Consider the following 115,343-nt stretch of genomic DNA (forward strand, 5'->3'; position numbering starts at 1 on the left):
TGTATTTCTGATGAACTTGTGCGCTGTTGCGGGTGCAAAACTACAACCTTTTTAGACTTAAACAATACTTTTTTAAAGTTATTTTTACCTTTTCTTAACTTTTAATCTCAATCAACTGAATTACACCGTATTGTAATCAATCTTTTTTTACCATATTATCGCAAATCGAACCAGTTTATCAACCTTTTCTGCTGCTAGCTCATTACAAAGGGTACTCTTATTGCAAATATCGATTGATTTTCCACTCTTGTTTTTACTTGAAATAGGCGATAACATCCCCTTTTGAGGGCTTCAGGTATTTTTAAAATAGAATTGGAAAGGATTTATAGGTTGTTTTACTGCTTCAGTAGACTATACTCTATTTCTTTTTTGATTTTAAACTCCTATATATAGTATCATTTCGATTCATTTTAATTACTCTACTATATTATAGAGTAGAATCTGCGTGAGGGATCGAAGTGAAAAGCCCGTAAACGGAGTGCGGACTTGAAACAGAGAGCCCGACTCTTTAGGTTATTCCCAAAATAACCTAAAGAGTCACGCCCTACTATATAGTATAAAAGATAAAGCTCGAATCTGAAAAATCAAATCCGAGCTTTATCTATATATTAGGTATAGTCTAACATGTTCTATTCAAATCGAATTGCTTTGACTGGTGATATCTTCGTTATAATATAGGACGGGATTAATAACACTACTAAGCAAATTATGATTGTTCCTATATTAAGGGCAACTATATATCCCCAACTTAAATAGACTGGGGCTTGATGTACATAATAGTTTGCCGGATCTAATTGTATGATCCCAAAGGTCTGTTGAATCAATATCATTCCAACACCAATTAGGTTACCCCAAAATAGTCCTCGTATTATTAGGTAGAATGCATTGTATAAAAAAATCTTTCTCACGGTCCAATTTGGAGCTCCTAATGCTTTTAGGATTCCTATCATTTGTGTGCGTTCTAAAATCAGTACTAATAATGCTACTACCATATTAATAGTCGCCACAATAATCATGATTACTAGTATAACTATTATATTAAAATCGAATAGGTGTAACCAATCAAAGATGTAGTAGAATTTTGCTTCAATGGTTTCTGTATCCATTGTAGAGGGTATTGCTTCATATACTTCTTTATTCTTCTCTTCCATCTTACTAAAATCATCGACAAAAACTTCAAAAGACCCCACTTCGTCTGACCTCCATTTATTGATGCGTTGAATGTGTCGAATATCTCCTAATATATAGGTAGCGTCAAATTCCTGGAATCCTGAATCGTAAATACCGGTTATCAAGAAGTTTCTCAAATTTGGCATTTGATTCCCATCTTCTTTCATAAAGAAGGTATTGAACTTGTCTCCTAATTTAAAATCTAACCGGTTGGCTAAATACCTTGAAATTAAGATTTCGTTATTCAGCTTATTTGATAAATCTGGTTTTCTTCCTTCTATAATGTATTCTTCTATCTTCTCCCACTGAAAGTCCTTTCCTATTCCTTTAAAGATTATTCCTTCAAATGATTTCTCTGTTCGTATAATACCTGCTTTTGTCGCTACAGCTCTTATACTACTAATTCCCTTCACTGTATTGAACTTGGGATAAAAATCTTGTTTGGTTGAAATAGGTACCTGGCTTACTTCAGATTTGTTATTATCAAAGTTCGAAATTATAATTTGTCCGTTGAAAGCGGAGACTTTTTCTCTAATCTTTTTCTGCAGTCCTATTCCAGTAGCTACCGAAATAATCATCATCACCATTCCAATAGCAATTGCAGCAATAGCAATTTTTATAATTGGTGCAGAAATACTACTTTTATTGTTTTTAGTAGTAACAAGTCTTTTAGCTATAAAGTATTCTAAATTCAATTTTATATGGTCTCAATTAGTGTGTTCAAAAATACATTTTTATTCTCTGTTTTGTTTGCTATTTCCTGTGGAAATGCGCAGAAGGTAAAAAATACAGCAATTCAATCTAATCCTGAAACTTCTAATACGGCAACAATCTCTGCTGAAAAGATTTTAACTGGTGCAGATAATGCTTCCCAATATCTTCCTTTATTAAAGGGTAAGAAAGTGGGCGTTGTAACAAACCCAACTAGCATTGTTGAATATAGTGCTAATGGCAAGGCTACACAAATGCATCTTGTTGATTATTTATTAGAGAATAAAGTTAATGTTACTTCTATATATGCTCCTGAGCATGGCTTTCGCGGAATTGCAGATGCAGGTGAACTTATTAAAAATGGCAAGGATACCAAAACGGGTTTGCCTATTATTTCTATGTATGGTAATAACAAAAAACCAAAGGCAGATCAATTAACCGGGATTGATATTATGGTTTTTGATTTACAAGATGTAGGGGCACGTTTTTACACTTATATTTCTTCTTTGCATTATGTAATGGAAGCTTGTGCTGAAAATAACATTCCTGTTCTTGTTCTTGATCGCCCAAATCCTAATGGAAATATTATTGACGGTCCAGTTCTTGAAAAAGAAAATACAAGTTTTGTAGGTATGCACCCTATTCCAATGTTACATGGAATGACTATTGGTGAATATGCTCAAATGATTAATGGTGAAAAATGGTTGAAAAATGGTATTCAATGTAAACTTCAGGTAATTCCTTGTTCTAATTACAAAAGGGATATGCCTTATAGCTTACCTGTAAAGCCTTCTCCTAATTTACCGAATGATCAATCCATCAATTTATATGCTAGCTTATGTTTATTTGAAGGAACAAATGTAAGTATGGGACGTGGTACTGATTTACAATTCCAGATTTATGGTTCTCCTTATTTACCTAAATCTGATTTTAGTTTTACTCCTAAACCAAACGTTGGCGCTAAGGATCCTACTTATAATGGTAAGGTTTGTTATGGCGAAGATTTATCTCAATCAAAAAGATTGCATCAATTGGAATTAAAATGGTTACTTCATGCTTACAAAACTACTAGTGATCCATCAAAATTCTTTAATAATTACTTCCTTAAACTGGCAGGTACTTCTAAACTACAGCAACAGATCGTAAGCGGAATGAGTGAAGATGATATTAGAGCTACTTGGAAAACAGGTTTAACTGATTTCAAAAAAATGAGAAAGCCTTATTTATTGTATGCAGAATAGGGCTTATAGTCAATCGTAGATCTAAGAAGAATTTATTTACAAATCGTTAGATTTATCTTAAAGGGTATTTTTATCCGATTAAAGTTTTTTATATTTGAGTAGTGCATATGTTCCCTAAATTATATTAACCAAACAACATACTTGAACTATGAATTACAATAAAAAAATAATGGAATATGTTGATGCTATTATGGATTTCATTGATCAAATCATATTTTTCATTCAGCGTCTAAAAACTGGTATTGAAAATGCTGTAAATTACATACAAGATGTCATCGAATATATTTCTGATTTTATCAGTGATTTAAAACAGGATCTTATCGAAGTTTAATAAAAAAAAGCCCTTCTTATACAGAGGGCTTTTTTTGTGACATCTTTGTCGTTGCTTTCTTAAAGGTTATATGAAGTATATTCTTTATGATGTAAAGTATCGTTAATATGATAAACCATATCACTACCGTAAATAGGATTTCGAAAATCTTAGCTGATGTACTGGATACAATTAAATCACTACTCAAGAAAAAAACGATTACTGATAATACTATTGAAAGTAATAGTATAATAAACAGATTTCTTTTATGTTTCATAACTTCTCAATTTGATATGGCTCTAACGGTTTACTTTTTACTAAATTGTATTGTCTCTTAAACTCCTCTTTTAATTTATTCTTCCTTAAAGCGGCATTCTCTTTTTCATTTCTTCGACAATATTGAATGCAGCTGGACAAATCTCTACATTCTTTAGTGTTAAATTTGAAATTTGCTGGAACTTCTTGCGGTCTGTATGTGGAAATTCTCGACATGCTTTCGGCCTTACTTCATAAATCATACAGTAATTTTCTGAATCTAAAAATGTACAGGGTACTTCTTTTAATACATAATCTTTATCTTCATCTATACGTAAATATTGATCAATGAATTGTTGTGGCTTTTGTCTAAAAGATTTAGCGATACGTTCAATATCTGCACTTGTAAATAATGGCCCTGTCGTCTTACAGCAATTTGCACATTTTAGGCAGTCTGTTTTTTTAAATTCTGAATCATGTATGTCCTGCATGATATAATCAATATTTTTTGGAGCTTTCTTTTTTAGCTTATCAAAATACTTCTTATTTTCATTATGCTTATCTTTGGCCTGTTTAGGCAACTGCTGTATTATTCTATCCATCATTAATGCGTTAATCGCAACGGCAAAATTACAACAAAAGAATATAAAATAATTTTTCAGCCTAATTTCTTATCACTTATTATATTTAAAATCATGAAAGACCTTTTTGGAAAAGCTATATTGGATTATCAAACTGGAAATAATCCTGAGGATTTAATTACCGAAACATCTATTTCTGAAGCTGATGAAATGTCTGTAGCCTATTTATTTCGCTCTTATGCTGAAATGCCAAAGATTGAGCAAAAGGCTTTACAATTAGCCAAAGGAAAAGTACTCGATGTAGGTTGTGGTGCTGGAAGTCATAGTTTGTATTTACAAAATGAGCGTCATCTGGATGTTACTGCTATTGATATTTCTGAAAATGCAATCCAAGCTTGTACGCTTCGTGGTTTAAAGGATGCCAAAGTTCAAGATGTTATGCAACTTAAGGGTCAGCAATATGATACTATTTTATTAATGATGAATGGCGCTGGAATGTGTGGTCGACTAAAAAACATCAGCCCTTTTTTACTACAGCTCAAATCACTATTAAATCCTGGCGGTCAAATTCTAGTTGATTCTTCTGATTTAATATATATGTTTGACGAGGATGAAGATGGTGGTAAATGGATTCCAACAGAAAATGAATATTATGGTGAGTTGGTTTTTAATGTTTCTTATAAAAATGAAGCGGAAGAGCCTTTCGACTGGTTATATGTTGATTATAATACTTTACAGAATGCTGCGCATACGAATGGGTTTAAATCAAAATTAATTCTGGAAGGAGAGCATTATGATTATCTTGCTCAATTATCTATATAGTGTGATTGTGACAAATAAAAAAACGGGTATTGAAATTATAATTTCAATGCCCGTTTTTTATTCTTTATATGTACTACTGTTATTTCAAGTATTTACTGATAACCGCTTGGAAAGTTGGTCCCCAAGCTTCACCTACTTTTTGTCCTTTTTCAGCCAAAACTTCTGTTTTACTAGATAATTTTTTCCCTACTGGAGATTCATAGAATTTTAAGATTGCTTTTACATCATCGTGTGTAAACTCTGTCATATACATATCAGCCGTTTTACTCATCAATTCTTTTATTGCTCCATCAAGATCTTTCACAAATTCACCTTGTTTATCGGCAGGTACATTTTTCACATATTGTTTTGTGATCATACTAATATTTGAACTAGCTCCACTCACATCTAGGTATTTTAATACATCTGCTTTGAATGCCGCATCTTGAGCAAAGCTCACTTGGGCAACACATATAACCACTAAAGACAACAATAATTTTTTCATAGTTTGGATTTGTTTGATTAGACTGCTAAATTAAAATAATTTAAGGGATATTCAAATATTTATGTGTTTGTAACGACACTCTCCATTTTGGATTATTCATCACGTATTCTACAATAAGGGGAGTCATCTCTTCTCGCTTACTCCATTCGGGTTGTAAAAACAGTATTGCTTTATCATTGACTTTACTTGCTTGTTCTTCAGCAAAAATAAAATCATGTTTATTATACACTATTACCTTTAGTTCGTTAGCATTATCATACACAATCTGTGTTGGTAATTTATTCTTTTTAGGGGATAGACAAATCCAATCCCATGTTCCAGAAAGTGTATAGGCTCCAGAAGTTTCGATATGTACTCTAAGGTTTCGCTCTTTCAATTTTTGTGTTAGGATAGTCATGTCCCACATTAAAGGTTCACCCCCAGTTACAACGACAGTATCAGCATATTTTTTTGCATGATCTACAATAGTATCTGTAAGTGTTGGCGGGTGAAGTTCTGCATTCCAGCTTTCTTTTACGTCACACCAATGACATCCAACATCGCACCCTCCGATTCTAATAAAATAAGCAGCAGTTCCTGTATGGAATCCTTCTCCTTGAATGGTATAGAATTCTTCCATCAAAGGTAACATATCTCCTTTTTGAACTAATGCTGCAACATCTTCCTTCATAATCTTCTCTAAATTTTAAGTGGGCAAAGATACTTCATAAAATCATTTTAGATTCAAAAAATAGAAATTGATTTTTATAATTTCTTTAATTCCTTTTTATTCCAAAAAAAAAAGAGACTGTTCGTTTCGAACAGCCTCTTAATATTATCTATTGTTTCGTAAATTATTTACGTAAACTTTTAATAGCTTTAACTGATGCCTCATCTGCAGGGTTAATCAATAATGCTTTTTCAAAATTCTGAATAGCTTTTGCTTTGTCTTTACTTACGTAAAATGCTCCAATTGTAGAATATGCTTCCACTAAGTTTGCTTTAATAGCAGCTTTAGAAGTTTCTGCTTCTCCTTTTTCAGTCACAAGCTTAATATATTCTTCGTAATGTGTAACCATTAATAATTGTGCTGCTTCAGCTTCTAACAATCTGTTTACACGTGCTCTATATAAATGAGCATCTTGTGTTGTTGGAGATGCAGTAATTACGTTTCCAAAAGCAATATCTGCTTTGTGTAATAATGCTTCTTCTGGTTTATCTTGGCTAGCATATTCGAAATAAAGTGCATATCCTAAGTAGAAATTATCGTATAAGAAGTTTTGAGACTTAGTATTCAATACCGCAACTTGATACATTTCGGCAGCTGGTCCGTATAATTTTTGTTTGAATAATTTCAAAGCTATTGGGCTAATTTCCTCTGACATTGCAGGATCAACTTCTACCCCTTTTTTCATATCTGCAATTGCACTTGCAAATATTTCTTTATTTGAAACAATTGTATCTGAATCTTTAACTGCTTGTTTTAATTTAGCTAGCCCTAAGTATAAATAATCTCTTCCGATTACACGATCTGCTGGAGATTTAGTAATAAAATCTTGTAAAGCTTTTACACTTCCATCAGCATTATTGTTTTCGTATGCAGCATAACCTAAATAACGTAAAATTCTAGGGTTTACATTATCGATTTGTTTCATTTTGTTTGCTTCATCTTCTAATGCTTTATATTCTTTTGTCAAGATTAAGAAATCTGCATGACGCATACGAGAATCTAAAGAGTAATCTGTAAGTGTCATATATTTCTCATAATATCCTAAAGCTTTTTTGATATTTGCATTATAGCTCGCTTCATCTTTAGCATTGTTTGCCCAGAAATAATAGGTCTCAGCTAATTCTCTATAAGCTGGTCCGTAATTAGGGTTTGTTGCCAATACATCTTCGAAAGCTTTTACTGCCTCAGGAAAGGCTTTTGCTCTTTTTGTAATTACACCCATTTGAATTTTAGCTCTTAGAATAGAACTATCAGCTGTTAATGCACTACGGTAATTGCTATAAGCTTCATTGTTATTGTTATCTCCATAATATGCATCTCCTAATGCTAAAAGCACTTGTGCATCTTGTGGTTGAACACTTTTTGCTTTATTCAAACTTACTAAAGCGTTTTTGTAATCTGGTTTTTTAGAATTCATGTAAGCACGACCTACATATAAGTATTCTTCAAAATCTTTTTTTCTAAGATCTTTTGTTGCTGTAGCAAAATTTGTTTGGGCTCCAGTTTTATTATCCTTATCAAGATCTAGTTGACCTAAACCAATATAATTAAAATTTGCATTATTTTTTACTGCAATACCTTTTTGGAAAACTGCATTTGCAGAATCAGCTTGATTCAAAGTCAAATAAACATTTCCTAAAAAGAAATAATTTTTACCTTCGTCAGCTTTAGAAGCGACTAACGATTTTAAAATTGTTTTAGCCTTTTCATATTGTTCTCCATCGATTGCTTTTTTAGCTTGTTCTAAATCTTGTCCGTATGTTACGGTTCCAAGAGCTAAAAAAGTAAGACTCAAAATCATAATTTTTTTCATCTTCATTATTTAAGTTTAAAATTTAGTACTAATTTATTTTTGGATCTTAATTTGTCTACTCGGTAAACGTACAGGTAATAGTCCTGATTTCAAAATGATACGTTGTCCTATTTCCCCAGCTACAAAAGAGGCAAATCCCATGCCTAAACCAGACCCTCCTTGATAATTTAACACATACAATTGACGTGTTAATGGGTATAATCCCCCACCAATGCTAGACTGAGTTGGCTTATTGTATTCATTATCTCCTACTTGTCCTTTAACATTTTTCACACCCATAATTTTCACCTTTTCTACATATTGTTGCATTGTTGTGGAAGGCTGCAACACCCAATTCACTCCAATTACCCCAATTGCACCAGGGTTTTCTGCTACATATTTAATCACTTCGTCATTTGACTTTAATGAATAAACTTCTTTTGTTGGCAAATTATCAACTTTCGCTAATTCTTTCATATAACGAACGGTGCTTGAACCTGGGTTATCAAAAACTAAGCGTTTTACTTTTGAAGGTTTCCCTTGTATAAAGTTGATTACTTCTTGTAAGTCAACCAAAGTATCTTTTGATGTAGTATCCGTAATTAATGCAATTGCATCTGTAGCAAAAGGAGTAATTTTTGGTACAATATTTCTATGTGCTAATGCTTTTGTTTCATCTGCATTAAGTTCTCTAGATAGAATTGCAATATTTATAGAATCACTTAATAATAGTTTAATCGCTTCACTTTCTGGTTTATTTACCAAAGTGATTTTAGCAGTATATTGATTTTGGAAAACTTCCAATTGAGCTTGCATAACAGGCTCAAAACTTTCATCTACCAAAATGCTTGCTTGGCCTTGTGTAAGAGTTTGTAATTTTTTATCTTCTTTTGAATTACAAGAAAAGATGAACAAGGTACAAATACCTAATGTTACTTTTAAAATTGTTGCATTTAATTTTACGGTCATAATAGTCATTTTATTTATTTTGTAATAATCTTATGAATCGAAGAAAAGCATAAACTATTAATACGATTCCAAACAATATTCTATAATTCTGGGGCATATCTAATGGAAACTTTTTCCAGAAAATTACAATAAGCCCTAACACGAAATAAATTAAAAAAAACAGGATTCCTATAACGAGCAGAAATCGCTCTTTAGGCGATTTCTGTATTCTTTTATGAGGGTCATTCTCATGTGTCATGTGTATATCTATTGAGTTGTATTATGATTTGACATTTACAACGATTGGTAAAGAGTATAATACTCTTACCGGCCTTCCATTTTGAATTCCAGGATTCCACTTTGGAGAGGCTTTTAATATACGAATGGCTTCTTTACCTGTACCAAAACCTAAATCTCTTATAACATTAATATCTGATAAACTTCCATCTTTTTCAACTACAAAGTTTACGATAACACGTCCCTTAAGATCTGAAGACACTTCTGGTGTTTTAAAGTTCTTAGCAACATACGCATAGAATTTTGCCATACCTCCAGGGAAATCAGGTTTTACTTCCAAACCACTCATATTATAAACATCACCCTCAGTAGATGGACCATCAGTCCCATTTGTTTCATTTCCTGTAGGCAAATCAATTATTACAGTACCTACATCACTGCCTTTACTGTTTTTCAGACCAATGTCAGAATCTTTAAAATCTTTATTTTCAGCTACTTCATCTGTTGCATCTTCAGCATTCACAACAACTGGTTTCACAAATCTTTTAACATCCTTAACAGATGCTACTTTTTCTGATTTTGATGGTAAAAGGGGAGTTGATTTTTCTTCTTTTCTCTCCACAGGTGGTAAATTAACCACAGTTGGCATTTCGAGAGGTATATTCTCTACTATTATAACTTCAGGAGTTTCATTAATAAAATTAGAAATAAGCGGTAAGCTTAATACTCCTGTAAAAACTAATGCTCCAATAATTAAAGCCTTTACTGTAGTTTTAGGGTTTTCAGTACGTAATTCATAAGCACCATAGCTTTTATTACGTCCTTCAAAAACTAGGTCAATCCATTGTTTTTTGTTAATATCAAATTTCATAATTTCTATTTTTTTGAGTTTTAGAGTAAAGTGATAGAACAAATAAATTGTCCCTAGTGTACCTTCAACAATTGTATTTCTTATAATCCAATGCAATAAATAAGAAGAAACTTTTGCGATTACCATCTCCTATAATTAGCAAACCAAGTTAGGATTTGACTCTTTACTTGGTTTGATAATCATTACAATCCATTATCTGGATTTATCTCATATAATAGCTATTATGCAAATATTATGATTTTACATCCACAACAATTGGTAAAGAGTACAATACTCTTACCGGACGTCCATTTTGAATTCCAGGGCTCCATTTTGGAGAAGCTTTTAATAAGCGTATTGCTTCTTTACCTGTACCAAAACCTAAATCTCTTACTACTTTGATATCTGATAAACTTCCGTCTTTTTCAACTACGAAGTTTACGATAACACGTCCTTTAAGATCTGAAGACACTTCTGGTGTTCTAAAGTTTTTAGCAACATACGCATAGAATTTTGCCATTCCTCCAGGGAAGTCAGGTTTTACTTCTAATCCGCTACCCATACTATGGATTTCGTTATCATCTGTAACTCCTTTACCTTTATCTGCAAGACCAATAGGTTCATCAATTTTGATTTCACCTAATAACTTATCTCCTTTGATATCTTTTTTACCAACATCAGCAGTTTTAAGGTCTTCAATCTTTGCAATTTCTTCCGTCACCTGCTCTTTTTTCACTACTACTGGTTTCACAAATTTCTTAACATCGTTAATCGATTTTGTTGCCTCAGCTGGTGGCGGTGGTGGTGGCGGTGGAAGTGGTTTATCATCTACCGGTGGTGGTGGTAATTCAATTAAAGTACTCATTACTGGTGCTTCAACATTTTTTACCATATCCCCTGAAGTAGATATATATTTTGAGATAAGAGGTGCACTTAAAGCTCCAGAGAAAATTAAAGCTCCAATAATCAAAGCTTTCACTGTAGTTTTAGGATTTTCTGTACGTAATTCATAAGCTCCGTAGCTTTTATTACGACCCTCAAAAACCAAATCTATCCACTGTTTTTTAAATATGTCTAATTTCATAATTTCTTTTTTTTGAGTTATCTAGTAAGAAAAAGCAAATTAATTTGCTCCTGTTGAACCTTCTAACAATTGTAACTCTTCTGGGCTAATATCAACTATCGCATAAGAAGGTACTTTTGTGATCGCCATCTCATCAAGTATATCTACCAAGTTTCTGTAATTTGATTCTTTACTTGGTTTGATAATTACTATCAATCCTTTCTCAGGATTTCTCGTTTCTGCTACTACAGATGTCACACGTGCCAATAATTCTTTACGAATCCCGTCCTTCCCATAAGATGTATCCGTAGGTCCTGCAAGCGGAGTTGCAAATTGCCCCATGTACCATTTTACTTGATTGTCTGCTCCTAGAAGAATTGTCAGAGTACGGTTGTCCGCAACATTCATTTCTTCTATTTTAGTCTTATCTTTCTCTTTGGCAGGCATAGCCAAATCCATCGATTGTGGTTTCGACAAAGAAGTCGTAAGCATAAAGAAAGTAATCAATAAGAATGCCAAATCCACCATTGCCGTTAAATCGACGCTTGTAGATTGTTTTTTACTTCTTACTTTACCGCCTTTGCCTTTATCTCCTCCGCCAGTATCTAATTGTGCCATTTATTACACTTTTTGTATTTTGTTAAAAATCTTCTGTTCTTAAACCTGTAACCAAATTAAATTTATTGATACCTTGATCTTGCAATACATCAATAATTTCTTTAATCTGAGGATACTGTTCTTGAGCATCACCTTTAATAGCGACATTCAATGGTTTATCAGCAATTTCTTTTGTTGCAAAACGGGCAGCCATAATCCATTCTTTCAATTGATTATCAGTAGAGTCTTTTGGAATTCCAGACTGTACACCTGCTACATTTCTATCTGCATTTTTCATTGCGATTAAGCCTTTCAATTGGTTCAATGGAACCCCAAAACCTTCAATCAATGAAAATCTTTCATATTCTTCTGGAGTAAACTCGACTTTATATTTTTCTGCAATACGCTCAAGCGTACGCTTTCTAACTTCTTGTCCCGTTACGCCAAAAAACACTTTACCTTGATCTCCTATTGTTACTGTTGCTAAATCACTATCTGGCAATTTAACTTTAACTGTAGAAGCTGGTGTATCAACCGGCAATGGTTCTGGCTGTCTAGCCGTAGCCGTTAAGATAAAGAATGTCAACAAAAGAAATGATACATCGCACATTGCGGTCATGTCAATTGCCGTACTCTTTTTTGCCATTTTTACTTTAGCCATTAATTTTTTATATTAAATTTTTAAAGGCGACTGCAGTCTCTATAAATTATAGAGACTTACAAGTCACTACAAAAATTATTATTATACTGTTTTCTCACTACTTTTTACTGCACCTCTGAAACGTCTGTACGTTTGAGCGATAGTAAAACCTGCTTCATCAATTGAGTAAGTTAATTTATCAATTTTAGATGTGAAGAAGTTGTAAGAAATAATAGCAAGTGTAGATGTTGAGATACCTGTAGCCGTGTTAATTAACGCCTCAGAGATACCATTTGCTAATTGAGCTTGATCTGGAGTACCTGCTGTTGCTAATGCACCAAACGCAGTAATCATCCCCATAACCGTTCCTAACAAACCTGCTAATGTACCGATAGATACTAAAGTAGAAATGATTGTTAAGTTTTTCTCTAACATTGGCATTTCTAATGAAGTAGCCTCTTCGATTTCTTTTTGGATTGTTTCAGTAGCTTTTTCGCTATCTAATCCTTCTAATTTAACTTCTTGGTATTTAATCAATGCTGATTTAATTACGTTTGCAACAGAACCTTTTTGGTTGTCACATTCTCCAATAGCTGCATCGATATTTCCTTTAGCAATATCAACTTGTACTTTTTTAACAAAAGCGTCAACATTTCCTTTTCCTGAAGCTTTAGTGATTACAAAAAAACGTTCGATTGAAAACACTACTACCATTAAAAATAATCCCATTAATACTGGTACGATTACTCCTCCTTTGTAAACCATTCCTAAATAGTTTCCAGGTAGTGGGTGTAAAGTATTGTCTCCATTTTCAAAATTAGAACCATGACCCATAATAAATTTCCAGATCAAAATTCCAAGGATGATACAAATTGCGATAGCAAAACCTGCAAATACACTATTCCCTCCAGTACTCTCTTTCTTCGCTATTGATGCGTTTGATGCGTTTGTCATTTTTTTTTTAATTTTAGTTTTTTAAATTTTTAAAAGTTGCATTACTTAATAGATCTCTCTTATATCTATAAGAACGACAAATTTATATTTTTAGTGGATATAAAAAAATAAAAAAATACATTTTATTGTTTATTAACAATATATTACAATTATGTTAACCCAAAAACAATTAAAAACATAATAGGAATCAGACATAACACACTATTATTTTTTTAATAATCAAAAAGTTAGCCTATTTTAAACCTTTAAAAAATTGCGACTCTTCTAATTTTAGCAAAATTTATCTAAATATCCTGTTATTAAATAAATGTACGATTTTTATTCTAAAAAATATTAATCACACAAGACTTTAACGATATAATTTCGGAATTTTAAGTACTATTTATATCAATCCTAAATAATTCTGCGCTATTTTTGTTTAGCTTTATTTCATCTGAAAGCGAACTAATTAACTTTTCGTAAACTATGCAAAACAAGGATATTTTTTTAGATCATATAACAAAAGGATATGAAACCAAGGGGGATTCTATCATATTAGGAGCAGCAATGCTAAATGGTGAAACAATCGCTGATGCTCATGTCAAAATCCCATTAAAAACATTAAATCGTCATGGATTAATTGCTGGAGCAACAGGTACTGGCAAAACAAAAACCTTACAGGTACTAGCAGAGAATCTTTCTGAAAATGGAATTCCTGTATTAATGATGGATATTAAAGGTGATTTAAGTGGTATTGCTCAACCTGGCGTGGAACTTCCTTTTATTACGGAACGTCAGCAAAAAATAAACCTACCTTACTCTATCAAAGGGTTTCCTGTAGAATTACTTTCACTTTCTCAACAAGATGGTGTACGACTTAGAGCTACTGTTTCTGAGTTTGGTCCTGTCTTATTTTCTAGAATACTTGATTTAAATGATACTCAATCGGGTGTTATTGCTGTGATCTTCAAGTATTGTGATGATAAAAAGATGGCTTTATTGGATTTAAAAGATATCAAAAAGGTTATCCAATATATTACAGAGGAAGGAAAAGAGGAAATAGAAAGAGAATATGGCCGGATTTCTACTGCTTCAACGGGTTCAATTCTTCGAAAAATCATTGAATTGGAACAACAAGGTGCTGAATTATTCTTTGGAGAGATGTCATTTGACATTGATGATTTGATGCGTATCGACCGAAATGGTAACGGTTATATTAATATTGTTCGTTTAACTGATATTCAAGATAAACCAAAGCTCTTCTCAACTTTCATGTTGAGTTTATTAGCTGAAATATATAGTATACTTCCTGAAAAAGGGGATGCTGATCGTCCAGAATTAGTGATTTTCATAGATGAAGCGCACTTAATATTCAATCAGGCTAGTAAAACCTTGTTGGATCAGATTGAAACTATTGTAAAATTAATTCGTTCTAAAGGTGTGGGTATTTTCTTTGTAACTCAAAATCCTACTGATGTACCGAATGGGGTATTGAGTCAATTGGGATTAAAAATCCAACATGCTTTAAGAGCTTTCACGGCTAACGATAGAAAGGCAATTAAGATGACTGCTGAGAATTATCCTATTTCGGAATTTTATAAAACTGATGAAGTCTTAACTCAGCTTGGTACTGGGGAAGCTTTTGTCACGGCCTTAAATGAAAAAGGAATTCCAACACCTCTTGCTGCTACTATGATGAGAGCACCAATGAGTCGAATGGACATTTTGAATGATTCAGAAATTGATGCTATAAATGCCAATTCAAAATTGGTGAAAAAATATAGTGAAGTTATTGATCGCGAAAGTGCTTATGAGCTTCTGAATAAAAAGATTGAAGAAATACAACAAAATAAAACAATAGAGGAAACTAAAAAAGCAGAAGAAAAAGCTTCAAAATCAACCTCGAGAAGCGGTGGTGGTGATACTGTTCAGAAAGCAGTTATAAAAGTTTTCACTAGCGCTACATTTATTAGAGGTGCAATGGGAATACTAACTAAGTTATTTAAAAAATAAATAGATTCGATGAAAGGTTTTATCACCATTGGATTACTCATACTTTCCAATATATTCATGACGTTGGCTTGGTATGGACATTTAAAATTTAAGGATTTAAAGTGGTTTGAAAATCTGGGATTAATTTCGATTATCCTGATTAGTTGGGGCTTGGCTTTATTTGAGTATTTCTTTCAAGTTCCTGCCAATAAAATTGGGTTTAAAGAAAATGGAGGCCCTTTTACGTTGATGCAACTTAAGGTTATTCAGGAAGTTATAACATTGGTCATATTTACCATATTTTCATTGCTATTTTTTAAGAATGAAACTTTTCGATGGAATCATGCCGTTGGTTTTATGTTTTTAATTCTTGCTGTTTATTTCATATTCAAAAAATAATAATTTGATATACTCATGAAAAAATATATTGTACAGAAAAACCCATTTATCGTCCCTACGACTGATGGTAAAATCATTAAAGAATATCATGGATTAGCCACTACTCATGACCCAGAGGTTAGTGTTGCTCATATGATTGCTCCTCCGCATTGGAGTGAACCTTTTCAGACTCCAGAATTTGATGAATATACTTTTATAATCAAAGGTAAGAAGCAATTTATTATTGAAGAAAATACCGTTATATTGGAAGCAGGGCAATCCATTAAAATAGAAAAAAATACGCGTGTACAATATTCTAATCCTTTTGATGAGGCTTGTGAATATCTTTCAGTATGCAGACCTGCTTTTTCTATTGATAAAGTAAACCGAGAAGAATAACATTCTTTTCAATCACCCAATATTTTAATTAAAATCACCACTATGAACACCCAAAAACGAATCGTAATAATCGGCGCTGGATTTGCCGGATTACGATTAGCGCAAGAGCTAAAAGACTCTGCCTATGAAGTGCTTCTAATAGACAAACACAATTATCATCAATTTCAACCTTTGATGTATCAAGTTGCCACTGCGCGACTAGAGCCTACAAGTATATCTTTTCCTTTACGAAAGGTTTTTCAATACTCTAAAAATGTTCGTATTCGAATTGCGGATGTACTGAATGTTGATACACAAAATAAAATTGTAAAAACTTCAATTGCTGATTTCAACTATGACTACCTCGTAGTCGCATTAGGTTGTACTAGTAATTATTTTGGGAATAAGGCGTTAGAAAAGTATGCTTTCCCAATGAAATCAGTTCCTGAAGCGATCCAACTTCGCAATAGAATATTACAAAGTTTTGAGGATGCATTAATGGCTTCTCCTGAAAAACTAGAATCAATCATGAATTTCGTCGTTGTAGGTGGTGGCCCAACTGGTGTTGAATTATCAGGTGCATTAGCCGAAATGAAGAAAAATGTATTACCAAAAGATTATCCTGACAAGGACTTCTCAAAGCTTACCATCTATTTACTAGAAGGCTCACCAAATACGTTGAGTGTAATGAGTGATACAGCAAAAAAGATGTCTCAAAAATATCTTGAGGACTTAGGTGTTGTTGTAATGACCAATACGATTGTTGAAGATTATGATGGACAAACTGTTCTTTTAAAGGGTGGTGGGAAAATCGTTTCTAAAAATTTAATTTGGGCTGCAGGTGTTACTGGAAATTCATTATCTGGAATCCCAAAAGAATCAATCACGAGAGGAAATAGAATGATTGTAAATCGTTTTAGTGAGGTGGAAGGCTTACCTGATGTTTATGCTTTAGGAGATATTGCTTATATGGTTACACCAAAATACCCAAATGGTCATCCACAATTAGCAAATGTAGCCTTAAATCAAGCAAAGTTACTGGGCAAAAACTTTAAGTTATTGCTTAAGAATAAAGACCTAATCCCATTTGAATATCACAACAAAGGTTCTATGGCTACTGTTGGAAAACGAAAAGCTATTGTTGATTTACCTAAGTTTAGTTTCCAAGGTAGAATTGCATGGTTTTTCTGGATGTTTATTCACCTCATGCTTATTTTAAGTGTAAAAAATAAACTTTCAATTTTCATCAATTGGATGATGAGCTATTTCAATAACGATTCAACTTTACGGGTATTAATAGTACCCGAATCGAAAGAAAAAGAAAAGAAAGAGTAATAAAAAAAGGGTGTTTAAAACACCCTTTTTTTATTTCAATCGATCTAATATCATCTTTTCTACTTTCTCGCTTTCCCAAATGTTTTCAATATCTGGCAGGCTCATTACTTCATCCATAATTTCTTTTTGAAGATCTCCTATAGCTAATGCTTCTGAATAGGGTCTGTGTGAAAAAGTTACTCTACTGTATAGTGGTAACCATTTATCTGGATATTTATCTGTAAATGTTTTTTCTATTTTTTTACGAAGTAAGAATTTATCATCTGCTGTTTTAGAACTCATTTCCATAAAATTACGGTATGATAATTCTGCTATAGCGTCTGCATTTGGCTTTCTTGAAGTTTGATATTCAGAAAAAATCATTTTCCAATCATCTCCGTATTCTTCCATTAATTCATGTAACACCGTAATATCCTCAAAACCAGCATTCATTCCTTGTCCATAGAATGGAACAATGGCATGGGCTGCATCTCCTATTATTGCTACTTTATCTTCAAAGGTCCACGGGTAGCATTTCATTGTTACCAATGTGCTGGTTGGATTTCTAAAAAACTCTTCTACAAGCAATGGCATAATTTCCATTGTATCAGGGAAATTTTTATTAAAAAACGCAGCTACTTCTTCGTTGGTTTGCAATGAATCAAAAGAGTTCTCTCCTTCAAAAGGCATGAATAAAGAGCAGGTAAAACTACCATCTAAATTAGGCAAGGCAATCAACATATAATCTCCTCTTGGCCATATATGAAAGGAATACTTATCTAATTTATGTGTTCCATCTGCATTGGCTGGAATATTTAATTCTTTATATCCAGTATTTAAAAATTCTTGACAATAATTAAACATGCTTTGGCGCTGCATTCTATGTCGTACTCTTGAGAATGCTCCATCTGCTCCAAAAACCATATCATATTTTAGTGGTTCCCATGCTCCTTTTTCTGTTTCGCCAATATGAATTATCGCTTCTGCTAAACTTACATCCCAGATTTTTTGTTCAAAGAAAAATTCTACTCCAACTTCTTCTGCCAGCGTAATCATCTTTCTGTTTAATGTTCCTCTAGAAATAGAATATATGCTTTCCCCATCTTGTCCATAATATTGGAAATTCAAAGGTTTATCGACCAAGTGAATGGCTCTTTTTTCCATAGGGATTGAGATTTCCCTAACTCGTTCTCCAATTCCAGCTCCATCTAATGCTTTCCATCCTCGATCTGACATTGCCAAATTAATGGAACGCCCCGAAAATTCAATATTTCTTATATCTGGACTTCTATCGTATACATGAACGTTGTGTCCTGCTTTTTTTAAATATATGGCCAATAATGACCCTACTAATCCTGAACCAACTACGGCAATCTTAAGCTGCTTTTGCATGAAATGTTTCTTATTGTACGAAGCGTAAATTTAAATAATAATTAGGAGATAGCCTTTTATATTAAGATTTATTTAAAGCTTTTAAGGCATGCACTTAATTTCATTGAAAATATTTTAACAAAACCCTAAATGTGCTCTTTTTTTGACAAAAAAAATCCCCTAACCGGGGATTCTTATTATTTACATTCGTTTTTACAGAATTGTATCTTTTTTCCAACTTCCATCTTATTGTTTTTAGCTAGCATTCCACACATGTGAAAAAGCATTCTTGCCCCTACATTCCCATCCCAATCATCGTCTCCTGGTGCTACTTCAACTAAATCAAATCCAATGATTTCTTTCCCGCTATCGGCTAATTTACTTAGTAAATAGGCTGCTTGCTCGAATGAAAATCCTCCTGGAACTGGTGTTCCTGTATTGGGACAGTACCATGAATACATTCCATCTATATCAAAACTTACGGCTACTTTTTGCGGTAACGCAGAGATGATTGCTTCACATTGTTGCGCCCAAGTAAATCCATGGAACGTTTGTGCTTTTAAATCGATATCTGTATGTACATGAACTCTATTTCCTTCTGCTAATGCTGTATCTACTTCTTGCTCACAGAAATCACGAATTCCAACTTGAACTAATTTACTAATTTGTGGAATTTTCAAAGCATTGTACATAATCGAAGCATGTGAATACGTGAATCCTTCATAGGCGATTCTTAAATCCATATGTGCATCTAAATGTAGTATTCCAAAATCCTCATGTTTTGTTGCCAAAGCTTCATAATATCCCAGTGGTGTACTATGATCACCTCCTAATAAAACAACTTTTTTACCTTGATTCATCCAGTATAAAGCTTTTGCTTTCACGGCTTCTTTCAATTCTTCACAAGCTTCATTAATTGTATCTAAATCTCTTTTTAATACTAAATCTTGATCGATTTGTTGTCCGTTTTCTAAAGCTTCAATTATAGGCTGCGCCATTGCTTTGTATTTCGCACTGTCCTTTGCCCATTGGTCTGTTTCTTCATTCAAATCCAAATACATTCCTAACTTCCAAAGTTCAGGAAATTCCTGGTGGTGTAAATCCACCTGAAAAGAAGCTTCTAATATTGCTTCAGGTCCTTCTGAAGCTCCTGCTCCATAGCTTACTGTTACTTCCCATGGCACTGGAATAATAATAATTTCACTTTCTTCCGCCGTAAAAGGTAAACCAAAAATACTTTGATCTGCCAGTCCTGGTTGACTCGGATCAAATCCAGCTATTTTCTCTTGTTTGGTCATTTTAATGGTATTGTTGTTTAATTAATTCTCTTTTGTAATTCCTTTTTTAAGGATTTGTCCAAATTCATACATATCTTCAAAAGAACAGTATAATGGTACTGGTGCTAAACGAATTACATTTGGTTCTCTCCAATCTGTAATTACACCATTTTTCATTAGGTATTCAAATAGACTTCTTCCTTCTCCATGTAAGAAGACTGATAACTGGCATGCTCTTTCTTCTGGATTTGATGGTGTAATAATTTCAAACGTACTGCTTACTTCTTTGTCTATTTCATGTAAAATAAATTCTAAGTAAGCTGTGATTTTATCGCGTTTTGCAATTAAAGCATCCATACCTACTTCATCAAACATTTCTACTGATGCTAAGTAAGGGGCTAATGATAGTATTGGTAAATTGCTAATTTGCCATCCTTCTGCTCCACGTACCGGATTAAATTTAGGTTCCATTAAAAAACGACGTTCTTTATTGTGTCCCCACCATCCTGCAAATCTTGGTAATTCAGTATCATTATGGTGCATTTCATGTACAAATGCTCCTGATGCATTTCCGGGTCCTGAATTCATATATTTATAACTACACCATGCTGCAAAGTCTACTCCCCAGTTGTGTAATTCCAATTTTATATTTCCTGCCGCATGGGCTAAATCCCATCCTACATAGGCTCCTACATCATGTCCCGCTTTGGTAATCGTTTTCATATCAAAAACCTGACCTGTGTAATAATTCACTCCTCCCATGAGTACTAAAGCTAATTCATCTCCAATTTCATTGATTTTAGCTAATACATCTTCTAGTCGGATATTGTGTTCTCCTTCTCTTCTCTCAATCTCAACAATTGCTTCCTTTGGGTCTAATCCATGAAAATGCACTTGACTTTGGATCATGTATTGATCGCTTGGAAAGGCTTTTGATTCACATAAAATTTTAAACTTCTTTGCCGTTGGTCTGTAAAATGACACCATCATCAAATGAAGGTTCACAGTCAATGTATTCATTACTGTTACCTCGCTTAATTTGGCTCCTACTATTTTACTTAATGGTGCTGCAAATCGTTCTTGATAATCCCACCATGGTTTTTCTGCATAAAAGTGTCCTTCTACTGCTAATTTTGCCCAATCGTCCATTACTTCATCTACATACTTCTTCGTTCTTTTTGGTTGTAATCCAAGTGAGTTTCCTGTAAAATAAATTACTTGTTTTCCATTTACTTGTGGAAATAAAAACTCATCTCTGTATTTACTTAATTTGTCTTGGGCATCTAATTCCTGAGCAAAAGTTCTTGTATTCTGAAAAGTCATCGTTATAGTTTTGGTTTGCCGTAAAAATAAGAAAAAAAGACAATTTTAAAGCGCATTCTGAATTAATGCCACTCAAAATAATTTCAATAGAATAAACGTTATCTTTGAGTATACATTAATTTAATATTATTACATGAAAAATCATCTTAGTGCGTTACTTATTGGTATTGCTATAATCGTCTCTGCTTTTTTATTCTCTCATGCTTTCAAAAACAGGAACCAAAGTAATGATACAATTAGTGTAACTGGTTTAGGGAAAAAAGACTTTGTTTCTGACTTTATCGTTTGGAGTGGATCGTTTACCAAGAAAAGTTTTACCTTGAAAGAGGCTTATGCTGCTCTTGAAAATGATAGAACTACTATTAAAAATTATTTAATTTCAAAAGGTGTCAAAGAGAATGAAATGGTTTTCTCCGCTGTTAGTATTACTAAAGAATTCGAATATTCTTATACCGATAATGGTAGTATTAAAAATCAAACTTTCACTGGTTTTACTTTAACTCAAAATGTTCAAATAGAATCTAAAGAGGTAGACAAAATTGAAAATATATCTCGTGAAGTAACTGAATTAATTAATTCTGGAGTAGAATTTTATTCTAATGCTCCTGAGTATTATTATACAAAACTAGCTGCACTTAAAATTGAAATGATTGCAGAGGCTACAAAGGATGCTAATTCCAGAGCAAAAAGTATTGCTGAAAATGCAAATGCTTCTTTAGGTAAATTGAAAAAATCAGAAATGGGTGTTTTCCAAATTATTGCCCAAAACTCATCTGAAGATTATTCTTGGGGTGGTTCCTTTAATACACAGGCCAAAAAGAAAACGGCAAATATCACAGTAAAATTAATCTATCAAGTGAATTAGTTTTAATAAAAAAGTCCCGACAAAATCGGGACTTTTTTTATTTCTTGTTCTATTGGATTAGATGATTAACATCGCGTCTCCGTAAGAATAGAATTTATATCCTTCTTTGATTGCTTCTTCGTAGGCTTTCTTCATTAAATCATGTCCTGTAAAAGCAGAAATCATCATTAATAAAGTAGACTTTGGTGTATGGAAGTTTGTAATCATACAATCTGCGATACTAAAATCATGTGGAGGAAAGATAAATTTATTTGTCCATCCTTCAAATGGGTTTAATGTTTTTTGTGAAGAAACTGAACTTTCTAATGCACGCATTGATGTTGTTCCTACTGCACAGATACGTTTCTTTTTTGCTTTAGCATTATTAACGATATCACATGCTTCCTGAGTTACTTTTAATTCCTCAGAATCCATTTTGTGTTTTGATAAATCTTCAACCTCAACTGGATTGAATGTTCCTAAACCAACGTGTAATGTTACTTCAGCAAAATCAATTCCTTTGATTTCAAGTCTTTTCAATAAATGTTTTGAAAAGTGTAATCCTGCTGTTGGAGCTGCTACTGCACCTTCTTCTTTAGCATAGATTGTTTGGTATCTTTCTGCATCTTCTGGAGTTACTTCTCTATTGATGTATTTTGGGATTGGAGTTTCTCCAAGTTCTGTCAATTTATTTCTGAACTCTTCATAAGATCCATCGTATAGAAAACGTAATGTTCTACCACGTGATGTTGTATTGTCGATAACTTCAGCAACTAATGAATCGTCATCTCCAAAATATAATTTATTTCCGATTCTGATTTTTCTAGCTGGATCTACTAATACATCCCATAATCTTTGTTCTGAATTTAATTCTCTTAACAAAAAAACTTCAATTCTTGCTCCCGTTTTTTCTTTATTTCCATATAAACGTGCTGGGAAAACTTTGGTATTATTCAATACCATCACATCTCCTTCATCAAAATAATCAATAACGTCTTTGAACATTTTGTGTTCTATGGTTTGTTTCTTACGATCTACTACCATTAATCTTGCTTCATCTCTGTTTTCAGCAGGGTACTCAGCAAGTAATTCTTTTGGTAAATTAAACTGGAAGTGTGATAATTTCATGTAAATTTTATTTAGGGTGCAAATATACGACTGTGAGATAGGCGTTGTCAAGTGTTTTACAGTATTTCTTTTATAATAGTTCTAAAATCACACTGTTGCGTATTTAAAACTATACGTCAAGTATACCCTAGCTTGGACTCACATCAAATCCCAGTGTTTTCATATCTTCCCAAAAATCTGGGTATGATTTTGAAACGACATCTGATTCTTCAATAATAAGTGGCACTTTTAAAGCTAATGGAGCAAACGCCATTGCCATTCTGTGATCTTTGTATGTTGGAATACTTACATTTGAATGAATAATATTAGACGGTTCCATTGTTAAACTATCATTCGTAACTGTAATAACAGCTCCTAATTTTGTCAATTCTGTGTATAACGCTTCTAGTCGGTCTGTTTCTTTGATTTTTAAAGTATGCAATCCCGTAAGATGGCATCCTATTCCTAATCCAAAGCAGGTTACCGCAATTGTTTGTGCTATATCGGGTGTATTATTCAATTCAAAATTCACGGATTGTCCTGTTCCAGCCACTTTAGTCAACGTAATTTGATTGCTGTTGAATGTGGTAGCCACTCCTAATTCTTTATATAATTCGACCAAAGCACTATCGCCTTGTAGACTGTTTTGTTTATAGCTGGACAATGTGATCATTCCCGTATTTGACAATGCTACAATACTGTAAAAATAGGAAGCTGAACTCCAATCGGACTCTACTACCATATTTCTATTTTCTACTGTTTTCTTAGGAAAAACAGTAATTTTATTTCCTTCAAAAATCGTTTTTATACCTAGTTCTTCCAATAAGGTAAGTGTCATTTTAATATAAGGAACTGATGTTATTTCTCCCTCTAAAGTTAACTCTAATCCATTTTCTAGTTTTGGTGCTATTAATAATAATGCGGATATATACTGACTACTCACAGATGCTGATAACACAACTTTGTTTTTGACAATAGTTCTGCCTTGAATTCTAATTGGTGGGAAACCATCATTTTCTAGGTAATCAACAACAACATCTAGCTGACGAAGTGCTTCTACTAGAATTTTAATTGGACGTTCTTTCATACGAGCAGATCCCGTCAGTGTTACTACTCTACCTTCCTTCAGTGCAAAATAGGCTGTTAGAAATCGCATTGCAGTTCCTGCATGGTGAACATCAATTGTATTCTCCTCGCTATTCAATGCTTTTTGCATTACATCACTGTCGTCTGAATTTGAAATATTCTCAATTTTAATTGTGGGATATAATGCTTGTAACAGTAATAACCGATTCGTTTCACTTTTTGAACCTGTTACTGCAATTGAAGAATGTATTTCCTGTTTCTGAGAATTGATAAGTATATTCACTTTAATTGTATTTTAAAAAGTCTGTTTAGCACAGAACAAATTAGCGTTTACTTTCTTTTAATAAGAACGTAAACGCTTTAAATATTATTTTAGTTTGTCATTGTTATGATGGCGATCGTGGTCTCTCTTCGATTTCAAATCCATTTTTTTATCAAATGCTTCCTGAAGATTAATACCAGTTTGATTTGCCAAACACATAACCACAAAGACTACATCGGCTAATTCTTCTCCTAAATCTTTGTTTTTGTCGCTTTCTTTTTCACTTTGTTCTCCATAGCGACGGGCTATAATTCGGGCTACTTCCCCTACTTCTTCGGTAAGCTGAGCCATATTTGTCAATTCATTAAAATAACGAACTCCATGTTCTTTAATCCAATTATCAACGTCTTGTTGTGCGTTTTGTATGTTCATGTTTATCCTTTTTTAAGAACAATTCTTTCAGTTTGTTTTTCAATAATTTTTTGATAATAATCTTTCAATGCAATATAATCGTCTGCTCTAATAACTACATCATTGGTATCATGATTGACTACTAAATTAATCTGATTATTTGCATTACTGATATTAAATTTAAATGTTGCCATTTTATCGCCCAATTGTATTGATATAGGTGCAGGAATTGACTCCACAACATATCCTTCTGGTATCTGAACACCAATCGTATATCTATTTTGAGTTGGATAAACGAAATCTACTGGGTATTCTCTCTTATCTTGTTTAAATGGATTTGAACTAGTCATTGTAAACAATAATGGTGAGAAATAGATTTTATCTCCAATCAGTTCACAAAATTTATTGTCCTTAAAAAGATAGCTTTCTCCAATTGGTTTACTCAAATCTAATTCATTATCTACTGCATAGTTATCGATTTCAATTCCATTGTTATCCTTTTCTAATTTTTCTAAATAGTTATCTTTATTTACTCCAACATATCTAGCTCTGAATAAAAAAGCATTGTAATCTGTATGGAACGTTCTTACTTGTCCACTAATCTCTCCTTTATCTGAAATCGTATAATTCATGGTTGTCATTTCCTTTGAATTATTTTTAGGCATTAAATCAACTTCAATAGATGCACCATCTGTTTTTATTAATCTTCCACTCCAGTTAAGATCTCTAATTGGCAAAATGTTTGGCGCCCCATATTTATTAGTTGCATCTAATAGCATATAAGTGTTATTAATCTCAACTCCTGCTATTACATAGTTATAGGCTGTTCTACTTGGAAACAAAGCAATTCCATTATCTCTTGTACTCAAAATTACTGGATTAGCCACAAGACCGGCATAACGTAACATTGCAGTAAGCATTAAATTAATCTCTGCACTATTTCCAACCTTATTTGTGTAGGCTTTTTTAACGCCATCATTACACGCATATCCGCTAAAATCATTCCAGTTCATTCTCTTTTTGACATAATCATAAATTGCAGTAATTTTTTCTTCTTTGGTACTCAAACTGGCAATCAATGCATCTATATCTTTTTCAAAATAACCTGTTTTCTTTAATTCTGAACCAAAATCATCATTGTCATAAATAGTTTTTGCTACTTCTTCCCAAGTTGTAGAATATTTCTTAAAACTAGCATTTGGGAATCGTGTTAAGGATAATTCATGTTGAATACTTGCTGTATAATTAGCTATATTGTTCACATATGATTCTTCTTTTAGCGCAGGAACATCTTTTAACACATAGGTTGTATTCACTTCATTAAACTCTAGCGTTCGTGTTACTGCTTCGGTCAGTGGCCCTCCATAACCAACACCTTTATCTTCTAAAGCTTCTCTGCTCGTGAAACTTTGTTTTTTCGTTTTATTTTCTGTCTTAATTACTGGAGTAATAAAACCTTTGGTACGGATATTATATACATAATACTCAGGTACTACTGTTTTATATTCTGAATAATCTACTGGAATATTATACTGAAACTTCCATTCTGGGAAAGAAGAAAAATAAGGGGATCGTATTGAATATTGATATTCAATTATAGATCCTTCTTTCACATTAGGCATTGTTATTTTTTTCTGAGACCAGTATTTATTAATCGAGTTATTAAATTCTCCATCACTTTTTAATTTCGTTTTTTCTATTTTTCCATTCACTAGATTGTAAGTATACGCCTTAGAATAATCTACAGTTTCTTTTGGATTATTATAGACATAATACTTAATTGCATCATTCGCCCATTCATATCCTTCTTTTTTATAGATCTTGATTTTCATCTGCACATCCGTCACCATAACAAAACCATTTTGTGGACTATATTCAAAATAAGTATTTCCTTTATTATATAGTATTGCAGCTGGCGCATCTTTTTCTCTAGGGTGTTCTTTTTCTAAAAGCTCTTCAGCCGTCACTTTTCCAAGTTCCTGTTTTTGGGCTAATAGATTATTGAATATAAAGCAACAAGTAATTATAAATATCAACGTAATTTTCTTCATGCGTAATTATTAAATTTTGGTTAGTATAATTTTTGAGTTGTCGTAACGTGCTATTTGTTCTCTAAATAGTCTGTAATCATTATATTCACTACTTGCATAATAGCCTTCTTTCAGCAATAGTTCTCTTTTATATGTTATTTCTCCATCCGCATTTTTTATAAATTCTAATTTATAATCCCCATATTTGGTTGCTACTGTAACATTATCTGGCAACATCTCTAATTTAAAATCTTTGGGTAAACTTATTGTTACCTCATCAACATCATAAAAACCTCTTTGTATTTCAAAAGGGTTATATCTTTTACGATAACGTTGTGGAACTCCTAAATTAAAATTAAATGCATTGACAATAAAAATCAATTTATCTCCAGTTTTCTCGGCATAACTTACTGCTGACAATTTAATTTTTTCATTAAAATGAACCTCCTCTTTATTGTTTACTAATTTTAGATCATCAATTTTAAGGTTGTTGATATTATTAAAATATTTTTTATAATATTTAATTCTATCTTCATTGGACATTCTTTCTTTTAGATATCGGTCATCATATTGAGATCCATTTGTTTCAATAGAGACTTGCCCATTAATATCTCCCTTTTCATTAATGGAATACGTTGCTTTCGTTACCTGTTTATTGGTTTTTTCGATTAATGGTTTTGTTGTAACTACTTCACTATTATTTGGTTTTATAACCAACACATCTCTATTGTCGGTAAATGTTCCTTGAAATCCAAAAGGAATAACTTGACTAGTACATTCCAACCATATGATATCATTTTCAATCGGTAATGCTAAAATTGCATGATTACCTTGCAATGACACAAAATCTGACTGAATATTCCTTTTATTCTGTTCGCCTGCAAATACAAGAGTATAGTAAGAAGGAACTCCGACTACATTTAATAAAGCACGAGTATAGTTTGTTAATGCTTTACAATCGCCATATCCTAAACGGTCTACATCTTTTGCTAGCATTGGCTTCCACCCTCCAATACCTAATTGAATACTAACATATCTTGTTTTTTCCTGTACATATTGATATATTATCTTCGCAATAGCTTTAGGGTCTTTTTCCGTGCCAACAAGGTTTTTAATTTTACTCTGTGTATCAGCACTCAATTCATCTGTCCCTACTATTAGATTCTTATAATACCATTCTCCAAATTCATTCCAATTATTTGCTTCTCCATTTACACCTTCTAGATGAAATTTACTCACAGCAATCATTAAACGTGGTGCTATTTTTGAAAAATCAGGACTCCAATCTTCCATTTTTACCGCAGGAATATTTTCAATCTCGTAACTTAATTTCCCTATATTTTCTTCTTTTTTAACTTCATATCCTACCAGATTAATTTCTTTTTTTCGAAAACCTAAATCTGATGTATAACTGACATTAAATATGGATTTTTGCACACTTACTAAATACCCACTTAATGGGTACCAATTGGGTAAAAAAGCGGTATTTGGCGTTTCAATTTCACTTTCGTATTCAATTGTAAAGGGATAACCAATTGGGGTATAATCTAAGTAAATAGACCTATCATCCGAAACACTGGCACCTCCACCAGCAAGGCTCACGTCTTTAAAATCTTTCTTTTTAATCTTTTTTATTTCAGTCCCTTGAGCATTATAAATGGTTGCTTCAATCTTCTTAATTCTATAGTTCGGACCATATCGTTCATAAGCACCAATACTACTTATCCCTTTTTCATTTAGAACTGTAATTATTCTACTATTCTTAATGTTAAGATTTCTTTGAGAGGAAATAATGACATCAGTCTGATCCAATCGAACGACTGCGTTAGCATTTTCTTTAAGTTCTTGAGAAATTAAAAGGGAAGATAATTCTTGTTTTTGCGCATTTGTAATTGCAAATGAAAAAAGAAAAAGAAATGAAAAAATTCTTAAAGACATGTTAAATTATTTCTTCAAAAGTAGAGCATTTTCTTAAACTAACAACTATTATTCTTTGTTTTTGGTGTCGATAATTATAGTAACTGGCCCATCATTTAGGAGTCTCACTTTCATATCTGCGCCGAATTCACCAGTCTGAACGGGTTTACCCAATTCATTTTCAAAGGCTTTTATAAAGTCTTGGTATAAAGGAATAGCAACATCAGGTTTTGCTGCTTTTATATAGGAAGGACGGTTGCCTTTTTTAGTACTTGCATGAAGTGTAAACTGGCTTACAATAATGACGTCTCCTTGTACATCTTGTACGGATAAATTCATTACTTGTTGGTCGTCTCCAAAAACTCGCAGCTTCACAATTTTTGAAACTAACCAATCAATATCTTCTTTAGAATCGGCATCTTCAATTCCAAGTAAAATTAGTAATCCACTTTTAATCTCACTCGTAACTATACCTTCTATCGTAACTGATGCTTCACTTACTCTTTGAATAACTGATTTCATTCCAATAATTATATGTAGTTGTTATTTTTAATCTTCTTTCGCGCGTTCTTCTCCATAAATATCGGTGCGATAATGTTCATCATCGCCTTCTAAAATTTGGATATAACTTCTATAACGTGACCATGCAATTTCATCTTTTTCTAATGCATCTTTCACCGCACAATGTGGTTCTTCTTTATGCAGGCAGTTATTGAATTTGCATTTATCTTGTAGCTTGAAAAATTCTGGGAAATAGCCACTGATTTCATGCTTTTCCATATCGACTATCCCGAATCCCTTGATTCCAGGTGTATCAATAATTCGAGCATCAAATGACAAATCATACATTTCGGCAAATGTAGTGGTATGTTGTCCTTGTTTATGTTGTTCTGAAATAATTGCTGTTTTCAAATGTAAGGTTGGTTCCATTGCATTGACTAAAGTAGATTTCCCTACTCCTGAATGTCCCGAAAACATACTTACTTTCCCAATCATCATTTCTTTTAGCTTCTCTATTCCAGTTCCTTCTGTAGAGGATACACGTAAACATTTATATCCAATTTGAGAATAGGTATATTGTAGGTATAATTGTTCATCACTTGTTGCCTCATCGTAAGTATCAATTTTATTAAAAATCAATACTGCTTCAATTCCATAAGCTTCCGCAGTAACTAAAAAACGGTCAATAAAACTGGTCATTGTTGGCGGATTATTAATCGTCACCAATAAAAAAACCTGATCAATATTGGAAGCTATAATATGGAGTTGCTTTGATAAGTTTACTGATTTTCTTACGATATAATTCTTTCTATCATGAATCTTATTAATGACTCCTGTAGTAGTATCCGAAGTTTCTTCTAAATCGTAATCAACTATATCTCCAACAGCAATTGGATTGGTACTTTTAATCCCTTTCATACGAAATTTCCCTTTCATACGACATTCCATAAAATCTCCTTGTTCTGATTTTACGGTGTACCAACTGCCTGTTGATTTATATACTGTTCCTGTCATACCGCAAAGATAATCAGTTTTCTTGATTTTCATGTTTTAAAATGACTATGAGGTCTTTAAAAACCTCATAGCATCTTATCCTAGTGTATCATTTAAGCTTATCAAATGATTACTTTCTAACTATTAATAATTTTTTCCTGGTGATTAATTGATTCCTGGTGAATTGCTTTGAACATTTTCAAGATAAACTCTTCACTCAATCCTTTTTCTTCTCCTTCAAGAACCATTTTCCCAAGGATTTCATTCCATCGTTTATTTTGTAAAACCGCTACGTTTTTCTCTTTTTTCAAGGCTCCAATTTCTTCGGCTACTTTCATACGTTTTTGAAGAATCTCTAATATTTTTGTATCCGCTTCATCAATTTTCACTCTTAATGCAGCCATTCTATGGTTGTAATCGTCTTCTGTATTTGTTTCTTTTCTGATTCTTAAGTCATTGAAGATTTGTTTCAATACTGTAGGCGTTACTTGTTGTGCTGCATCACTCCATGCATTATCTGGATCAATGTGTGTTTCGATAATTAATCCATCATAATTTAAATCTAAAGCTTGTTGGGAAACATCCTGAATCATATCTCTCTTCCCTGTAATATGAGACGGATCACATAATAATGGTAAATCTGGGAATCGATGTTGCAATTCAATTGGTAACTGCCATTCTGGAATATTTCTGTATTTAGTTTTTTCGTAAGTTGAAAATCCTCTGTGAATAACACCTAGCTTTTTAATTCCTGCGTTATGCAAACGTTCTACAGCTCCAATCCATAAGGCTAGATCTGGATTTACTGGATTTTTCACCAACACTATTTTATCGGTTCCTTGTAATGCATCGGCTATTTCTTGCACTGCAAATGGGTTTACTGTTGTTCTCGCTCCAATCCACAACACATCAATATCGTGTTCTAAAGCTAACTTCACGTGATTTGCATTGGCTACTTCCGTTCCCATTAAAAGTCCTGTTTCTGCTTTTGCTTTTTGCAACCATTTCAATCCAATTGCTCCTACTCCTTCAAATCCTCCTGGCCGTGTTCTTGGTTTCCAAATTCCTGCTCTAAATACACTAACGTCTGAACCTTTTAATTCATGTGCAATTTTCAATACTTGCTCTTCTGTTTCCGCACTACATGGTCCAGCAATTACTAAGGGATGTGATAAATTAAAATCCTCTAACCATGTTCTCATTTGTTTACTATTTTCCATAACCCTTTTTATTTTTTGATGCTTATTCCGTTTAATATTTCTTTTATTCTATTGACATCTTCCATTTCCTGAAAGAGCTTTTGATAATCGTTTTTTACTAATAGTTCTTTAAAGTGATTCAAATTGTGAATGTATTCTTCTAATGTTTCCACTACTTGATCTTTATTCTGTTGAAAAATAGGTGTCCACATCGCTGGGGAACTCTTCGCTAATCGAACTGTGCTCTCAAATCCACTACCGGCCATGTCGAAAATATCTTTTTCATTTTTTTCTTTTTCAATAACTGTTTTCCCTAACATGAAGGAACTAATATGAGATAGATGCGATACATAGGCAATATGTTTATCATGTGATTTTGGATCCATATATCGAATCCGCATACCCAAAGTTGTAAACAGCTCTAATGCTTTCTCCTGTAACTTAAAAGCTGTTTTTTCTACTTCACAAATAATATTTGTCTTCCCGTTGTATAATCCTCTAAATGCAGCCGATGGCCCTGAGAATTCTGTTCCTGCAATAGGATGTGTTGCTATAAAATTTCTTCTTTTTGGATGGTTCGCTACCGCTTCACAAATTGGATTTTTTGTTGATCCTACATCAATCACTATTGCTTGGTCTGAAACTTCATTTAAAATTTCAGGCAATAATTCAATTGCTGTATTAACTGGTACAGATACAATAACCCAATCTGCTTTTATTAAATCTTGAAATATTGCTGTTTCATCGATAATTCCAAACTCTTTTGCTTGTCGCAAATGTTCTTCATTATGATCAATCCCAAAAACAACCGCATCTTTATGTAATGATTTAATATCTAATGCTAATGAACCTCCTATTAGTCCTACGCCTACTATAAAAATATTCACTTTTTCTATTCGTTTGTCGTTTAAATCAAAAACTTATCTAAACGTTGTTATTTTATTTAAAAGCGATCAATCGCTTCCTGAATTTTTTCTTCCTTAATACATAATGAAAATCGAATATACCCTTCTCCATTACTTCCAAATATTGTTCCTGGTGCTAGGAAAATATGCTTTTCATATAATACCTGATCTACAAATTCTTCTGCTGAAGTTATACCTTCTGGTAATTTTGCCCAAACAAAAAGACCTACCGTGTTCTTGTCATAAGTACATTTTAATTTATCTGCTAGATTGTAAATCAAATCTCTACGTTTAGCATATACTTTATTCAATTGTGTAAACCATTCTGGTTTGCTTTTCAATGCTGCAATGGCTCCTTTTTGAATTCCATAGAACATTCCGCTATCCATATTACTTTTTACTTTCAAAATGGCATCTAATAATGTGCTATTTCCTAACACCATTCCTACACGCCAACCGGCCATATTGAATGTTTTGCTTAATGAATTCAGTTCTAAAGCAACTTCATTTGCTCCTTCTACTTGTAGTAAGCTTAATGGCTCTTCGTTCAATACAAAACTATAGGGATTATCATTAATCACTATAATCTGGTGTTTTTTTGCGAAGGCAATCAATTTTTCAAATAACTTCAAACTTCCTCGTGCTCCCGTAGGCATGTGTGGATAACAAACCCACATTAATTTCACTTTTGATAAATCTTCTTTCTCCAAAGTTTCAAAATCGGGTTCCCAACTTTGCTCTTCTGTTAAGTCATAGTATACTGGAACTGCTCCTACCAAATTGGTTACCGACGTATAGGTTGGATAGCCTGGATTTGGAATTAAAACCTGATCTCCCTCATTTAAAAAGGCTAGCGAAATATGCATGATTCCTTCTTTGGATCCCATTAAGGGCAATATTTCGGTGGCAGGATTGACTTCTACATTAAATTGATTTTTATAAAAATCTGCAATACTTTCTCTTAATTCTGGCAGGCCTTGATAACTTTGATATTGGTGTGCATTCTCATCATACATTGCATTTTGTATTGCCTCAATCACTGCTTTTTCTGGCTGTAAATCGGGACTTCCAATACCCATATTAATTATCGGTTTACCTTCTGAAACCAACTGACGTACTTCTCTTAATTTTTTTGAGAAGTAGTACTCTTCAACAACTTGTAATCGTTTTGCCATTGTGATCATATTCTTGCATTTTTATATTCTCCTAAAATCTTTAAATCTTCTGCCATAATCCCTAGTAGTGATTTAGCCTTTTCATAGTCTGCATATTTTTCAAAGGTTACATCGATGAAAAAAGCATATTTCCAAGGGGTTTCTATTTTGGGTAACGATTGTATTTTTGTCAAATTCAACTGGCAATCGCTCATTACATTCAATACTGTTGCTAAGCTTCCTCTTTTATGGTCTAATTCAAACTTGATGGAGGCTTTATTAATTTCTTCTTTGGGAATGACCGAATTCTGTGTCTTTACAATTACAAATCGCGTCATGTTATTTTTTATCGTTTGTATATCGGGTGCTATAATTTTCAATCCATATAGATGAGCGGCTGTTTTACTAGCAATAGCTCCAATCCCTTTCAATTGATTTGCTTGAATTCTTCTTGCTGTTTCGGCAGTATCTACATCTTCCACCATTTTGATGTGTGGGAACTGAGCAAAGAAATCGGCACATTGTAACAAAGCCATTGGATGAGAATGTACCTCTTTAATTTCATTGATTTCTTGTCCATCCAAAGCCATAAAATTTTGACTTATGTCTAAATAATGTTCTCCAATGATGTGCAAATTGTTTCGGTCTATTAATGCATAATTGGGGATAATTGAACCCGCTATTGAGTTTTCCAATGCCATAATTCCTAAATCAGACTCTTCTGCTAAAATATTTTTTACCAATGCGCTAAAGGACATACATTCTTCCACTAGAATATTTTTCTCAAAATATTCTATCGCTACTTGATGGTGGAATGAACCTTTTATACCCTGTATTGCAATTTTCGTTTTCATATTTTATGCTGTTTCTTTTTAAAATTCTGATTTAATCTATTGTTTTTGTTATTTCATTTTTGAGCAAAAAAAAATCCCGACGCGGGTCGGGATTATATATATTGGTTTAATTTATATTTTTATAGATCAAATAACAATACGACAATCCCTCTCTCCGTTCCAGAAGAAATAAAAAGAATTGCTGTAATAAAAACTGTTATTTAACATTGGTATGTTTTTTTCCTATTTGTTGTGGGACAAAACTAGAAAATAATTCTATCGCTTCGACAAGAGATTCGGATTTTTTTTCAAATTTTTAACTTTTTATAGTTTTCCAAACCTTGAATAACATAGGCTTAGCTCCTATTAACAGTGATAAAATAAAAGAAAATACAACTTTCATATTTATTTCAATTTCATCGTTCGAATTGATTCTTTTTCTCCTTACTTTTGCTCAAAATCAGTTATTATGTCAATCGAAGTTAATTCAATTTCTAAAAGTTATGGTGCTCAAAAGGCATTAGACAATATTTCTTTTTCTATTAAAAAAGGAGAAATCGTAGGATTTTTAGGTCCAAATGGTGCTGGAAAATCTACGTTAATGAAGATTTTGACAACGTATATTAATGCTGATGAGGGTACGGCTTCCATCAATGGAAATGATGTTATTGCTCAACAAAAAGCGGTTCAAAAGGCTGTAGGTTATTTACCAGAACACAATCCATTGTATTTAGATTTATATGTTAAAGAGTACTTGACTTTCAATGCTGATGTCTATAATGTTCCTAAATCGCGCATTCAGGAAGTAATCGAATTAACGGGTTTAACACCTGAATCACACAAAAAAATAAGTCAATTATCAAAGGGTTATCGTCAACGTGTAGGATTAGCCAATGCTTTATTACACAATCCTGATGTATTGATTCTTGATGAACCTACTACTGGCTTAGATCCAAACCAATTGGTTGAAATTAGACAATTGATTAAGAATGTGGGGGCTGACAAAACGGTTTTTCTATCTACGCATATTATGCAAGAAGTTGAAGCAATTTGTGATCGTGTAATCATCATTGACCAAGGGAAAATTGTAACGGATAAAAAACTAAATTCTTTGATGACTGAGAAAGAACAAGTCATTGAGGTGGAATTTGATTTCCGCGTTGAAGAACAATTAATCGCTCGTATTCCAAACATTACTGCCTATAAAAACACGCATGATTGTATCTGGAATCTAACATTTACAACGGATATTGATATGCGTCCAGCAATTTTTGATTTTGCTACTGAAAATGGATTGAAGACATTACAACTGAATCAGAAAAACAAAAATCTAGAGGCTATATTTAGAGAAATGACTTCTAAGAAATAAGTTTTTTCTACTGATTTAGCACCAAATATCCTTTGTAATGCTCTACAATGTCTATAATGGGTGGGTTATTTTTTAAAATCACATTTCCTGTACTGTAAATATTCCCTTTGATTCGTTGTTGCGGATTAACAATAATATCGTTCGAACTTCTTTGAAAGAATTCTACATTTTGTGCTATTAAATTACTTCCATCAAAACGCGCATCACCTGCATATAAATTCACACTAAGATAATTCGTGTTACCTTTGATTTTAAAGAAGTTTACAAAGTTACTTTCTACATATAAATTTTCACAGTTTACTTCTAAATCTATAATGCCTGATGTTTCATCCTTATATACTCCAGACTGTAAAGTCAACATGGGGAAATTCAATATTCCATCGGATTTTACTGTAAACTGGGAGGCCGAATAGATGGTCGTTAAATTAGGAACGGTAACATAGACTTTCGTCAAATTATAATCACGAACCCAATTGCAGGTTGCATTATTTTTCAATTTCAGCACTCCTTCTTCTACTTTAATTTCAATATCGTTGCTCAGGTTACTGCCTGTGGTCAATTTTACTGTGGTCACCTCAGCTTGTTTGATAATTAATTCAATTCCTTCGTATACATTAATCTTATCGAAATTGGCTGTTGTTATGTCTTCAGTAATTGTATTTCCCGCTGATTTGAAACAATCACTTCCGCTCTCGGAGTTACAAGAAACAACTAGAATACAACTTATAATCAATAGTATTTTTTTCATCATAGCTTTTGTTTTAAAATCGAATTCCTATTCCTAGTTCTAAGGCTTCTGCTTTTGCTCCATGGGCTTTTAATGATAAAGCTCCATAGAAGTTATCGTTTATATAGTATTTCATTCCGACACGTTCGTATATTCTACCCAAATAATCAAATGGAGAATAAACATAATATCCAAGTTGGGTTTCTACTGATATCTTATTAATAAACAATTCATGTCCAACAAATATTCCTATTTTTCTATAATCTGTATTGGCATCTATATTTTCATCAGGATAAGCTACTGATTTGAATTTGATATATTCTTGTAATGATTTTGTCCAAAAAACATCGGCTCCCAATTGTATTGCACTTTTCCGATTGATTCTTTTATCGGCATAGGCAGACAATACATAGAAAGGAAATTGTCCACTATTAATAATATCGTTTTCACTAATTCCTGTCCTAAAGACTACATTATATCGGATGGGTTCTGTAAATTGTATGGAATCGTTAAAGGGTTTATAAACTGGTATTTCTTCATGATCTAATGTATAATTTACTCCTACATTGAACGCTAAAGTATTGGTACTGGTATTGGGTGCTTTTATATTTGCGTTTGAGTGATGGAATAATGAGAGTCCTGCTTGAACGCCAAAACCTTTCCAGAGATTTTGCTTGTTGTAATTCAACATAAAATAGGTGGATGGCATGATTGCAGTACCATATACAATATTTCTAAAATTAGTTTCTTTATCGTAAGGATTGGTATTATAGGCAATTCCTTGTCCTACTCTAAGCACTAAATTGCGGTTGAGGAAATAAAAATTATAATGGGCATAGAGTCCAAATAACTCTCCTAGTGTTTGATTTCTCAAATCCTGATAATGGAATGAGAGTCCAATATCAGGATAATTATAGGCTGCTTCCCATGTTTTATTACCGAATGTCTTTTTATTTACGCTTAGTAAAAAGCCTTGTGGATGTGCAGTAACCAAATGTTTCATGGTCTTATTATGTGTCAATACATTTCCATAGAAATAATTGGCATCAAAGGTATACTGCTCATTTACTTTTTCCTGTGCATAGGTTGAAACGACAATAAATAATACTACATAGTAAAGTTTCTTCATTCGAAATTTTTGAATCTTTACAAATATATAGGAATTTTAAAATATCTGGCTTGCAATCGATTTAATGTTATCTGATTTACCCATTGAGTAATAATGCAATACAGGAATTCCTGCCTTGATAAGATCTTTACTTTGCGCAATACACCATTCAATTCCTATTTGTCGTACTGCATCATTGTCTTTTGCATTTACAACGGCCATAATTAAATCATCTGGCAAATCTACTTTGAATCGGTGTGGGATTAAATTGAGTTGTTTTTTTGTTGAAATGGGTTTTAATCCTGGAATAATGGGTACTGTTATTCCTTCTTTTCTGCATTTGGCTACAAAATCGAAGAACTTTTTATTATCATAAAACATTTGTGTGATAATATAATCGGCTCCATTTTTTATTTTTTGTTTTAAAAAATGGATGTCACTGTCCAAACTTGGCGCTTCCATGTGTTTTTCTGGATAGCCCGCTACACCAATGCAGAAGCTTGTCGCTGTTGAATTTTGCAAATCATCATCCAGATACACTCCTTTGTTCAGGTTAGATATTTGAGAAACTAATTCACTTGCAAATTGATTTCCTTCTCGTTCTGGTTTAAAATAGATTTCGCTTTTCACCGCATCTCCTCGTAAGGCTACAACATTCTGAATGCCTAAAAAATCTAAATCAATCAGAAAATTTTCAGTGTCTTCTTTACTGAATCCTCCACACAAAATATGTGGAATCGCATCGACTTCGTATTTATTTTGAATTGCCGAACATATCCCAACTGTTCCTGGGCGTTTCTTGACAATTTTCTTTTCTAACAGTCCACTTGGAAGTTCTTTATATTCATATTCTTCTCTATGGTAAGTAACATTAATAAAGGGCGGATTAAAATCCATTAAGGGATCAATACTATCAAAAATTGATTGAATGTTTTGTCCTTTTAAAGGGGGTAATATCTCGAAAGAAAACAGCGGTTTTCCTGCTGCTTTTTCTATATGTTGTGTAACTTTCATTTGCTTGTTTGTTGTCTTTGATATTCGTTTGTATTCTAATCGGCAATATTAGGATTCAACCATTTTTCGGCTACTTCAAAGGGTATATTTCTTCTTTTCGCATAATCGATCACCTGATCTTCTTTAATTTTCCCTAAACCGAAATATTTACTTTCTGGATTGGCAAAATAATAACCTGATACAGAGGAAGCTGGCCACATTGCTAAGCTTTCGGTTAGTGTTACTCCAATAGCTTTGTCTACCTGTAATAGTTTCCAAATGGTATTTTTCTCCAAATGGTCTGGACAGGCTGGATAACCGGGTGCAGGACGAATTCCTTTGTAGCTTTCGGCAATTAAAGCTTCATTGTTCAATGTCTCTTCGGATGCATATCCCCAGATTTCTTTTCTTACTTTTTTATGTAAATATTCCGCAAATGCTTCGGCAAATCGATCTCCTAACGCTTTAATCATAATCGAATTATAATCATCGTGATTGGCTTCAAATTCGGCTGCTTTTTGATCTACTCCAAAGCCTGTGGTCACACAAAAGGCTCCCATATAATCTACTTTTCCTGAATCTTTTGGTGCAATGAAATCGGATAAAGCAATATTTGGTGCTCCTTTCGTTTTTTGGGATTGTTGTCTTAACGTTAGAAATGTCTGCAAATGATTCCCTTCTTCATCGGAGATTGCAATATCATCATCATTGATTTGATTGGCTGGAAAAATCCCATAAATTCCTTTGGCTTCTAACCAATTTTCGGCGAGTAATGAGGATAACATTTTCTGAGCATCTTTAAATAATAAAACTGCTTGTTCTCCAACTACTTCATCGGTTAGAATAGCAGGATATTTCCCGTGTAAATCCCATGTTCTGAAAAAAGGAGTCCAGTCAATAAAATCAACCAATTTTTCCAATCCCACAGTAATTGTTTTTACTCCAACGAAATTTGGTTTCACAGGCGTAAACTCATTCCAATTTAATTGTAATTTATTTTTTCTAGCTTCTTCAATATTCAAGAAGTTTTTATCGCGAGAGCGATTCAAATAGCCTTCTCGTAGTTCATTGTATTCAGAACGTAGATTTTTAAAGTATTCTTGGTTTGTATTTGTATTAATCAAGTTACCTACTACTGTTACTGCTCTGGAAGCATCGTTTACATGTACAACTGTTTCTCTATATTCTGGTGCAATTTTCACCGCAGTATGTGCACGTGATGTCGTTGCTCCACCAATCATTATTGGAATTTTAATATTCAGCTTATCCATTTGTTTTACCAGATAGACCATTTCATCTAGTGATGGTGTAATTAAACCACTTAATCCAATAATGTCGACTTTTTCTTTGATAGCAGTTTCAATAATTTTTTCTGGAGGAACCATTACACCCATATCCACAATTTCATAATTATTACACCCTAATACGACTGCAACAATATTTTTCCCAATATCGTGCACATCTCCTTTTACGGTTGCCATCAATACTTTACCTGCCGATTGTGCTCCTCCTCCTTTTTGTGCTTCTATAAAAGGAAGTAGATAGGCTACAGCTTTTTTCATTACTCGGGCCGATTTTACTACTTGTGGTAAAAACATTTTTCCGCTTCCAAACAAATCTCCTACGACATTCATTCCGCTCATCAAATCAATTTCGATTACTTCAATCGGGTTTTCAACTTGTAAACGGGCTTCTTCTACATCAATTTCAATAAACTCATCGAGTCCTTTCACTAAGGAATGCACTAATCGTTCTTGTACGGGTAGGGATCGCCATTCTTGGGCTTGTTTTTCAGTGATTTTACTTTCTCCTTTAAAGCTTTCAGCAAAATCTAATAATCGTTCTGTTGCATCATCGCGTCTGTCTAACAAGACATCCTCAACGTGTTCTAATAGGTCTTTGGGTATTTGATCGTATATTTCCAGCATTTCTGGATTTACGATTCCCATGGTCATCCCGTTTTGTACGGCATAATATAGAAACACAGAATGCATCGCTTCCCGTACTTTATCGTTGCCACGAAATGAAAATGAAACATTGCTCACACCTCCACTTACACTGGCATAGGGAAGGTTTTCTTTGATCCATTTTGTTGCTCTGAAAAAATCAATTGCATTCTGACGGTGTTCTTCCATCCCAGTTGCAACTGGAAAGATATTAGGATCAAAAATGATATCTTCTGCTGGGTATCCTACAGTATCGACCAAGATGTCATAGGATCTCTTACAGATTTCAATACGACGTTCATAATTATCGGCTTGTCCTACCTCATCAAAAGCCATTACAATAACGGCTGCTCCGTAGCGTTTGATTAATTTTGCCTGACGGATAAAATTCTCTTCTCCTTCTTTTAAACTAATTGAGTTAACAATACTTTTTCCTTGTGCTACTTTTAATCCTGCCTCAATGATTTCCCATTTAGAACTATCAATCATGATGGGTACGCGGGAAATATCGGGTTCGGAGGCAATTAAATTCAAAAAGGTCGTCATAGCATGAACGCCATCTAGCATTCCCTCATCCATATTAATATCGATGATTTGTGCTCCTCCTTCTACTTGATCTCTGGCGACTGCCAGCGCTTCGGAATATTTTTCTTCTTTTATTAAACGCAGGAATTTTCGTGAACCTGTTACATTAGTACGCTCTCCTACATTGACAAAAATGCTTTCTGGCGTAATAATCAAGGGTTCTAATCCTGATAATTTCAAATATTTATTACAGTCAATCTCTGCCATTATATCGTTTGTTCTATTTTTCTCGGTTGGTATTCTTTTGCTACTTCTGCAATTAATCGAATATGCTCCGGATTCGTTCCACAGCATCCTCCAATAATATTGATTAGATCGTCTTCTAAATATTCTCGGATTAAGGCTTGCATTTCTTCTGGTGTTTGATCGTATTGACCAAAGGCATTGGGTAATCCTGCATTAGGATGTGCCGAAACATTGAAAGAAGTATTGTGTGATAATCGTTGTAAATAAGGTTTCAACTGATCAGCACCTAGGGCACAATTGAATCCTATACTCAACAACGGAATATGAGAAATTGAGATTAGAAATGCTTCTACAGTTTGTCCCGACAAGGTTCTCCCTGAAGCATCGGTTATAGTACCACTCACCATGATAGGAATATCCAGATTTCGTTCATCTTTCACTTCTTCTATTGCGAATAGGACGGCTTTCGCATTTAATGTATCAAAAATGGTTTCTACCAAAAGAATATCGGCTCCTCCATCAATCAGCGCTTCTACTTGTTCTTTATAGGCAATACGTAAGTCATCGAATGTTACGGCACGGTATCCCGGATCATTTACATCGGGAGACATACTAGCTGTTCTATTTGTTGGTCCTATTGAACCTGCAACAAAACGGGGTTTATCTGGATTTTGAGCAGTGTATTCGTCGGCTACTTCACGAGCTATTCTAGCAGATTCATAGTTTAGTTCATAGACTAAATCTTCTAAGTGGTAATCGGCCATACCAATGGTTGTTCCCGAAAAAGTATTGGTTTCAACAATATCAGCTCCAGCAGCAAAATACTGACTGTGTACATCGCGAATGGCTTGTGGTTGTGTTAGACTCAATAGGTCATTGTTTCCCTTCAATGAATGTGGGAAATCTTTAAAGCGTTCTCCTCGGAAATCTTCTTCGGAAAAATTATAGCGTTGCAACATGGTCCCCATCGCTCCGTCGAGTATGAGAATTCTATCTTGTATTGCTTGGTGTATTTTAGACATAAAACGATAAACTTTAGTTTATATCGATATGTCATCAGGAAAGGAAAGGGAATACTAAAAAAAAGTATTCGTGTGTTATCTATCCAAAAAATTTGGTAGAATGTAGCACCTTCTTTAATAAATTAAAGGGTTGCTAAGGCTTCATTGGGTCTAATCCCTCTGCCTTTCGTGATAACGATCAATATGTGAATGAACATTGCAAAGCTACTACAATTTTAGGATATTAAACAAATTTCTTTTGTCTTTATTATTTCTGCTACTTTCAGTATATCAGTCAGTACGCCTCTAGCAGTTACTTCTTTTCCTGCACCAGCACCTTGAATTACTATTGGATTATCACCATAAGAATCTGTGAAAATTGCAATTAATGAATCGGCTCCTTTGAGTTGTCCCAAGGGTGAGCCAAGTGGTTCTGAAACTAATTTTACTTCTAGTTTTTGCTTCTCCACATCGAGTTCTCCAATATAGCGTAACACATGATCTGGTAGCTGGGTAATTTTTGCAGTATGAAAGGGTTCGTCTAATTGGGTTATATTTCGTTTATATTCCGATCGGGTTACGTTTTCCTCCAAAGAAGGGAGTAATAATGAGGTTACTTTTACATCTGAAAACTCAAAGGATTGTTCTATTTCTCGGGCTAAAATCAGTAGTTTTCGGGCTACATCATTTCCTGAAAGGTCTTCTCTGGAATCGGGTTCTGTATATCCTAATTTTTCTGCACGTTGTACAATTGTTGAAAAAGGTACTTCTTCTTTGGCAAAGGCATTAAAGATATAGCTTAATGATCCTGAAAAAACGCCTTGTATTTTAGTAATTCTTTCTCCAGAATAATGTAAATCTCTAATGGTTTGTACTACTGGTAATCCAGCTCCTACGTTGGTTTCATATAAAAAGGTTTTGTCAAATTTCTGAAGGTTCTCACGAATTTCATCATATAAGCTCAAGGGTAATGTATTGGCTATTTTATTGGCTGCTACAATATGAAATCCATTTTGGATTAACTTCAAATAGTCTTTTACCAACTCTCCACTGGCTGTAGCATCTACCGCAACAAGGTTTTCCAATTGGTTTATTTTGACATATTCTATGATATCTTCTATTCTGAATGGAATAGCCGATTGGGCAAAATTCGCTTCCCACGAGTTTCTAATTCCTTCTTTTTCAAAAAAAGCTAAGGTAGAATTGGTAATAATCGGGAATCTTAGTTCTATATTTTTCTTTTCTAAAAAGAAGTCCTGACTTTCAATCACTTGATTGATTAGTGTACTTCCTACATTTCCTATTCCGAATAGGATGATATTTACTTTATGCGTTGACATAGCTTGTTTGTTTTTGTTTGTTAAAGATTGATTGAATTCCTTTTGACAATTGTTCATATTCGATCAGAAAGGCATCGTGTCCATGAATGGAATCTATTTCATGGTAGTACACATTCATTTTATTGGCTTTTAAGGCTTGATAGGTTTCTCGATTTTCATCGGGTGTAAAAAATCCATCGGTGGCAATCCCGATAATATGGATGTTTGATTTTATTTCTTTGGTTACATCAAAAAAACTTCCTCTTCCTCTTGTTATATCAATGGTTTTCAAGAGGTGATTCATTAATTTATAAGAGGATAATTGAAACCGGTTTTTTAATTTTTCTCCATGATGGTGTAACCATGATTCTACTTCGAATTGTTTTGTTTCTATATTAATCTCTCGTTTAAACTTCAATCGAAAGGATTGTGGTGTACGGTATAAAAGCATTGCATGTAATCGGGCATCGTGAATGGGATTTTCCGAATTGTTCAAAATTTGATCTTGAACTAGCACATTGGAAATAATCCAATCTGATGCTTTCCAATCGGTCGCGATCACAATTAAATTTTCTATATAATTGGGTTCTAAAGCGGCCATTTCCCATGCAATTCCTCCTCCTAAACTTCCTCCTATTACTGTAAATAGCTTCTCTATTTTTAATTGTCTTGTTCCTTCCAAAAAAATTTGAGCGATGTCTCTTGCTGTAAAATCTTTATAGTTTTCAATTAAATTTTCTGGATTTCCATCGTATCCATTTCCGGGTACATTAAAGGCTATTACCGTAAATTCGTTTGTATCAATTGTTTTATTGGTTCCTATCAATTCATTCCACCATCCTTTTTCTCCTATTACTTGCGAATTTCCTGTTAGGGCGTGATTGACGACGACTACTGGAGCGCTTCCCAATATTTTTCCAAAGGATTGATAGTGTAATACTATTTCTGCATAGTTTTTACCCTGCTCTGTACAGAAATTCTGAATTGCTATTTTGTGTATTTTTCCCATTTTGATTTTAAATTAGACTGTCTTTAGTCGAAGTTCCAAAGACAGTCTTTAGTACAATAATCTAAACAAATTGTACTGTTCTTTTATCGTATTTCCATTAGGCAACTTCATCTAATATTTCTTTCGGAAACTCTTTTACTAAAGTGAGTTCGATGGGTGTACTATTGACCAGATTGTCTTGAATGGGGCATCGTTCTTCCACGAGTGCTAACCATTTTTGCAACAATTCAAACGAAACATCTGTTGTTGGTTTTACTACAACTTCTATCTTTTTAAATCCTGCTCTTTCATTAGTTTCTTTTCCATAATATTTTGAAGTATCTAATTCACCTGAGATTTCTACTTGTAATGATTTTAAAGGGATGGCTAGTTCTTTTGCTACTAATTGTCCTACTGCGTTAATGCATCCTGCAAAACCGGATAATAGATATTCTATTGGGCTTGGTCCTTCTAATTCTGGTGCTTTAGCGTTTTTACTTATTCTAACACTAAAGTTTTGTGTCTTGACAACGAATTGTTCATTGCCTTCTACATATCCTAATACGTTTACTGTTTTTGTGCTCATCTTTTTTATACTAAGTGGGTTGTTTTTATTATTTCAAATACGGCTTTTAGATCTGCTTTTAAATCTTCAATGTCTTCTAGTCCTACTGAAAGTCGAATCAAATCTTTTGTAACTCCTGTTGCAAGTTGTTGTTCCTCTTTTAATTGTTGATGGGTTGTGCTTGCTGGATGAATAATTAGTGATTTTGTATCTCCAATATTGGCTAGTAAGGAGAATAATTTCGTTTCATCGGCTATTTTCTTCGCTTGTTCATATCCGCCTTTTACTCCAAATGTTACAATTCCACTGCTTCCTTTTGGCAAATAAGCTTGTGCTAATGCGTAATATTTATTGCTTTCTAGTCCTGGATAATTTACCCATTGTACTTCTTCTTGATCTTCTAGCCATTTTGCTAGGGCTAGTGCATTTTCACTATGTTTCTTTACTCGAATATCTAGGGTTTCTAATCCTTGGATAATTTGGAAAGCGTTGAATGGGCTTAAGGCCGCTCCATGATCGCGTAATCCTTCAATGCGAACTTTTGCAATAAAAGCAACATTTCCTAGGGCTTCGTGATATACTAATCCGTGGTATCCTTCTGATGGCTCTGTAAACTCAGGAAATTTCCCATTACTCCAATCAAAGTTTCCACCGTCAATGATTACTCCTCCTAGTGAGGTTCCATTACCACCAATATATTTTGTCAAGGAGTGAATGACAATATTAGCTCCGTGTTCAATAGGGTTGAGTAAATAGGGTGTTGCTACAGTATTGTCCACAATAAACGGGACTTTGAATGCTTGTGCTTCTTTTGAAATAGCTCTTAAATCGAGTACATCTAATTTTGGATTCCCAAGTGATTCTACAAAAAAGGCTCTCGTATTTTCTTTAGCTGCTTTTGTGAAATTTGTTGGATCAGATGGATCAACAAAAGTGGTTGTTATCCCTAATCGAGGTAGTGTAACATTTAATAAATTGTAGGTTCCTCCGTATAAACTATTGGAGGCAACAATATGATCTCCCGATTTTAGTAATACTAATAGGGCTGTTGATATGGCAGCGGTTCCCGAAGCAGTAACTACTGCGCCAACGCCTCCTTCTAGTGTGGCTAATCGCTGTTCTAGAATATCATTTGTTGGGTTATTTAATCGGGTATAAATATAACCTGGTTCTGCTAATGCAAATAAATTTGCTGCATGTTCTGCATTGTTAAACACATAGGATGTTGTTTGGTAAATTGGTACTGCTCGGGTTCCACCATTTTTAGTAACATCATGTCCTGCGTGCAATGCGTTTGTTGAGAATTTTTGTGTGCTCATAATAGATCGTTTTTAAGATTGTTTTATTGAAATTTGAATTGGTTGAAAAATAAAAAAGCCCTTTTGGAACATTTACCAAAAGGACTTTACACTTGAAATATAAACTAAGATTAAGTCATTCGCTTTTGGCAATAGCTGGGTTGCATGAAAATACACATACACATGTGCATCATCATTTTATTCATCATTGTTGCTATTGTCTTATTCATGATTATTGATATAATTTTATAATTTTTATTGTATTGCATAAAAAAAGCCCCTGCGAATGGCAGAGGCTTTTTGCTTTATATTTAGAATTTAAATTTAGGCAATAGTGTGCTCTGCGGAAGTTCTCCACATCATCATACACATATTGCTAATAATAAATTTCATTTTGTTTCTTTTTAACGGAACAAACCTCCGAACTCTTTTTTAATTTTCCAAATTTATTTTCAAATTTTAACATTTATAGGTTTTTATTCCAAAAAAACAGGTTCTATTTTAACCGTTTTTTCTGGCATTATTTAAATGCAAAATCTAACTTTTAATAATTTTTTTTATCGAAGTTCCCTTTGTTGTCTCCACTCTTACAAAGTATAATCCCATTATTAAATTTGAAATATTCACTTGGGTTTGACTTACTTGATTTGCATTGACCTTTTTAACAATTCTACCATTAATATCAATTAGTTCAATTTTATTTATAGTTGATAAAGTTGATTTTATGGTAAACACATCTCTTGTCGGATTAGGATACATCGTGAATGTATTTTTAATATCCGAAACCTCTTCTAGTTCTAAAGCGATTGCATCATCTTCTTCTGGAGCAGTTCCAGTTTCTGTTATATTTGCTTCAACATTTCCACTTGTTAATGTTTCGGAATTGTCAATTTGTAGGAATTGCGCTTTTGCGTTAGTTAAAAATAAGCAGATAATAATTGAAAGTATTTGTTTTTTCATACTAGTTTCTTTTACGATTAATTTTCTGCAAAATTCTAATAACCTCAGCTATTTCACCTCCATGATAAGTTTATTTTTCACTACAATAGGGTATTTTCTCAGTATTGTTTTAATAAAAAATCCACTCATTTCTGAGTGGATTTTTTATCATTTTATTTAAAACGAAATTAATTTTTGATAATTTTTGCTGTTCCAGAACCTAAGTCTGATGTTGCTTTTAGCATATATACTCCTGCAGCTAAATCTGAGATATTTATCTGTGTAGATGTTGCGTTAACTTTAATTGATTTTACAACTCTTCCATTAAAATCTACAACTTGTACATCATTAACTAAAGAAGTTGAATTACTATTAATCGTTACGTTATCCTTCGCTGGATTTGGATATACTGAAAAGTTTTTTGCAAAGAACTCATTTGTTCCTAATGTTCTATCCACTGACAAAGCATCTATACCAACGATGTTTGAATTGTCTCCAGATGGTCCACCGCTTGTTACAAAATATCTAAACGCAATTTTACAATCTGTTGCTGTAGGTAAACCTGTAACAGTATACGTGTATTGTGTCCATGTAAATGGATAACCTGTAGTGGTTAAATCTGGATTAATTGATAATGCCAAAGTTGTATAATCTCCTACTCCAGCTGATCCTCCTGATGGTGCAACAGTGGCAGCCCCAGTTGTACTTAATCTCAACTCTAAACGATCTGCATATACAGTACCTGTACCTGTACCTCCAGCTCTACTATAAAATTTAATAACATCACCATCTTTTAAACTTACAACAGGTGTCATTAACCAATTGCTAATTGTTCCAGCTCCTGTTGTACTATTGAAGTTACACAGTGCAAATGATGTTGCTCCCCCATTATATCCTCCCGTAGCAAATGCAGTTCCTCCACCTTGTGCCCAACTTGAGGCTCCTGCAGGCGAGCTTTGATTTGTCATCGTCCAACCGGCTGTAGCTAAATTGGCGAAAGTATCAAAGTTCTCCGTCAATAAATTAGTTTGCGCATTTGATGCAAATGTTGCAAACATTAACATAAGTAAAGTTTTTTTCATGATAAATTTAAGTTTAGGATTTTATGCTAAATTTAATGAAATTTTAATACAAAGTTCTAAAAAAACAAAACTTATTGTACATATTTAACTTAAAGAAAAAAAATACAATACAAAATACTATAATACATTATTATGTAAGATTACAATAACGTCAGCTACTCCACCTCTGTAATAAATTTATTTTTTACTACAACTGAGTATTTCTTAATATTGTTTTAATAAAAAACCCCACTCATTTCTGAATGGGGTTTTTCATTTTATTTAAAACTAAATTAGTTTTTGATAATTTTTTTAGTAGATGTTCCTGCTTCAGTTTGAACTTTCACTAAATAAACACCTGTTGTTAAATCAGAGATATTTACTTGAGTTTGGTTTACTCCATTTGCTTTCACAGTTTTTACAGTTCTACCATTGATATCTGTTACTTCAATTGTATTGATACCTGATAAAGTAGATTCTAAAGTGAATATATCTTTAGTTGGGTTAGGATACATTGCAAATTTTCCAGAAGTTACAACATCTTCCACACTTAAAAGTGCATCTTGATCTGTAGCTTTTACTGTTAAATTATCAAATAAACCAACACCTGCAACTGCATTACTTGTCCCAGCTGCTACTGCAAAATCAACTTCAGCTGGCTCAGAACCTGTAGCTGCTCCATCATAACCTCCATCAATTCCAGGACCTTTCCATAGAACTTCACCGGTTGTTTGATTGAAACTCATACCTAATTTAACCCATGTATTAGCTGGTAATGTTACTGGAGTAGCGCCTAAGTTTAAAAGGTAGTTACCCAATGTCCCATTATTATCCACATAAAGAATACCTTGTATAACTTTAGTATCCATTGTAATATTATACCCTGCTAATACTTGCGAAGAGTCTTCATTGTAAAGTACAACTCTAAATGCGTTTTTACTTGTTGTAGCTGGCCCTGTAAAGAAATCAAATTCAATAGCAATAATATTGTTTCCAGCAGTTCTAGTACCCCATGCTTCTAGAAGACCATCTTTCCACATTAATCTTGATCCTGTAGCTACATTAGAACCTGTAATTTGTAATGCATTTTGATGTGTAGCATCATTTGCCACAACTTGGAAATTACTGTTGTTTGCATTTCCACTACCTGCACCAACGAAAGTTAAAAAACTCCCTTGTCCAGGTGTAGTACCAGTTATATCAGTTCCAATATTCCCAATAGGTAATGAGTTGAAGTTTTCTGTCTGTAAAGATTGTGCAGATGCACTAAGTAAAAACGAACAAAAAACAACAGAAAGTAATTGTTTTTTCATAATTATATTTTTTTAAGTTTAATAACAGCAAACCTAATAAAATTATTAATTATATATACACAAAACAAAGCTTAAAATATAATTTTAACATTAAACCAAAATCATACTCAAACAAGCAACTATTCAATTAAAATAAAAAACATGCACTATTTTTAACAAAAAAGGAGATTCATTGATAATACTTTAAATTATCGCTTTCTATCCCAAAAGAAGAAATTGAATTCTCAAAATTTATTATTAAACTAATAAAAAAATTTAACAATATAAAGATTTAAAAATCCATATTGTTAATTAGACCAAACGACTATCATTTAATTAACATTAAAAAAGTACATCTATTAAAAATTACTTACTGTAATAATTCACGATAAAACGCTTTTTTACGTCTATTTTTAATTAATCTAAATAAGCTTGTTTTAAGTACTTCGGTTACTTACTTTTGCAACCCCAAATTATACGTGCTCATAGCATTCAATAACTATATTTTAATTCTAGCAGTGGAATTTCCCAATACAGATTAAAGACAATGATTTCTTATTATAATCGCTCTCCCAAAAAAAACTGGCTCAATAATCCTGTTTTTATATTTATATTACTGTTTCTCATATTTACAAATGTTGGTTATTCTCAAAGCGTACATAATCTTAGTGTACAATTTACACTAAAGGACAAGGAGAGTAAACTACCGCTAAAAGGGGTATCAATAGTTCTAGAAGGATTATTTCAGAAATACGAAAATCAATCTAATGATTTTGGTATCGTTATACTAAATTCTATACCATCTGGTGATTATAGGCTGAAATTATCACATATAGGATACGACGGAATTGAACAACTCCTTTCCTTAACAAAAGATCAAATTCTATTGTTTGAATTAACACCCAAAAGTATTGAACTTAATGAAGTGGTTGTAACAGCTACCGAATCTCGTGGAATGACTAGTACCTCTATTATTGATAAAAGGGCCATGCAGCATCTTCAACCTTCTAGTTTCACAGATCTATTGGAATTATTACCTGGAGGTCGATCAAAGGATCCCATTTTTAATGCTTCTAATCATATTAAATTGCGAGAAGTCGGAACTGCTGATTCTAATTATGACATCTCATCTCTTGGAACTGCTTTTGTGATTGATGGAATTCCAATTAACACCGATGCAAACCTACAATATACTACGGGGCCTAAAACGATAATTACATCGGGTTCAAGTTATGCTAATACAAGACGCAATACCACCTCAAAGGGTATTGATATGCGTTCTATTTCTACAGATCAAATTGAGAAAGTTGAAATAATCAGAGGTATTCCATCGGTAGAGTACGGGGATTTGACTAGCGGATTAATTAAAATTAAACGAAAAAGAGGTCGTAGCAATTGGGAATCACGCTTTAAGGCGGATGAATTCAGTAAATTGTATTATGTAGGTAAGGGTTTTGAATCGGAAGAAAAAAGTTTTGTCTTGAATGTCGGATTGGATTATTTGGATGCTAAATCGGACCCTCGCAATAGTTTTGAAAATTACAAACGGATCACAGCGTCGATTCGAGCGCAAAAAACATGGGAAAACGATGCTTATCTACTTCAATGGGATTCTAGTTTAGATTACAGTGGTTCGATGGATAATGAAAAAGCAGACCCTAATGTGGGTTATGCAAAAATTGACCGTTACACTTCCAGTTATAACCGATTGGCTCTAGCAAATACATTTGATCTAAATTTTAAATCTTCTTCTTTTATAAAAGCACTAAATGTATCAACCTCTTTTAGTCAGCAATACGACAAAATTGAACAGACAAAATGGGTACAAGTAAGTAGTGCTACAGCCATCCCTAATACAACGGAACAAGGGGAGCATGATGGTATATTTCTAACTCCTCAATATACTTCAGATCTTTTAGTTGATGGGAAACCATTTGATGCTTTCTTAAAAGCGATGGGAGATTTTGAAATTCATTTGTTTGGTGTAAAACATACCTTAAAAGCAGGAATTGAATGGACTTATGCTAAAAATAATGGAAAAGGTCAGGTATATGATACTACTCATCCACCTTCTCCAGAAATGACCACTCGTCCGAGATCTTATAGAGATATCCCAGCTAGTACAGACATTGCATTTTTTGCAGAGGATGCTATAACAATTCCATTGGGACAACATCAACTGAACATTGCTGGGGGACTTCGTGCCATGTCTCTATTAAACATTCCTTCTGCCTATGCTATTCATGGGAAATATTATTTTGATCCTCGCATCAATGCTCAATGGGCACTTCCTGCAATCCAAATTGGTCAACATGCCTTAAAAACTGAATTCACAGCAGGAACGGGACAATACACTAAGTTCCCAACGCTTGCTCAGCTTTATCCTGATTATGTCTATAATGACTTGGTACAGCTGAACTATTACCACAATACACCTGAATATCGAAGAATAAACTTGATGACTTATAAGACTTCTGCTGTGAATTATGATTTAGCACCGGCCATCAATAAAAAATGGGAGATTCGCGCTGATTTTTCTTATGATAATAATCGATTTTCTATTACTTATTTCAATGAGCGTATGAATTCCGGTTTCCGAAATGGTTCTGGATATCATGCTCTTTCTTATAAAAAATACGATACTAATTCTATAGACCCTGCTACTTTAACGGGACCGCCTGACCTTGCCCAAATGAGTTTTGTAATGGATACTTTACTGACGACTTACAACATTACAAATAATGGTAGCAGGCTTCTAAAAAGTGGTATTGAATTTCAATTTTCTTCCAAACGTTTCCCTTCAATCAATACTCGATTTACGGTGAATGGTGCTTGGTTTAAATCTACTTATACAAACAGTAATCCTGTTTATAAAAGTGGGCAAAAGGACATTATTATCAATGGAAAACGTCTGCCTTATTTGGGTCTTTACCAATGGGATGATGGTTTTGAAAAACAGCAACTCAACACGAATTTAATTGTTGATACTTATATCCCATCATTAGGTTTGGAATTTTCAAGTTCCTTCCAATTTATGTGGTTCAAGAGTGATCAGTCTACACCAATGAATGGCACTCCTATTTCATATATTGACCCTTCCGGACAACAGCATCCTTATCTCGAAGAGGACAAAACTGATCCTATATTGCAATGGTTGAACATTAAGTACAACAATGAATTATTTCAGAAAAAGACCATTCCAATGTCGATGAATATGAATCTAAAAATCTCAAAGGATTTTTACAAGAAATTTAGAATTTCAATGTTCGTAAACCGTCTCTTTAGTTATTATCAAAACTATGAGATAAACGGTCAAAAAATAGAACAAAGAGGGCTTACTTCTCCTTATTTCGGAATGGAATTAAACTTGAATTTATAACTTTTAATATTAAATAAATACCTCAATTATGAAAATTAAATTACTGCCCATTTATCTCACAATAGCAATCATGGCTTTATTACAATCTTGTTCTAAAGATGATGATTATACAGGAAGAGAAACTGCTTTAACTTTGACGCTTATCAATCCTGCGGATTTAAATAATGTTGCTCTTTCTAATCTTTCGGTATCTTTTAAAGAGTTGAATACCGGGAAAACAACACAGAGTAGTTCTTTTATTAATAATAATCTTTCAATTACTTTGAGTGAAGGTTCTTATGAAATTTCTGTAGATGGAAAAATCCAATATTCAGCTGATGGAAATACGATTGAAGCTACTGTAAATGGCTATAAAGAATCTGTAGTTATCACGGGAGAAACGTCTCTTGTTTCTTTAAATCTTTTCTTGAAAACAAGTCAATCTGATTTCATTATTGAGGAAATATTTTTCACAGGAACACGTACAGCGGAAGGGCAACAGTACCTAGGTGATAAATATTTTAAAATCTACAACAACACCGATCACGTTTTATATGCCGATGGATTAGTGATTGCTCAATCGGAATTTATGACGGTTGACAAACAAGATTACACTCCAAATATCATGGGTCAATCATTTGCTGCCTCTGCCATTGCGATCGTTCCAGGATCGGGTACAGATCATCCAATTCCATCTGGTGAATTTTTCATTATTGCTGAGGATGCTATCAATCACAAAGAATACAATTCTAATTCAATTGATTTGAGAAATGCTAATTTTGAATTTTATACTGATGATGCAGACGATGTAGATAATCCTAGTGTTCCAAATATGGAGAACTTATTTTCTTCAATGATTATCCACAATAGAGGTTTTAAAAGTTTTGTTATCGCTCGTATGCCTATCAATAAAAACACTTTCCTAAGTGATTACACGTATGATTATGAATATAATCTTATCATTAATGGAGAGAGTTACCCAATGGGTGAAAGTGTATATTCAATTCCAAACTCTTGGATTATTGATGCTGTAAACTTAAGTGTTCAATCGGAATACCAATGGATCGTTACTGCTCCATCATTGGATATGGGATGGACATACTGTGGTAAAGTTGATGCGGATCAAAGTCGTTATGGAAAAAGTGTACGTCGTAAAATACTTTCGACAACTACTAATGGCAAAAAAATACTGAAAGACACGAATAATTCTACATTGGATTTTAACCCTGAGGTTGTTCCTTCTTTAATGCATTAATAGATTAAATCATGAGCTTTCGTTCCCTATTCTTATTTATTATTTTCAGTTCTGCTATGCTACGGGCACAGGATAGTACTTCAGTGCTGTTGCGTATTCATGAAGATTTATCGCCTGCAAATAATTTCTCAAGTGTCTTTTATAGTAATCCTGCTAATCAGCATTATGCCCGTCGTTATTCATTATCAGAATTTAGCGCAAGTTATTATGCCAATTCGCAAGAAACTAATATCCAGCAATTAGGAAATGGAATCACTCAATTCATAATCAATGCTCAATCTTATTATAAGATTAATCCTCAAAATACGGTTTGGGGAAATGCTTCATATAAGAATGGCAAGCGTAAAAATGTGCATTGGAACGAAAGCTCAGATTATCAGGTTATATATCCTTATGTAACTGCCGATTCTATTGGTGGTGATCTTTCTTTTGAAGAATATTCTTTTAAAGGAGGTTATTCTAAAGCGTATGAAAAAATAACCCTTGGGATTGTTGCGCAATATAGAGCGCTGATGGAATACCGCGCTATTGATCCCAGACCTAAAAATACGGTTTCTGATCTTACTTTATCCCTTGGCATTTCAAGAAATCTCGGAGAACATTATGTCTTAGGAACGGCTATTAATCTGCAAAAATATACTCAATCTAACAATCTGAAATTTTTTAGTGAATTAGGTGCTCCAGCTGTGTATCACATGACTGGTCTTGGTGTTTACAATAATTTATTAACGGGTAATAAGCTGAGTTCATTTTATGATGGAAAAGGATATGGTGCCTCAGTACAATTATTTCCCAAAGACCGAAATGGATTTGCACTATCGATTGGATACAATCACTTTGGGTACGAGAAGATCATGACCGAATTTCAAAATTTGATTGCTTCCACGATTGCAGAACAACAATACGTAAGTGAAGTTTCTTATTTGAAGAAAACAAAACATCGAATTTGGGGTGCAAAAATGGGCTTCCAATATACCGATAGAGCAGGAACTGAAAACATATTCGACAATCAGACATCTACTTCTTACATCAAAATATCAGAAGACACTAAATACACCAATCAAGTTACATCAGTAGTCTTATCCGGATTGTATAGTATTCCTGATCCAGAATTATCATGGTCTATTGCTCCTAGTTTTTATTTAAAAAATACGGCTACAAAATACATCGAACCGCTTCGAACAATTGATATCAAACAGGGCATTGGACGATTGGACCTTTCGGCTTCAAAACTTTTATCACAATCCTTGATTACATTGTCTACTTCCTTTGAACACAACTGGGCGCTAGATTCAAAAATGAAGCTTCGTGATCGTGTAAAAACAAATTCGATTTTCGAAATGTTAGACCATAATTTTGCTTATTTATCTTCTAATTATACCAAAGTAAATTTAGCCGCTCGTTGGGATTACAAATACAGTCCCGATCTTAACCTCTTCGTTAAGGCTGATATTGATTATTACAATTATTCCACAAATTCAAACAATACTTATTTTCAAATGTCAGTTGGTATGACATTCTAATTCACAATACAAAATCCCCATTGCTTTATAATGAAGTCTATATTATTAAAAACACTTTTTTTCCTTCTTACCATTGTGGTTGTTCAATCACTTTTGAGCTTTACCTCAACACTCGGTGAGAAAATAACAAACTCGAATTGGCGTGAACTGTATAGTAAACCTATCAATCAGTGGCCTAGACCTACAATTGACAAAGGTATTCTATGGCAAGAACTAGAACCCTTGGCTGTGGATACTAGTTACTATGATCGAATGGAAGATCCTAAGGTCATACTGGGTCAAATGCTTTTCTTTGATCCAAAACTTTCAGGTTCAAATCAAATTTCCTGTAGCAGTTGTCATGATCCAGAATTGGCATGGGGGGATGGTCGAGAAATATCACTTGGAAATGATCATTTACAAGGAAAACGAAATACTCCGTCGCTCTACAATATCAATGCTCGTCAATCTTTCTTTTGGGATGGTCGCGCTACCACTTTAGAAGAACAGGCTCAAGGTCCTCTTACAGCACATCACGAAATGAACATGGAACCCAAAGGCTTAGCTAAGAAGTTAAAGAAAGTAAAAGGATATTCTGTATTGTTCCAAAATGCTTATGGCAGTTCTGATATTACTTATGAAAAGGTATTACAATCATTGGCTACTTTTCAAAAAACTATACTAAGCAAAAGAAGTCGATTTGATGCTTTTATGGATGGTGATTATACCGCATTATCGGATCAGGAAATTGAAGGTTTACATCTTTTCCGTACTAAAGCGCGTTGTATGAATTGTCATTATGGAAAATATTTAACAGATGAATCTTTCCATAATATTGGTCTTACATATTATAAAAGAGAGTATGAAGATTTAGGATTATATCATATCACTAAGAAAGCAGAAGATGTTGGTAAATTCAGAACACCATCGCTTCGTGATGTTATGCATACTGGTCCATGGATGCACAATGGTTTATTTGATAATATGACGGGGGTTGTTAACATGTACAACAGTGGCATGCATATGATTGATCCTACTGAAAGTGAAAAAGCTGCTGATCCATTATTTCCCCAAACGGATGTATTATTACAGTCTTTAGATCTTAATGATGATGAAATTGTAGCCTTAGTTTCTTTTATTAAAACATTATCGGGAAGGCAATATAAAATGGAACGTCCGCAAATACCTCGATAAATTACAACGCATTAAATTTCAGACTAAAACAACTTATTTCTCAAACTTATAGTTGCAAATTGTGTCTCGTAAAAAGAACTTGCAAAATAAACGTTAAGCTTTTTTTGCAATCCAAAATCGTTTCATACATTTGCACCATAAAATCGAGAGGAAAAATTTGAACTGATTGCAACCTCATTAAAAAAATGCTAAAGCAGAAACACTCCTTTAGCTTCTTGCAATCCTATTTTTTCCTCATTAAAATTTAAAATAATTTACAATTATGGCATATTTATTTACGTCAGAATCGGTGAGCGAAGGACATCCAGACAAAATTGCCGATCAAATATCGGACGCATTAATTGATAACTTTTTAGCTTTTGACCCTGAGTCGAAAGTAGCTTGTGAAACTTTAGTTACTACAGGTCAGGTTATTTTAGCAGGTGAAGTAAAATCCAAAATATATCTTGACGTACAGAACATTGCGCGTGAAGTTATTAAGAAGATTGGTTATACGAAAAGCGAATACATGTTTGAAGCAAATTCTTGCGGTGTATTATCAGCTATTCATGAGCAATCACAAGATATTAATCAAGGTGTAGATCGTACGAGTAAAGAAGAACAAGGAGCTGGTGACCAAGGAATGATGTTTGGTTACGCTACAAATGAAACGGAAGATTACATGCCATTGGCATTGAATTTATCTCATAAATTATTGCAGGAACTTGCTGTATTACGTCGTGAAAATAGTGAAATCACTTATTTACGTCCTGATGCAAAATCACAAGTTACATTAGAATATGACGATCATAACAAACCTGTTCGTATTGATGCTATTGTAATTTCTACACAGCATGATGATTTCGCTGAAGAATCGGTTATGTTAGCTAAAATCAAAAAGGATATTGTAGAAATTTTAATTCCTAGAATTATCGCTAACAATCCTCAGTATGCTCATTTATTTAATGACACAATCCAATATCATATTAATCCTACTGGAAAATTTGTAATTGGTGGGCCTCACGGTGATACTGGATTAACAGGAAGAAAAATCATTGTAGATACTTACGGTGGTAAAGGTGCTCACGGTGGTGGTGCATTCTCTGGAAAAGATCCTAGTAAAGTAGACCGTAGTGCTGCTTATGCAACGCGTCACATTGCTAAAAATTTAGTTGCTGCTGGTGTAGCTGACGAAATTTTAGTTCAGGTGAGTTATGCTATTGGTGTAGCAAAACCAATGGGAATTTACATCAATACTTATGGTACTAGTAAAGTAAACTTAAAGGATGGTGAGATTGCTAAAATCGTTGAAGGCCTATTTGATATGCGTCCATACTTTATTGAGCAACGTTTGAAATTAAGAAACCCTATTTATAGCGAAACTGCTGCTTACGGGCACATGGGACGTAAGTCTGAAGTTGTGACTAAAACGTTTACAGCACCAGGAGGAAAAGAAAAAACAGTTACTGTTGAACTATTCACTTGGGAGAAATTAGACCACGTAGATGTCGTTAAAAAAGCATTTGGATTATAATCTAATTCAATCATTATATAAAAAAAACCTGTTCCAAAAGAACAGGTTTTTTTATGGAATTAAACTTCATTACAAATTGTATTTTATATGTAACATTATATATCTTGGCTGCACAATGTATTGAGAGGTTCGTGTTGAGAATTGCGAGAAACTATCATCATTCAATGATCTTGTATTCAATAAATTGGTCACTTCAACTTTGTATTCCCATTTACTATTTTTCTTCTGATAAATCATACTGGCATTTAAAAAGTCATATTCATTGTTCACGGTTTTATTCGTATTTGAATAATGGTAATAATCATATTCTGCATTGAATGTAAAACTGTCCAAGAAGTAATAATCTAATCGTGCAAAAGGTTGCTGCGTATAAAATGATGTTTTATTATAATCGTTTTTCGTTAGGCTATATCCTATTTCCAAATTCGGCCATTCTCTATAGTTTGTCGCTAATTTTCCTGTATAGGATTGTGTAAACGACTCTGTACTATTAAAACTTTCTTGTTGTGTAAACTGATCTATTCTAACATTATTAAACTTCGACCAAGCTAAATTTAAACTTACCGACGCTTTGTACTTTCCAAATGATCTTCCATAACTTCCAGATCCTGTTAAACTTTCATCGGCAAAATTAGAATTATATGGTGTTGAGGATTGATTGATTCCTAGAAACTCTGCTTTTGTCTTCACTGCGTCCATTCTTTTATTGTAATTAATAAAAGCAAATACATTGGTGAAATTAAACATATTGTATTTAAAATAACGCAAAGAATGATTCTGTGACAGAGCACTTTCCAATGTTCTATTTCCTCTAAACAAACTGTTGTAATTTGTAAAAGTATACCCTTGAGACAATTGGTTGATGTCTGTAAAATCATTGGTCATCGTATAATTATACGTCAGTGATTCTGATTTTTTGATTTGATACAAAGCATATACATCGGGTAGTATTCGTGTAAAATTATTTTTATATGTACTGCCTAATTGTTCATTGTTCATCATATAGGAATGCACACTGAATCCTGGATTAAAAGTGAATTTTCCAGTGATGAATTTATAATGGACCCCTAAAAACACATCATTGAACTTATAATCTACCTCATTTTTCTTGTCTGAATCTCCCAAGTTATAAATCTGAGAATTATCTAATATTTGGAAAATGGACGAATTAAAATTCTGAAACGAATAAGTATTTCCTATCGTGATGTTAATATTACTTTTTGGAGTAAGCATATAATAATAATCAAGTTTTGCATCTAATTTATTTGTTTTCACAAAACGATTCTGATTCAGATTATATCGATTTTGATTAATCAAATTCAGGGATGAAAATGGATTCTCTTCTAAATTTGCATTATAAAAAGGATCTTCTTCTTGATATAGATGTTGTAAAGCAAAAGCAAATACATTTTTTGCGTCCATCGTATAGAAAGCATCTAAATTCTGATTCACGGAAACAGGATCTTGTTTCTTTTTAGATAAAATACTTCCTTGTAAATCGGAAGTCAAATTGAGATCTTCTGTTTGTGATGACTTCTTTAAGAAAACATCATAGTCCAATTGAAACTTTTCATTGGGTTTATAGTTTGAGCTCAATTTCAGTAATCCAAGATTGCTTTTTAAATGTGAAATGTTTTTTCGATTTTCTACTGTTTCAACTTCAGTAGAATTATTTTTAAATACCTGAGTATTCGTCTGCGTTTCCATATCGGTTCGTGTAGAGGATAGAATACCAAATCCACTTACACCCCATGCTTTATTAATATTATAAGAGAAATTTGTAGCTCCAAATTGTGTTTCAATTTCTTTTGCTCTGTTATTTCGAACAATTGAAATCCCTAAATCATTGGACCCAATATTAAAATTCGTCCCTCCTTTTTTCATCATATTTCTAAATCCTCCCGTAAACTTGAAATAGTCTTGTGGAGTAAATGGAACATCTCCGTTATTATTAAAATTTCCAATAAAATTTAAACTGTATTTTGGACTGTAATAAAACAACTTTGGGTTAATATTATAACGATCTCCATCTCCAAGACTTGCTCCGGCAGTTAGGTCTCCAAACCAAAAATTCTTCTTTCCTTCTTTTAATTTTATGTTTAAAGCGACGTTATCTTCATTATTCTCCAATCCTTTCATGGCGGGAACTTCATTATAATTCCGCAATACTTCTACTTTATCTACTGCATCTGCTGGAATATTCTGCACACCTAATTTGGTATCTCCATCAAAGAAATCTTTTCCTTCTACGGTGAGCTTGGTTACTTTTTTACCTTCCACCTCCACTTCGCCATCAGCATTCACTTCAACACCCGGTAGTTTTTTCAATACATCACCCAGTTTTCGTTCTGTACCTGTTTTAAAAGAATCGGCATTATAAATTATAGTGTCTCCCTTAATGGATACAGGCATTTCTCTCACAATCTCAACGCCATCTAATTCAATTCCTCCTGCTTCCATCACTACATTCTGAATCATATTTTCCGTATTGGTTTTCACTATGATTTCTTTTCCTTTAAATCCCAAGTAACTAAATTTAATGGCATAGTTTGAATTGGGCTTTAAAGCTAACTGAAACTTCCCTTTATCATTGGTTATTCCATAAGAATCCATCGCTTTTGTATTTTGATTAACGGCCATAACATTGGCCATTTCGAGAGCCTGTCCCGTAGAATCGACAATCACTCCTTCAAATCGTATATTCTGGGCCTTACCTATTGAGAACAAAAACAATAGGGTAATTGTTATTATTATTTTTTGCATAATTAAGAGATAATTGTGTGAAAATATGAAATTATTCTAATGCTTGGTTATCTTCCTATTTCAATTGCAGTAGTTATTCCTTTGCTATCTTTCATCTTATTAAGTTGTTTTTCCATTATTCTTTTATATTCTTCTTGTGATACTTTTTTACCTTTAGTAGGTTTTTTAATGACTATTTTCTCTTTAGGATTCAAAACAATTTTTGAACATAACATCATTGTTTTACCATCATTCACTTCTAATATTAACCCCGGTAATCCCCAATAATCCGCAGGACCTTGACTCACAGGTATTTCAGGAGTATACCAAGCTGTAATTAATTTATCTTTTGGTGCTTCTTCCGACAGAAGCAAGTTTACTTTTTTATCTTTATCTTCTTTTTTCTGTTTCTCATAATTCTCCAGTTCTTTCTTTGATACTGGTATTACAGCTGTTGCTTTATAGCAGGTATATTCTCCAATTTTCTTCGTTTCACTTTCCATTTTCCAATTCAAAACGGATAAAGAATCCATAACAAGAAATTCTTTTCCAAAAAAGTCTTCTTCTGAAATATCAATTTTCTCTTTAATGTTTTTATATCTTTTTGCTTCACCTGTTTTCACCATAGCGAAAAAGAATCCTTTTGATTCTGGTTGTGGGGCTTCCATTTTTTGTTCTTCAAAGTATACTGATTCAAAGCGATTAAAATTCAATGTAAAAGTCTTCTCTAAAGCTTTTTTCATTGCTTCTTCCATCTTTTTATTCATTTCATCATTCATTCCCTGAATCTTCATTTTAATTTTTCCAACATCCGATTTTGTTTGATAGATTGCCTGTCCGGAAAAATCTTGCGCATTTATTAAATTACTGTATAGTATTACAATAAAGAAGATGGTTTTAATTACTAATTTTATCATGATGATTTGTTTTTATGTTATGCTGCAAATTACATGACAATAAATCTTTTTCTTAGTTAACCAACGTTAACGATTGTTAACGTCAAATTTTCAATGCTTTTTGTTTATACTTTTGAACCATGAATTCAAAGACAAATCGATATATTTTACTTTTTATCACCATAACTATTATGGCAACCATCGTATTGCAAATACATTGGAATATAAAGAACTACAATGAAAACAAACTCCGATTAACGAACGAAATACAAATCGCTTTTGATAATAGTGTAGAAAAATATTATGCTGAAAATGCTAAAAAGAATGTTATTACTTTGGCTAATCGAATTCCTGAGATTAGTAATAATAAATTTGCGAGAACAATCAACTATTCTGAGGCTATTAATATTAATCCTAAATCCCCTACCGCAACAGAGATAAAATCTCCAGATAAAAGCACTGCTGTTATCATAAAAAGGGATTCTCTTTATGCCACAAATGCTTCTTCTATACAAGTATTTAAAAGCACGAGTGCTATGAATGCTACGAAAGCAAAAAACAGTTTAGATAAACTTGTAAGCACTATTGTGGTTTCGATGGTTGAAGATTCTCTTGATTTAAAAAAACTAAGTACCTATTTTGTTGGTGAACTAGATCGAAAAAAATTAAATATCAATTATAAAATTGATTTACTTAAAGATAAAACCATCGTAGAAACTACTCTTAAAAACAACAATCAATCCTTTCCACTAAATACTTTTTCTACTTCATCCTATATTCCACCACAGCAACAATTAAAATTATCTTTTAGTGACTCATCATCACTTATTTTACAAAGAAGTATGGTAGAAATTATACTTTCTCTTCTATTATCTCTTTCTATTATAAGTTGTCTACTCTATTTATTGAAAATTATAAACCGACAAAAAAAGACTGATGAAATTAAGAATGATTTAATTAGTAACATCACGCATGAATTTAAAACACCAATTACGACCATTTCATCTGCGATTGAGGGTATCCGAAATTTTAATGCAATGAATGATGTTGAGAAAACGAATCGGTATTTGAATATTTCAACTCAACAATTGGGTAAATTAGAAAATATGGTGGAAAAACTTCTGGAAACTGCTACACTTGAAACGGATCAATTACGCATTCATAAAGAATCTATTGATGTAATTCCCTTGATAAAGAACAACATTGAAAAGCATCAACTCATTGCTCCTGACAAAACAATATCCTTTCAGTCCAATATGGAACGATTACCTTTAGAAATTGATTTGTTTCATATTGACAATACGATCTCAAATTTAATTGATAATGCGGTTAAATATGGGGGTGATTCCATCTCGATTACTCTTCATTATAATGAAGGAAAAACTGAAATTAGTATTGAGGATAGTGGAATGAGCATAAACAAAAGTGAACAGGATAAAATTTTCGATAAGTTTTACCGTATTCCTAAGGGAAATATACACAATATAAAAGGCTTTGGAATTGGATTATATTACGCTAAGAAAATCATAGAGAAACATGGTGGAGTATTAGAATTAATGCTAAGTAATACTACAATTTTTAAAATCACTTTATACGATGTCTAGTAAAATCAAAGTAATATTAGCCGAAGATGAACCTGCCTTAGCCCTAATCATCAAAGAAAGTCTAGAAACCCGAAACTTTGATGTTTTACTCTGTGAAAATGGAAAGGATGCTCTAAGTGAATACAACAAACAAAAACCAGACATCTTAGTATTGGACGTAATGATGCCTATACTAGATGGATTTACGGTTGCAAAAGAAGTTAGGAAGTTGGATAAAAGTATCCCTATTATTTTCTTAACAGCAAAGTCACAAACACAAGACGTGGTAGATGGTTTTAATTTTGGGGGCAATGATTATTTGAAAAAACCTTTTAGCATGGAAGAACTCATCATTCGTATCCATTCGTTATTGAACCGTATCCAAAGCATTAAAACCGAAGAAACACTAAAGATAGGGAGCTATAGTTTTAATTTAATTAAGCAAACTTTGCATCATGGTGATACTACTATTGTGCTTACTCATCGTGAAGCTTCTTTGCTGCATTTTCTCATTGAGAATAAAAATGAAATTCTAGATCGCTCTACTGTTTTAAAAAAAATATGGGGTGATGATGATTTTTTCAATGGTCGAAGTATGGATGTTTTCATCTCAAAATTGAGAAAAAAACTAAGCCATGATCACAATATTCAAATTATAAACGTGAGAGGTTATGGGTATAAATTAATCGATTAATTCCCAATTCGTATTGTATTTCCATTCCCTCTTTTTCCATCTCTAAATTTATCCTTCATTTCTTCCATCTTTTTAAGTACAATATCATCGTACTCTTTCTGAGTAACAACTTTTCCATTTTTAGCTGGCTTAATATCGGTCTTCTCTTTAGGATTCAAGACAACTTTAGAACACAAAATGGTCGTTTTTCCTGTATTTACTTCAAGAATCAATCCCGGTAGACCCCAATAATTCTCTGGACCTTGATTTACTGGAATATCACTCGTGTACCATGCTGTGATTATAATCTCTTTTGGCATATCAATCTGATCCATTAGATTAGTACTTTTCTTCTCTTCTTCTTTCGCTTCTTTTTTTCTTAAATTTCTAAAATCCAATGGATTTGCTTTCTGAACTGCTGTTGCTTTATAACAAGTATACTCTCCTATTTTCTTGGTTTCATTCTCTAACTTCCAGTCTATTTTTTGCAATGAATCTTTTATAAGAAATTCTTTCCCCATAAATTCTTTATCTACAATATATTGTTTGTCCTTAATATTTTTATATTGTTTCCCACCACCACCTGTAAAAGAAGCCATCATTCTCATTCCTCGATTGTCCGTGTTTGGTGCATCCAATTTTTTCTCTTCTTCATAGATAGAAGCGCTTTTATCAAAATTTAGAATAAACGTTTTTTCCAAAGCTTTTTTCATTCGCTCTGTAACCATTTTACGCATTTCGTCTGTAACTTCTTTACCTTCCATTTTAAAATCACCCATACTTGTTTTAGACTCATAAACGGCCATTCCCTGAAAGCTTTGTGCCTTCATCCCAGTAATTGAAAGTGTCAATAAGAGAGCAAACGCTATTCTATTTTTCATATAAAATCAAATTAGTTGTATCACAAATATGCTTAATTTTATTCAATCCGTATTCTGTTTTTTGTTAAATATATTTACAACGTTTTGATACATAGTGGGTATTGATTTTCTCTTATAATTGAATTAATATAAAACTGTAATCTTCTCATTTATTAAAAAGAAATTCTAATCTAAGTCAGAAATTGTATCTTAGCCACACTATGAAAAGAGTTTTTGTATTATTTCTTTTGATTCATTGGGGTACACATTTTAGTCAGAATACTAAAATAAATGTGGCTGCAACAAATATTCAATCTTTCGAATCAGACACCTTTATAGGATATGATGCATTAGATAATATTTACTACTTAAAAGATGGGGCATTAATCAAACGAAAAGATGCTCAAACCTGGCAATATAAAAACATTAATCTCGGAAAAGTAACTTTCGTAGATATACAGAATCCTTTAAAAATAATCTTATTCTATGAGGGTTTTAATACTGCTATTTCATTAGACAGTCAATTGAATGAAATTCAGAAAATAAATTTTTCCGATGTAAATCCACCTTTAGTGGTCAGTGCTTTAGGGCTCGCTTCTCAAAACCGATTCTGGTTGTATAATAGCCTTACACAACAAATTGGATTATTCGATTTCATGAAGAATACATTTTTACCGCTCTCTACTCCTTTCAAAGAGAGTTTAAAATACTATCAATCTGATTTCAATCATTTCCAATGGATTGATCAAAAACTAAATTGGTATTCCTGTGATGTATATGGTAAAGTTACTTCATTAGGAGAGATTCCTAATTTTGATGCTATACAGATTGTTGACAATCGGACATTTTTATTGAAAATAGGAAATCAATTGTTTTGGTATGATTTAGAGAAAAACAAATCCTATAGCATTGAGAATATTGCTTCATCTTACAGCAATTTTTACTATAAAAATAAGACTTTGACACTTTCAAATTCTTCAGGTTTGTCTAATTATAAAATTGACATTCCTTAGTTGTCTAAAAATTTAATGTCTACATAGAAAACATAACAAATCCCCGAAAATTTATTATATCCCTTTAAATAGTTCTGTGCAGAATAACTATTGGGTTCTATGCAGACAATAAAAACAACATGGTATAAACAAAAAACATAGTTCAAATAGAAAGCCGATTTACACAATCTACTGAAGAGAAGAATAATAACCATTCTTCCCTTCCCAGTAGACTTGCTCCCATTTTAATTCCACTCTCCAAAACATTATTAATTAATCCCTACAATTATAATAACCAGAAAAATATGAATGGAACTATTACAAAGATGTGTAAAGTTTCAAACAAAAGGGGAAGAGTTATTTCTTTTAGATAGAACAATAAGACATTTTTCTATTTTTTTTTATTTATCAATTAATGTCTTATTCTTTTACTTTATGAACTTATAATGCCTTAATCCTTTTCAAAATCAAACTAATTTTGATTTTTATTTCTGTTCCTAATAAGTAATAAAGCACACTTCATTTATTTCCTGACTTTACAATTTATTATTTAATAGAGTACACAATTCTTTTTCAATAAAGATTCATTTTTTTATCAGGTAGTAATTATGAAATATATTAATAGTGGATTCGGTATTTCATTGGACTGGGCATCTGTCTTGGCTTGTGAACTTATGGGTACTAAGCATGGAAATTTCATATATGCTAGTCCTACTATATTTAGTGGTGTTCATTATGTAACTTCCATTTCCTCAGAAATTACAGTCTTGTTTATTCGCGGATGCTATAATCAGGACTTGCATTTGCAACATCATCATCAAAACAGAAACTTTATTTGTTTCTACATTGACATTCTTGGAAATTCTCCAATAAATTTCACTTACGATAAAGATTCCTCTTTAGAATCTAATGCAAGCTTATTTAATTATTCCATATTAGATAGTACTATTGAGGGTTCTTGTGAGATTATACAGAAAGGACAAGAGGTTCAGAAATTATACATTTTTATAAAAAGAGATTTTTTCATTCAGTCTCTTCAAAAAAACTATAACGACAGTCATCTAATTGACAACCTATTCAATGAGGATAATATGTTTATGAGACGTTATAGAATAAATCTTCATAGTCGTTGCATTTTAGATAATTTATTAGATCGAAAAATAAATTGTCTTTCCTTTCACTTCTTTATTCAAAGTGCCGTCTATGATTTAATTGCTAATTATATCAGCGCTCATGAGCATTTCGAAACAATAATAAATGAAGTTGTTAAAAAAAGAGATCTCATAAAAATTTATATGATTCAGGCCTATTTAGTGGATATTGTAAAAGAAACTTTTCCAAGCCTAGAATCTTTGGCTGAGCGTATTGAAATGTCTAATTCAAAATTCAAAAAATTATTCAAAACGGTTTCGGGTGAAACGCCTTATTCATTTTTCATCCATTATAAATTAGATTATGCAAAAAATATTCTTCGCTCGAATACTATTCCAATTATTGAAGTCGTAAATCTTTTGAATTTCCCTTCTTCTTCTCGTTTCTCAAAACTTTTTAGAAATCATTTTGGAATGTTGCCCAGTGAATATGTCAAAAGCTAAACAAAATATCAAATATCATTACTCTTCTTTTTCAAAGCGCAAACAGCCATTTGGCACTACCTTAAAAGGGAATTGGAAAAATGATAACCTTTTAGCCTTCAATACTGAAAATGCTATTGAGGGCTGGATTTATTTTACACAGGTTTCAGAAGGATTTTCTGTTTTCTTAAGCAATATTAAAACACAAAATCCAACTATTTTCACGTTGAAACACAAGCCATCTGATCAGGATATTATTATATCTTTTGATATGAATACTCAGATTAATAATTATTTCATAAAAGGTATTGAGTATCATATTAAAAATGAAAATCTTAGATTTTCCATCACGGACTCTAGTATGAATAAAAATTTTATTTCAAATTCTGATATTGGGTGGAATCAGATACAATTGATAATCTCAAACGAGGTCTATACAAAATTGATTAAAGAACTGTATCATGAATCCTATATTCATCAAATTTTTGACCCAAGAAAAAACACCATTTTTCATTATGGACCTATCGATAATCGAAGTAATCTTACGTTAAACCAATTAAAGAATTGCTGTCATTTACAACCTGAATTTAATCTGAAGTTGAAAAGCCATGCGTTCTCATTATTTGGAAATATCATTGTTTTATTAACGGAGACTAAACTTTCATTAAAAAAAATCCATCCTTTAGATACAGAAAACATTATGAAATCCAGACAGTATATTGTGGAGCGTCTTACGGGGAAATTTCCTTCTATTCATGATTTAGCTTCAATCTCTCAGATGTCTTATTCAAAATATATTTCCCTTTTTAAAAAGATTTTTAAAATGACTCCTTATAATTTTTTCCAGAATGAAAAAATGAGTCTCGCTCAAACATTATTAAAAAGTGGTAATTTTAATTCGGTTACAGATATCGCCTATCATTTGAACTTTAGCAATCGAAGATGCTTCTCAGAAGCTTATAAAAAGCATTTTAATGAGCTTCCTTTCAAATTATTCGTAAAGAAATAGCTAAAATATTTTTCAATAAATAAATATATGTATAACACACATAATAACGTTTTAAATTCAATTGTTTATTGTAACTTGATACTTCGTTTTTATCAAATTAATTTTGAATCATTCTATCTAATTAATTTTAAAATCATTACTAGATTAACCATGTATTCAATCAAAAAATCAACGCGTAATTTTAGTCATAAAAACCATTTTTTGTCTACTTTTACACACGAAAGGAATATCAAATATAAATTCATTTTAGCATAATGCATATAGCGATAGCGGGAAACATAGGAGCTGGAAAAACAACATTAACACGTTTATTAGCCAAACATTTTAAGTGGGAACCTCATTATGAAGATGTAGTAGATAACCCTTATTTAGATGATTTTTACCATCAAATGGAACGATGGTCATTCAATCTACAAATTTATTTCTTAAACAGTCGTTTTCGTCAGGTTTTACAAATTCGTGAAAGTGGCAAAAAGATTATTCAGGATCGAACTATTTATGAAGATGCGCATATTTTTGCTCCCAACCTTCATGCTATGGGATTAATGGCAAATCGTGATTTTAATAATTACAAATCACTTTTTGAATTAATGGAATCACTTGTAGAAGCTCCTGATTTATTAATTTATCTAAGAAGTTCTATTCCAAATTTAGTCAGTCAGATTCACAAGCGTGGACGTGATTATGAAAATTCAATCAGTATTGATTATTTAAGTCGACTAAACGAACGTTATGAAGCTTGGATTCAAGGATATGACAAAGGAAAATTACTTATCATCGACGTCGATAACATTAATTTTGTTGATAATCCAGAAGATTTAGGGAATATCATCAATCGAATTGATGCTGAAATCAATGGCTTATTCTAGAATAAACAACTGACAATAAAATAGTTAATCACTCCAAAATAGTAAACCCAAAATTCTTTAAAAGAATTTTGGGTTTTTTTTATATCTAAGCTTGTTTTTTTATTTATAATAAATCTAAATAAATATATCTTTGTGCCTTTATTTAAAAAAAATACCACAACTATGAGATATTATTATTTAGTGTTATTAATCTTTTGCAGTTATGGGCACGCACAAAATGCCCAAATTTCAGGAAAGATAACTACCGAAAATCATGAAGATGCATCATTTGCAACGATATATGTAAAAGAATTAAAGAAAAGTGTTACAGCCGATGAAAAGGGTACTTTTGAAATAACAAATCTCTCCTCTGGAAATTACACCTTAACCATTTCTACATTAAGTTATGCGACCCAAAGCAAAACAGTAGAATTACAGGAAAACGAAAAATTAAAACTCACATTTCAGTTAAAAGAAGATATTACTTCCCTTCAAACTGTTGAAGTTACTGGTCGAAAAGAGAAATCCTATAAGAATACCAATTCCTTTATCGGGGCAAAAACAGAAATCGCTTTGAAAGATTTACCACAAGCTGTTTCTTATGCAACCAAAGAACTTATTGCGGATCAAGGTGCCATTCGAGTAGGGGAAATTGTGAAAAATTTTAGTGGTGTGAGTCAGTTTTCATTTTATGACGACTTAACTATTAGAGGTTTCCGTATTAATGGTCAAAGTAATACCCAATTATTGAATGGATTACGAACTTCAACGGGATTCTGGAAACAACCCTTGGCCAATTATCTAGAGCGTGTTGAAGTATTAAAAGGACCATCTTCTGCATTATTTGGAAATGCTTCCCCTGGAGGAGTCGTCAACCGAGTAACCAAAAAGCCGCTGGACATCCCCTCTAATTCTGTTAGCTTCTCAACGGGAAGTTACAATACCTTACGAACTTTAACGGATTTCACCGGGCCATTAAATGAAGATAAATCTTTATTATATCGTTTGAATCTAGGATATGAAAACTCTAATTCATTCCGTGATTTACAGTTTGATAAAAATATTGTTATTGCACCTTCTCTTTCATTTTTACCCAATGAAAAGACCCGTATCAATTTTGATTTAATTTATACAAGTTCCAAAGGAATGCTTGATAGAGGTCAATCAACCTATGAAAATAATCTACATTCTACTCCAATTTCTCAATCATTAAATTCAACCAACGATTACCTTAATGAAGAAACGTATATCGTTACAACTTCATTGAATCACCAATTTAATGAAAAACTATCTTTTTCTGCTTCTTATATCAGAACTGGATATAATGAAGATTTACTAGAACATCGTGGGGCAAACAAATATGCCGTAAATGGTAGTGGAGCAAATATTCCTACTGCAATTGAAATGCAATTATTCCAACGCAAGCGTAAACGTTACATTGATAATTTCTCTAGTTTTTTTGTGTATAAAACGAAAACGGGCGAATTGGATCATAATCTTGTAATCGGTTATGATTATGCACAAGAAAAAGTACCTTCTGGCGGATCACAATTACAAGCCAACGGCTATCGTAATGCAGCAAATACTGGGGCAATAAACACCTATAACCCGAATAACAGTAGTGCTTATCTATTAGATTCTAATGGTAATCCTGTTCCCAATGTACCTCATTTTGACTTAACCAATCCCAGTGCTTCACAATTATTAAAAGATACCAGTAAATATTTCTATACACAACGATCTTTTGATCCTACCTTCTACTCTATCAATGGATTTTATATTCAGGATCAAATCAAATGGGGAAAATTACAAGCCTTAATTGGATTGCGCTATGATCAATATACCGATCGTGAGAACTACACAAAGAATAATGAAAAGAAAGTAAACCAACATGCGCTCTTACCACGTGTTGGATTGACCTACACTCTAAATGACAATATTAACCTTTATGGTACCTATGTTCAGGGATATAATCCACAAACGGCTTCTATATTATCCAATCCTAATTCAGGTGGACCGTTTGATCCTCTGGAAAGTAACATGGTGGAATTTGGCGGAAAATCATCTTGGTTTGATAACCATTTGGCAGTAACAATGGCGCTTTATAAAATTGAACAGAAGAATACATTATACAATGCAAATGATCCTTTAAATCCAGATTTAATGCGCCAAATAGGTAAAGAAGAATCAAAAGGAATTGAAATTGACATCAATGGTAGAATCACTTCAGAATGGAGTATTTCCGTAGCTTATGCATTCAATGAATCTCGTGTAATAGATAGTCCAACGGCTTCCGAAATTGGTCGTCAAAAACCAAATGCTCCTAAGCATCAAGGTAATTTATGGAGTCGATATAATTTCACCGGCGGGCCACTAAAGGATTTTGGTATTGCGGCTGGAACTGATTTTGTAACAACCCGTAATTTGAGTATTAGTCAGGTTCAAACCATTCCAGGTTATCAATTGATGAACGCTGCACTGTACTACACTATTAATAAATTCAAGATTCAATTGAACGTAAATAATATTGGAAATAAAACACACTGGGTTGGAGGATATGATTATATTCGCCTTTTCCCTGGAACACCACGTAACTGGCTGATGACACTAGGTTATTCCTTTTAATTAATGCGGTATAAGAATATGAATACAGAATTTAATATTACTTTTTTTTAGTCACAGTATGGCACAAACATTTAAAAAAAGTATGAATACAATACATTTATGGCTCGGACTTATTTCGGGCCTAATTGTATTTATTGTAGCATTAACTGGAAGTATTCTAGTTTTTGAAAAAGAGATCGATCAGATTATTAATAAAGATTATTATACGGTCTCAAAAATTGAAACTACAAAACTACCTGTTGACGAAAGTTTAGCGGTTTTAAAAAAAGAATACAACATTAAGAAAATAGTGCGTGTATATGCCTATAACGACCCTAAACGAACTGTACAGGTCATGGCAAAAGATAATGAGGGCGAAACACAACTGTTCTCCATTAATCCTTATACAGGACAAGTAACGGCTTCAGTAGCTCAGAAAAGTAGATTCTTTTCGGTTGTATTGGATATTCACCGTCGTTTACTAATGAATGATTTTGGCAAATTCATTACAGGTTGTTCTTGCTTAATGTTTGTTTTCATCTTAATTAGTGGCTTCATTTTATGGTGGCCGAAAAAAATTAAAAATCTAAAACAGCGTTTAACAGTCAAATGGGATGCATCTTTCAAAAGAGTAAACTGGGATTTTCATTCAGTTTTTGGTTTCTACAGTTGTCTCATTTTGCTTATTATTGCTCTAACAGGTTTAACGTGGGCATTTGATTGGTATGAAAATGGGCTTTATTATTTAGCTGATGGCACTACAAAAAGACCTTCCAACAAAGTAGAAAACCCAACTAAGATAGACCCTAAACTAGATAAAACTTTTTACTATCAGGATATCTTAAACCAAACGGATAGCATTTACCCTTTCAAAGGGGATACTCAAATTCGTATGCCAAATGATACGATAAATAGCATTACAGTTTACAAAGAGAATCTTGAGAAGACAATTCCGAATCAATCCAGTACTATTTATTTTGATAAATACACGACCAAAAGTATCGCAATCAGACCTTTTGAATCCTTTACATTGGGTGAAAAAATTCGTCGAATAGTATATCCCATTCATACGGGTAGCATATATGGATTGCCGACTAAGATAATAGCATTTATCGTTTGTCTATTTGCCGCTACATCTCCTATTACTGGCTTTATAATTTGGTATGGAAGAAAGAAGAAAACAAAAAAAAGCGGTAAATAATTTACCGCTTTTTTATAGAATCAATAAAATATTGACTTATTCTATTTAGTATTTAATACTGAATGTAGCTTGTTTTGCAGCATCTAATCCTTGGAAACGTTTTGTACATTCCTCAATCATTTGATTTGCTACAGTAACATCACCCCAACCTTGTACGTCTACCTTTTTGTTTTCAAGATCTTTATACACTCTAAAGAAATGTTCAATTTCTTTAATCAAGTGTTCGTTCATATCTGTAATATCATTTAGCTTATTCATGATAGGATCAGAAACAGGAACACAGATAATTTTTTCATCTGGACCTTTATCGTCAGCCATTTTAAAAATTGCTATTGGTTTTACTTCTACAATACAACCTGGAACAGATGGCTCTGTGAATAATACTAATACGTCCAATGGATCTCCATCTAAAGCTAGTGTTTCTGGAATGAAACCGTAATCTGCTGGATAGAACATTGCAGAATATAACATTCTGTCAAATCGTATTCTTTTTAATTCAAAATCGTATTCGTATTTATTTCTACTTCCTCTTGGTATTTCAATTAAAACATCGAAGCTTTTTGATTTTTCTACGCTCATTTTATTATTTTCTTATCTTATTAAGGGCAGCAAATATAAAGAAACTGCATCTTTATTACAACATTATTTTATTGTAAATTTCACTCTGTATCTGTCTTTTAGAAATAAAATCCGAAAGATCCTTTCACTCCAAATTTATTTGTATCTGGCGTATTCAGGTAGCTACCTCTCCAACTGAAATCTATTCTAAAAACTTTAAATATATTTCCAATTCCAACATTGTATTCCCAATATACATTTTCGGGAGCAACATAGTCTAATCCCGATGCATTCAGCAATTTATTTTTATCGGAAACTGTTCCGTATATTCCTTTTACTCCTACAATCTCTCTCAGGTTTAAATTACGTAATCCTGGGATTCTGGATAATATTTTTCCATTGAAGTGGTGTTCTAATTGGAAGGAAGCATATGTATCGGTTGTAAACTCGTAATAGTTCAATAGGTTGAATGTATTATCGATAATAAAATACGATTGATTTCCTGGTACAACTCCCATTAATCCTAGAGGTACTTCTCCGTAAATTTTACCTAACTCTAGAGTAGTAAATAATCGTCCTAATGCTCCAATAATAATAGGTTGTCTATAATATAACTGTACTTTCTCATATTTAAAATCACTGTCTAAAACACCTTTTAAACCTTGACTAAAATTCAAAAATACACGTGGGAAATTATAATCTACCAAAGTGCGTTCTACGCCATAACCTACCGTTTTACGCTTTGGTGTATAGTCAATCATAATATTCAATTCGGACTGCTTTACTTCTTCGGCAACAATTCCATTTGCTCGGTCTATAAAATAATCCAAGCTAAAGGTCGGTGAAGCTGATTTTAATGTTCGATAAGAGAATCCAGTTTGAAATGTTAGGTTTTTTATCGGTTCAATTTCCGCTGAAACCATTGTCAAATTAATCGAGGTTAACTTATCATTTGTCCCACTGGAGAATAACGAACTGGAAGCAAAACTTCGTCCCAATACGTCATTTGTCGTGGTCAAACTCACCCCTATTTGTTCAATATCTCTTCGATTACCCGCAGATAGTATCAAACGGCTTTTCTTATCTACTAACCATTTTCCAGAAATACCATATTTAAATTGATTGTCCGAAAATCCATAGGCTGTATATCCTTGTAAACGCCACATATCATTTTGTCCAAAATAGGTTCGCCCTCCTACTCTCAGTCGGATTCCCTCTACTTCGTTATAACCAAACGTTGAGAAAATAGGTCCATAATCAAAATGTCCTTTTTGAATATAACCGCTTCCGAGTATCGACGCTAGATTGTATAATTGTTGGAATTTCTTGACCGTTTGTAAAGTATCGAGCATTTTGTAAATTCCTTTTTCATCTTTACTCAAGGACTCAAAACGATTGGCTTCCCAAAATTCATCACTCTTTTTATGTACTTCTGGGTCAAAGAAATTCACTTCTTCTTTGTAAAACTCATTTGGTTTCACAATATTGAATTTATGATTTTGGAATAAGGTTGTACGTTTACCATAAACCCCTTTGGACTCTTCTTTTTTAGAAAAACTAAAGTCGGACATCATATGATCACGTGTCAAAAGAAACACAGAATCATTTAAAACCTCAAACTCTTGCTCAATATAGATTTCCTTCACCCAGTTAATATTGGCGCTTTTAGTCACCTGCATATTAATTTTCTTGATGGCCCAAGTGGTATCATTTACCCAAAAATCTCCTTTGAAAGTCAACTCATTTTTTCGTCTAGGATAATAGACAATGTTATAACACCATTTCTTATCGATAAAAGTACTATCAGCCAAAACGTAATTATACACATCAATACCTGTTCTTGAAAGTGGGCTTACGAAACTCTTATCAAAGAAATTTAAGTAATTATCATAGATATCATATTCTGCATATAAATCTTTGATAAAGGCAATAATCTGTTGATTGGTGTTAAATCCAGAATTTTTATTGGCAATTGTAATCTCTTTTTTTCTTCCTGTGGTATTATCGCCATAGACTTGAAAAAGGGATTCGTTTATAAAAATTGGCAAGTATGTTTTCCCCGTTACATGCGAAGTATCAATTTGTTTGAAAATGAATTCCATGCCTTTGAAGATTTTTTTCTTCATAAAAGCACTGTCGATACTATTCATATCGAACTCCACCTTTTCATATTTGTCCATTTGGTATTGCTTAAACTGGTGCAATCCATTTTTCCTTTTTCTTGCCCAAATCTTCCGAAGAATGTCTATCGCCGGGTTATTCTTCTTCGACGTTTTACCGCCATAGATTTTCACCTCCTGAAGTTTTTCTCCTTCTTCAAGAACTACTTTAACATTATAATTTACGGACTTATCCAATTGCAAAGTCTGTGAAGTATATCCAATAAAAGAAACTTCAATTGCAGAATGATTCGTTTTTGATTCTAAATAGAATCGTCCATCTTCATTCGTGATAACTCCTTCATTAGTGGATTTAAAGTTGACATTAGCATACCCTACAGGTCTATCATATTCATCAACCACAATACCACTTACTTTTGTTTGCGCAAAAATCTGATTCGCAATCAATAACAAAAGGCAAAGACTAAAAAACACATTCTTCTTCATAGGCAAAAAAAAACTTCATCAGATTTATATCTCTGATGAAGTTCCAAATATAGTTGATATTTTTTTATTTATACATAACCTTTTTCACAGCTTTAATTACATCTTCTGCATTAGGCAACCACTCTTTTAATAAATTTGGAGAATATGGTGCTGGTGTATCTGCTGTAGTAATTCTTTGAATTGGTGCATCTAAATAATCAAATGCTCTTTCTTGTACGATATAAGTAATCTCTGAAGCAACACTTGCAAATGGCCATGCTTCTTCAAGAACTACTAAACGATTTGTTTTTTTAACAGAAGTTAAAATCGTATCGTGATCCATTGGGCGTACTGTTCTTAAATCTACAATTTCACAGCTAATTCCTTCTTTTGCTAATTCTTCAGCAGCTATATGAGCTTCTTTAATAATTTTACCAAAAGATACAATTGTTACATCTGTTCCTTCACGTTTAATATCAGCAACTCCTAATGGAATAGTATATTCCCCTTCAGGCACTTCACCTTTATCACCATACATTTGTTCAGACTCCATGAAAATAACTGGGTCATTATCACGAATTGCAGATTTCAATAACCCCTTTGCATCATATACTGTCGATGGAACTACTACTTTTAAACCTGGAGTATTAGCAAACCAGTTTTCAAAAGCTTGAGAGTGTGTTGCTCCCAATTGTCCAGCAGAAGCAGTTGGCCCTCTAAATACCATTGGCATTGAGAATTGTCCACCTGACATTTGGCGCATTTTTGCAGCATTATTAATAATCTGATCGATTCCTACTAATGAGAAGTTGAAAGTCATGTACTCCACAATCGGACGATTTCCATTCATCGCAGAACCAACAGCAATACCCGCAAAACCTAATTCGGCAATTGGTGTATCAATAACTCTCTTTGGTCCAAATTCATCCAACATACCTTTTGAAGCTTTGTAAGCACCATTATATTCTGCTACTTCTTCACCCATTAAATATATTGTATCATCGCGACGCATCTCTTCACTCATTGCTTCGCAAATAGCCTCTCTAAATTGTATCGTTCTCATATATATTGTTTTCTTTAATCCATTTTTAATGAAAGGCAAAAATAAAAATTTTAAATCACTTAAAGGCATAAAGTTTAAATAAAGTAAACATTCTCCTTTTTACATTAAAAACCAGCAAATAACACTCCTCTATTTCGAAAAATCAATCCCTATTATTTACATATTATAATTTCAATCATCAAATCATCTTCTTTTCTTCCTCCCAAAACTTAGGTGTTCCAAGTTTTTTTATTTTTTATTAAATTTTTTTTTCAACAAAAAATCTTTTTTAATAACCCCAATAAATTCTTAGTAAAAAGCCCCTTTTTTTGCTAAATATTTGATAATTGGGCACTCTAATTATCTTCTTAACACTCCTTTTTTTTTACGATATGAAAATCTAAAGAACGTTATTCAAAATTATTCCTCTTTTTTACGTCTTTTTATTACAAATAAAATATTTATTATGCATGCATAGTTTTTATTCCAAATAAAATTATTAATTTCGTGACACTTATTACAAACATTATAACTTTAAATACAATGAAAATATTAGTTTGCATCAGTCATGTCCCTGATACTACTTCCAAAATTAATTTTACGAATGGGGATTCAGAATTTGACACTAACGGAGTACAGTATGTAATTAATCCAAATGATGAATTTGGTTTAACGAGAGCTATTTGGTTCAAAGAAAAACAAGGCGCAACAGTAACAGCAGTTAACGTAGGCGGTCCAGATACAGAATCTACATTAAGAAAAGCATTAGCAATTGGAGCAGACGAAGCGATTCGTGTAAATGCTACACCTACTGATGGTTTCTTCGTAGCAAAACAATTGGCTGAAGTAATTAAAAATGGAGGTTACGATCTAGTTATTGCTGGAAAGGAATCTTTAGATTACAACGGTGGAATGGTTCCAGGTATGATTGCAGGATTATTAGGAAGTAATTTCGTAAACTCTTGTATCGGTGTAGAAGTTGATGGTACTAATGCTAAAGTAATTAGAGAAATCGATGGTGGAAAAGAAACACTTAGCACTACATTACCTTTAATCATTGGTGGTCAAAAAGGATTAGTAGAAGAAAAAGACTTACGTATTCCAAACATGAGAGGAATCATGATGGCAAGACAAAAAGCTTTGACAGTATTAGAGCCAGTTGCTTCTGCAAACAACACTAAAACTGTAAAGTTTGAAAAACCAGCTCCTAAATCAGCAGTGAAATTAGTAAGTGCAGATAATTTAGATGAATTAATCAACTTATTACACAACGAGGCTAAAGTAATCTAATATTCATTCTCCAAATCAATCATTACATTTCCATTAAACGAAATAGATTGAAAACAGAGCACTGTCTAATTTTAAAATCTAAACAATCATGTCAATATTAATATATGCAGAATCAGCAGAAGGAAAATTCAAAAAAGTAGCTTTTGAATTAGCTTCATATGCAAAAAAAATAGCTGAATCAACAGGAACTACAGTAACAGCTTTAACAATCAATACAGACGACGTATCTGAACTTGCAAAATACGGAGTAGATAAAGTTTTGAAAGTTTCAAATGATAAATTATCTAAATTCAACGCTAAGGCGTATGCAGATACGATCAAACAAGCAGCTCAAAAAGAAAGTTCAAAAATCGTTTTATTATCATCCACTACAGATAGTTTATATATCGCTCCTCTAGTTTCAATCGGACTAGAAGCTGGATATGCATCTAACGTTGTGGCACTACCAGAAAGCACTTCTCCTTTCTTAGTAAAAAGAAATGCATTCTCAAACAAAGCCTTCACTATTACTGAAATTTCAACAGACGTAAAAGTTTTAGCTATTGGTAAAAACTCTTACGGTATTTTTGAAAGCAGCTCAACACCATCACAAGAAGATTTCAGTCCATCATTAAATGATGCTGATTTCAATATTAAAGTGGAAAGTGTTGAAAAAGTAACTGGTAAAGTAACTATTGCAGATGCTGAAATTGTTGTTTCTGCTGGTAGAGGACTAAAAGGTCCAGAAAACTGGGGAATGATCGAAGAGCTAGCTTCAGTATTAGGTGCTGCTACAGCTTGTTCTAAACCAGTTTCAGATTTAGGATGGAGACCTCACAGTGAACACGTAGGACAAACAGGAAAACCTGTTGCTGCCAACTTATATATTGCTATCGGAATTTCGGGAGCAATCCAACACATTGCAGGGATAAACTCTTCTAAAGTAAAAGTAGTAATCAATACCGATCCAGAAGCTCCTTTCTTTAAAGTTGCTGACTATGGTGTTGTAGGAGATGCTTTTGATGTTGTTCCTAAATTAATTGAAAAATTAAAAGAATTTAAAGCTCACAATTCATAATTTTTTATAAATTGTGCCCCCTTAAGGGCTATCTAAACAAGGATAGTATTATCTTTGTCTAGATAGCCCTTTTTTCGTTTTAACAATTCAATATGAGCTTAGTAAAATTAACTATTAAAGGTATTTCTTATAGTCAAACGCAAAATGGCGCGTATGCACTCATCCTCAATGAAGTAGATGGCGATAGAAAACTACCCATTGTAATAGGCGCATTCGAAGCTCAATCTATAGCTATTGCCCTAGAAAAAGAAATTAAACCACCTCGTCCGCTTACACATGATTTATTCAAAAACTTTGCAGATCGTTTTGATGTAGTTGTAAAACAGGTAATTATTCATAAACTTGTCGACGGTGTTTTTTATTCCAGTATAATTTGTGAAAGAGATAAAATTGAAGAGATTATCGATGCTCGTACTTCCGATGCAATCGCATTAGCCCTTCGTTTCAATGCTCCTATTTTCACCTACAAAAACATCCTTGACAAAGCAGGAATTTATTTGAAAGTAAATCCATTGGAAGCCGACAAAGCAAATGCCGACAATGATGATATACTAACAACTCCACAAACTTTTGGTTTAGATAATGAGGATGAACCAATAGAAGAGGGTTACAGTCAATATAGCTTACAAGAATTGCACGAATTATTAGAAGGTGCCGTTCAGAATGAAGAATATGAAAAGGCTGTGAAAATTAGAGATGAAATTTCAAAAAGAGAGTCTTAATAAAAGTCAACAAGAGGCATTTGTAATACTCTAAAAAATCTTTTATTTTTATAATCCAAAATGAGGTATATTTCTAATAGCAAGACATATAGTTGTATACTCACATACAACCCTTATTTTTGCACCATATAAATAATAGTACGCTATTACCACAAACCATAGTAAAGATGAAGCAATACTTAGATTTGGTACAACACGTTTTAGAGAACGGAAACCAAAAAGGAGACAGAACGGGAACGGGAACACAAAGTGTTTTTGGTTACCAAATGCGATTTGATTTAAGCAAAGGCTTTCCTATGGTCACAACAAAAAAATTACACTTAAAATCTATCGTATACGAGCTACTTTGGTTTTTGAAAGGTGATACCAACATTGGTTATCTTAATCAAAATGGCGTAAAAATATGGGATGATTGGGCTGACGAAAATGGCGAACTAGGACCTGTATATGGACACCAATGGCGTGACTGGAACAGCGAACACATTGACCAAATTTCTGAAGTAATTGAAACCCTAAAAACAAATCCAAATAGCCGTAGAATGCTGGTTTCTGCATGGAATCCATCCGTACTACCGGATACAACCAAATCATTTGCAGAAAATGTAGCGAATGGAAAAGTTGCACTTCCTCCTTGTCATGCTTTTTTTCAATTCTATGTAGCAGATGGTAAATTGTCTTGTCAATTATACCAAAGAAGTGCCGACATCTTTTTGGGAGTTCCCTTCAACATCGCTTCTTATGCATTATTAACCTTAATGATTGCACAAGTTTGCGGATTAGAGGCTGGAGATTTTATCCATACTTTTGGAGATGCACATATCTATAGCAATCACCTTGAACAATTAGAACTTCAATTATCCCGCGAACCAAAGGCTTTGCCAAAAATGATCTTAAATCCGGATATAAAAGATATTTTCGAATTTAAATTTGAAGATTTTACCTTAGAAGGATACGAACCTCATCCACACATTAAAGGAGCTGTAGCAGTTTAATATGTTTTTTCTTTTACTTATTCAATTGGAGTTATCCTATAGATAAAACACGTCTGAACCAAAAACATTGAAAATACTTGTAAAGACAATCAAAACAATAACTTAGCGTTTTATAAACATATAATTCTTTGAAACAATTTCAAAAACTGTTAAATTTAAAATCCTTTTTTTAGTATCTTTATTTTCTAAAATTAGAAGATACCATGGAAAACAACAATCAGTTTGAATTATACGATTATGCTCGTAGAAGAGTAAAACAGAAGAAACGCTTGTATTTTCACTTCATATTGTTTCTGGTAGGAAGTGTGTTTCTGATCATTATTAATAAATTTCTGCATATAGGCGAGCAATACAATTGGTTTGTATGGGCTATTACAGCTTGGGCATTTTTATTCATCCTCCATGTTATCCGAGTTTTTATCACTGAAAGTTTTATGAATAAGAACTGGGAAAAACAACACATTGAAAAACTTGTTGCTCTTCAACAGAAAAAAATACAAAAACTAGAAAAACAAGTTGAGGATAATACACTAAAAAACGATACATTATAATGACAATACTGATTGCAGCTGCAGGGGAGAACAACGAGCTTGGAAAAGACAACGATCTCTTATGGCATTTACCTGATGATTTTAAAAGGTTCAAACAATTGACAACAGATCATTTTATCATCATGGGAAGAAAGACTTTTGAAAGTTTTCCTAAGCCATTACCCAACCGAACTCATATTATCATTACGCGTCAAGCGGATTACAAGGCAGAGGGATGTATTATTGTAGACAGCATAGAAAGGGCTTTAGAAATCTCTAAAGGAGAAAAAGAAGTATATGTAATAGGTGGTGGTGAAATCTACAATTTAGCATTGAAATATGCTGATAAGATTGAATTAACCAGAGTAAATGGTGAGTTTAAAGCCGATACTTTTTTTCCAGAAATAGAAGAAAATAAATGGAATTTAGACCATGAAGAATATCATCCTATAGATGAGAAGCACAAATACGACTTTACATTTCAGACGTATAGTAAAAAATAAAAAACATCCCGATGTATCGGGATGTTTAAAAACTAAAAAACTACATGTTATAGAATATATGGCCTATTCTATTAATAATACTTGATAACTTAATACAAAAATCAATACAGCTAATAATACTCCAGAGATGAATATTATTAAATTGGCAAATTTATGAGAATATTTCTCAAAGAAGCCTTTAATACCAAATACCACAAAGGTAAGAAAGACCAAAAAAACTAGAATTTCCAAAAACAAATTTAACCCAAAGAACGTTTGTTGCACTCCAATTTCTGCTATATAATTAATGAATCCGTTACCAATATAATTAACAAAAAAAACGAAAGAACTATTACCACTAATACCCATTTAATTCAGCTATAAATTTCCTGATAACATGATATTTCCTATGATGTAAAATTGCAGTTATTAGAAGAATCTCACAATACCAATATTTTAGTATTTTTAAAATATCACTAAATTTAGTGAGGAGAAAGAAATCAAAAAATTAGCTTAAAACATTAATACAATCTCATTTAAAGAATCGTAAAGTTTATCTTATCTTTGCGCAAATTAAAAAATAATGTCAAAAAATATTACCCCTTACAAAGACTCAACATTAGGCAAAAAAGAACAGGTAGCTCAAATGTTTGATACTATATCCGAAAAATACGATGGCTTAAATAGAGTCATTTCATTTGGAATCGATATAAAGTGGCGTAAGAAAGTTTTAAAACTAGTATCGGATACAAATCCTTCTAATATATTAGATATTGCTACAGGTACAGGTGACTTAGCTATTTTAATGGCTGAGACAAAAGCTTCCAAAATAATTGGATTAGACATATCTTCCGGAATGCTTGAAGTAGGAAAGAAAAAAATTGCAGAAAAAAACCTAACTAACCGAGTTGAAATGGTATTAGGTGATTCTGAGATTATTCCTTTTGAAGACAATACATTTGATGCAATTACTGTAGCATTTGGTGTTCGTAATTTTGAAAACCTTGAAAAAGGTCTATCTGAAATATTACGTGTTTTAAAACCAAATGGAATTTTTGTAATTCTTGAGACCTCAGTCCCAACAAAAGCCCCTTATAAACAATTTTATAATTTTTATACTTCAAAAATATTACCTTTAATTGGTAAATCATTTTCAAAAGATAAATCAGCCTACGCCTATTTATCAGAATCAGCATCACTTTTTCCATACGGAGAAGCGTTGAACAATATTTTGAGAAAAATTGGGTTTATAGAGGTAATAGATAGGCCACAAACTTTTGGTGCGGCCACCATATATTCTGCATCTAAAAAGTAATATGAGAAAAATATTTACAATTATAGGTTTAATTCTTGCTCTAAATTGCCATGCGCAATTTGGAAAGAAGCCAATTATCAATCTAGAAAACTTTGACAAGCAAAGAATCCATTGGGGTTATTTTTTAGGATTCAATGCCTATGATTTTAAATTTGACTATAAAAATGCTGGAGAAGAAGTTCAGGTAAAAGGAACAACTGGTTTCAACGTTGGACTAGTCGGAGATTTACGTCTTCATGAATATCTAAACCTTCGATTTGAACCTGGATTGTATTACACACAACGTGACTTATTATTCCCAAATATTGCAGATCCCGTTGATGCATTACGTCAGGTAAAATCAACTTACCTACACTTTCCATTATTACTTAAGATTTCTTCTTTACGCACAGGAAACATAAGACCTTATCTTGTAGGTGGTTTTTCAACATCTATGAACTTATCCAGTAATTCTGATTCTAAAGATGATAACGTGAGTAATCGTTTCAGAATGAACAAATGGACCAATAACTATGAGCTTGGTATTGGAATCGATCTTTATTTTGAATACTTCAAATTCTCCCCTTCTATCCGTGGAGTATTTGGATTGAATGACGAATTAATTCGCGACAATGACCCTAACAGTCAATGGACCAGCAATATTGGATCTATGAAAACAAGAGGTGTTTTTGTAAATTTCACTTTCCATTAATTTCGTCTAAACTCACTCAGAATAATAGCTGTGGCTGTAGCAACATTCAAACTTTCCGTTTGTTGTAAATCACCAAACCTTGGAATCGTTAAGCGGTGCGAAATTAAATCTTCCACACTTTTTGAAATTCCATTAGCTTCATTACCCATTATAATAATTCCTTCAGAAGGTAATTTTTGTTGGTATATTGAATCCCCATCCATGAATGTTCCAAAAACAGGTAATTGAGTTGTTTTCAAAAAATCATTCAAATCAACGGCTGTAACATTCACCCTAGCAATAGAACCCATGGTTGCCTGAACCACTTTAGGATTATAAATATCGACCGTTTGCTCAGAACAAACGATTTGCTTGATACCAAACCAATCACACAATCGCATAATCGTTCCCATATTACCAGGATCACGAATATCATCTAAGGCAATAATTAAGCCTTCTTGTGCAATTGTTTCCTTCTTCACAGGGATTTTAAAAACAGCCAAACAATTATTTGCAGTAGTCAAAGCCGTAATCTTTTTCAATGAAGCATCATCAGTCAAATTCCTTTTAGGAGCGGGAACTTCCAAAAAAATATCTTCGGTTACAAACAATAGTTCTAATTCAAAATTGAATTCTAATAATTCTTGAATTACTTTTGCACCTTCGGCAATAAATAAACCTTGTTGTTTTCTATATTTTTTTTGCTGTAAACTCGTTATAAGTTTTATTTGATTTTTACTAACCATAGAAAAAATGTACTTTTGAATTAAATATTCGACTATCCTTTGAAAAAGAATCTAGCAAAAATATCATTATTTATTCTATTTGGAGTAATTATCTACTCTTGTAATAGCGTAAAACGTGTTCCTAATGGAAAACACCTACTGACAAAAAACACTATTTCAGTCAATGGAGTAGTCTCTAAAGACGAAACAAATAGTAATCAATTATACCAACATCCCAATAGTACATTACTAGGATATCGTTTGCGTTTAGGCTTATATAACCTTGCCAAACCTAATCCTGATTCTTCCTACAATGCTTGGTTAGAGAAAAATCCGGGTTGGCATAAAACCTTAACTGGTTTATTATCAGAAAAACAAGTGGAGCGTCTTGGACAATCATTCGTAGTATCTGGTTTTAGTAATTTCTTAAAGAAAACAGGAGAGCCACCTATAATAGTAGATCAAGCACGTGCAAAAAAATCTATCAATCGATTAAAAGCGTATTATTTCAACACGGGGTATTTCAATGTAAAAACTAGTTTTAAAATTGATACGCTTCCGAATAAAAAAGCGATGATTAATTATGACATCATAACGGGTAATCCTTATATCGTCGATTCAATTGCTACTAGAATAAGTACACCAGAGCTAGATTCATTATACGAAAAGACAAAATCGGCTACCTTAATTAAGAAAGGGCAGAAATATGAAACTGCAAATTTCGATAAGGAAAGAGATCGAATTACGACCAATTTCAGAAACAGAGGGGTTTATTATTTCCAACAGAATAATGTTACCTATGATATTGATACTGTAAACACAAATTATAAGGCAAACGTACAATTAATCATTAGTGATCGTTCCATCCGTGAAGGAGATTCTACTGTAAAAAAGCCTTTTAAAATATATAAGATTAGTGAAGTAAACATCTTTACCAATAATACGGGCACCGACAAGAAAACAAACATTGCTGATAGTATTACCTACAATGATTTTAATCTCTATAGCACCAATAAACTCAACTATAGACCCAAGGCAATTACGGATGCCATCTTCATTAACAAAGGTTCTACCTATAGTGATTTCAGAAAGGCGTTAACGTATCGTTATTTAAATAATCTTAGAATTTTCAACTACCCTTCTATACAGTATGTAGAAGATCCTAGAGATAGTACAGCCACAAGTTTAATTGCCAATATCGTTTTAACGCCTCGAAAGAAATATAGTTTTGGAGCCAGTCTAGACGTCACACATTCTAATATTCAGGATTTCGGAATTGCAGGAACGATGTCTCTTTCCATTCGTAACATTTTTAGAGGAGCAGAAACCTTAGAAATTGCAGCTCGAGGAAACATTGGTTCTTCACGCGATTTAGCTAATCCAAATGGCGTATTCTTCAACATTTCAGAATATGGAGCCGATATTAAATTAAATTTCCCTCGAATCTTTTTACCTTTTAATACGGAACGAATTATTCCTAAAACAATGATTCCATCTACCATAATGAGTTTTGGTATTGCTAAACAGCAAAATATTGGTTTGGACAAAGAAAGCTTCACGGGTATCATTAATTACAATTGGAATCCAAAGAGAAATGTAACAACCCGTTTTGATTTAATCAATATTCAATACGTACGTAACGTAAATATTGCCAACTATTTTAATGTATATGGATCATCTTATAATCGATTAAATAACTTAGCAAAAGAATACAACTATTTACCACAAGGTCAAGACTTGATTATTGAAAGTGGAACCACAGAGTTTATCGTTGATGCCTTGAATGGAGATACACCTATTGTACAAAACTCTCCTGATTACAGAACGATTCGTAGTATAGAAGAACGAAGAAAAAGATTAACTGAGAACAACCTTATTTTTGCTTCAAACTTCACGTATACAAAATCTACAAAAAAGGATTTATACGACAATGACTTTCATATTTTCAAGACTAAGATAGAAACTGCTGGAAACTTTCTTTCATTGATGTCTAAGTTATCGAACAAGCCACAATCTGAAGATGGAAAAAGTACTATTTTTAATGTGGAGTACTCTCAGTATGTAAAAACAGAGGTTGATTTTATAAAACACTGGGATTTGGGTAGAAGTCAAGTATTTGCAGTACGTGGATTCGCAGGTATTGCTATACCGTATGGAAATTCATCAAACATCCCTTTCTCTCGTAGTTATTTTGCCGGTGGTTCGAATGACATTAGAGCATGGCAATCGTATAGTTTAGGACCAGGAAGCAGTGGAGGAATCAATGATTTTAATGAAGCGAATTTAAAAATAACGATGAGTTCTGAATTCCGATTCAAGCTTTTCGGTAAACTAAATAGTGCGATATTTGTAGATGCTGGTAACATCTGGAATGTATTTGATGATATCGAAGAAGAAACCTTTACCTTTAACGGAATTAGTTCACTTAAAGAAATAGCAGTAGGGACAGGAATAGGATTCCGCTACGATTTAAACTTTTTTGTAATTCGATTAGACTTTGGTTTCAAGACCTATGATCCTGCAAGAGAAGAAGGCGGACGTTGGTTCAAAGGATATAACTTTAGCAAGCAAGTGCTAAATGTTGGAATTAATTACCCATTCTAAACAGATAAATTATTATTTTTGTAACCTTAATTTAAATTATTAATACAATGGCTCATAATATTAAACCTGGAGTTGCTACTGGCGATCAAGTTCAAGAAATCTTCAAATATGCAAAAGAGAAAGGTTTTGCATTACCAGCTGTGAATGTTACTGGTTCAAACACTATTAATGCAGTTCTTGAAACAGCTGCTAAAGTTAAGGCTCCTGTAATTATTCAATTTTCAAATGGTGGTTGTCTTTTCAATGCTGGAAAAGGATTGTCAAATGAAAATCAAAGAGCAGCTATTGCTGGTGGTGTAGCGGGAGCAAAACATATTCATACGCTTGCAGAAGCTTATGGAGCAACCGTAATTTTACATACAGACCATTGTGCTAAAAATTTATTGCCATGGATTGATGGTCTTTTGGATGCTAGTGAAAAATATTTTGCTGAAACAGGAAAACCATTATTCAGTTCTCACATGATTGATTTATCTGAAGAGCCTATTACTGAAAACTTAGAGATTTCTAAACGTTATTTAGAAAGAATGAGTAAAATGGGAATGACTTTGGAAATTGAATTAGGAATCACTGGTGGTGAAGAAGATGGTGTTGACAATTCAAATGTTGACAGTTCTAAATTATACACACAACCAGAGGAAGTGGCTTATGCTTACGAGGAATTATTAAAAGTAAGTGACAAATTTACTATTGCTGCAGCTTTTGGAAACGTTCATGGAGTTTACAAACCAGGAAACGTAAAATTGACTCCAAAAATCTTGAAAAATTCGCAAGATTATGTACAACAAAAATTCAACACAGAGCACAACCCTGTTGACTTCGTATTCCACGGAGGATCTGGTTCTACATTAGAAGAAATCAGAGAAGCTATTGGATATGGTGTTATAAAAATGAATATCGATACAGACTTACAATTCGCTTTCACTGAAGGAATCCGTGATTACATGGTGAACAATATTGAATACCTAAGAACACAGATTGGAAATCCAGAAGGTGCTGAGCAACCAAATAAAAAATATTACGATCCAAGAAAATGGGCTCGTGAAGGAGAGCTTACTTTTATCGCAAGATTAGAGCAAGCATTTGCAGATTTAAACAACATTAATACATTGTAAATTTTTGGATAGCTGTTATAGAATATAGCCTATTATTTTCTATAGCACACACTACCCAACACCACACTAATACCCAATAATTATGGCTTGGTTTAAAAGAACAGAAAAAGGAATTCAAACCGCAACCGAAGATAAAAAAGACGTTCCAAAAGGACTTTGGTATAAATCTCCTACTGGAAAAGTAATAGATGCTGCTGAATTAGCACGAAACTATTATGTAAGTCCAGAAGATGGATACCATGTAAGAATTGGTAGTCAGGAATATTTTGAAATCTTATTCGATAACAATGAGTTTAAAGAATTAGATAAAAATATGACTTCTAAAGACCCTTTAAAATTCGTTGATACTAAAAAGTATTCTGACCGTTTGAAGGATGCAATGGAGAAAACAAAACTAAAAGACGCTGTACGTACAGGAGTTGGAAAATCTAAAGGAAAAGACCTTGTTGTATGTTGTATGGATTTTGCCTTTATTGGTGGATCTATGGGAGCTGTAGTAGGGGAAAAAATTGCTAGAGGAATTGATTATTCTATCAAAAACAAAATTCCTTTTGTAATGATTTCTAAATCAGGTGGTGCACGTATGATGGAAGCGGCTTATTCTTTAATGCAATTAGCAAAAACATCGGCAAAATTAGCACAATTGGCTGATGCACAGATTCCATATATTTCATTATGTACTGACCCTACAACGGGTGGAACAACAGCTTCTTACGCAATGTTAGGAGATGTTAACATCTCTGAACCAGGAGCATTAATTGGTTTTGCCGGACCTCGTGTTGTAAAAGATACTACCGGAAAAGATTTACCAGATGGTTTCCAAACTGCAGAGTTCGTTTTAGAACACGGTTTCTTAGATTTCATTACACCAAGAAAAGAATTGAAAGATAAAATCAACTTGTATTTAGATCTTATTCTAAATCAAAAAGTAAGATAAAACTAAAAAGAGGCTATTGAAATTCAATAGCCTCTTTTTTATTGCGATTTAAGAACATTTCCTTTTTTATCAATCTGTACTCCTTCTCCATTCAACTGTACTTCTGCTGTACCATCTCTAAACTCATGAGCATAATCATATTTTGGTGGAATTACAATTTTTCCTTTGGCATTAACGTAACCCCATGTGCCTCCTCCCCAAAACCAATGTTCACCACCTGAATCCATTACTTTTTCTCCTCCAACGCTAAAAGCAGCTAAACCTTCGGAAAAATAAAAGGCAAAATCAAATTGTGCTGGAATTACCTTCTCTCCTTTTTCATTTGCAAAACCTATTTTATTATTTTCTACATACCGAAATAAGCCCTCCACTGTGTAATCAGGTCCATTATCATATATAAAAGGTTCAAGCAATACCTTTTCTTGTTTATCGATCATCACCCATTTATTATTACTCAAAACGAATGCAGCAGTATGAAGCGTATCTGTACCGATTATAATGTACTTAGCGACTATCTTTATCTCTCCTGCTCTATTTTTATATCCGTATAATTCATTTCCTGACAAGGAATCAATATAAGAGATCCAATAATCCTCTTTCTGACTTTGTGCCGACAGTATGAAGGTGCATAAAAACAAACTCCATATCATAGCTCTTATTATCCCATTAGTCCATTTCATTATATCATTTTTATATTCCTACATTCCTGTTCTAATTGCTTCCACTGGATCTAATTTTGAAGCGGATATTGCTGGCAATATCCCTGATATCAAACCAATAAAGGCCGCCAAAGAAATTCCAATAATGATATTCCCAACACCCAATACGAAATCAAATTCAAACACTTGAGTTACAATAACAGAAATACCCCAAACAAACAACAATCCAACTATTCCACCAATAACACATAATATAATAGCTTCAAACAAAAACTGAAATAATATAAATCGGTTTTTTGCTCCTAGTGATTTTTGAATACCAATCAGATTGGTACGTTCCTTGACCGAAACAAACATAATATTAGCAATACCAAATCCTCCAACGAGCAAGGAAAATCCACTGATAATCCATCCCATCATATTCATCTGTACAATAATCCCATCGATTAAATCCGTAAAACCTGATAACACATTAATAAAGAAATTATCAATCTGTTCTGTTTTCATTCCTCTAAAGTTTCTGAGTTTTTGCGTGAGTTCGCCTTTAAAAGCATCCATATCAATACCTTTTTTAGGCTTTATCATTATTGCAGGAGTCAGCATATCACTATTATCTCCATACAATTTTCTTAAAAAGTTTACAGGCAAAAAGGCAGTGGTGTCATTACTATCACCAAACATTCCTGCTCCTTGTTTTTTCAATACCCCAATAACAGTAAATCGCTGACCGTATAATCTTATTTTTTTTCCAATAGGATCTGTTTGTTCAAAAAGGCCATTGGCCACTTCATAACCCAATACAATCAATGGTGTACCCGAATTTGATTCTGATTCATTAAAGAAGCGTCCTTTTTCAAGTTCTAATGCTTGTATATCTTGATATTCAAATGTCGTAGGAACAATTTTTACAGAGCTTACCGTTTTTGTTTCATATTTTATATTTTCAGATCGAGTAAACAATTGAAAAGTCAATTTATCTGCATCTGATAAATTTCTTCTTAAATATTGATACTCTTCATAAGTCACATCTGGAAATTGCTCCCTCTTCCATTGTGGAATATCCGAAGGACCAAAAGAAAAACGCATCAAATAAATTGTGTTTTTATCCAAACTACTCAAGTCTTTCTTAATTTTTCGATCTAGAGAATCTACCGCTGCAAGCACAGCAATAATAGAGAATATACCAATGGTAACTCCTAACAACGACAATAATGTACGAAGCTTATTATTTCGCAAAGCATTCCACGCAAATCCTAAACTCTCTTTCAATAACCGAAGATAAACAACCATAAAGCTATTTTTGAATAATGGTAAAATTCAACAAAAATTTAGCAAAAACCTACAATTGAATCACGAATTATTAAGCCTTAATTCTAATTATTCTAAAAAACAATCCATTTCTACATTCTGTCTTAAATTCAACATAAAAAGACACTCTACTTTAGCTTCAAAAAGCTCCATTCCTAAATTCATTACGTTTACACTATTTCACTTCATTTTACCTGCTCTTTTTGTTAAAAACAAATTTAGTCGACATCAATTTATCGCTTAATCCAAAACAACCTTGTTTATGCATTTGCACCCAATATCCACTATCAAAAAACAGTGAATATTACTGCTAAAAATGGCATTATACACTTTTCAAAAAAAAGATGTATTAAACGCTGCTATTTAAACAATTACTTTAAAAAAGACTTTGAATGTTAAAGTCGAAATAACTACTTTTGCATTTTAATTCAAACAACACAATGAACACAACTAAAACAATCAAATCAGCATTAATTTCTGTTTTTTCTAAAGATGGTTTAGAGCCTATCGTTAGAAAACTACATGAACAAAATGTTATTATTTATTCCACTGGAGGTACAGAGCAATTTATTAATGACTTGGGCATACCCGTTGTTCCTGTAGAAGATGTAACTTCATACCCTTCAATTTTAGGAGGTCGAGTAAAAACTTTACATCCAAAAGTATTTGGAGGAATCTTAAACCGTCAGGATCATGAAGGTGATATTCAACAAATGCAGGAATATAATATCCCACAGATTGATTTAGTTATTGTTGATTTATATCCTTTTGAAAAAACAGTTTCATCTGGTGCTTCAGAAGCTGATATTATTGAAAAAATTGACATTGGTGGTATCTCATTAATCCGAGCTGCTGCAAAAAACTTTAAAGACACCGTTTGTGTAGCTTCAGTAGACCAATACAGTTTGTTATTAGAAATGATTACAAATCAAAATGGAGCAACTACATTAAGCGATAGAAAATTATTAGCAACCAAAGCTTTTCATGTATCTTCTCATTACGATAGTGCCATCTTCAATTACTTCAATACTGATGAAACAATCTACAAAGAAAGTGTTGCTGGTGGTCAAATCCTACGTTACGGAGAAAACCCGCATCAAAAAGGATTTTTCTTTGGGGACTTTGATGCTATTTTCAAAAAAGTACACGGTAAAGAATTATCATACAACAATTTATTAGATGTTGATGCAGCTGTTAATTTGATGCAAGAATTTAAAAATGACGAACCAACATTCGCTATTTTAAAACACAACAATGCTTGTGGTATTGCCACAAGAAGCACAATGAAAGAAGCCTACCTTGATGCTTTAGCTGGTGACCCAACTTCTGCTTTTGGAGGTGTTCTAATTGCTAATGGTAAGATTGATGCAGAAACAGCAAAAGAAATAAATCAATTATTCTGTGAAGTTGTTATTGCTCCAGCTTATGATACAGAAGCAATTACGATTCTAGAAGAAAAGAAAAACAGAATCATTTTGGTACAAAACCAAATCGATTTACCGACTAAACAAGTACGAACTTGCTTGAATGGACTTTTAGTTCAAGATAAAGATAACATTACTGACAATAAAGAGCATTTAACAAACGTTACTACTACAGTACCCACTGACAAACAAATTGAGGATTTACTATTTGCTTCAAAAATTTGTAAACACACGAAGTCTAACACTATCGTTTTTGCCAAAGACAAACAACTCTTTGCATCAGGAACAGGTCAAACTTCTCGAGTAGATGCATTAAGACACGCAATTGAAAAAGCTAATTCATTTAATTTCGATTTAAACGGTGCGGTAATGGCAAGTGATGCTTTTTTCCCTTTTCCTGACTGTGTAGAAATTGCACATCATGCAGGAATTAGCGCTGTAATTCAGCCAGGTGGATCGATAAAAGACGAATTAAGTATTAATTATTGCAATGAAAATAAAGTTGCTATGGTATTTACTGGCGTACGTCATTTTAAACATTAATTTGATTAACTTTGCACGATATTAATATAAACATTTTAAACCCTTAAACGACTTATGGGATTTTTTGATTTCATGACCGAGGATATTGCGATAGACCTTGGTACCGCTAATACGCTAATCATTCACAATGACAAAGTTGTGATCGACAGTCCATCTATAGTTGCTCGTGATAGAGTATCCGGTAAAATAATTGCTGTTGGTAAAGAGGCCAACATGATGCAAGGTAAAACTCATGAAAACATAAAAACGATAAGGCCGCTGAAAGACGGTGTTATTGCCGACTTTGATGCATCTGAAAAGATGATCAGCATGTTTATAAAAAGTATTCCAGCATTAAAGAAAAAACTATTTACTCCTGCATTGCGTATGGTTGTTTGTATCCCTTCTGGTATTACCGAAGTGGAAATGAGAGCTGTAAAAGAGTCTTGTGAGCGTGTAAATGGTAAAGAAGTATATTTGATTCACGAACCAATGGCAGCTGCCATTGGTATCGGAATCGACATCATGCAACCAAAAGGTAATATGATTGTAGATATCGGAGGTGGTACAACAGAAATTGCTGTTATCGCTTTAGGTGGTATTGTATGTGACAAATCTGTAAAAATTGCAGGTGATGTTTTCACTAATGATATCGTTTACTATATGCGTACACAACACAATTTATTTGTTGGAGAAAGTACTGCTGAGAAAATCAAAATCACTATTGGTGCTGCCACTGAAGATTTAGAAACACCACCAGACGATATGTCTGTACAGGGTCGTGACTTGTTAACAGGAAAACCAAAACAAGTAGAAGTTTCATTCAGAGAAATTGCAAAAGCATTAGACAAATCTATCCAACGAATTGAAGATGCTGTAATGGAAACCTTGTCCCAAACACCACCAGAATTAGCTGCCGATATTTACAATACTGGTATTTATTTAGCAGGTGGAGGATCAATGTTAAGAGGTTTGGACAAGCGTATTTCTCAAAAAACAGATTTACCTGTTTACATTGCCGAAGATCCATTAAGAGCAGTAGTTCGTGGTACTGGGATGGCACTTAAGAACATTCAAAAATTCAAAAGTATTCTTATAAAATAATAGCATAGTTCATGCAGCAAATATTGAATTTTATTTTTAAAAACAGTAATAAGTTACTGTTTTTGCTGCTTTTGGGTACCTCATTAGTCCTAACAGTACAGTCACACTCTTATCACAGGAGTAAGGCCGTTAGTTCTGCTAATAGTTTAACGGGAACAGTATATACTCAAATTAATGCTGTAACGGAATACTTACGCTTAAAAGATCAAAACAATCAACTGGCTTTAGAAAATGCTCAATTGAGAAGCTTACTTTACAATAAGAAAGACTCCACTGATGTAATGACTAAAGACAGCCTTGTTGGTCCTGATAAAATCAAAGTTATCCAATCTAAAGTTATTCACAATTCGTATTCGGTTCCAGAAAACTACATCACAATCAAAGGTGGTGAAGCAGATGGTATTAAACCAGACATGGGCGTTATCAATAGCTTAGGGATTGTGGGGATTATTGAGAAAACATCTAAGAATTATTCTACCGTAATTAGTATATTGAACACTAAATCGCAGATTAATGCAAAAATTAAAAAGTCCAATCATTTTGGATCATTAGTTTGGAATGCAAAAAGTACTGGATTTGTTCAATTAATTGATGTACCAAGACTAGCTTCTGTACGCAAAGGAGATACTGTAGTTACGGGTGGAATTTCTGAAATTTTCCCTGAGAATATTCCAATTGGAACTATTGATAAAATATATATTGATAAGGAAACCAATTATTACACTCTAAATGTCCGATTGATTAATGACATGACGAGCATTGGGCATGTATATATCATTGAGAATAAAGATCGAAAAGAAATTATTGAACTTGAGAAAGAAACAGTAACACATGAATAATACTCTTATTCTAAATAGTATCCGGTTTGTTTTTTTACTAGCAGCCCAAGTTGTTATTTTCAATAACATTAATCTTCTGGGTTATGTTAATCCGTATCCGTATATATTATTCATCATTCTTTATCCAGTGAATGCTAACAAATCTGGATTATTACTTTCTAGTTTTGCCTTAGGTATCATCATGGATATGTTTTGTAATTCTGGTGGTGTGCATGCTACAGCTTGTGTGATACTCGCTTATATGCGCCCTATGTTTTTAAAATTTTCTTTTGGTATTAGTTATGAATATCAAACTGTAAAAATCAATGACAAGCTAACACCCGAACGGTTTTCATTCATTCTGATTTCAGTTATTACGCATCATATGATATTATTCTTATTAGAGATTTTTAGATTTAATTTAATATTAGATATCCTATTAAGAACCGTATTATCAACTATATTTACTGTTATACTCTGTATTGTAATTATTTATATTTTTAAGCCCACTAAAAGATGAGAAAATTAATGCTCCCTTCATTAGTATTAATTGCAACGCTATTGATTTTGGCAAGACTTTTCTTTCTACAGATTTTAGATGATTCTTTTAAAATTAAATCAGAGAATAATGCCATCAAAATCAAATATGATTATCCAGAAAGAGGATACATCTATGATAGAACGGGTAAATTATTAGTCGCAAATCAACCTTCTTACGATGTTATGGTAATTCCAAAAGATATCAAAAAAATTGATACTCTTAAATTTTGTGAATTACTAAATATCACCAAACCTGATTTTGATCGATTAATAGATAAGGCTAGAAAATGGAGTCCCCGTTTACCTTCTGTTTTTCTACCGCAATTGAATAAAAAGGAATATGCAGCCTTTCAGGAAAAAATCCGAAAATTTGAAGGGTTCTATATCCAAAAGAGATCGCTACGTGATTATCAAGTAAACGTTGCTGCCAATGTTTTTGGTTATATCACTCAGGTTACCGACAACAATATCAAAAACAATTCCTACTACAAAAGTGGCGATTTAATTGGTATGCAAGGGGTTGAGCAAACCTATGAAGAAGCATTACGTGGAGTAAAAGGGGTAAAATACATTCAACGTGATCGTTTCAACAGAGAAATAGGGGCATACAAGAATGGAATTTACGATACAATTGCAAAACAAGGTGAAGATATTAATCTAACACTGGATATTGAACTTCAAAAATACGGAGAAGCTTTAATGATTAATAAACGTGGTGGAATTGTGGCTATAGAACCTAAAACAGGGGAAATTCTAGCCTTAGTTACGGCTCCATCTTATGATCCAGCTATTCTTGTAGGGCGTGAACGTTCTAGAAATTACACTAAATTATACAATGACTCGATTGCAAAACCACTTTTTGATCGTGGTTTATTAGCCGAATATCCTCCTGGATCTCCTTTCAAAATCTTAACCGGTTTAATTGGTCTTCAAGAAGAAGTTATTGATGAGAATACAACTTTCGTGTGTCACCATGGATTTAGTTATGGTAGAGGTGCGTTTATGAAATGTCACGATGCAGGTGCGTTTAACCTTCATCAGGGAATCTATAAATCTTGTAATACATATTTTGCAAACGTTTATAAAAAAACTATTGAGAAGTACCCAAAACCCGCTTATGGTGTGAATGCATGGAGTAGTCACTTAAAGAGTTTTGGCTTAGGTGAGTTTTTAGGCTATGATCTTCCTCCTGGAAGAAAAGGTCATATTCCAACATCAAAATTCTATGACCGTTATTACCCTAATGGTGGATGGAGAAGTACAACAATCATCTCTAACTCCATTGGGCAAGGTGAGGTATTGATGACACCTATTCAATTAGCCAATATGATGGCAACTGTAGCGAATGAAGGTTATTACTTCACCCCTCACATCATCAAAAAAATTGAAGGTCATACTATTGATAAAAAATTCACAACGAAACATACTACTACCGTAGACAAACAGTACTTTAAACCTGTTATTTCAGGTTTATTTGATGTGTATAACATTGGTACCGCCTCTCGCTTAAAAGTAGAAGGAATTGATATTTGTGGTAAAACAGGAACTGCTGAGAACTTCACGAAGATTAATGGTAAAAGAACACAGCTTACTGACCACTCTATATTTGTTGCCTTCGCACCAAAAGACGATCCAAAAATCGCTATTGCAGTTTTTGTAGACAATGGATATTGGGGAGCACGTTGGGCAGGGCCTATTGCTAGTTTAATGATTGAAAAATACCTAAAAGGTACTATTACAAGAACCGACTTAGAAAAAAGAATGTTTGAAGGTAGTCTTCAAAATGAATACGCTAAAGAAGTTAGTGGACAACCTTTTTCTATAAACAAATAAATACATGAAAAATCAAAGTGTAACGAACAATATCGACTGGATATCTATACTCATTTATATTACTTTAGTAATATTAGGATGGGTTAATATCTATTCTGCTTCGCTACCATTAGAACAAACTTCTGTATTTGATTTTTCACAGATTTATGGAAAACAACTGATTTTAATTATCCTTTGTATTCCATTAGTCTTCTTCATTTTAGCGCTTGACGGAAAATTTTACGAACGCTTTGCCAGTGTAATCTATGGTGTAGCACTAGTAGCACTAGCTGGTTTATTTATATTTGGTAAAACAATTAAAGGGCAGACAAACTGGTATGTATTTGGTAGTTTCAGTATACAACCTTCAGAGTTTGCCAAAGCAGCTACAGCGCTAGCGCTAGCAAAATATTTAAGTGATGTACAGGTCAACTTGTCAAAACTGAATGACCAAATAAAAGCATTTGTAGTAATCGGTCTTCCCATCTTATTGATCTTAGGTCAGCCCGATGCTGGTAGTGCTATGATCTTCTTTATTTTCGTATTCGTATTGTACCGAGAGGGATTGCCTATTTTTTATTTATGGGTTGGATTTATAGCCATACTATTGTTTATTGCCTCCCTGATTTTTGAACCTGTATTTATCATACTAGCGATACTTTTAATCACTTTGCTTGTTTATTTCAGAACAAGAAAACCTTTTAGAAATCCAATTCTAACCGTTATCTTATTTGTTGTAATGTCAGCCTTTGTATTCTCCGTAGATTATGTATTTGACCACTTACAGGCACATCAACAAGATCGTATTAACGTATTATTGGGCAAAAAAGTAGATTTAAAAGGAGCAGGATATAATACTAATCAATCTGAGATTGCTATTGGATCCGGTGGTTGGACGGGAAAAGGATTCCTAGAAGGAACACAAACGAAAGGAGATTTCGTCCCGGAACAACATACCGATTATATTTTCACAACAGTGGGAGAAGAATGGGGATTTGCAGGATCACTTGCTGTGATTGCATTATTTGTAACCTTAATTCTACGGATTATATACCTTGCCGAGAATCAGAAGACCAAATTTAGTCGTGTCTACGGCTACTGTGTTGCTTCGATACTCTTTATACACTTCGCTGTCAATATTGCCATGGTATCTGGTATATTCCCAACAATCGGAGTACCATTACCCTTCTTCTCCTATGGAGGATCTGGATTATGGGCGTTTACGATATTGTTGTTTATTTTTATAAAAATGGATGCAAATAAAGTAAATGAATGGTAGTTTATCTAAAACTCCATTCTTTATAATCTACAGCCTTTTCTAATCTATTTTCAATATCATCTGGTAATTCGGGAAAGAAATCTATTCCAGTCATTTTCTCTATAGAATCTACGCTAACAACAAATTCATATAAAGGCTTGTTACTGTCTTCATGAGGTACAAGAAAAGCAATCATCTTATACTTTCCATTATTCTCGTTTAGAAGCACCTTATAGAAGTAATTAGGCACCGCTACTTTCTCTCTACCAATCGTTTTTAAATCTTTGGATAAAACTCCACCAGTCACAACATAAACCCCATCATACTTTGAGGACCAATATCTGATTTTTTGCTCTAGTCTATTCCAAACACCAGCATTAAAGTTTGATAATTGAGGGGAAATATTGGACGTGTAAAAAGTTTCATCGTAAGTCGTTCTGGAATACTCTCTATCGGCAGCAGGACAAAGATGTCCTTTATCATACCCTGATTTTTTATAATTTCTCCAATCAGCCGATTCTGTTTTGACTTTAGGATCCTGAATAAAAAAGGGACGTTTATAATTGTTATTTTTCAGTTCTTCCTTTTTCAATTCGTAAGCAACCCATTCTGCTTGCTCATAATCTTCTGAATAGGACAAAGTATATCCTTCATGCTCTACAATCTGATTTGTCGTTGTAGTCGGCAGAAAACTAGCCATAGCACCATGGCTTTGTACAGGCTTCTCAGCACGAACTGTTATATTTTCTTTTTCATCTGCTTTCTGTTCTACAACTGGTGTATCTTTTGTTGTTTCACGTTTACAGTACAGACTTACCAAAGTCAAGACGGCTACCGCAATCGCAGCATATAATTTGACTTTATTATTTGTATTTGATTTTCCAGTTCTCAATAGAATAATTATTAAAATGATTACTATTTACTTTCGAAGAAATGTATTTTATGCTTTTACATCTAATGCATCTCTTAACGCATTACCTACCATCATAAAGGCTAATACTAAAAACATAATGGATAAACCTGGCACCATCGCTAAATATGGTTTTCCAAGAATAATATAACTATAATGATCTTTAATCATACTTCCCCAACTCGGAATAGGTGGTTGTGCACCCAACCCTAAAAAGCTCAAACCACTTTCTACTAATATCGCTGAAGCAAAATTGGCAGCAGAAATCACAATTATGGGCGCCATGATATTTGGAAGGATATGATTGAATATAATTCTGAAATTTGTAAATCCTAAAGCACGGGCTGCCGTAACAAACTGCATTTCTTTTAAGCTTATCACTTGTCCTCTTACTACTCTGGCTACTTCTACCCACATGGTTAATCCTACAGCTATAAATACTTGCCAGAATCCTTTCCCTAAAGTTAATGTAATCGCAATCACGAGCAATAGCGTAGGAATTGACCAAATCACATTCACCAACCACATGACTAGTGCATCTACTTTACCGCCATAGTATCCTCCAATTGCTCCTAATGTTATCCCTACCACTAATGATATAAAAACTGCCACAAAGCCTATTGCCAAAGAAACTCTTGAACCGACTAACATTCTGCTCAATAAGTCTCTCCCATATTTATCTGTTCCTAAATAGAAGTGTTGATTTTTTATGTATTTGGATGTTATAATTTCAGCATTTTCTGCTTTTGGGAAATTATTCAAACTTACTTGCTTCACTAGATTCAAACTTGCATCATCGGAATACTCAACGTACTCGATACTATCCTTTTTAATAGAGAAGTTTTTAATTGGAATTTCTGTCACCGAATTTGAATGTCCCGTGAAATACCCCATCAGCTTTTTCTTTTGCGGAATAGTATCGATGGGAATAGAAAGCATTTTGACTTCAAATCCAGGAGATTTTGAATGAATTGACAAATGCATTTGATTTGCATTTTCTGAACTATCAGGTGCTAAAACATAGGCTAGTAAAGAAATCAGTAGTAAAATCACTATAAAGCCAAAACTGAAAACGCCCCAGAAATTCTTTTTGAATTTCTGGAGCGCTAAACTTGTTAATGATTGTGATACTTTACTCATTAAGGCTTCACTGTAACTAATTTATCTTTTTTTATTATTTTATTTTTTGAAATTGAATTTGATTGTAAGTCATTCAATACATTTAATGCTTCATCTACATATACATCTTTCCCTAAACTCTCATGCCATCTGTCTCTCTTCTGAGCAAAAGTAGTATCTTTTTTCATTAATTCTACTTCATATGGTAAAGAAGTGAATGTCAAATTATTTTTATAATCTGAAACTGCTTTATATTTTTTAGATTCTGTTTCCACTTGATCTAATTCTGCTTTGAATTTTTGGAAATTTAAGCTATATAAATTTTCATCTTTACGCTTACTAATCCATTTTGCACTTTCATCTATTAGTTTAAACTGAGGATTTGATTCCATTCGTTTTTTACTATTTGAGATTGCTGAATTAAAATTACTTTGCTTGTCCCATGCTTTGTATGGTGCAGCATCGATTTTATCCCATGGCATTGCATTATCCAAATCACGTTCTCCTATTTCAATATAGGAATAACGGTCTGGCATCACTACATCACTAGAAACACCTTTTAATTGTGTTGATCCTCCATTGATTCTATAGAACTTTTGAGTGGTTGTTTTCAAGGCGCCTAAATCACCCAAAGCATTTCCTCTTACAAACTGATTTAAATCAATCACGTTTTGTACGGTTCCTTTACCATAGGTTTGTTTACTACCTAGTATTACTCCACGTTTGTAATCTTGAATTGCCGCTGCAAAAATTTCAGAAGCAGATGCTGAGAAATTATTAACCAAAACTACTAATGGTCCATCCCATTGTACTTTACTGTCTCTATCGTATAAAACTTCTTTTTTCTTTCCTGCGGATTTGATTTGAACAACTGGCCCTTCTTCAATAAATAAACCTGTGATATCAACTACCGTTTTTAAAGATCCTCCACCATTATCACGCATATCCATTATAATACCTTCAACACCTTGCTCTTTCAATCTTGAAATCTCTACAGCAATATCTTTCGCGGCATCACGGTTATTTTTATCTTCAAAATCAATATAGAATTTTGGTAAATAAATTATACCATATAATTTTCCATCTTTCTTCACCATGCTACTTTTTGCATAGGTTTCTTCCAATTCAACTACATCTCTAACAATTGAAATCACTTTAATTGTTCCATCAACTTTCTTAACGGTCAATCGGACTTCTGTTCCTTTTGGTCCTTTAATTTTCTTCACAACATCATCCAAACGCATTCCAATCACATCGATAGGTTCTTCTTTTCCTTGGGCTACTTTCATCACAACATCACCTTGCTCCAATTCTTTTCCTCTCCATGCTGGTCCACCAGAGATTAATTCAATGATTTCTGTAAAATCATTTTTCTTTTGTAAACGCGCTCCAATACCTTCCAATTTACCACTCATACTCACATCAAAACGTTCTTTCTCTTCTGGTGCGAAATAGAATGTATGTGGATCAAATCGTTCCGCAATGGCATTTATATATACTGTAAACCAATCATTACGGTTTAAATCGTTAATGAATCCAAAATAATCATTCAAAGATTTCAATGAGGTTTCTCTTGAATCTTTTTCAACTTCTTCGAATGTTTTTACTTTATAAGTCCCCGTTGAATCTGCTTTGCGTTTGTCTTCTTCTAACTTCATTTTATCTGTAATAGAAGATAAAACAGAAAGTTTTAATTGTTTACGCCATTTTTCGACCAACTCATCATGATTCTTTACATACGGTAATTTTTCATAATCCACATTGAAATCTTCATTAACAGTAAAGTCAAAAGGCTTGTCCAAAATGTCTTTATAAATCTTTTTAGATTCTTTCATTCTTTGGATTAAACGATCGTATGTTAAGTCAAAAAAGGTCAAATCTTTATTTAAGATTTGATCGTCAATTGAAGTTTCAAACTGTGCAAATTCATCGATATCCGATTGCAAGAAAAATCGTTTCGAAGGATCTAAACCTTTGATATAATCTTTATAGACTCCTTTTGAGAAAGTGTCATCAATAGGCACAGGATCGTAATGTCCACGCTGGATAACAAAGGTTAATAATTCTATTAAAAGTTTATCTTTCTCAGGGTCAATTTTAGGCTGTCTAGGCATAAAACTCCATAGAGCGGCAGAAAGAGCGACAACTACGAGTATTATTTTATAATTTCTTTTCATAAAATTTAAAATGGCATTCATCAATTTTTTAACTAAATTACAATAAAATTACTGTAGCAATAATAACGTGCGCATAATTTTTTGTTAAAGATACAAAATTAGGTTCTTGCCGTAAAAATTGCTTATTTTAGCGAAAGTAAAGAATTATATTTTTAAATTTCACTTTTTTAAGTTTTCCTAAACACTTAAAAAAAGTAGGCTTCAGTTTAGATCTAATACCGAACCTACATCCACCAGAAAATTAAAAACACCATAGTAAATTAAAACACCAAGAATGAAAAAAAGACCATTGATTTTAGTAACCAATGATGATGGAATATCGGCTCCGGGTATCAGAGCTTTAATTTCAGTAATGAAAGAAATTGGCGATGTTGTAGTTGTAGCTCCTGACAGTCCGCAATCGGCTATGGGACATGCCATCACCATCAATAGCACTCTTTATATTAATGAAATTTCAGTCGACAACGAGCATCTTAAAGAATACAGTTGTTCTGGAACTCCAGTTGATTGTGTAAAATTAGCCGTAAATGAAATCTTGAAGCGCAAGCCAAATCTTTGTGTATCAGGCGTTAATCATGGTTCAAATTCGTCGATAAACGTTATTTATTCTGGAACGATGAGTGCTGCTGTTGAAGCAGGTATCGAAGGAATTCCAGCCATTGGGTTTTCTCTTTTGGATTACAATTGGAATGCTGATTTTGAAGCTATTAAATCATTCATCAAAAAGATTACGCTTGAAGTTTTAGAGAATGGATTACCTGATGGAGTGGTCTTGAATGTCAATTTTCCAAAATTAAAAGAGGATGAAATTAAAGGTATTAAAGTTTGTCGTCAAGCAAAAGCCTCATGGGTAGAGCGATTTGACAAAAGAAAAACACCACATAACCGTGACTATTATTGGTTAACGGGAGAATTTGTCAATCAGGATCAAGGAGAAGATACAGATGAATGGGCTCTGGCACATGGGTATATATCGTTAGTACCTGTCCAATTTGATTTAACAGCGCATCATGTAATACAAAACCTTAACACCTGGAAACTAAATGAAAAAAACTGATTTATTAATAGGCTTTATTACTGGAATTATTGCAACAACTTTAGGCACTTTTTTATTCTTAGAATTTTTTACAGAATATGGATTTCTAAATGGGATTCAAATTATGAAGGGACAAGGCTATCTGGGTAAGATTATTACGCTGGGCGCAATTCTTAATTTAATTCTCTTTTTTATTTTTTTACAGAAAAAACAAGACATGAAAGCAAGAGGAGTTATATTATCTACTATAATATTAACTTTAGTTACCTTATTTTTGTAGATTATATAGAACGATCAAAATGAAATACTACATTATTGCTGGAGAAGCATCGGGTGATTTACATGGTTCAAACCTTATGAAAGCACTGTACAAAGAGGACCCAACGGCTGACATTCGCTTTTGGGGCGGTGATTTAATGCAAAATGTAGGTGGTACTTTAGTAAGACATTATAGAGATCTCGCTTTTATGGGATTTATTGAAGTGATTTTCAATCTGAAAACTATTTTAAGTAATATTAAAATCTGTAAAGCTGATATTGAGGAATTTCAACCTGATGTTATCATTTTCATTGATTATCCTGGTTTCAATATGCGCATTGCGAAATGGGCAAAGGAAAAAGGTATTGCTACTCATTATTATATTTCTCCTCAAATATGGGCGTGGAAAGAAAATAGAATTGCCGCCATCAAAAGAGATGTCGACAAGATGTATGTCATTCTTCCATTTGAAAAAGACTTCTATGAAGTAAAACATAATTTCCCTGTTGAATTTGTCGGGCATCCCTTAATCGATGCCATCCACAATCGTACGAAGGTGGATGACGATGTTTTCAAAAAAGATAACAACTTAAGTGATCTTCCGATTATTGCCTTATTGCCGGGAAGCAGAAAACAAGAAATTTCTAAAATGCTAACCATTATGCTTAGTGTTGTAGATGATTTTCCAGACTATCAATTTGTTATTGCAGGTGCTCCAAGTCAGGAATATTCTTTCTATGAGCAGTTTCTAAAAAATAAAAACATTCATTTTATCACCAATAGAACTTACGATTTATTGAGTGTTTCTACAGCAGCATTGGTTACCTCAGGGACAGCAACATTAGAAACGGCACTTTTTAAAGTACCGGAAGTAGTGTGTTATAAAGGAAGTTGGGCATCGTACCAAATTGCCAAAAGAATCATCACTTTAAAATATATTTCCTTAGTTAATCTGATTATGGATGAGGAGGTTGTCACAGAGTTAATTCAAAATGATTGTAATAAAAAAAGAATCAAAGCGGAATTGCAAAAAATCCTTTCGCCAGAATATCGTTCCCAACTTTTGGCTAAATATGAACTTTTAGAGCAAAAACTTGGTGGAGAAGGCGCCAGTGAGAAAACAGCAAAATTGATTTTGAAAAATATAAAATCAAACTAAAAATCATTTGTTTTCTCTTCTTTCTGATGGGTTCTATTTTCTAAAGAGAATGTTAAACTTCGTTGAGTTTTTACCGCTCTTTAGTAAATTACATCCGTAAAATATTTATATCCGATTTCTATTACTCATTTCATTGATATAGAAATCACTAGCGTTTTTTATTGAATTATCTTTTTTAGATACTATTTGCTTAAAGTAAACGTTCCAATTAATAGCATAAACCCAAAATACCAACACATGACTTTTAAAAACTTTCTTTACCTACTGCTCGTCACGATAACATTTGTAGCGTGTAAACCTACTTCAAATGTAATTACTTCAAAAAGAGAAGCTGAAAAGAAAGGAATCTACAAGACTTCAAATGATAGTAAATTGGTTATTGCTAAATCTAAAACAAATACCAATAAAACGGTAAAAAGCACCGATACTTCAAAGAGTACTAAAACATCGAAAGGCAAAAAGGGATTGATTAACGAGGAGAATGACGATGATTATGTTGCTAATACAGAAAATGAAAATTACTTAGCTTCTCAACTTATTAATACAGCTCTTGAATATAACGGTGTACGTTACAGAGGCGGAGGAACTACTTCTGCTGGAATGGATTGTTCTGGCTTAGTTTTTACAACCTTCAGTACTTTTGACATCAAGCTACCGCGTAGTTCTTATGAACAATCTCAAATAGGAGTAAAAATCAATGATGATGATGTTCAAAAAGGGGATTTAGTATTTTTTAAAACAAACCGTCGTAAAAGACAGATTAATCACGTAGGATTAGTAGTTGAAGTTAATGATGATGAAATCAAATTCATTCATGCTTCAGTACAACGTGGTGTTATTATTTCTTCAACGAAAGAACCTTATTACAAAAACTCTTACGTTCAAGCGAATAGAGTTCTACAACAATAAATTTCAATACATAATATAATAAATGTCCCAATATGGTTTACTACTGTATTGGGACATTTATTTTGCAGCACTATTGTTCTAATTTTTTCTAAATCTAGACTTCTACTTTTATTCTTTTACAGGTATTCCTTTCTACAAATAATTATTTTCCAGTATTTTAGGATACATGAAAGTATTGCAATTTCCATTAACTCGAATAACAGTTGTATTTATAGCAGGCGTTTTGTTTGCTTTTTATTATAAACTGACCATGGGAAATATTTTACCACTATTCCTATTATCCTGTACATTGTTCTATTTAGCCTATCTTATCTATCACAGGGATTTCTTCCAAAAGATTTATTTTGGACTAACAGCGTCTTTATTTGCCTTCTGCATTGGTTGTTCAACTCTTATACTACACACGGATCATAATAATCCGAAGCATTATATTCATTTTATTGATTTGGATAATGAGAAGCCTATTATAGAAGTTTCGATCTATGAACAGTTGAAGTCAAATGGAAATTATCAGAAGTACTATGCTTATATTAAAAGTATTAATCAAAAAAGAGTTACGGGTAAAATTCTTTTGAATGTACGTAAAGACAGCTTGAATACAATATTCTCTATCGGATCAAATTTGTTAGTCAATGCAACAATTCAAAAACATAAAGCACCACTCAACCCAAATCAGTTTGATTATGGTGCCTATTTAGAAAACAACTCCATCTCAGGTCAATTATACACGACGAAAGATGATATTAAAACTACAACAAAAATCGATAAAGGAATTTCTTTCTATGCTTCTAAGGTTCGCCACCGTATCATTAGTAATTTAAGCCATAATGGTTTTGACAAAGAGGCTTTATCCGTCGTAAAAGCATTGATTCTGGGTCAGAAACAAGATATATCACCCGAAGTCCTACGGGATTATCAATCGGCTGGTGCCGTACATATATTGGCCGTATCAGGACTGCATGTGGGGTTTTTGTTGTTATTCCTCAATTTTATTTTAAAAATACTTCCCGCTACTCCCGCTTCACAATGGATTAAACTAAGTATAATATTAATTACACTTTGGGCTTTTGCAATACTTACCGGGCTTTCAGCATCTGTGGTACGATCGGTTACAATGTTTTCTTTTATTGCAGTGGGAATGCATTTGAAACGCAGCATCGATATGTATCATGTACTATTGGTGTCCATGTTTTTCATACTTCTCTTCAAACCTCACTTCTTATTTGACATTGGTTTTCAACTTAGTTATACCGCTGTATTCTCTATTTTATGGTTACAGCCAACGTTTTCTAAATTCTGGAAACCTCAAAATATAGTATTACAATATTTCCGGGACATTCTTACAGTTTCCTTTGCCGCTCAAATTGGAACATTACCATTAACACTTTATTATTTCAATCAATTTTCGGGTTTATTTTTTATCAGCAATCTCTTTATCATTCCGCTTTTGAGTCTGCTCTTGCCCTTAGGCTTTGTCCTTTCCATTATGGCTGTCTTCAATGAGGTTTTTGATTTTCTCATTTATATATTAGAATGGAGTATTTCATTGCTCAATCACATTATTCACATGATTGCCTCTTATGATCAATTTGTCATTCAAAATATCCCTTTTAATACATCCATGCTTGTCCTCTCTTATCTTTTGATTGTAGTATTCGTTTTGTGGATAAAAAGGCCAACGTTTCAAAGATTATCCACAGGATTGATAATTCTTATCCTATTTCAAGTCCTATACATTCGCATACAGTGGTCGCAAAAAAGTCAACAGGAATGGATTGTCTATAATGTGACTAAAAAAACTTTAATCACTGAACGGAAAGGAAATAATATTACCGTATTCTATACAGATTCGATACCTCCAAAAGGGTTTCATGAAATGATTACCCAGCATTATGCGACAGCAAGTTTTGCTACAATCAACAATCAAAAGGTTCTTCAGAATGTTGCTTATTTTAATAATTTGAAAGTATTAATTATGGATCAAAGTGGCATTTACCCACCCAATGTTAATCCTGATGTGCTTTTACTCACTCAATCTCCTTCATTCAATCTAGAACGTGTCTTAAAAAAACTTTCTCCTCAAATGGTTGTAGCTGATGCGTCCAACTATAGAAGTTCTATTGCACTATGGAAAGAAACTTGTATAAAATTAAAAATCCCTTTTCATGCTACTGCTGAAAAGGGATTTTATAGTATTAAAGAATTGAACTAGCTTTTAAATTCATTTTTGAAGCTTGCTTGGTATTTCTCCCACAATTCTTTTGATGTTAATTCTTTGTGTTTGTCTTTTGCAAAAACTTTCAAATAAATTTCAATTTGAGTTGGAGTATAATATCCAACTAAAGGGAAAATATATTCTCCTTTTTCATCAAAGAAAACCATTGATGGATATCCATTTACTTTTAATGCTTGCGTTAAATCATGCATTGAGTTTCTTCCTGTTCTCTTAGCATCATAAGAAGGGTTTCCAAATTTTTTACCTTTGTATGTTACTTCTTGATTACCTTCTGCATTGAACTTTACTGCATAATAGTTTTTATTAATAAAGTCTGCAACATCCTTATTTTGAAAAGTATTTTTATCTAACATTTTACATGGTCCACACCAATCAGTGTAAACGTCCATAAAAATCTTTTTAGGTTTCTTTTCCTGCGCTTTTAAAGCTTCATCCAACGTCATCCATTTAATCTCTTGCGCTTGAACTGCAATTGACCCTAAAGCAATAAATAATGTTATTATTATATTTTTCATTTTGTTTTTTATTTTTTGATTATCAAAAATAACACCAAATGGTGTATTATAAAAATCTTATGCTACGTTTTTCTCTTTCATTACTTTATTTAACCAGCCTAGCATTAGGAACATCATTATTGCTGCTGTCATCACTAAACCAAAGTTCAAATAAAAGAAATTTTGTTTTTGGTCCATATCTTCCCAAAGACTAGACAATACTCCTGATAGTTTATTACCTACAGAAATCGCTAGGAAGAAACCACCCATCATTAATGCTGTAATCCTTGGCGGACTTAATTTTGACACTAATGATAATCCCATAGGGGACAAACAAAGCTCTCCAAGGGTAATTACTCCATATGAAGCGATTAACCACCAGCTGCTTGCTTTTGATTCTAAATTATTGGTTGCCATTACTGCTCCTACCATCACTAATGCTGATAATGCTGTAATTACCAAACCTATTGCAATCTTCGTAGGTGTAGTTGGTTCTTTTTTTCTTTTTCTCAAAAGACCCCATACTCCTACTAAAATTGGTGTTAACAATACTACCCAGAATGGATTGATGGATTGGTATAATTCTGTAGAATATAATTTTAAATCTTTTCCTTTTTCAGGTATGTCAGAGGCAGGAAGTGTTGAAAAATATTTCCTTGATGCTTCTAACTGTCCTACTCCTTTTGAAAATTCTTTCTTTGCATCACCTTCTGCTTTTGTTGCTTGTGGCATTGCATTTTCCTGAGCTCTAAGTTCCTCAATTTTCGCTTTAAATCCAGCATCGTCTAATGACACAATATCATTATTAACGACTGATTGTGTCATATTGATTTTATCGGCAACTACTGCTACTGCATCGGGCATTTTTCTATCAGTATGATCTTCTGCCCAAACCGTTAATGCATCTCCATTTTGGTGGAAAATAGCAAAGAATAAAATCACACAAGTAAATACAGCCAATAAAGCTTTGATAGGTCTTCTTTCTTCTAATGGTGATTTTACAGCCAAGTAAACAAAGAATAAAATGATTGGTAAACAACCAAATAAGAAAGCATCATTTGTATCTGATCCAAAGATGTTACCTCCTGGATTTTCTGCACTGGTTACTCCACTAATGAAATAACCTAATGCTCCAAAAATGAACATTGGAAATACTGTTAATCCTAAAATTTTCATTGTAGACATATCTCCTGCTTGAACGGGTTTGATAACATCTACATGTTTAATATGTTTTGTTCCGATTAAAAAAATCACCACACCGATTAACATTCCTACACCTGCAGCTGCGAACGCATATCCCCAACCGTAGTTTATTCTCATATAGGCCGCCACGAAGTTACAAATGAATGCTCCTGTGTTGATTCCCATATAAAAGATGTTATATCCTGAATCTTTTTTATCTTTTAATTCGTCATTGTTATATAAATTACCAACTAATGTAGAAATATTTGGTTTGAAGAAACCATTTCCTAAGATGATAAACAATAAGGCTACATAAAATGTTGTAGTACTGTGAATCGACAAAAGGAAATATCCGGTTGCCATTAATAATCCACCAAAAACAATTGATTTTCTGTATCCTAAAATTCTATCGGCAATCAATCCACCAATAAATGGAGTTAAATAAACAAGTCCCAAATACGTTCCGTATATATCTGATTTTTTGGCAGCATCAAATCCCATACCACCATTATTCCAGCCGTCAATCATGTAAAGAGAGAATATCCCTAACATTAAATAATAGCCGAACCTTTCCCACATTTCTGTTCCAAAAAGAAACCATAATCCCTTAGGATGTGACTGTTTAATTGTTTTTTCCATTTATAGTAGTTTTAGTTATTATCGAACGCCGTGCATTAATTTCTTAATAATCGGTGTAAACGCAATTGCAATCACACCTACTACTACTGCAATTACAGTAATAATCAAGAAGAAAAAACTAATACCTCTTTCTTCTGCAATTTTATCTGAGCTTTCTCCCATCATACCGGCTACTTTATTTGCAATTGCAATGGCCAAGTACCAAACTCCAAACATGAAAGCAATCATTCTTCCTGGAACCAACTTACTTACATAAGATAATCCTACTGGAGAAATACAAAGTTCTGCCATTGTATTGAAAAGGTAAACTAAAATCAACCAGATCATACTCACTGAAGCTACTTTTGCTCCTGGAGCAATATCTCTAGCCCCAAATACAAGGATTGCCATAGATACACCTAGTAAAATCATACCGATACCAAACTTTACATTGGCTGCGGGATTGTACTTACTTTCCCACCATTTGGAGAACATTGGCGCTAATGTAATGATAAATAATGAATTCAATACACTGAACCAAGATGCTGGAACTTCTGTTGTTTCGCTTTTAAAATCATTGGCAAGCATCCAAATTGCAATTATCCAAACAATAACAAAACTGCATCCTAGAATAATATTTGCTAAAGCATATTTCTTAAAAGTTTGTTTGAACAACTTCAATAATACCCATGTAATTAAACCTAAAGGAATAATCGTAATTAATGAATTTACTACTTTATAAATCATTCCTGCATTGCCTTCCAATACACGATTTGTATAGTCTTTCGCAAAAATGGTTAGTGTTCCAGGTGATTGTTCAAAAATTGCAAAAAACACAAACGTAAAGAATGCAAAGAAAGTCACTGCATATAATTTCTCTCTCGTGATTTTTGAATATTGTGTTAATCTATAGAATAATAAGAATAGGAATAATACTAAGGCAAATAAGATCGTAAGATCTGTTCCTGCCATATTCCCAATACTAAAGTTTAAGAAGTTTACTTTGCCTAATGAAATTTTGGCAATTGGATCATTAATAACCCATATTAAACCTAGTAAAGAAGAAACTCCAATAATAACTAATTGCCACATTGGAAAAGGAACTCTTTTGTCTGTGTCATCTTCTGCGATAACTACATCTTTACTCTTGATTGGTTTTAATCCAATATCACCAAATATATTTTGTGACAACCAGAATTGTAATAATCCGAAAAGCATGAAGATTCCTGCTAAACCGAATCCGATACTCCATCCTACTTTTTCTCCTAAATAACCACATAGTAAAATTCCGAAGAAAGCTCCAGCATTTACACCCATGTAGAAGATTGTGTAAGCACCATCTTTTTTCTCAGGAAAATCCTTGTACATATGCGAGATAATCGAAGTCATATTTGGCTTGAAGAAACCTGTACCAAACACTAATAAAGTTAATCCTGTATAGATGAAAAATGGTGTTTCGATTGCCATTGCTCCATGTCCTAATGTCATTAAAAATGCACCAAGAATTACAGCCCATCTAAATCCAATTACTTTGTCTGCAAAATAGCCTCCAAGCATTGTAGAAAGATATACTAAAGAAGTATAAGAACCGAACAATGCCATTGCATGTTCTCTAGGCCAACCCCAACCTGGGTGATCTCCCAATACAGAAGCTGTAAAGAACATTACTAATAAGGCACGCATTCCATAGTATGAAAAACGTTCCCACATCTCGGTAAAAAACAACACAAACAATCCTGCTGGATGGCCTAATACATTGGTTTTAAAAAAATCATTATTCGATTGAACAGACATATTTATTTATTTATAGAAACTTATATTATTACTTATTTTACTTCTTGCATTAATTTTCTAATCAGTGGAGACACCACAATCAATAGAAGACCTGCAACTAATGCATATATCGCTAATTGGTAATATCCTTCAGTGTAAGATTGCAACTTTGTCATTAAATTCACATTTACTTCTTTACTTGACATCTCTGCACCTAACTTACCAGCTGCAAATTGTCCAAATGCACTTGCCAGGAACCAAAGTCCCATCATCATACCGAATAATCTTTTCGGTGATAACTTTGTAATAATTGACATTCCAATAGGCCCTAAACATAATTCCCCTAAGGTCATTACTAAATAGGCTAATGTGAATACATTTAAAGAAGTCAATCCTTCTACATCTGCAAAGAAACGTGTGGAGTAGAATAGGTAGAACGCTGCCGCTAGTAATAAAAATCCGACACCGAATTTAATTACTGTATTAGGCTCAATTTTTCTCTTGTACATCATTAACCATAGAATTCCAATTAATGGACTGAAGATAATTACAAATAATGAGTTCACACTATTGTTCACTACGTTTGGATCTATAGAGAAGAACAATAAGTCATGGTGGAAGTTATCTTTTGCAAATAAGGATAATGATCCTCCAGATTGCTCATAAATTGCATTAAATAAAAAGTAAAAGAAGATAAAAATAAACGCTGCAATTAATTTGTATTGTAATTTTCGTTCTCCTAATTTAAATGTTTCATAAAGGAAATAAGCAACTGCTACTACCCCAATGGTGTACATGAAATTATCGGTATATTTTGTGTTTTTTACCATGATAAAGATGAATGGAATACAAAGTAATGAACCTACATATACTGCAATCTCACGTATTTTTCTTTTCCCTGCATCTAAATCCAATAATGGAGAATCTCCAATAGGCCCTAAATGTTTTTTAGTCATTAAGAAAGTAATCAATCCTAATACCATTACAAATGCTGCTGCAAGGAAGCATAATTGCCATGAGTGGTATTTTCCTAAATAAATACAGATTGCTCCTCCTAACAGACCACCAATATTGATCCCTGCATAGAATAAGCCATATCCTGCATCTCTCCTACCATCTTCTTCTTTGTATAGTTCACCTACCATTGAAGAAACATTAGGTTTAAAGAAACCTGTTCCGATAATCGATAGTGTTATTCCTACATAGAATAATTCTTGTGGTGAAAAGGCAATGATTAAATTTCCTAAAATCATCACTAGCCCTCCAAAGAACAATGATTTTTTAAATCCTAGAATTTTATCGGCAAAAATACCTCCAATAAAAGTGAAAGCATATACGAACGCTTGAATTGCTCCGTATTGTAAGTTTGAGTCATGATCTGATAACCCTAATTGTTGTACCATGAAAAAAGCTAGTACACCTCGCATTCCGTAAAAACAGAACCGCTCCCACATTTCCGTTAAAAACAAATACCATAATTGTTTTGGATATTTCCCTTCAAAATTCTGAATTTCGTCTAACGTAGGCTGGATAAATTCGCTTTTAGCTGTGCTCATTATAATTTCTCTAAAATAAAGTTAGTCATTTTTGTGTACAATTGTAC

At 33.1% G+C, this 115,343-nt stretch carries 99 protein-coding genes and 1 riboswitch (1 of these 100 running past the window's edge); of the genes, 44 read left to right on the forward strand and 55 right to left on the reverse strand.

Features of this window, described 5'->3' with window-relative positions; translation table 11 throughout:
* Positions 1 to 629: 629 nt before the first annotated feature.
* Positions 630 to 1,865 carry an ABC transporter permease gene (locus P6733_RS16065; protein ID WP_306353971.1) on the reverse strand — a complete coding sequence of 412 codons (1,236 nt, stop codon included), beginning with the start codon at positions 1,863 to 1,865 and terminating at the stop codon, positions 630 to 632.
* A 6-nt stretch (positions 1,866 to 1,871) separates the two neighbouring features.
* On the opposite strand from P6733_RS16065, the gene P6733_RS16070 reads away from it, so the two are divergent.
* Together P6733_RS16070 and P6733_RS16075 are read left to right on the forward strand one after the other, a co-directional pair.
* The gene (locus P6733_RS16070; protein WP_306353972.1) at positions 1,872 to 3,122 is read left to right on the forward strand and encodes an exo-beta-N-acetylmuramidase NamZ family protein; all 1,251 of its coding nucleotides are present in this window, start codon (positions 1,872 to 1,874) and stop codon (positions 3,120 to 3,122) included.
* A 148-nt stretch (positions 3,123 to 3,270) separates the two neighbouring features.
* Positions 3,271 to 3,453, forward strand: coding sequence for a hypothetical protein (locus tag P6733_RS16075; RefSeq protein WP_306353973.1), 183 nt, complete (start codon positions 3,271 to 3,273; stop codon positions 3,451 to 3,453).
* 16 nt (positions 3,454 to 3,469) lie between these two features.
* Here the strand turns inward: P6733_RS16075 and P6733_RS16080 are convergent, their stop codons facing one another.
* Both P6733_RS16080 and P6733_RS16085 read right to left on the reverse strand, forming a co-directional pair.
* Positions 3,470 to 3,709 (reverse strand): hypothetical protein, encoded by a 240-nt coding sequence (locus P6733_RS16080; RefSeq protein WP_306353974.1) that lies wholly within the window; start codon positions 3,707 to 3,709, stop codon positions 3,470 to 3,472.
* A gap of 85 nt (positions 3,710 to 3,794) precedes the next feature.
* Positions 3,795 to 4,289, reverse strand: a complete 495-nt coding sequence (locus P6733_RS16085) for a YkgJ family cysteine cluster protein (RefSeq protein WP_306353975.1) — start codon at positions 4,287 to 4,289, stop codon at positions 3,795 to 3,797.
* A 93-nt stretch (positions 4,290 to 4,382) separates the two neighbouring features.
* Between P6733_RS16085 and P6733_RS16090 the strand changes: the two genes are divergently transcribed.
* Positions 4,383 to 5,090: a class I SAM-dependent methyltransferase gene (locus tag P6733_RS16090; RefSeq protein ID WP_306353976.1), complete on the forward strand. Its 708-nt coding sequence runs from the start codon at positions 4,383 to 4,385 to the stop codon at positions 5,088 to 5,090.
* Between the two features lie 79 nt (positions 5,091 to 5,169).
* Here the strand turns inward: P6733_RS16090 and P6733_RS16095 are convergent, their stop codons facing one another.
* The 9 genes from P6733_RS16095 to P6733_RS16135 all read right to left on the reverse strand — a co-directional run bounded on the left by P6733_RS16095 (position 5,170) and on the right by P6733_RS16135 (position 13,364).
* Positions 5,170 to 5,574, reverse strand: coding sequence for a DUF2059 domain-containing protein (locus P6733_RS16095; protein ID WP_306353977.1), 405 nt, complete (start codon positions 5,572 to 5,574; stop codon positions 5,170 to 5,172).
* Positions 5,575 to 5,614: 40 nt separating this feature from the next.
* Positions 5,615 to 6,244: a 7-carboxy-7-deazaguanine synthase QueE gene (locus P6733_RS16100; RefSeq protein ID WP_372339310.1), complete on the reverse strand. Its 630-nt coding sequence runs from the start codon at positions 6,242 to 6,244 to the stop codon at positions 5,615 to 5,617.
* A 163-nt stretch (positions 6,245 to 6,407) separates the two neighbouring features.
* Complete coding sequence (locus tag P6733_RS16105) at positions 6,408 to 8,096, reverse strand: tetratricopeptide repeat protein (protein WP_306353978.1); 1,689 nt, start codon at positions 8,094 to 8,096, stop codon at positions 6,408 to 6,410.
* Between the two features lie 33 nt (positions 8,097 to 8,129).
* The gene (locus P6733_RS16110) at positions 8,130 to 9,044 is read right to left on the reverse strand and encodes a PstS family phosphate ABC transporter substrate-binding protein (protein ID WP_306353979.1); all 915 of its coding nucleotides are present in this window, start codon (positions 9,042 to 9,044) and stop codon (positions 8,130 to 8,132) included.
* A gap of 259 nt (positions 9,045 to 9,303) precedes the next feature.
* Positions 9,304 to 10,131 (reverse strand): energy transducer TonB, encoded by an 828-nt coding sequence (locus P6733_RS16115; protein ID WP_306353980.1) that lies wholly within the window; start codon positions 10,129 to 10,131, stop codon positions 9,304 to 9,306.
* Between the two features lie 232 nt (positions 10,132 to 10,363).
* The gene (locus tag P6733_RS16120; RefSeq protein WP_306353981.1) at positions 10,364 to 11,194 is read right to left on the reverse strand and encodes an energy transducer TonB; all 831 of its coding nucleotides are present in this window, start codon (positions 11,192 to 11,194) and stop codon (positions 10,364 to 10,366) included.
* A gap of 39 nt (positions 11,195 to 11,233) precedes the next feature.
* On the reverse strand, positions 11,234 to 11,791 hold the full coding sequence (locus P6733_RS16125) for an ExbD/TolR family protein (protein WP_306353982.1): 558 nt from the start codon (positions 11,789 to 11,791) through the stop codon (positions 11,234 to 11,236).
* 22 nt (positions 11,792 to 11,813) lie between these two features.
* Positions 11,814 to 12,431 (reverse strand): ExbD/TolR family protein, encoded by a 618-nt coding sequence (locus P6733_RS16130; protein ID WP_306353983.1) that lies wholly within the window; start codon positions 12,429 to 12,431, stop codon positions 11,814 to 11,816.
* A gap of 81 nt (positions 12,432 to 12,512) precedes the next feature.
* Entirely contained in the window at positions 12,513 to 13,364 is an 852-nt protein-coding gene (locus P6733_RS16135) for a MotA/TolQ/ExbB proton channel family protein (RefSeq protein ID WP_306353984.1), read from the reverse strand.
* A gap of 465 nt (positions 13,365 to 13,829) precedes the next feature.
* Between P6733_RS16135 and P6733_RS16140 the strand changes: the two genes are divergently transcribed.
* The 4 genes from P6733_RS16140 to P6733_RS16155 are packed head-to-tail and all read left to right on the forward strand — an operon-like array spanning position 13,830 to position 17,426.
* The gene (locus P6733_RS16140) at positions 13,830 to 15,356 is read left to right on the forward strand and encodes a helicase HerA-like domain-containing protein (RefSeq protein WP_306353985.1); all 1,527 of its coding nucleotides are present in this window, start codon (positions 13,830 to 13,832) and stop codon (positions 15,354 to 15,356) included.
* 9 nt (positions 15,357 to 15,365) lie between these two features.
* Positions 15,366 to 15,734, forward strand: coding sequence for a DMT family protein (locus tag P6733_RS16145; RefSeq protein ID WP_306353986.1), 369 nt, complete (start codon positions 15,366 to 15,368; stop codon positions 15,732 to 15,734).
* 15 nt (positions 15,735 to 15,749) lie between these two features.
* Entirely contained in the window at positions 15,750 to 16,112 is a 363-nt protein-coding gene (locus P6733_RS16150) for a cupin domain-containing protein (protein ID WP_306353987.1), read from the forward strand.
* A gap of 42 nt (positions 16,113 to 16,154) precedes the next feature.
* Positions 16,155 to 17,426 carry an NAD(P)/FAD-dependent oxidoreductase gene (locus P6733_RS16155; RefSeq protein ID WP_306353988.1) on the forward strand — a complete coding sequence of 424 codons (1,272 nt, stop codon included), beginning with the start codon at positions 16,155 to 16,157 and terminating at the stop codon, positions 17,424 to 17,426.
* Positions 17,427 to 17,456: 30 nt separating this feature from the next.
* Here the strand turns inward: P6733_RS16155 and P6733_RS16160 are convergent, their stop codons facing one another.
* The 3 genes from P6733_RS16160 to kynU form a co-directional block, all read right to left on the reverse strand.
* Positions 17,457 to 18,797 (reverse strand): FAD-dependent oxidoreductase, encoded by a 1,341-nt coding sequence (locus P6733_RS16160; protein ID WP_306353989.1) that lies wholly within the window; start codon positions 18,795 to 18,797, stop codon positions 17,457 to 17,459.
* 176 nt (positions 18,798 to 18,973) lie between these two features.
* Entirely contained in the window at positions 18,974 to 20,074 is a 1,101-nt protein-coding gene (locus tag P6733_RS16165) for an agmatinase family protein (protein WP_306353990.1), read from the reverse strand.
* Positions 20,075 to 20,095: 21 nt separating this feature from the next.
* Positions 20,096 to 21,376, reverse strand: coding sequence for a kynureninase (kynU, locus tag P6733_RS16170; protein WP_306353991.1), 1,281 nt, complete (start codon positions 21,374 to 21,376; stop codon positions 20,096 to 20,098).
* 133 nt (positions 21,377 to 21,509) lie between these two features.
* Between kynU and P6733_RS16175 the strand changes: the two genes are divergently transcribed.
* Positions 21,510 to 22,241: an SIMPL domain-containing protein gene (locus tag P6733_RS16175; RefSeq protein ID WP_306353992.1), complete on the forward strand. Its 732-nt coding sequence runs from the start codon at positions 21,510 to 21,512 to the stop codon at positions 22,239 to 22,241.
* Positions 22,242 to 22,298: 57 nt separating this feature from the next.
* On the opposite strand, the gene queA is transcribed toward P6733_RS16175, so the two are convergent.
* The 11 genes from queA to P6733_RS16230 form a co-directional block, all read right to left on the reverse strand.
* Entirely contained in the window at positions 22,299 to 23,348 is a 1,050-nt protein-coding gene (gene queA, locus P6733_RS16180; protein WP_306353993.1) for a tRNA preQ1(34) S-adenosylmethionine ribosyltransferase-isomerase QueA, read from the reverse strand.
* A gap of 127 nt (positions 23,349 to 23,475) precedes the next feature.
* Positions 23,476 to 24,696: a 3-phosphoshikimate 1-carboxyvinyltransferase gene (locus P6733_RS16185; RefSeq protein WP_306353994.1), complete on the reverse strand. Its 1,221-nt coding sequence runs from the start codon at positions 24,694 to 24,696 to the stop codon at positions 23,476 to 23,478.
* 84 nt (positions 24,697 to 24,780) lie between these two features.
* A complete protein-coding gene (locus P6733_RS16190; protein ID WP_306353995.1) occupies positions 24,781 to 25,107 on the reverse strand; it encodes a nucleotide pyrophosphohydrolase in 327 nt (108 codons plus the stop codon).
* Between the two features lie 2 nt (positions 25,108 to 25,109).
* Positions 25,110 to 27,137 carry a DUF3857 and transglutaminase domain-containing protein gene (locus P6733_RS16195; protein ID WP_306353996.1) on the reverse strand — a complete coding sequence of 676 codons (2,028 nt, stop codon included), beginning with the start codon at positions 27,135 to 27,137 and terminating at the stop codon, positions 25,110 to 25,112.
* A gap of 9 nt (positions 27,138 to 27,146) precedes the next feature.
* On the reverse strand, positions 27,147 to 29,054 hold the full coding sequence (locus tag P6733_RS16200; protein WP_306353997.1) for a DUF3857 domain-containing protein: 1,908 nt from the start codon (positions 29,052 to 29,054) through the stop codon (positions 27,147 to 27,149).
* A gap of 48 nt (positions 29,055 to 29,102) precedes the next feature.
* Positions 29,103 to 29,555 carry a D-aminoacyl-tRNA deacylase gene (dtd, locus tag P6733_RS16205; protein WP_306353998.1) on the reverse strand — a complete coding sequence of 151 codons (453 nt, stop codon included), beginning with the start codon at positions 29,553 to 29,555 and terminating at the stop codon, positions 29,103 to 29,105.
* A 27-nt stretch (positions 29,556 to 29,582) separates the two neighbouring features.
* Positions 29,583 to 30,548 (reverse strand): ribosome small subunit-dependent GTPase A, encoded by a 966-nt coding sequence (gene rsgA, locus P6733_RS16210; RefSeq protein WP_306354089.1) that lies wholly within the window; start codon positions 30,546 to 30,548, stop codon positions 29,583 to 29,585.
* A gap of 116 nt (positions 30,549 to 30,664) precedes the next feature.
* A complete protein-coding gene (locus P6733_RS16215) occupies positions 30,665 to 31,747 on the reverse strand; it encodes a bifunctional 3-deoxy-7-phosphoheptulonate synthase/chorismate mutase type II (RefSeq protein ID WP_306353999.1) in 1,083 nt (360 codons plus the stop codon).
* A gap of 8 nt (positions 31,748 to 31,755) precedes the next feature.
* Positions 31,756 to 32,613, reverse strand: a complete 858-nt coding sequence (locus P6733_RS16220; protein WP_306354000.1) for a prephenate dehydrogenase — start codon at positions 32,611 to 32,613, stop codon at positions 31,756 to 31,758.
* A 56-nt stretch (positions 32,614 to 32,669) separates the two neighbouring features.
* The gene (locus P6733_RS16225) at positions 32,670 to 33,815 is read right to left on the reverse strand and encodes a pyridoxal phosphate-dependent aminotransferase (protein WP_306354001.1); all 1,146 of its coding nucleotides are present in this window, start codon (positions 33,813 to 33,815) and stop codon (positions 32,670 to 32,672) included.
* Positions 33,812 to 34,639: a prephenate dehydratase gene (locus P6733_RS16230; protein ID WP_306354002.1), complete on the reverse strand. Its 828-nt coding sequence runs from the start codon at positions 34,637 to 34,639 to the stop codon at positions 33,812 to 33,814. Before P6733_RS16230 ends, P6733_RS16225 begins: the two co-directional genes overlap by 4 nt.
* Before the next feature lie 448 nt (positions 34,640 to 35,087).
* Between P6733_RS16230 and gldA the strand changes: the two genes are divergently transcribed.
* Positions 35,088 to 35,987, forward strand: coding sequence for a gliding motility-associated ABC transporter ATP-binding subunit GldA (gene gldA / locus P6733_RS16235; RefSeq protein ID WP_306354003.1), 900 nt, complete (start codon positions 35,088 to 35,090; stop codon positions 35,985 to 35,987).
* A gap of 7 nt (positions 35,988 to 35,994) precedes the next feature.
* On the opposite strand, the gene P6733_RS16240 is transcribed toward gldA, so the two are convergent.
* The 12 genes from P6733_RS16240 to P6733_RS16295 form a co-directional block, all read right to left on the reverse strand.
* A complete protein-coding gene (locus P6733_RS16240; protein WP_306354004.1) occupies positions 35,995 to 36,738 on the reverse strand; it encodes a head GIN domain-containing protein in 744 nt (247 codons plus the stop codon).
* A gap of 10 nt (positions 36,739 to 36,748) precedes the next feature.
* On the reverse strand, positions 36,749 to 37,843 hold the full coding sequence (locus tag P6733_RS16245) for an acyloxyacyl hydrolase (RefSeq protein WP_306354005.1): 1,095 nt from the start codon (positions 37,841 to 37,843) through the stop codon (positions 36,749 to 36,751).
* Between the two features lie 36 nt (positions 37,844 to 37,879).
* Entirely contained in the window at positions 37,880 to 38,836 is a 957-nt protein-coding gene (gene metF, locus P6733_RS16250) for a methylenetetrahydrofolate reductase [NAD(P)H] (RefSeq protein ID WP_306354006.1), read from the reverse strand.
* A 35-nt stretch (positions 38,837 to 38,871) separates the two neighbouring features.
* The gene (gene metH, locus P6733_RS16255) at positions 38,872 to 41,553 is read right to left on the reverse strand and encodes a methionine synthase (RefSeq protein WP_306354007.1); all 2,682 of its coding nucleotides are present in this window, start codon (positions 41,551 to 41,553) and stop codon (positions 38,872 to 38,874) included.
* A complete protein-coding gene (locus P6733_RS16260) occupies positions 41,553 to 42,554 on the reverse strand; it encodes a homocysteine S-methyltransferase family protein (RefSeq protein WP_306354008.1) in 1,002 nt (333 codons plus the stop codon). The genes metH and P6733_RS16260 overlap by 1 nt, the downstream gene beginning before the upstream one ends.
* Positions 42,555 to 42,626: 72 nt before the next feature.
* Positions 42,627 to 42,732: riboswitch (SAM riboswitch) on the reverse strand.
* A 37-nt stretch (positions 42,733 to 42,769) separates the two neighbouring features.
* Complete coding sequence (locus tag P6733_RS16265; protein WP_306354009.1) at positions 42,770 to 43,873, reverse strand: homoserine dehydrogenase family protein; 1,104 nt, start codon at positions 43,871 to 43,873, stop codon at positions 42,770 to 42,772.
* On the reverse strand, positions 43,860 to 44,861 hold the full coding sequence (locus P6733_RS16270) for an alpha/beta fold hydrolase (RefSeq protein WP_306354010.1): 1,002 nt from the start codon (positions 44,859 to 44,861) through the stop codon (positions 43,860 to 43,862). Before P6733_RS16270 ends, P6733_RS16265 begins: the two co-directional genes overlap by 14 nt.
* Positions 44,862 to 44,958: 97 nt before the next feature.
* A complete protein-coding gene (locus P6733_RS16275; RefSeq protein ID WP_306354011.1) occupies positions 44,959 to 45,426 on the reverse strand; it encodes an OsmC family protein in 468 nt (155 codons plus the stop codon).
* Positions 45,427 to 45,431: 5 nt separating this feature from the next.
* Positions 45,432 to 46,724 (reverse strand): O-acetylhomoserine aminocarboxypropyltransferase/cysteine synthase family protein, encoded by a 1,293-nt coding sequence (locus P6733_RS16280; protein WP_306354012.1) that lies wholly within the window; start codon positions 46,722 to 46,724, stop codon positions 45,432 to 45,434.
* Positions 46,725 to 47,240: 516 nt separating this feature from the next.
* Positions 47,241 to 47,663, reverse strand: coding sequence for a T9SS type A sorting domain-containing protein (locus P6733_RS16285; protein WP_306354013.1), 423 nt, complete (start codon positions 47,661 to 47,663; stop codon positions 47,241 to 47,243).
* Positions 47,664 to 47,830: 167 nt separating this feature from the next.
* Positions 47,831 to 48,724, reverse strand: a complete 894-nt coding sequence (locus P6733_RS16290; RefSeq protein ID WP_306354014.1) for a T9SS-dependent choice-of-anchor J family protein — start codon at positions 48,722 to 48,724, stop codon at positions 47,831 to 47,833.
* 272 nt (positions 48,725 to 48,996) lie between these two features.
* Positions 48,997 to 50,016, reverse strand: coding sequence for a T9SS type A sorting domain-containing protein (locus P6733_RS16295; RefSeq protein ID WP_306354015.1), 1,020 nt, complete (start codon positions 50,014 to 50,016; stop codon positions 48,997 to 48,999).
* A 526-nt stretch (positions 50,017 to 50,542) separates the two neighbouring features.
* Between P6733_RS16295 and P6733_RS16300 the strand changes: the two genes are divergently transcribed.
* From P6733_RS16300 to metK, 5 genes are all read left to right on the forward strand, one after another.
* A complete protein-coding gene (locus P6733_RS16300) occupies positions 50,543 to 53,374 on the forward strand; it encodes a carboxypeptidase-like regulatory domain-containing protein (RefSeq protein ID WP_306354016.1) in 2,832 nt (943 codons plus the stop codon).
* A 28-nt stretch (positions 53,375 to 53,402) separates the two neighbouring features.
* Positions 53,403 to 54,608 (forward strand): DUF4876 domain-containing protein, encoded by a 1,206-nt coding sequence (locus P6733_RS16305; protein ID WP_306354017.1) that lies wholly within the window; start codon positions 53,403 to 53,405, stop codon positions 54,606 to 54,608.
* 11 nt (positions 54,609 to 54,619) lie between these two features.
* Entirely contained in the window at positions 54,620 to 56,131 is a 1,512-nt protein-coding gene (locus tag P6733_RS16310) for a DUF6850 family outer membrane beta-barrel protein (protein WP_306354018.1), read from the forward strand.
* A 30-nt stretch (positions 56,132 to 56,161) separates the two neighbouring features.
* Positions 56,162 to 57,304 (forward strand): cytochrome-c peroxidase, encoded by a 1,143-nt coding sequence (locus P6733_RS16315; RefSeq protein ID WP_306354019.1) that lies wholly within the window; start codon positions 56,162 to 56,164, stop codon positions 57,302 to 57,304.
* A 262-nt stretch (positions 57,305 to 57,566) separates the two neighbouring features.
* Positions 57,567 to 58,817, forward strand: a complete 1,251-nt coding sequence (metK, locus tag P6733_RS16320) for a methionine adenosyltransferase (RefSeq protein WP_306354020.1) — start codon at positions 57,567 to 57,569, stop codon at positions 58,815 to 58,817.
* 69 nt (positions 58,818 to 58,886) lie between these two features.
* On the opposite strand, the gene P6733_RS16325 is transcribed toward metK, so the two are convergent.
* Positions 58,887 to 61,580 (reverse strand): carboxypeptidase-like regulatory domain-containing protein, encoded by a 2,694-nt coding sequence (locus P6733_RS16325; protein ID WP_306354021.1) that lies wholly within the window; start codon positions 61,578 to 61,580, stop codon positions 58,887 to 58,889.
* 47 nt (positions 61,581 to 61,627) lie between these two features.
* Positions 61,628 to 62,476 (reverse strand): GLPGLI family protein, encoded by an 849-nt coding sequence (locus P6733_RS16330; RefSeq protein ID WP_306354022.1) that lies wholly within the window; start codon positions 62,474 to 62,476, stop codon positions 61,628 to 61,630.
* A 119-nt stretch (positions 62,477 to 62,595) separates the two neighbouring features.
* Here P6733_RS16330 and P6733_RS16335 point away from each other — a divergent pair, with 119 nt between their 5' ends.
* Positions 62,596 to 64,059, forward strand: a complete 1,464-nt coding sequence (locus tag P6733_RS16335; RefSeq protein WP_306354023.1) for a sensor histidine kinase — start codon at positions 62,596 to 62,598, stop codon at positions 64,057 to 64,059.
* Positions 64,052 to 64,732, forward strand: a complete 681-nt coding sequence (locus tag P6733_RS16340; protein ID WP_306354024.1) for a response regulator transcription factor — start codon at positions 64,052 to 64,054, stop codon at positions 64,730 to 64,732. The genes P6733_RS16335 and P6733_RS16340 overlap by 8 nt, the downstream gene beginning before the upstream one ends.
* Here P6733_RS16340 and P6733_RS16345 read toward each other — a convergent pair.
* Positions 64,729 to 65,592 (reverse strand): GLPGLI family protein, encoded by an 864-nt coding sequence (locus tag P6733_RS16345; RefSeq protein ID WP_306354025.1) that lies wholly within the window; start codon positions 65,590 to 65,592, stop codon positions 64,729 to 64,731. The genes P6733_RS16340 and P6733_RS16345 overlap by 4 nt on opposite strands.
* Positions 65,593 to 65,792: 200 nt before the next feature.
* On the opposite strand from P6733_RS16345, the gene P6733_RS16350 reads away from it, so the two are divergent.
* The 6 genes from P6733_RS16350 to P6733_RS16375 all read left to right on the forward strand — a co-directional run bounded on the left by P6733_RS16350 (position 65,793) and on the right by P6733_RS16375 (position 73,799).
* The gene (locus tag P6733_RS16350; protein ID WP_306354026.1) at positions 65,793 to 66,584 is read left to right on the forward strand and encodes a hypothetical protein; all 792 of its coding nucleotides are present in this window, start codon (positions 65,793 to 65,795) and stop codon (positions 66,582 to 66,584) included.
* A 587-nt stretch (positions 66,585 to 67,171) separates the two neighbouring features.
* Positions 67,172 to 68,158, forward strand: a complete 987-nt coding sequence (locus P6733_RS16355) for a helix-turn-helix transcriptional regulator (RefSeq protein ID WP_306354027.1) — start codon at positions 67,172 to 67,174, stop codon at positions 68,156 to 68,158.
* Positions 68,145 to 69,146, forward strand: a complete 1,002-nt coding sequence (locus P6733_RS16360) for a helix-turn-helix domain-containing protein (protein WP_306354028.1) — start codon at positions 68,145 to 68,147, stop codon at positions 69,144 to 69,146. The genes P6733_RS16355 and P6733_RS16360 overlap by 14 nt, the downstream gene beginning before the upstream one ends.
* Before the next feature lie 254 nt (positions 69,147 to 69,400).
* Positions 69,401 to 70,015 (forward strand): deoxynucleoside kinase, encoded by a 615-nt coding sequence (locus P6733_RS16365; RefSeq protein WP_306354029.1) that lies wholly within the window; start codon positions 69,401 to 69,403, stop codon positions 70,013 to 70,015.
* Positions 70,016 to 70,177: 162 nt separating this feature from the next.
* The gene (locus tag P6733_RS16370) at positions 70,178 to 72,619 is read left to right on the forward strand and encodes a TonB-dependent receptor (RefSeq protein ID WP_306354030.1); all 2,442 of its coding nucleotides are present in this window, start codon (positions 70,178 to 70,180) and stop codon (positions 72,617 to 72,619) included.
* A gap of 82 nt (positions 72,620 to 72,701) precedes the next feature.
* Entirely contained in the window at positions 72,702 to 73,799 is a 1,098-nt protein-coding gene (locus P6733_RS16375; RefSeq protein ID WP_306354031.1) for a PepSY-associated TM helix domain-containing protein, read from the forward strand.
* A 45-nt stretch (positions 73,800 to 73,844) separates the two neighbouring features.
* Here the strand turns inward: P6733_RS16375 and P6733_RS16380 are convergent, their stop codons facing one another.
* From P6733_RS16380 to P6733_RS16390, 3 genes are all read right to left on the reverse strand, one after another.
* Positions 73,845 to 74,378 (reverse strand): inorganic diphosphatase, encoded by a 534-nt coding sequence (locus P6733_RS16380; RefSeq protein WP_306354032.1) that lies wholly within the window; start codon positions 74,376 to 74,378, stop codon positions 73,845 to 73,847.
* 98 nt (positions 74,379 to 74,476) lie between these two features.
* The gene (locus P6733_RS16385; RefSeq protein ID WP_306354033.1) at positions 74,477 to 76,963 is read right to left on the reverse strand and encodes a DUF5686 family protein; all 2,487 of its coding nucleotides are present in this window, start codon (positions 76,961 to 76,963) and stop codon (positions 74,477 to 74,479) included.
* 64 nt (positions 76,964 to 77,027) lie between these two features.
* Entirely contained in the window at positions 77,028 to 78,074 is a 1,047-nt protein-coding gene (locus P6733_RS16390; protein ID WP_306354034.1) for a pyruvate dehydrogenase complex E1 component subunit beta, read from the reverse strand.
* 453 nt (positions 78,075 to 78,527) lie between these two features.
* Between P6733_RS16390 and P6733_RS16395 the strand changes: the two genes are divergently transcribed.
* The 8 genes from P6733_RS16395 to porT all read left to right on the forward strand — a co-directional run bounded on the left by P6733_RS16395 (position 78,528) and on the right by porT (position 85,063).
* The gene (locus P6733_RS16395; RefSeq protein WP_306354035.1) at positions 78,528 to 79,274 is read left to right on the forward strand and encodes an electron transfer flavoprotein subunit beta/FixA family protein; all 747 of its coding nucleotides are present in this window, start codon (positions 78,528 to 78,530) and stop codon (positions 79,272 to 79,274) included.
* Positions 79,275 to 79,362: 88 nt separating this feature from the next.
* On the forward strand, positions 79,363 to 80,331 hold the full coding sequence (locus tag P6733_RS16400) for an electron transfer flavoprotein subunit alpha/FixB family protein (protein ID WP_306354036.1): 969 nt from the start codon (positions 79,363 to 79,365) through the stop codon (positions 80,329 to 80,331).
* A 92-nt stretch (positions 80,332 to 80,423) separates the two neighbouring features.
* Positions 80,424 to 81,053, forward strand: a complete 630-nt coding sequence (locus P6733_RS16405) for a bifunctional nuclease family protein (protein WP_306354037.1) — start codon at positions 80,424 to 80,426, stop codon at positions 81,051 to 81,053.
* Between the two features lie 167 nt (positions 81,054 to 81,220).
* Positions 81,221 to 82,045 carry a thymidylate synthase gene (locus P6733_RS16410; RefSeq protein ID WP_306354038.1) on the forward strand — a complete coding sequence of 275 codons (825 nt, stop codon included), beginning with the start codon at positions 81,221 to 81,223 and terminating at the stop codon, positions 82,043 to 82,045.
* Between the two features lie 203 nt (positions 82,046 to 82,248).
* Positions 82,249 to 82,596 carry a 2TM domain-containing protein gene (locus P6733_RS16415; RefSeq protein WP_306354039.1) on the forward strand — a complete coding sequence of 116 codons (348 nt, stop codon included), beginning with the start codon at positions 82,249 to 82,251 and terminating at the stop codon, positions 82,594 to 82,596.
* Positions 82,596 to 83,078, forward strand: a complete 483-nt coding sequence (locus P6733_RS16420; protein WP_306354040.1) for a dihydrofolate reductase — start codon at positions 82,596 to 82,598, stop codon at positions 83,076 to 83,078. Before P6733_RS16415 ends, P6733_RS16420 begins: the two co-directional genes overlap by 1 nt.
* A 562-nt stretch (positions 83,079 to 83,640) precedes the next feature.
* On the forward strand, positions 83,641 to 84,372 hold the full coding sequence (gene ubiE / locus P6733_RS16425) for a bifunctional demethylmenaquinone methyltransferase/2-methoxy-6-polyprenyl-1,4-benzoquinol methylase UbiE (protein ID WP_306354041.1): 732 nt from the start codon (positions 83,641 to 83,643) through the stop codon (positions 84,370 to 84,372).
* Between the two features lies 1 nt (position 84,373).
* On the forward strand, positions 84,374 to 85,063 hold the full coding sequence (gene porT / locus P6733_RS16430; protein WP_306354042.1) for a type IX secretion/gliding motility protein PorT/SprT: 690 nt from the start codon (positions 84,374 to 84,376) through the stop codon (positions 85,061 to 85,063).
* Here the strand turns inward: porT and P6733_RS16435 are convergent.
* Positions 85,060 to 85,788: a TrmH family RNA methyltransferase gene (locus P6733_RS16435; protein WP_306354043.1), complete on the reverse strand. Its 729-nt coding sequence runs from the start codon at positions 85,786 to 85,788 to the stop codon at positions 85,060 to 85,062. The genes porT and P6733_RS16435 overlap by 4 nt on opposite strands.
* Before the next feature lie 39 nt (positions 85,789 to 85,827).
* Between P6733_RS16435 and tamL the strand changes: the two genes are divergently transcribed.
* From tamL to accD, 3 genes are all read left to right on the forward strand, one after another.
* The gene (gene tamL, locus P6733_RS16440) at positions 85,828 to 88,371 is read left to right on the forward strand and encodes a translocation and assembly module lipoprotein TamL (RefSeq protein WP_306354044.1); all 2,544 of its coding nucleotides are present in this window, start codon (positions 85,828 to 85,830) and stop codon (positions 88,369 to 88,371) included.
* Between the two features lie 47 nt (positions 88,372 to 88,418).
* Positions 88,419 to 89,486 (forward strand): class II fructose-bisphosphate aldolase, encoded by a 1,068-nt coding sequence (fbaA, locus tag P6733_RS16445; RefSeq protein WP_306354045.1) that lies wholly within the window; start codon positions 88,419 to 88,421, stop codon positions 89,484 to 89,486.
* A gap of 82 nt (positions 89,487 to 89,568) precedes the next feature.
* A complete protein-coding gene (gene accD, locus P6733_RS16450) occupies positions 89,569 to 90,423 on the forward strand; it encodes an acetyl-CoA carboxylase, carboxyltransferase subunit beta (RefSeq protein ID WP_306354046.1) in 855 nt (284 codons plus the stop codon).
* 38 nt (positions 90,424 to 90,461) lie between these two features.
* On the opposite strand, the gene P6733_RS16455 is transcribed toward accD, so the two are convergent.
* Both P6733_RS16455 and P6733_RS16460 read right to left on the reverse strand, forming a co-directional pair.
* Positions 90,462 to 91,103, reverse strand: coding sequence for a WG repeat-containing protein (locus P6733_RS16455; RefSeq protein ID WP_306354047.1), 642 nt, complete (start codon positions 91,101 to 91,103; stop codon positions 90,462 to 90,464).
* Positions 91,104 to 91,121: 18 nt separating this feature from the next.
* Positions 91,122 to 92,372, reverse strand: a complete 1,251-nt coding sequence (locus P6733_RS16460) for an ABC transporter permease (RefSeq protein ID WP_306354048.1) — start codon at positions 92,370 to 92,372, stop codon at positions 91,122 to 91,124.
* Positions 92,373 to 92,830: 458 nt separating this feature from the next.
* Here P6733_RS16460 and purH point away from each other — a divergent pair, with 458 nt between their 5' ends.
* From purH to rodA, 6 genes are read left to right on the forward strand one after another with little or no spacing between them, the layout of a single operon-like run.
* Entirely contained in the window at positions 92,831 to 94,357 is a 1,527-nt protein-coding gene (gene purH / locus P6733_RS16465) for a bifunctional phosphoribosylaminoimidazolecarboxamide formyltransferase/IMP cyclohydrolase (RefSeq protein ID WP_306354049.1), read from the forward strand.
* A 54-nt stretch (positions 94,358 to 94,411) separates the two neighbouring features.
* Complete coding sequence (locus tag P6733_RS16470; RefSeq protein WP_306354050.1) at positions 94,412 to 95,440, forward strand: rod shape-determining protein; 1,029 nt, start codon at positions 94,412 to 94,414, stop codon at positions 95,438 to 95,440.
* A gap of 11 nt (positions 95,441 to 95,451) precedes the next feature.
* Positions 95,452 to 96,279, forward strand: a complete 828-nt coding sequence (gene mreC, locus P6733_RS16475) for a rod shape-determining protein MreC (protein WP_306354051.1) — start codon at positions 95,452 to 95,454, stop codon at positions 96,277 to 96,279.
* Positions 96,272 to 96,778 carry a rod shape-determining protein MreD gene (locus P6733_RS16480; protein WP_306354052.1) on the forward strand — a complete coding sequence of 169 codons (507 nt, stop codon included), beginning with the start codon at positions 96,272 to 96,274 and terminating at the stop codon, positions 96,776 to 96,778. The genes mreC and P6733_RS16480 overlap by 8 nt, the downstream gene beginning before the upstream one ends.
* Positions 96,775 to 98,631 (forward strand): penicillin-binding protein 2, encoded by a 1,857-nt coding sequence (mrdA, locus tag P6733_RS16485; protein WP_306354053.1) that lies wholly within the window; start codon positions 96,775 to 96,777, stop codon positions 98,629 to 98,631. Before P6733_RS16480 ends, mrdA begins: the two co-directional genes overlap by 4 nt.
* A 4-nt stretch (positions 98,632 to 98,635) precedes the next feature.
* On the forward strand, positions 98,636 to 99,889 hold the full coding sequence (gene rodA, locus P6733_RS16490) for a rod shape-determining protein RodA (RefSeq protein WP_306354054.1): 1,254 nt from the start codon (positions 98,636 to 98,638) through the stop codon (positions 99,887 to 99,889).
* 1 nt (position 99,890) lies between these two features.
* Here rodA and P6733_RS16495 read toward each other — a convergent pair whose 3' ends face one another.
* The 3 genes from P6733_RS16495 to P6733_RS16505 all read right to left on the reverse strand — a co-directional run bounded on the left by P6733_RS16495 (position 99,891) and on the right by P6733_RS16505 (position 104,095).
* Positions 99,891 to 100,568, reverse strand: coding sequence for a DNA/RNA non-specific endonuclease (locus P6733_RS16495; RefSeq protein ID WP_306354090.1), 678 nt, complete (start codon positions 100,566 to 100,568; stop codon positions 99,891 to 99,893).
* A 240-nt stretch (positions 100,569 to 100,808) separates the two neighbouring features.
* Entirely contained in the window at positions 100,809 to 101,918 is a 1,110-nt protein-coding gene (locus P6733_RS16500) for an ABC transporter permease (RefSeq protein ID WP_306354055.1), read from the reverse strand.
* Positions 101,918 to 104,095 carry a carboxy terminal-processing peptidase gene (locus P6733_RS16505; protein ID WP_306354056.1) on the reverse strand — a complete coding sequence of 726 codons (2,178 nt, stop codon included), beginning with the start codon at positions 104,093 to 104,095 and terminating at the stop codon, positions 101,918 to 101,920. Before P6733_RS16505 ends, P6733_RS16500 begins: the two co-directional genes overlap by 1 nt.
* A gap of 253 nt (positions 104,096 to 104,348) precedes the next feature.
* Here P6733_RS16505 and surE point away from each other — a divergent pair, with 253 nt between their 5' ends.
* From surE to P6733_RS16530, 5 genes are all read left to right on the forward strand, one after another.
* Entirely contained in the window at positions 104,349 to 105,131 is a 783-nt protein-coding gene (surE, locus tag P6733_RS16510) for a 5'/3'-nucleotidase SurE (RefSeq protein ID WP_306354057.1), read from the forward strand.
* Positions 105,118 to 105,390, forward strand: coding sequence for a hypothetical protein (locus tag P6733_RS16515; protein ID WP_306354058.1), 273 nt, complete (start codon positions 105,118 to 105,120; stop codon positions 105,388 to 105,390). The genes surE and P6733_RS16515 overlap by 14 nt, the downstream gene beginning before the upstream one ends.
* A gap of 19 nt (positions 105,391 to 105,409) precedes the next feature.
* Entirely contained in the window at positions 105,410 to 106,528 is a 1,119-nt protein-coding gene (gene lpxB, locus P6733_RS16520; RefSeq protein ID WP_306354059.1) for a lipid-A-disaccharide synthase, read from the forward strand.
* A 237-nt stretch (positions 106,529 to 106,765) separates the two neighbouring features.
* A complete protein-coding gene (locus P6733_RS16525) occupies positions 106,766 to 107,437 on the forward strand; it encodes a C40 family peptidase (RefSeq protein ID WP_306354060.1) in 672 nt (223 codons plus the stop codon).
* 166 nt (positions 107,438 to 107,603) lie between these two features.
* A complete protein-coding gene (locus tag P6733_RS16530; RefSeq protein ID WP_306354061.1) occupies positions 107,604 to 109,649 on the forward strand; it encodes a ComEC/Rec2 family competence protein in 2,046 nt (681 codons plus the stop codon).
* Here P6733_RS16530 and P6733_RS16535 read toward each other — a convergent pair.
* The 5 genes in view from P6733_RS16535 to P6733_RS16555 are tightly spaced (at most 57 nt apart) and all read right to left on the reverse strand, a layout consistent with a single transcriptional unit that may run on beyond the window.
* Positions 109,646 to 110,188, reverse strand: coding sequence for a thioredoxin family protein (locus tag P6733_RS16535; protein ID WP_306354062.1), 543 nt, complete (start codon positions 110,186 to 110,188; stop codon positions 109,646 to 109,648). The two genes, P6733_RS16530 and P6733_RS16535, sit on opposite strands and share 4 nt — an antisense overlap.
* A 57-nt stretch (positions 110,189 to 110,245) precedes the next feature.
* Positions 110,246 to 111,988, reverse strand: a complete 1,743-nt coding sequence (locus P6733_RS16540) for a peptide MFS transporter (protein ID WP_306354063.1) — start codon at positions 111,986 to 111,988, stop codon at positions 110,246 to 110,248.
* A gap of 18 nt (positions 111,989 to 112,006) precedes the next feature.
* Complete coding sequence (locus P6733_RS16545) at positions 112,007 to 113,761, reverse strand: peptide MFS transporter (RefSeq protein ID WP_306354064.1); 1,755 nt, start codon at positions 113,759 to 113,761, stop codon at positions 112,007 to 112,009.
* 32 nt (positions 113,762 to 113,793) lie between these two features.
* A complete protein-coding gene (locus tag P6733_RS16550) occupies positions 113,794 to 115,296 on the reverse strand; it encodes a peptide MFS transporter (protein ID WP_306354065.1) in 1,503 nt (500 codons plus the stop codon).
* Positions 115,296 to 115,343 carry the 3' end of a S9 family peptidase gene (locus tag P6733_RS16555; RefSeq protein WP_306354066.1) on the reverse strand. The gene runs 2,124 nt beyond the window's last position, so only the last 48 of its 2,172 coding nucleotides appear in the window; its start codon lies off the right edge, out of view — the gene reads right to left on this strand; its stop codon occupies positions 115,296 to 115,298. The genes P6733_RS16550 and P6733_RS16555 overlap by 1 nt, the downstream gene beginning before the upstream one ends.

Origin of the sequence: Flavobacterium aerium, from assembly GCF_030766725.1 — a bacterium.
GTDB classification, from domain to species: Bacteria; Bacteroidota; Bacteroidia; order Flavobacteriales; family Flavobacteriaceae; genus Flavobacterium; species Flavobacterium aerium.

What these genes read in the sequence shown, in the direction of transcription:
- P6733_RS16070 (WP_306353972.1), top strand. Translation starts at nt 1,872, where the DNA reads ATGGTCTCAATTAGTGTGTTCAAAAATACATTTTTATTCTCTGTTTTG.
- P6733_RS16075 (WP_306353973.1), top strand. Translation starts at nt 3,271, where the DNA reads ATGAATTACAATAAAAAAATAATGGAATATGTTGATGCTATTATGGAT.
- P6733_RS16080 (WP_306353974.1), bottom strand. Translation starts at nt 3,709, where the DNA reads ATGAAACATAAAAGAAATCTGTTTATTATACTATTACTTTCAATAGTA.
- P6733_RS16085 (WP_306353975.1), bottom strand. Translation starts at nt 4,289, where the DNA reads ATGGATAGAATAATACAGCAGTTGCCTAAACAGGCCAAAGATAAGCAT.
- P6733_RS16090 (WP_306353976.1), top strand. Translation starts at nt 4,383, where the DNA reads ATGAAAGACCTTTTTGGAAAAGCTATATTGGATTATCAAACTGGAAAT.
- P6733_RS16095 (WP_306353977.1), bottom strand. Translation starts at nt 5,574, where the DNA reads ATGAAAAAATTATTGTTGTCTTTAGTGGTTATATGTGTTGCCCAAGTG.
- P6733_RS16100 (WP_372339310.1), bottom strand. Translation starts at nt 6,244, where the DNA reads ATGAAGGAAGATGTTGCAGCATTAGTTCAAAAAGGAGATATGTTACCT.
- P6733_RS16105 (WP_306353978.1), bottom strand. Translation starts at nt 8,096, where the DNA reads ATGAAAAAAATTATGATTTTGAGTCTTACTTTTTTAGCTCTTGGAACC.
- P6733_RS16110 (WP_306353979.1), bottom strand. Translation starts at nt 9,044, where the DNA reads ATGACCGTAAAATTAAATGCAACAATTTTAAAAGTAACATTAGGTATT.
- P6733_RS16115 (WP_306353980.1), bottom strand. Translation starts at nt 10,131, where the DNA reads ATGAAATTTGATATTAACAAAAAACAATGGATTGACCTAGTTTTTGAA.
- P6733_RS16120 (WP_306353981.1), bottom strand. Translation starts at nt 11,194, where the DNA reads ATGAAATTAGACATATTTAAAAAACAGTGGATAGATTTGGTTTTTGAG.
- P6733_RS16125 (WP_306353982.1), bottom strand. Translation starts at nt 11,791, where the DNA reads ATGGCACAATTAGATACTGGCGGAGGAGATAAAGGCAAAGGCGGTAAA.
- P6733_RS16130 (WP_306353983.1), bottom strand. Translation starts at nt 12,431, where the DNA reads ATGGCTAAAGTAAAAATGGCAAAAAAGAGTACGGCAATTGACATGACC.
- P6733_RS16135 (WP_306353984.1), bottom strand. Translation starts at nt 13,364, where the DNA reads ATGACAAACGCATCAAACGCATCAATAGCGAAGAAAGAGAGTACTGGA.
- P6733_RS16140 (WP_306353985.1), top strand. Translation starts at nt 13,830, where the DNA reads ATGCAAAACAAGGATATTTTTTTAGATCATATAACAAAAGGATATGAA.
- P6733_RS16145 (WP_306353986.1), top strand. Translation starts at nt 15,366, where the DNA reads ATGAAAGGTTTTATCACCATTGGATTACTCATACTTTCCAATATATTC.
- P6733_RS16150 (WP_306353987.1), top strand. Translation starts at nt 15,750, where the DNA reads ATGAAAAAATATATTGTACAGAAAAACCCATTTATCGTCCCTACGACT.
- P6733_RS16155 (WP_306353988.1), top strand. Translation starts at nt 16,155, where the DNA reads ATGAACACCCAAAAACGAATCGTAATAATCGGCGCTGGATTTGCCGGA.
- P6733_RS16160 (WP_306353989.1), bottom strand. Translation starts at nt 18,797, where the DNA reads ATGCAAAAGCAGCTTAAGATTGCCGTAGTTGGTTCAGGATTAGTAGGG.
- P6733_RS16165 (WP_306353990.1), bottom strand. Translation starts at nt 20,074, where the DNA reads ATGACCAAACAAGAGAAAATAGCTGGATTTGATCCGAGTCAACCAGGA.
- kynU (WP_306353991.1), bottom strand. Translation starts at nt 21,376, where the DNA reads ATGACTTTTCAGAATACAAGAACTTTTGCTCAGGAATTAGATGCCCAA.
- P6733_RS16175 (WP_306353992.1), top strand. Translation starts at nt 21,510, where the DNA reads ATGAAAAATCATCTTAGTGCGTTACTTATTGGTATTGCTATAATCGTC.
- queA (WP_306353993.1), bottom strand. Translation starts at nt 23,348, where the DNA reads ATGAAATTATCACACTTCCAGTTTAATTTACCAAAAGAATTACTTGCT.
- P6733_RS16190 (WP_306353995.1), bottom strand. Translation starts at nt 25,107, where the DNA reads ATGAACATACAAAACGCACAACAAGACGTTGATAATTGGATTAAAGAA.
- P6733_RS16195 (WP_306353996.1), bottom strand. Translation starts at nt 27,137, where the DNA reads ATGAAGAAAATTACGTTGATATTTATAATTACTTGTTGCTTTATATTC.
- P6733_RS16200 (WP_306353997.1), bottom strand. Translation starts at nt 29,054, where the DNA reads ATGTCTTTAAGAATTTTTTCATTTCTTTTTCTTTTTTCATTTGCAATT.
- dtd (WP_306353998.1), bottom strand. Translation starts at nt 29,555, where the DNA reads ATGAAATCAGTTATTCAAAGAGTAAGTGAAGCATCAGTTACGATAGAA.
- rsgA (WP_306354089.1), bottom strand. Translation starts at nt 30,548, where the DNA reads ATGACAGGAACAGTATATAAATCAACAGGCAGTTGGTACACCGTAAAA.
- P6733_RS16215 (WP_306353999.1), bottom strand. Translation starts at nt 31,747, where the DNA reads ATGGAAAATAGTAAACAAATGAGAACATGGTTAGAGGATTTTAATTTA.
- P6733_RS16225 (WP_306354001.1), bottom strand. Translation starts at nt 33,815, where the DNA reads ATGATCACAATGGCAAAACGATTACAAGTTGTTGAAGAGTACTACTTC.
- P6733_RS16230 (WP_306354002.1), bottom strand. Translation starts at nt 34,639, where the DNA reads ATGAAAACGAAAATTGCAATACAGGGTATAAAAGGTTCATTCCACCAT.
- gldA (WP_306354003.1), top strand. Translation starts at nt 35,088, where the DNA reads ATGTCAATCGAAGTTAATTCAATTTCTAAAAGTTATGGTGCTCAAAAG.
- P6733_RS16240 (WP_306354004.1), bottom strand. Translation starts at nt 36,738, where the DNA reads ATGATGAAAAAAATACTATTGATTATAAGTTGTATTCTAGTTGTTTCT.
- P6733_RS16245 (WP_306354005.1), bottom strand. Translation starts at nt 37,843, where the DNA reads ATGAAGAAACTTTACTATGTAGTATTATTTATTGTCGTTTCAACCTAT.
- metF (WP_306354006.1), bottom strand. Translation starts at nt 38,836, where the DNA reads ATGAAAGTTACACAACATATAGAAAAAGCAGCAGGAAAACCGCTGTTT.
- metH (WP_306354007.1), bottom strand. Translation starts at nt 41,553, where the DNA reads ATGGCAGAGATTGACTGTAATAAATATTTGAAATTATCAGGATTAGAA.
- P6733_RS16260 (WP_306354008.1), bottom strand. Translation starts at nt 42,554, where the DNA reads ATGTCTAAAATACACCAAGCAATACAAGATAGAATTCTCATACTCGAC.
- P6733_RS16265 (WP_306354009.1), bottom strand. Translation starts at nt 43,873, where the DNA reads ATGTCAACGCATAAAGTAAATATCATCCTATTCGGAATAGGAAATGTA.
- P6733_RS16270 (WP_306354010.1), bottom strand. Translation starts at nt 44,861, where the DNA reads ATGGGAAAAATACACAAAATAGCAATTCAGAATTTCTGTACAGAGCAG.
- P6733_RS16275 (WP_306354011.1), bottom strand. Translation starts at nt 45,426, where the DNA reads ATGAGCACAAAAACAGTAAACGTATTAGGATATGTAGAAGGCAATGAA.
- P6733_RS16280 (WP_306354012.1), bottom strand. Translation starts at nt 46,724, where the DNA reads ATGAGCACACAAAAATTCTCAACAAACGCATTGCACGCAGGACATGAT.
- P6733_RS16285 (WP_306354013.1), bottom strand. Translation starts at nt 47,663, where the DNA reads ATGAAAAAACAAATACTTTCAATTATTATCTGCTTATTTTTAACTAAC.
- P6733_RS16290 (WP_306354014.1), bottom strand. Translation starts at nt 48,724, where the DNA reads ATGAAAAAAACTTTACTTATGTTAATGTTTGCAACATTTGCATCAAAT.
- P6733_RS16295 (WP_306354015.1), bottom strand. Translation starts at nt 50,016, where the DNA reads ATGAAAAAACAATTACTTTCTGTTGTTTTTTGTTCGTTTTTACTTAGT.
- P6733_RS16300 (WP_306354016.1), top strand. Translation starts at nt 50,543, where the DNA reads ATGATTTCTTATTATAATCGCTCTCCCAAAAAAAACTGGCTCAATAAT.
- P6733_RS16305 (WP_306354017.1), top strand. Translation starts at nt 53,403, where the DNA reads ATGAAAATTAAATTACTGCCCATTTATCTCACAATAGCAATCATGGCT.
- P6733_RS16310 (WP_306354018.1), top strand. Translation starts at nt 54,620, where the DNA reads ATGAGCTTTCGTTCCCTATTCTTATTTATTATTTTCAGTTCTGCTATG.
- P6733_RS16315 (WP_306354019.1), top strand. Translation starts at nt 56,162, where the DNA reads ATGAAGTCTATATTATTAAAAACACTTTTTTTCCTTCTTACCATTGTG.
- metK (WP_306354020.1), top strand. Translation starts at nt 57,567, where the DNA reads ATGGCATATTTATTTACGTCAGAATCGGTGAGCGAAGGACATCCAGAC.
- P6733_RS16325 (WP_306354021.1), bottom strand. Translation starts at nt 61,580, where the DNA reads ATGCAAAAAATAATAATAACAATTACCCTATTGTTTTTGTTCTCAATA.
- P6733_RS16330 (WP_306354022.1), bottom strand. Translation starts at nt 62,476, where the DNA reads ATGATAAAATTAGTAATTAAAACCATCTTCTTTATTGTAATACTATAC.
- P6733_RS16335 (WP_306354023.1), top strand. Translation starts at nt 62,596, where the DNA reads ATGAATTCAAAGACAAATCGATATATTTTACTTTTTATCACCATAACT.
- P6733_RS16340 (WP_306354024.1), top strand. Translation starts at nt 64,052, where the DNA reads ATGTCTAGTAAAATCAAAGTAATATTAGCCGAAGATGAACCTGCCTTA.
- P6733_RS16345 (WP_306354025.1), bottom strand. Translation starts at nt 65,592, where the DNA reads ATGAAAAATAGAATAGCGTTTGCTCTCTTATTGACACTTTCAATTACT.
- P6733_RS16350 (WP_306354026.1), top strand. Translation starts at nt 65,793, where the DNA reads ATGAAAAGAGTTTTTGTATTATTTCTTTTGATTCATTGGGGTACACAT.
- P6733_RS16355 (WP_306354027.1), top strand. Translation starts at nt 67,172, where the DNA reads ATGAAATATATTAATAGTGGATTCGGTATTTCATTGGACTGGGCATCT.
- P6733_RS16360 (WP_306354028.1), top strand. Translation starts at nt 68,145, where the DNA reads ATGTCAAAAGCTAAACAAAATATCAAATATCATTACTCTTCTTTTTCA.
- P6733_RS16365 (WP_306354029.1), top strand. Translation starts at nt 69,401, where the DNA reads ATGCATATAGCGATAGCGGGAAACATAGGAGCTGGAAAAACAACATTA.
- P6733_RS16370 (WP_306354030.1), top strand. Translation starts at nt 70,178, where the DNA reads ATGAGATATTATTATTTAGTGTTATTAATCTTTTGCAGTTATGGGCAC.
- P6733_RS16375 (WP_306354031.1), top strand. Translation starts at nt 72,702, where the DNA reads ATGAATACAATACATTTATGGCTCGGACTTATTTCGGGCCTAATTGTA.
- P6733_RS16380 (WP_306354032.1), bottom strand. Translation starts at nt 74,378, where the DNA reads ATGAGCGTAGAAAAATCAAAAAGCTTCGATGTTTTAATTGAAATACCA.
- P6733_RS16385 (WP_306354033.1), bottom strand. Translation starts at nt 76,963, where the DNA reads ATGAAGAAGAATGTGTTTTTTAGTCTTTGCCTTTTGTTATTGATTGCG.
- P6733_RS16390 (WP_306354034.1), bottom strand. Translation starts at nt 78,074, where the DNA reads ATGCCTTTAAGTGATTTAAAATTTTTATTTTTGCCTTTCATTAAAAAT.
- P6733_RS16395 (WP_306354035.1), top strand. Translation starts at nt 78,528, where the DNA reads ATGAAAATATTAGTTTGCATCAGTCATGTCCCTGATACTACTTCCAAA.
- P6733_RS16400 (WP_306354036.1), top strand. Translation starts at nt 79,363, where the DNA reads ATGTCAATATTAATATATGCAGAATCAGCAGAAGGAAAATTCAAAAAA.
- P6733_RS16405 (WP_306354037.1), top strand. Translation starts at nt 80,424, where the DNA reads ATGAGCTTAGTAAAATTAACTATTAAAGGTATTTCTTATAGTCAAACG.
- P6733_RS16410 (WP_306354038.1), top strand. Translation starts at nt 81,221, where the DNA reads ATGAAGCAATACTTAGATTTGGTACAACACGTTTTAGAGAACGGAAAC.
- P6733_RS16415 (WP_306354039.1), top strand. Translation starts at nt 82,249, where the DNA reads ATGGAAAACAACAATCAGTTTGAATTATACGATTATGCTCGTAGAAGA.
- P6733_RS16420 (WP_306354040.1), top strand. Translation starts at nt 82,596, where the DNA reads ATGACAATACTGATTGCAGCTGCAGGGGAGAACAACGAGCTTGGAAAA.
- ubiE (WP_306354041.1), top strand. Translation starts at nt 83,641, where the DNA reads ATGTCAAAAAATATTACCCCTTACAAAGACTCAACATTAGGCAAAAAA.
- porT (WP_306354042.1), top strand. Translation starts at nt 84,374, where the DNA reads ATGAGAAAAATATTTACAATTATAGGTTTAATTCTTGCTCTAAATTGC.
- P6733_RS16435 (WP_306354043.1), bottom strand. Translation starts at nt 85,788, where the DNA reads ATGGTTAGTAAAAATCAAATAAAACTTATAACGAGTTTACAGCAAAAA.
- fbaA (WP_306354045.1), top strand. Translation starts at nt 88,419, where the DNA reads ATGGCTCATAATATTAAACCTGGAGTTGCTACTGGCGATCAAGTTCAA.
- accD (WP_306354046.1), top strand. Translation starts at nt 89,569, where the DNA reads ATGGCTTGGTTTAAAAGAACAGAAAAAGGAATTCAAACCGCAACCGAA.
- P6733_RS16455 (WP_306354047.1), bottom strand. Translation starts at nt 91,103, where the DNA reads ATGAAATGGACTAATGGGATAATAAGAGCTATGATATGGAGTTTGTTT.
- P6733_RS16460 (WP_306354048.1), bottom strand. Translation starts at nt 92,372, where the DNA reads ATGGTTGTTTATCTTCGGTTATTGAAAGAGAGTTTAGGATTTGCGTGG.
- purH (WP_306354049.1), top strand. Translation starts at nt 92,831, where the DNA reads ATGAACACAACTAAAACAATCAAATCAGCATTAATTTCTGTTTTTTCT.
- P6733_RS16470 (WP_306354050.1), top strand. Translation starts at nt 94,412, where the DNA reads ATGGGATTTTTTGATTTCATGACCGAGGATATTGCGATAGACCTTGGT.
- mreC (WP_306354051.1), top strand. Translation starts at nt 95,452, where the DNA reads ATGCAGCAAATATTGAATTTTATTTTTAAAAACAGTAATAAGTTACTG.
- P6733_RS16480 (WP_306354052.1), top strand. Translation starts at nt 96,272, where the DNA reads ATGAATAATACTCTTATTCTAAATAGTATCCGGTTTGTTTTTTTACTA.
- mrdA (WP_306354053.1), top strand. Translation starts at nt 96,775, where the DNA reads ATGAGAAAATTAATGCTCCCTTCATTAGTATTAATTGCAACGCTATTG.
- rodA (WP_306354054.1), top strand. Translation starts at nt 98,636, where the DNA reads ATGAAAAATCAAAGTGTAACGAACAATATCGACTGGATATCTATACTC.
- P6733_RS16495 (WP_306354090.1), bottom strand. Translation starts at nt 100,568, where the DNA reads ATGGCTAGTTTTCTGCCGACTACAACGACAAATCAGATTGTAGAGCAT.
- P6733_RS16500 (WP_306354055.1), bottom strand. Translation starts at nt 101,918, where the DNA reads ATGAGTAAAGTATCACAATCATTAACAAGTTTAGCGCTCCAGAAATTC.
- P6733_RS16505 (WP_306354056.1), bottom strand. Translation starts at nt 104,095, where the DNA reads ATGAATGCCATTTTAAATTTTATGAAAAGAAATTATAAAATAATACTC.
- surE (WP_306354057.1), top strand. Translation starts at nt 104,349, where the DNA reads ATGAAAAAAAGACCATTGATTTTAGTAACCAATGATGATGGAATATCG.
- P6733_RS16515 (WP_306354058.1), top strand. Translation starts at nt 105,118, where the DNA reads ATGAAAAAAACTGATTTATTAATAGGCTTTATTACTGGAATTATTGCA.
- lpxB (WP_306354059.1), top strand. Translation starts at nt 105,410, where the DNA reads ATGAAATACTACATTATTGCTGGAGAAGCATCGGGTGATTTACATGGT.
- P6733_RS16525 (WP_306354060.1), top strand. Translation starts at nt 106,766, where the DNA reads ATGACTTTTAAAAACTTTCTTTACCTACTGCTCGTCACGATAACATTT.
- P6733_RS16530 (WP_306354061.1), top strand. Translation starts at nt 107,604, where the DNA reads ATGAAAGTATTGCAATTTCCATTAACTCGAATAACAGTTGTATTTATA.
- P6733_RS16535 (WP_306354062.1), bottom strand. Translation starts at nt 110,188, where the DNA reads ATGAAAAATATAATAATAACATTATTTATTGCTTTAGGGTCAATTGCA.
- P6733_RS16540 (WP_306354063.1), bottom strand. Translation starts at nt 111,988, where the DNA reads ATGGAAAAAACAATTAAACAGTCACATCCTAAGGGATTATGGTTTCTT.
- P6733_RS16545 (WP_306354064.1), bottom strand. Translation starts at nt 113,761, where the DNA reads ATGTCTGTTCAATCGAATAATGATTTTTTTAAAACCAATGTATTAGGC.
- P6733_RS16550 (WP_306354065.1), bottom strand. Translation starts at nt 115,296, where the DNA reads ATGAGCACAGCTAAAAGCGAATTTATCCAGCCTACGTTAGACGAAATT.